This is a genomic window from Nesterenkonia sp. Act20 (genome assembly GCF_019173455.1).
Classification (GTDB): domain Bacteria; phylum Actinomycetota; class Actinomycetes; order Actinomycetales; family Micrococcaceae; genus Nesterenkonia.
In genome coordinates this window covers 632589-747931 of the sequence record NZ_JADPQH010000001.1, presented here as the reverse complement: position 1 = coordinate 747931, position 115343 = coordinate 632589, and the positions used below count along the sequence as shown (strand labels likewise).

The 115343-nt window shown below is 67.2% G+C and carries 94 protein-coding genes, 9 tRNA genes and 1 riboswitch (2 of these 104 cut by a window edge); of the genes, 86 read left to right on the top strand and 17 right to left on the bottom strand.

Features of this window, described 5'->3' with window-relative positions:
* The 20 genes from IY716_RS03380 to IY716_RS13965 form a co-directional block, all read left to right on the top strand.
* On the top strand, positions 1-509 hold the 3' portion of the coding sequence (locus IY716_RS03380; protein WP_218220186.1) for a penicillin-binding protein 2. 1282 nt of this gene lie to the left of the window's left edge; 509 of the gene's 1791 nt are visible here — the last part of the coding sequence; its start codon lies beyond the left edge, outside the window; its stop codon occupies positions 507-509.
* Positions 506-2245, top strand: coding sequence for a UDP-N-acetylmuramoyl-L-alanyl-D-glutamate--2,6-diaminopimelate ligase (locus IY716_RS03375; protein ID WP_369699576.1), 1740 nt, complete (start codon positions 506-508; stop codon positions 2243-2245). The genes IY716_RS03380 and IY716_RS03375 overlap by 4 nt, the downstream gene beginning before the upstream one ends.
* Positions 2242-3750 carry a UDP-N-acetylmuramoyl-tripeptide--D-alanyl-D-alanine ligase gene (murF, locus tag IY716_RS03370; protein WP_218220185.1) on the top strand — a complete coding sequence of 503 codons (1509 nt, stop codon included), beginning with the start codon at positions 2242-2244 and terminating at the stop codon, positions 3748-3750. The genes IY716_RS03375 and murF overlap by 4 nt, the downstream gene beginning before the upstream one ends.
* On the top strand, positions 3747-4853 hold the full coding sequence (gene mraY, locus IY716_RS03365) for a phospho-N-acetylmuramoyl-pentapeptide-transferase (RefSeq protein ID WP_218220184.1): 1107 nt from the start codon (positions 3747-3749) through the stop codon (positions 4851-4853). Before murF ends, mraY begins: the two co-directional genes overlap by 4 nt.
* Positions 4835-6430: a UDP-N-acetylmuramoyl-L-alanine--D-glutamate ligase gene (gene murD, locus IY716_RS03360; protein WP_218220183.1), complete on the top strand. Its 1596-nt coding sequence runs from the start codon at positions 4835-4837 to the stop codon at positions 6428-6430. Before mraY ends, murD begins: the two co-directional genes overlap by 19 nt.
* Positions 6431-6477: 47 nt before the next feature.
* Positions 6478-7983: an FtsW/RodA/SpoVE family cell cycle protein gene (locus IY716_RS03355; RefSeq protein WP_218220182.1), complete on the top strand. Its 1506-nt coding sequence runs from the start codon at positions 6478-6480 to the stop codon at positions 7981-7983.
* Between the two features lie 54 nt (positions 7984-8037).
* The gene (gene murG / locus IY716_RS03350) at positions 8038-9159 is read left to right on the top strand and encodes an undecaprenyldiphospho-muramoylpentapeptide beta-N-acetylglucosaminyltransferase (RefSeq protein ID WP_218220181.1); all 1122 of its coding nucleotides are present in this window, start codon (positions 8038-8040) and stop codon (positions 9157-9159) included.
* Positions 9156-10589, top strand: coding sequence for a UDP-N-acetylmuramate--L-alanine ligase (murC, locus tag IY716_RS03345; RefSeq protein ID WP_218220180.1), 1434 nt, complete (start codon positions 9156-9158; stop codon positions 10587-10589). Before murG ends, murC begins: the two co-directional genes overlap by 4 nt.
* A complete protein-coding gene (locus IY716_RS03340) occupies positions 10586-11428 on the top strand; it encodes a cell division protein FtsQ/DivIB (RefSeq protein ID WP_218220179.1) in 843 nt (280 codons plus the stop codon). Before murC ends, IY716_RS03340 begins: the two co-directional genes overlap by 4 nt.
* A gap of 329 nt (positions 11429-11757) precedes the next feature.
* Positions 11758-12981, top strand: a complete 1224-nt coding sequence (gene ftsZ, locus IY716_RS03335) for a cell division protein FtsZ (protein WP_218220178.1) — start codon at positions 11758-11760, stop codon at positions 12979-12981.
* On the top strand, positions 12978-13802 hold the full coding sequence (locus tag IY716_RS03330; protein WP_218220177.1) for a polyphenol oxidase family protein: 825 nt from the start codon (positions 12978-12980) through the stop codon (positions 13800-13802). Before ftsZ ends, IY716_RS03330 begins: the two co-directional genes overlap by 4 nt.
* A gap of 43 nt (positions 13803-13845) precedes the next feature.
* Positions 13846-14655, top strand: coding sequence for a YggS family pyridoxal phosphate-dependent enzyme (locus IY716_RS03325; RefSeq protein WP_369699575.1), 810 nt, complete (start codon positions 13846-13848; stop codon positions 14653-14655).
* 50 nt (positions 14656-14705) lie between these two features.
* A complete protein-coding gene (locus IY716_RS13970; protein ID WP_369699574.1) occupies positions 14706-15371 on the top strand; it encodes a cell division protein SepF in 666 nt (221 codons plus the stop codon).
* A gap of 20 nt (positions 15372-15391) precedes the next feature.
* Entirely contained in the window at positions 15392-15679 is a 288-nt protein-coding gene (locus IY716_RS03315) for a YggT family protein (RefSeq protein ID WP_218220176.1), read from the top strand.
* Between the two features lie 156 nt (positions 15680-15835).
* Entirely contained in the window at positions 15836-16771 is a 936-nt protein-coding gene (locus tag IY716_RS03310; protein WP_218220175.1) for a DivIVA domain-containing protein, read from the top strand.
* Positions 16772-16827: 56 nt separating this feature from the next.
* Positions 16828-17451, top strand: coding sequence for a signal peptidase II (locus IY716_RS03305; protein ID WP_369699573.1), 624 nt, complete (start codon positions 16828-16830; stop codon positions 17449-17451).
* Positions 17448-18422: an RluA family pseudouridine synthase gene (locus IY716_RS03300; protein ID WP_218220174.1), complete on the top strand. Its 975-nt coding sequence runs from the start codon at positions 17448-17450 to the stop codon at positions 18420-18422. Before IY716_RS03305 ends, IY716_RS03300 begins: the two co-directional genes overlap by 4 nt.
* A gap of 2 nt (positions 18423-18424) precedes the next feature.
* Positions 18425-21961, top strand: a complete 3537-nt coding sequence (gene dnaE / locus IY716_RS03295) for a DNA polymerase III subunit alpha (RefSeq protein WP_218220173.1) — start codon at positions 18425-18427, stop codon at positions 21959-21961.
* Positions 21962-22048: 87 nt separating this feature from the next.
* Positions 22049-22552, top strand: a complete 504-nt coding sequence (gene nrdR, locus IY716_RS03290) for a transcriptional regulator NrdR (RefSeq protein WP_192590763.1) — start codon at positions 22049-22051, stop codon at positions 22550-22552.
* A gap of 294 nt (positions 22553-22846) precedes the next feature.
* Positions 22847-25801, top strand: a complete 2955-nt coding sequence (locus IY716_RS13965; protein ID WP_218220172.1) for a LuxR family transcriptional regulator — start codon at positions 22847-22849, stop codon at positions 25799-25801.
* Positions 25802-25867: 66 nt separating this feature from the next.
* On the opposite strand, the gene rpe is transcribed toward IY716_RS13965, so the two are convergent.
* The 5 genes from rpe to IY716_RS03260 are packed head-to-tail and all read right to left on the bottom strand — an operon-like array spanning position 25868 to position 30800.
* Positions 25868-26521 carry a ribulose-phosphate 3-epimerase gene (gene rpe / locus IY716_RS03280; RefSeq protein ID WP_218220171.1) on the bottom strand — a complete coding sequence of 218 codons (654 nt, stop codon included), beginning with the start codon at positions 26519-26521 and terminating at the stop codon, positions 25868-25870.
* Positions 26522-26540: 19 nt separating this feature from the next.
* Positions 26541-28190, bottom strand: coding sequence for an RsmB/NOP family class I SAM-dependent RNA methyltransferase (locus IY716_RS03275; RefSeq protein WP_218220170.1), 1650 nt, complete (start codon positions 28188-28190; stop codon positions 26541-26543).
* Entirely contained in the window at positions 28187-29320 is a 1134-nt protein-coding gene (locus IY716_RS03270) for a methionyl-tRNA formyltransferase (RefSeq protein ID WP_218220169.1), read from the bottom strand. Before IY716_RS03270 ends, IY716_RS03275 begins: the two co-directional genes overlap by 4 nt.
* 11 nt (positions 29321-29331) lie before the next feature.
* On the bottom strand, positions 29332-29922 hold the full coding sequence (def, locus tag IY716_RS03265) for a peptide deformylase (protein ID WP_218220168.1): 591 nt from the start codon (positions 29920-29922) through the stop codon (positions 29332-29334).
* Positions 29919-30800 carry a PD-(D/E)XK nuclease family protein gene (locus IY716_RS03260; RefSeq protein WP_218220167.1) on the bottom strand — a complete coding sequence of 294 codons (882 nt, stop codon included), beginning with the start codon at positions 30798-30800 and terminating at the stop codon, positions 29919-29921. Before IY716_RS03260 ends, def begins: the two co-directional genes overlap by 4 nt.
* A 178-nt stretch (positions 30801-30978) precedes the next feature.
* Here IY716_RS03260 and IY716_RS03255 point away from each other — a divergent pair.
* The 23 genes from IY716_RS03255 (at position 30979) to IY716_RS03145 (ending at position 54193) form a co-directional block, all read left to right on the top strand.
* Positions 30979-31052 (top strand) — tRNA-Gly (locus IY716_RS03255).
* Positions 31053-31170: 118 nt separating this feature from the next.
* Positions 31171-31241: transfer RNA gene (locus IY716_RS03250), tRNA-Cys, on the top strand.
* An 83-nt stretch (positions 31242-31324) separates the two neighbouring features.
* Positions 31325-31396: transfer RNA gene (locus IY716_RS03245), tRNA-Val, on the top strand.
* A gap of 52 nt (positions 31397-31448) precedes the next feature.
* A tRNA-Gly gene (locus tag IY716_RS03240) sits at positions 31449-31522 on the top strand.
* A 149-nt stretch (positions 31523-31671) separates the two neighbouring features.
* Positions 31672-31815, top strand: a riboswitch (FMN riboswitch).
* Positions 31816-31928: 113 nt separating this feature from the next.
* Positions 31929-33005: a bifunctional diaminohydroxyphosphoribosylaminopyrimidine deaminase/5-amino-6-(5-phosphoribosylamino)uracil reductase RibD gene (gene ribD, locus IY716_RS03235; RefSeq protein ID WP_218220166.1), complete on the top strand. Its 1077-nt coding sequence runs from the start codon at positions 31929-31931 to the stop codon at positions 33003-33005.
* A complete protein-coding gene (gene ribB, locus IY716_RS13960) occupies positions 32987-35056 on the top strand; it encodes a 3,4-dihydroxy-2-butanone-4-phosphate synthase (RefSeq protein ID WP_369699572.1) in 2070 nt (689 codons plus the stop codon). Before ribD ends, ribB begins: the two co-directional genes overlap by 19 nt.
* Before the next feature lie 139 nt (positions 35057-35195).
* Positions 35196-35696 (top strand): 6,7-dimethyl-8-ribityllumazine synthase, encoded by a 501-nt coding sequence (gene ribH, locus IY716_RS03220; RefSeq protein WP_218220165.1) that lies wholly within the window; start codon positions 35196-35198, stop codon positions 35694-35696.
* A gap of 14 nt (positions 35697-35710) precedes the next feature.
* Complete coding sequence (locus IY716_RS03215; protein WP_218220164.1) at positions 35711-35974, top strand: phosphoribosyl-ATP diphosphatase; 264 nt, start codon at positions 35711-35713, stop codon at positions 35972-35974.
* 72 nt (positions 35975-36046) lie between these two features.
* Positions 36047-36898 carry an ATP phosphoribosyltransferase gene (gene hisG, locus IY716_RS03210; RefSeq protein WP_218220163.1) on the top strand — a complete coding sequence of 284 codons (852 nt, stop codon included), beginning with the start codon at positions 36047-36049 and terminating at the stop codon, positions 36896-36898.
* A gap of 14 nt (positions 36899-36912) precedes the next feature.
* Positions 36913-37677 (top strand): imidazole glycerol phosphate synthase subunit HisF, encoded by a 765-nt coding sequence (gene hisF, locus IY716_RS03205; RefSeq protein WP_218220162.1) that lies wholly within the window; start codon positions 36913-36915, stop codon positions 37675-37677.
* A gap of 8 nt (positions 37678-37685) precedes the next feature.
* On the top strand, positions 37686-38114 hold the full coding sequence (gene hisI, locus IY716_RS03200; protein ID WP_218220161.1) for a phosphoribosyl-AMP cyclohydrolase: 429 nt from the start codon (positions 37686-37688) through the stop codon (positions 38112-38114).
* The gene (locus tag IY716_RS03195; RefSeq protein WP_218220160.1) at positions 38107-39717 is read left to right on the top strand and encodes an anthranilate synthase component I; all 1611 of its coding nucleotides are present in this window, start codon (positions 38107-38109) and stop codon (positions 39715-39717) included. The genes hisI and IY716_RS03195 overlap by 8 nt, the downstream gene beginning before the upstream one ends.
* The gene (locus IY716_RS03190; protein WP_218220159.1) at positions 39714-40451 is read left to right on the top strand and encodes a Trp biosynthesis-associated membrane protein; all 738 of its coding nucleotides are present in this window, start codon (positions 39714-39716) and stop codon (positions 40449-40451) included. Before IY716_RS03195 ends, IY716_RS03190 begins: the two co-directional genes overlap by 4 nt.
* A gap of 152 nt (positions 40452-40603) precedes the next feature.
* Positions 40604-40984: an HGxxPAAW family protein gene (locus IY716_RS03185; protein ID WP_218220158.1), complete on the top strand. Its 381-nt coding sequence runs from the start codon at positions 40604-40606 to the stop codon at positions 40982-40984.
* Positions 40985-41797, top strand: coding sequence for an indole-3-glycerol phosphate synthase TrpC (gene trpC, locus IY716_RS13675; protein ID WP_255316413.1), 813 nt, complete (start codon positions 40985-40987; stop codon positions 41795-41797).
* 9 nt (positions 41798-41806) lie between these two features.
* The gene (gene trpB, locus IY716_RS13670) at positions 41807-43123 is read left to right on the top strand and encodes a tryptophan synthase subunit beta (protein WP_255316412.1); all 1317 of its coding nucleotides are present in this window, start codon (positions 41807-41809) and stop codon (positions 43121-43123) included.
* Complete coding sequence (gene trpA, locus IY716_RS03175; RefSeq protein ID WP_218220157.1) at positions 43120-43947, top strand: tryptophan synthase subunit alpha; 828 nt, start codon at positions 43120-43122, stop codon at positions 43945-43947. Before trpB ends, trpA begins: the two co-directional genes overlap by 4 nt.
* A gap of 80 nt (positions 43948-44027) precedes the next feature.
* Entirely contained in the window at positions 44028-45206 is a 1179-nt protein-coding gene (gene lgt, locus IY716_RS03170) for a prolipoprotein diacylglyceryl transferase (RefSeq protein ID WP_369699571.1), read from the top strand.
* A 320-nt stretch (positions 45207-45526) separates the two neighbouring features.
* Entirely contained in the window at positions 45527-50164 is a 4638-nt protein-coding gene (gene gltB, locus IY716_RS03165; protein WP_218220156.1) for a glutamate synthase large subunit, read from the top strand.
* Positions 50157-51623, top strand: coding sequence for a glutamate synthase subunit beta (locus IY716_RS03160; RefSeq protein ID WP_218220155.1), 1467 nt, complete (start codon positions 50157-50159; stop codon positions 51621-51623). Before gltB ends, IY716_RS03160 begins: the two co-directional genes overlap by 8 nt.
* 92 nt (positions 51624-51715) lie before the next feature.
* Positions 51716-53230 carry a pyruvate kinase gene (gene pyk / locus IY716_RS03155; protein ID WP_218220154.1) on the top strand — a complete coding sequence of 505 codons (1515 nt, stop codon included), beginning with the start codon at positions 51716-51718 and terminating at the stop codon, positions 53228-53230.
* Between the two features lie 110 nt (positions 53231-53340).
* Positions 53341-53424, top strand: a tRNA-Leu gene (locus tag IY716_RS03150).
* 151 nt (positions 53425-53575) lie between these two features.
* Entirely contained in the window at positions 53576-54193 is a 618-nt protein-coding gene (locus IY716_RS03145; RefSeq protein WP_218221379.1) for an ANTAR domain-containing response regulator, read from the top strand.
* A gap of 102 nt (positions 54194-54295) precedes the next feature.
* Here the strand turns inward: IY716_RS03145 and IY716_RS03140 are convergent, their stop codons facing one another.
* A complete protein-coding gene (locus IY716_RS03140) occupies positions 54296-54616 on the bottom strand; it encodes a CHY zinc finger protein (RefSeq protein ID WP_218220153.1) in 321 nt (106 codons plus the stop codon).
* 157 nt (positions 54617-54773) lie between these two features.
* On the opposite strand from IY716_RS03140, the gene ilvD reads away from it, so the two are divergent.
* From ilvD to IY716_RS03075, 13 genes are all read left to right on the top strand, one after another.
* Entirely contained in the window at positions 54774-56549 is a 1776-nt protein-coding gene (ilvD, locus tag IY716_RS03135; protein ID WP_218220152.1) for a dihydroxy-acid dehydratase, read from the top strand.
* Between the two features lie 376 nt (positions 56550-56925).
* Positions 56926-58803 (top strand): acetolactate synthase large subunit, encoded by a 1878-nt coding sequence (locus IY716_RS03130; protein WP_218220151.1) that lies wholly within the window; start codon positions 56926-56928, stop codon positions 58801-58803.
* Between the two features lie 3 nt (positions 58804-58806).
* Positions 58807-59340, top strand: coding sequence for an acetolactate synthase small subunit (gene ilvN / locus IY716_RS03125; RefSeq protein ID WP_192590740.1), 534 nt, complete (start codon positions 58807-58809; stop codon positions 59338-59340).
* Between the two features lie 60 nt (positions 59341-59400).
* Positions 59401-60426, top strand: coding sequence for a ketol-acid reductoisomerase (gene ilvC, locus IY716_RS03120; RefSeq protein WP_218220150.1), 1026 nt, complete (start codon positions 59401-59403; stop codon positions 60424-60426).
* A 117-nt stretch (positions 60427-60543) separates the two neighbouring features.
* A complete protein-coding gene (gene serA, locus IY716_RS03115; protein ID WP_218220149.1) occupies positions 60544-62139 on the top strand; it encodes a phosphoglycerate dehydrogenase in 1596 nt (531 codons plus the stop codon).
* A gap of 74 nt (positions 62140-62213) precedes the next feature.
* A complete protein-coding gene (metG, locus tag IY716_RS03110; protein WP_218220148.1) occupies positions 62214-63824 on the top strand; it encodes a methionine--tRNA ligase in 1611 nt (536 codons plus the stop codon).
* Between the two features lie 76 nt (positions 63825-63900).
* Positions 63901-64974 carry a 3-isopropylmalate dehydrogenase gene (locus IY716_RS03105; protein WP_218220147.1) on the top strand — a complete coding sequence of 358 codons (1074 nt, stop codon included), beginning with the start codon at positions 63901-63903 and terminating at the stop codon, positions 64972-64974.
* A gap of 81 nt (positions 64975-65055) precedes the next feature.
* Positions 65056-66129: a branched-chain amino acid aminotransferase gene (locus IY716_RS03100; RefSeq protein WP_218220146.1), complete on the top strand. Its 1074-nt coding sequence runs from the start codon at positions 65056-65058 to the stop codon at positions 66127-66129.
* Between the two features lie 46 nt (positions 66130-66175).
* The gene (locus IY716_RS03095; RefSeq protein ID WP_192590734.1) at positions 66176-66949 is read left to right on the top strand and encodes a fumarylacetoacetate hydrolase family protein; all 774 of its coding nucleotides are present in this window, start codon (positions 66176-66178) and stop codon (positions 66947-66949) included.
* Positions 66950-66957: 8 nt separating this feature from the next.
* Positions 66958-68493: a glutamate--tRNA ligase gene (gene gltX, locus IY716_RS03090; RefSeq protein ID WP_218220145.1), complete on the top strand. Its 1536-nt coding sequence runs from the start codon at positions 66958-66960 to the stop codon at positions 68491-68493.
* Positions 68494-68620: 127 nt separating this feature from the next.
* Positions 68621-68692 (top strand) — tRNA-Gln (locus IY716_RS03085).
* A gap of 71 nt (positions 68693-68763) precedes the next feature.
* Positions 68764-68836 (top strand) — tRNA-Glu (locus tag IY716_RS03080).
* A gap of 85 nt (positions 68837-68921) precedes the next feature.
* Positions 68922-68997: transfer RNA gene (locus IY716_RS03075), tRNA-Glu, on the top strand.
* A 144-nt stretch (positions 68998-69141) separates the two neighbouring features.
* Here the strand turns inward: IY716_RS03075 and IY716_RS03070 are convergent.
* Entirely contained in the window at positions 69142-69675 is a 534-nt protein-coding gene (locus IY716_RS03070) for a DUF421 domain-containing protein (RefSeq protein WP_218220144.1), read from the bottom strand.
* A gap of 171 nt (positions 69676-69846) precedes the next feature.
* Between IY716_RS03070 and thiL the strand changes: the two genes are divergently transcribed.
* Positions 69847-70923, top strand: a complete 1077-nt coding sequence (thiL, locus tag IY716_RS03065) for a thiamine-phosphate kinase (RefSeq protein WP_218220143.1) — start codon at positions 69847-69849, stop codon at positions 70921-70923.
* Between the two features lie 55 nt (positions 70924-70978).
* Here the strand turns inward: thiL and IY716_RS03060 are convergent, their stop codons facing one another.
* Both IY716_RS03060 and IY716_RS03055 read right to left on the bottom strand, forming a co-directional pair.
* On the bottom strand, positions 70979-72319 hold the full coding sequence (locus IY716_RS03060) for a UDP-glucose/GDP-mannose dehydrogenase family protein (protein ID WP_255316411.1): 1341 nt from the start codon (positions 72317-72319) through the stop codon (positions 70979-70981).
* A gap of 56 nt (positions 72320-72375) precedes the next feature.
* Entirely contained in the window at positions 72376-73200 is an 825-nt protein-coding gene (locus tag IY716_RS03055) for an IclR family transcriptional regulator (RefSeq protein WP_218221378.1), read from the bottom strand.
* 217 nt (positions 73201-73417) lie between these two features.
* Here IY716_RS03055 and leuC point away from each other — a divergent pair, with 217 nt between their 5' ends.
* The 6 genes from leuC to IY716_RS03025 all read left to right on the top strand — a co-directional run bounded on the left by leuC (position 73418) and on the right by IY716_RS03025 (position 80068).
* Positions 73418-74851, top strand: a complete 1434-nt coding sequence (gene leuC, locus IY716_RS03050) for a 3-isopropylmalate dehydratase large subunit (RefSeq protein WP_218220141.1) — start codon at positions 73418-73420, stop codon at positions 74849-74851.
* 78 nt (positions 74852-74929) lie between these two features.
* Positions 74930-75529 (top strand): 3-isopropylmalate dehydratase small subunit, encoded by a 600-nt coding sequence (gene leuD / locus IY716_RS03045; protein WP_218220140.1) that lies wholly within the window; start codon positions 74930-74932, stop codon positions 75527-75529.
* 144 nt (positions 75530-75673) lie between these two features.
* Complete coding sequence (murA, locus tag IY716_RS03040) at positions 75674-76996, top strand: UDP-N-acetylglucosamine 1-carboxyvinyltransferase (RefSeq protein WP_218220139.1); 1323 nt, start codon at positions 75674-75676, stop codon at positions 76994-76996.
* A gap of 24 nt (positions 76997-77020) precedes the next feature.
* Complete coding sequence (locus tag IY716_RS03035; RefSeq protein ID WP_369699570.1) at positions 77021-77899, top strand: lysophospholipid acyltransferase family protein; 879 nt, start codon at positions 77021-77023, stop codon at positions 77897-77899.
* Positions 77896-78915, top strand: a complete 1020-nt coding sequence (locus IY716_RS03030; protein ID WP_218220138.1) for an NAD(P)H-dependent glycerol-3-phosphate dehydrogenase — start codon at positions 77896-77898, stop codon at positions 78913-78915. The genes IY716_RS03035 and IY716_RS03030 overlap by 4 nt, the downstream gene beginning before the upstream one ends.
* Positions 78916-78919: 4 nt before the next feature.
* Positions 78920-80068, top strand: coding sequence for a D-alanine--D-alanine ligase family protein (locus IY716_RS03025; protein WP_218220137.1), 1149 nt, complete (start codon positions 78920-78922; stop codon positions 80066-80068).
* 51 nt (positions 80069-80119) lie between these two features.
* On the opposite strand, the gene IY716_RS03020 is transcribed toward IY716_RS03025, so the two are convergent.
* Positions 80120-80656 carry a DUF3515 domain-containing protein gene (locus tag IY716_RS03020; protein WP_218220136.1) on the bottom strand — a complete coding sequence of 179 codons (537 nt, stop codon included), beginning with the start codon at positions 80654-80656 and terminating at the stop codon, positions 80120-80122.
* 52 nt (positions 80657-80708) lie between these two features.
* On the opposite strand from IY716_RS03020, the gene IY716_RS03015 reads away from it, so the two are divergent.
* The 4 genes from IY716_RS03015 to rsmD all read left to right on the top strand — a co-directional run bounded on the left by IY716_RS03015 (position 80709) and on the right by rsmD (position 85733).
* Positions 80709-81737, top strand: coding sequence for an LCP family protein (locus tag IY716_RS03015; RefSeq protein ID WP_218220135.1), 1029 nt, complete (start codon positions 80709-80711; stop codon positions 81735-81737).
* 81 nt (positions 81738-81818) lie between these two features.
* A complete protein-coding gene (locus tag IY716_RS03010; RefSeq protein WP_218220134.1) occupies positions 81819-82778 on the top strand; it encodes a DAK2 domain-containing protein in 960 nt (319 codons plus the stop codon).
* Positions 82779-82783: 5 nt separating this feature from the next.
* The gene (locus tag IY716_RS03005; RefSeq protein WP_218220133.1) at positions 82784-85051 is read left to right on the top strand and encodes an ATP-dependent DNA helicase RecG; all 2268 of its coding nucleotides are present in this window, start codon (positions 82784-82786) and stop codon (positions 85049-85051) included.
* A gap of 106 nt (positions 85052-85157) precedes the next feature.
* Entirely contained in the window at positions 85158-85733 is a 576-nt protein-coding gene (gene rsmD / locus IY716_RS03000; protein WP_218220132.1) for a 16S rRNA (guanine(966)-N(2))-methyltransferase RsmD, read from the top strand.
* Here the strand turns inward: rsmD and IY716_RS02995 are convergent.
* A complete protein-coding gene (locus IY716_RS02995; RefSeq protein ID WP_218220131.1) occupies positions 85663-86571 on the bottom strand; it encodes a spermidine synthase in 909 nt (302 codons plus the stop codon). The genes rsmD and IY716_RS02995 overlap by 71 nt on opposite strands.
* Positions 86571-87899 (bottom strand): aminotransferase class I/II-fold pyridoxal phosphate-dependent enzyme, encoded by a 1329-nt coding sequence (locus IY716_RS02990; protein WP_218220130.1) that lies wholly within the window; start codon positions 87897-87899, stop codon positions 86571-86573. The genes IY716_RS02995 and IY716_RS02990 overlap by 1 nt, the downstream gene beginning before the upstream one ends.
* Positions 87900-87985: 86 nt before the next feature.
* On the opposite strand from IY716_RS02990, the gene coaD reads away from it, so the two are divergent.
* From coaD to IY716_RS02945, 9 genes are all read left to right on the top strand, one after another.
* Positions 87986-88465 carry a pantetheine-phosphate adenylyltransferase gene (gene coaD / locus IY716_RS02985; RefSeq protein ID WP_218220129.1) on the top strand — a complete coding sequence of 160 codons (480 nt, stop codon included), beginning with the start codon at positions 87986-87988 and terminating at the stop codon, positions 88463-88465.
* Positions 88466-88558: 93 nt separating this feature from the next.
* Positions 88559-89482 (top strand): UTP--glucose-1-phosphate uridylyltransferase GalU, encoded by a 924-nt coding sequence (galU, locus tag IY716_RS02980; protein ID WP_218220128.1) that lies wholly within the window; start codon positions 88559-88561, stop codon positions 89480-89482.
* A gap of 75 nt (positions 89483-89557) precedes the next feature.
* A complete protein-coding gene (locus IY716_RS02975; RefSeq protein ID WP_218220127.1) occupies positions 89558-90121 on the top strand; it encodes a DUF177 domain-containing protein in 564 nt (187 codons plus the stop codon).
* A gap of 49 nt (positions 90122-90170) precedes the next feature.
* Complete coding sequence (gene rpmF, locus IY716_RS02970; RefSeq protein WP_192590711.1) at positions 90171-90374, top strand: 50S ribosomal protein L32; 204 nt, start codon at positions 90171-90173, stop codon at positions 90372-90374.
* A 40-nt stretch (positions 90375-90414) separates the two neighbouring features.
* Positions 90415-91167: a ribonuclease III gene (gene rnc / locus IY716_RS02965; RefSeq protein ID WP_218221376.1), complete on the top strand. Its 753-nt coding sequence runs from the start codon at positions 90415-90417 to the stop codon at positions 91165-91167.
* 12 nt (positions 91168-91179) lie between these two features.
* Positions 91180-92163 carry a bifunctional DNA-formamidopyrimidine glycosylase/DNA-(apurinic or apyrimidinic site) lyase gene (mutM, locus tag IY716_RS02960; protein WP_218220126.1) on the top strand — a complete coding sequence of 328 codons (984 nt, stop codon included), beginning with the start codon at positions 91180-91182 and terminating at the stop codon, positions 92161-92163.
* Between the two features lie 139 nt (positions 92164-92302).
* Positions 92303-93457: an LCP family protein gene (locus IY716_RS13955; protein ID WP_218220125.1), complete on the top strand. Its 1155-nt coding sequence runs from the start codon at positions 92303-92305 to the stop codon at positions 93455-93457.
* A complete protein-coding gene (locus tag IY716_RS02950) occupies positions 93454-94680 on the top strand; it encodes a glycosyltransferase family 4 protein (RefSeq protein ID WP_369699569.1) in 1227 nt (408 codons plus the stop codon). The genes IY716_RS13955 and IY716_RS02950 overlap by 4 nt, the downstream gene beginning before the upstream one ends.
* Complete coding sequence (locus tag IY716_RS02945) at positions 94677-95591, top strand: glycosyltransferase (protein WP_218220124.1); 915 nt, start codon at positions 94677-94679, stop codon at positions 95589-95591. The genes IY716_RS02950 and IY716_RS02945 overlap by 4 nt, the downstream gene beginning before the upstream one ends.
* Here IY716_RS02945 and IY716_RS13950 read toward each other — a convergent pair.
* Positions 95570-98794, bottom strand: coding sequence for a glycosyltransferase (locus IY716_RS13950; protein WP_218220123.1), 3225 nt, complete (start codon positions 98792-98794; stop codon positions 95570-95572). The genes IY716_RS02945 and IY716_RS13950 overlap by 22 nt on opposite strands.
* A gap of 115 nt (positions 98795-98909) precedes the next feature.
* On the opposite strand from IY716_RS13950, the gene IY716_RS02935 reads away from it, so the two are divergent.
* Positions 98910-98983 (top strand) — tRNA-Gly (locus tag IY716_RS02935).
* A 102-nt stretch (positions 98984-99085) separates the two neighbouring features.
* Positions 99086-100225 carry a glycosyltransferase family 4 protein gene (locus tag IY716_RS02930; protein WP_218220122.1) on the top strand — a complete coding sequence of 380 codons (1140 nt, stop codon included), beginning with the start codon at positions 99086-99088 and terminating at the stop codon, positions 100223-100225.
* 6 nt (positions 100226-100231) lie between these two features.
* Here the strand turns inward: IY716_RS02930 and IY716_RS02925 are convergent, their stop codons facing one another.
* Positions 100232-100765, bottom strand: coding sequence for a hotdog fold thioesterase (locus IY716_RS02925; protein ID WP_218220121.1), 534 nt, complete (start codon positions 100763-100765; stop codon positions 100232-100234).
* Positions 100766-100833: 68 nt separating this feature from the next.
* On the opposite strand from IY716_RS02925, the gene polA reads away from it, so the two are divergent.
* Complete coding sequence (gene polA / locus IY716_RS02920) at positions 100834-103791, top strand: DNA polymerase I (RefSeq protein WP_218220120.1); 2958 nt, start codon at positions 100834-100836, stop codon at positions 103789-103791.
* A 47-nt stretch (positions 103792-103838) separates the two neighbouring features.
* On the opposite strand, the gene IY716_RS02915 is transcribed toward polA, so the two are convergent.
* Entirely contained in the window at positions 103839-104549 is a 711-nt protein-coding gene (locus IY716_RS02915) for a maleate cis-trans isomerase (protein WP_218220119.1), read from the bottom strand.
* Positions 104550-104666: 117 nt separating this feature from the next.
* On the opposite strand from IY716_RS02915, the gene IY716_RS02910 reads away from it, so the two are divergent.
* The 4 genes from IY716_RS02910 to rpsA all read left to right on the top strand — a co-directional run bounded on the left by IY716_RS02910 (position 104667) and on the right by rpsA (position 109966).
* Positions 104667-105179 carry a DUF3830 family protein gene (locus IY716_RS02910; RefSeq protein WP_218220118.1) on the top strand — a complete coding sequence of 171 codons (513 nt, stop codon included), beginning with the start codon at positions 104667-104669 and terminating at the stop codon, positions 105177-105179.
* 194 nt (positions 105180-105373) lie between these two features.
* Positions 105374-106228 carry an Asp/Glu/hydantoin racemase gene (locus tag IY716_RS02905; protein WP_218220117.1) on the top strand — a complete coding sequence of 285 codons (855 nt, stop codon included), beginning with the start codon at positions 105374-105376 and terminating at the stop codon, positions 106226-106228.
* A 567-nt stretch (positions 106229-106795) separates the two neighbouring features.
* Complete coding sequence (locus tag IY716_RS02900) at positions 106796-108193, top strand: GNAT family N-acetyltransferase (RefSeq protein WP_218220116.1); 1398 nt, start codon at positions 106796-106798, stop codon at positions 108191-108193.
* Between the two features lie 264 nt (positions 108194-108457).
* Positions 108458-109966 carry a 30S ribosomal protein S1 gene (rpsA, locus tag IY716_RS02895; RefSeq protein ID WP_192590697.1) on the top strand — a complete coding sequence of 503 codons (1509 nt, stop codon included), beginning with the start codon at positions 108458-108460 and terminating at the stop codon, positions 109964-109966.
* Between the two features lie 84 nt (positions 109967-110050).
* Here the strand turns inward: rpsA and IY716_RS02890 are convergent, their stop codons facing one another.
* The gene (locus IY716_RS02890) at positions 110051-111286 is read right to left on the bottom strand and encodes a methyltransferase (protein WP_218220115.1); all 1236 of its coding nucleotides are present in this window, start codon (positions 111284-111286) and stop codon (positions 110051-110053) included.
* 252 nt (positions 111287-111538) lie between these two features.
* Between IY716_RS02890 and IY716_RS02885 the strand changes: the two genes are divergently transcribed.
* On the top strand, positions 111539-113326 hold the full coding sequence (locus IY716_RS02885; protein WP_218221374.1) for a BCCT family transporter: 1788 nt from the start codon (positions 111539-111541) through the stop codon (positions 113324-113326).
* A gap of 108 nt (positions 113327-113434) precedes the next feature.
* Positions 113435-114127, top strand: a complete 693-nt coding sequence (locus IY716_RS02880) for an SGNH/GDSL hydrolase family protein (protein WP_218220114.1) — start codon at positions 113435-113437, stop codon at positions 114125-114127.
* Here the strand turns inward: IY716_RS02880 and IY716_RS02875 are convergent.
* Positions 114070-115062: an EamA family transporter gene (locus IY716_RS02875; RefSeq protein ID WP_218220113.1), complete on the bottom strand. Its 993-nt coding sequence runs from the start codon at positions 115060-115062 to the stop codon at positions 114070-114072. The genes IY716_RS02880 and IY716_RS02875 overlap by 58 nt on opposite strands.
* 71 nt (positions 115063-115133) lie before the next feature.
* Here IY716_RS02875 and IY716_RS02870 point away from each other — a divergent pair, with 71 nt between their 5' ends.
* Positions 115134-115343 carry the beginning of a LysR family transcriptional regulator gene (locus IY716_RS02870; RefSeq protein ID WP_218220112.1) on the top strand. The gene runs 729 nt beyond the window's last position, so only the first 210 of its 939 coding nucleotides appear in the window; the start codon lies at positions 115134-115136; the stop codon falls past the right edge of the window.

Genomic DNA, 115343 nt, shown 5'->3' with positions numbered 1-115343 from the left:
CTTCGGTGCTGCACAACATGCAGACCTTCCAGACCATCATGAACGGCGGCGTCAGCGTTCCGCTGCGAGTCATCGACTCCTATGTCGACGCCGACGGCACCGAACACCCTGCCGACACCGGAGAAGAGGAGCGGATCTTCTCGGAGGAGACCTCCGAGGAGATGCTGCGCATGTTTGAAGGCGTGGTGGACTACGGAACCGGCAGCGAGGCCGCGATTGCGGGGTACCGTGTCGGAGGCAAGACCGGCATCGCAGAGGCCGCCGGCGCGAGCGGCGGATTCGACGGGCACACCCAGACCTTCATCGGCGCCGCCCCGCTGGATGACCCGCAGTATCTGGTCTCGGTCACCGTTCACCGTCCCCAGGGGTACTGGAAGGACTGGGAAGTCACGGACACGTTCCGTGAGATCATGTCCTACGTGCTTAGCAGTTATGACGTTGCGCCCGCTGGGGCGGAGAGCCAGGCCTATGACGGCTTCACCGGTGACAACCAGGATCAGCCCTGGTGAGCGGGGATGCCGCAGCGCTGAGCATGGCCCAGCAGGACCGGGTCTTCCGGCCGCATGGGGTCACCGGCGCCTCCGTGGAGGAGCTGGTCGCCGAGCTCACGCGCACCGGCTACGACCCACTGGTGACTCCGGTCGGCCGAACGGCCGGTGAGATCCCGCTCACCGGTGCCGCCATGGACCCGAAGACCGTCGGGCCGGGAGACCTCTTCGTCGCCGTGGCCGGATCTCGCGCCCACGGCGCCGATTTCATCGCCACTGCGATGGCCGCAGGCGCGGCCGCAGTGCTCACCGATGACGCCGGCGCCGACAAGATCCGCGAGATCGCCGATTACCGCATTCCGGTGATCCAGGTGTCTCGCGTGCGCGATGCCGCGGGCCCCTCCGCCGCACTGATCTACGGCAACTCCTCCACCTCAGGCCCGGCGCTCTTCGGCGTCACCGGAACCAACGGGAAGACGACCACCACATACTTTCTGCGCTCCCTGCTCGACGCCGTGCTGCGGCGTCACGGGCAGTCCACGGGACTGATCGGCACGATCGAGATCGCAGCCGGCGAGGCGACCATCCCCTCCAAGCTGACCACCCCCGAAGCGGTGCAGCTGCACAGCCTGATGGCGCTCTTCCGCGAAAGCGGCATCACCGCCGCTGCGATGGAGGTCTCCTCCCATGCGATCTCCTACCAGCGCACGTCGGGGCTGTTCTACAACGTCGCGGGATTCACCAACCTGACACAGGACCACCTGGACCTCCACGGCTCCATGGAACAGTACTTCGAGGCCAAGGCCGCGCTCTTTGCACGCAGCCGCACCCGCAGCAGCGTGATCATCGTCGATGACGCCTGGGGTCTGCGCATGGCCGATGCCGCCACCGGTCACGTGGTACAGCTCGCCACGGCCGATGAGCCGGCGGTCAGCGCCGACTGGGTCGTCACGGAGGTGACAGCAGAGGCGCTCGGGAGCAGCTTCACCCTCGTCCAGCGGCGCACCGGGGAGACGATCCGCTGCCGCACCGGACTTCCGGGTCGGTTCAACGTCTCCAACGCCGCCCTGGCGGCGGTCATGGTGCTCACCGCGCAGGAGACGGGTGAGCTCCGCGTCGCGCGCGAGGAGGTCATCACTGCGCTCGAACACGCAGACCCCTTCACCATCAGCGTTCCCGGACGCATGCAGGTCATCGGCACCGCACCCGCCGCCATCGTCGACTTCGCACATAATCCCGATGCCATGATCCGCACGCTGGAGGCCGCCGCCAGCACCTCACAAGGCAGGACGATCCTGGTCATCGGGGCCGCGGGAGAGCGCGACAGCGCCAAGCGCCCCCTGATGGGGGCGATCGCCGTGCGCATGGCCGATCACGTCATCATCAGCGACGACGACCCGCATGGCGAGGACCCGAGCCAGATCCGCGCCGCGCTGATCGAGGGTGCGCGCACCGCCCTGGACGAGGAGGGCCTGGACGCCACATTGGAGGAGATCACCCCGCGGCTGGACGCGATCACCCGTGCCGTGGAGGTCGCAGAAGCCGAGGACACCATCATCCTTGCCGGACGAGGCCACGAGGTGCACCAAGACTTCGGGGGGACCAAGCACCCGATCGATGACCGGGTCGAACTGGCCCGAGCCCTGCGACGGCGCGGCTTTCCCACCGCGCCAGACGCTCCGGTCACCGCTGAGACCGCGGATCCCGCGAACCTCTCCCCGTCAGAGACAGCCGCAGAAGGAGGCCACACCGCATGATCAAGCTCTCAGCACATGACATCGCCGAGATCACCTCTGGGACCCTCCGCGGAGTAAACGAGGCGACCGCGTTGCTGGTCACCCACGCAGACACTGATTCCCGCGCCATGAGAGCCGACGCGCTCTTCATCGCCAAGCCCGGAGAACACACCGACGGGCATCACTTCATCGACGCCGCGATCGAAGCAGGCGCCGCGCTCGTCCTGGCTGAGCGCCCCACCGACGACCCCTCCGGCACCGCCCACCCTGCGGTGATCGTCGATGACGTCGTCGTCGCGATGGGAAGACTCGCCGCGGCGATCCTGGAGAGGATCCGCGCGCACTCACCGACCACCGTCATCGGCATCACCGGCTCAGCGGGCAAGACCACCACCAAAGATCTGCTCCGCGCGCTGCTCGAGCCGGAAGGGCCCACTGTGGCCCCACAAGGCTCCTACAACAGCGAGGTCGGGGTTCCGCTGACGATCTTCACCGCAGAGCTCGATACCCGGTATGTCGTGGTCGAGATGGGTGCCGATGCTCCCGGCAACGTCCGGGATCTGGCCGAGATGGTGCGCCCCGACATCGGAGCCGTGCTGATGGTCGGTTCTGCTCACGCAGGCAAGTTCGGCGGGGCCGACAAGATCGCTGCGGTGAAGCAGGAGCTCGTCGAAGCGATCCCCCAGCAGGGCCACGTCGTCCTCAACCGCGACGACGCTCAGGTGTCCGGCATGGCCGCCGTCGCCCAAGCGCCCATCACCTGGTTCTCCAGCACCGAAGATTCCCTTCCTGCGGCGGATTCCGCCGTGGCGGAGAACTCCTCCCGCAGCCAGGGACAGGCCGCGCCGGATCAGCTCGGCGCTCTCGGTCTGAGCCTGGACGAGGACGGACACCCCCGCTTCACGCTGCGGTTCTCCGAGACGGGCGAGGAGTTCACCGTCCTCTCCGGTCTCACCGGCGGACATCACATCTCGAACCTGTTGGCTGCGGCCGCCTGTGCGTATCGCGCCGGACTCGTCCCAGCAGACATCGCTGCGCGCTTGGACGGTCTCGGACCCGTGAGCCGCTGGCGGATGGAACGCACCGAACGCGCCGACGGCGTCACACTGATCAACGATGCCTATAACGCCAACCCCGAATCCATGCGCGAAGCCCTGCGCACGCTGGCCATGATCACCCGACCGGGGAAGGGGCAGCCCGCCCGACGCTCCGTCGCCGTGCTCGGGGCCATGCTCGAACTCGGCGACGTCTCGATCCCCAAGCACACCCAGCTCGGGGAGACCGTGGTGCGGCTGAACATCGACAAGACGCTGGTTGTGGGCGAGGCGGCGTACCCGCTCTATCGCGGGGCCATCGCTGAGGGCAGCTGGGGCTCCGAGGTGCAATGGGTCGCCACCATCGAAGAGGCGGAAGCCTACCTGGACGCGGAGCTGGTGCCCGGGGACGTCGTGCTGTTCAAATCCTCCAACAGCGCAGGACTTAGACTTCTGGGTGACCGAATCGCCGCGAAGGAAGGGGCCCTGTGATTGCTGTAGTCATCGGTGCCGTCCTGGGCCTGGGACTCACCCTCGCCGGGACACCGCTGTTCATCCGTTTCCTGGTGAAACGGGGGTACGGACAGTTCATCCGTGACGACGGCCCCACCACGCACCACGTCAAGCGCGGCACTCCCACCATGGGTGGCGCCGTGATTCTGATCGCAGTGCTCGTGGCGTACTTCGCAACCCACCTGATCCTGGGGCTCACCGGAGGCACCGGAGGCCCGACCGTCTCGGGGCTGTTGCTTCTGCTGCTCATGGTCGGCATGGGGCTCGTGGGCTTCGCCGATGACTTCGCCAAGATCAGCAAGAAGCAGTCTCTCGGTCTGACGCCCTGGCGGAAGATCGCTGGTCAGGGAGCCATCGGCATCCTCTTCGGGGTGCTGGCCCTGAGCTTCCCTGACTCAGACGGGCTGACGCCTGGCTCCACGAGCATCTCCTTCGTCCGCGAGACGGTGCTCGACCTCGGGTTCGCAGGTCCAGTGATCGGGCTGATCCTGTTCATCATCTGGGCGAACCTCATCATCACCGCCACCACGAATGGGGTGAACCTCACCGACGGGCTGGACGGACTCGCCGCAGCCGCCACGGCGATGGTGACAGCGGCCTACACGATCATCTCGATCTGGCAGTACAACCAGTCCTGCGGCGGATCGACCAGTGCCGTGGAGGGCGTCTGCTACCAGGTCCGAGATCCCATGGACATGGCGATGATCGCCGCCATCATCACCGGCGCGCTGATCGGCTTCCTCTGGTGGAACACCTCCCCAGCCAAGATCTTCATGGGGGACACCGGCTCCCTGGCACTGGGCGGCGCCCTGGCAGGTTTCGCCATCCTGACCCACACCCAGCTGCTCTTCGTCATCCTGGGCGGGCTCTTCGTGCTCATCACCCTCTCGGTCATCATCCAGGTCGGCTATTTCAAGCTCTCCGGCGGCAAGCGTGTCTTCCTGATGGCTCCGCTGCAGCACCACTTTGAGCTCAAGGGCTGGGCCGAGGTCACCGTTGTGGTCCGCTTCTGGATCATCGGTGCCCTGGCCGTCGGCATCGGGCTGGCCCTGTTCTATGGAGAATGGGTGATCTTCCAGTGACCTCGAACACACCCGACTCAGCTGCTGAACGAGCGGAGGGCGCCGAGCCCGCTCGTGCGCCGCAGATCCGCCCCGACCTTCGTGGCTGGGACGCCGGGTGGCCCGGACTGCGCGCGGTCGTGACCGGTCTCGGCGTGTCCGGCTTCGCCGCCGCAGACACGCTCGCCGAGCTCGGCGCGCGCGTCGTCGTCGTCGATGGGTCCGACGGGCGCAAGAAGCGGCGCGAAGCCGAGACGCTGCGACTGGTGGGCGTCGAGGACGTGCTGCTGGGCGAGGAGCACCTCTCCGCGATTCCGCTCGTCGGGGGAGAGCCCGCCGAGGTCATCGTCACCTCTCCAGGCTGGCGCCCGGATTCCGAGCTGATCGCGCAGGCCCGCGCCGAGTCGATTCCGGTCTGGTCCGAGGTCGAGCTGGCCTGGCGGCTAGGAGCCCGACCGGGCGCGAAGGACCCGCAGTGGCTCGTGCTCACCGGCACCAACGGCAAGACCACCACTGTCACGCTGCTGGAGTCCATGCTCACGCGCGACGGGCAGCGCGCCATCGCCTGCGGCAACATCGGAATTCCGGTGCTCGACGCCATCCGCGATCCCGAGGGTTACGACAGCCTGGCCGTGGAGCTCTCCAGCTTCCAGCTCGAGTACACCGAGCTGCTCTCTCCGCTGGCTTCCGCCGTGCTCAACATCGCCGAGGACCATGTGGACTGGCACGGCAGCTTCACCGAGTATCGCGCGGCCAAGGCGAAGATCTTCGAAAACACCGAACTGGCCTGCGTCTACAACGCGGACCAGCAACTCACCGAAGACATGGTCGCCGAGGCGGACGTGCGCGAGGGCTGCCGAGCGATCGGCTTCACCACGGGCGCCCCCGCACGATCGATGCTCGGCGTGGTGGATGACCTGCTGGTGGACCGGGCGTTCTTGGACAACCGCGCACACCAGGCACTGGAGTTGGCCTCACTGTCCGACTTCGGACCGCTGGCCCCGCAGCACCTGGTCGCGAACGCCCTGGCCGCCGCTGCGCTCGCGCGCGCGGCAGGGGCCTCACCGGAAGCGATCCGCGCAGCCATCCAGGCCTACGAGGCCGGAGATCATCGCATCCAACCGGTGGCGAAGGCCGACGACGTGCTGTGGATCAATGACTCCAAGGCCACCAACCCGCATGCCGCCGCCGCCTCGCTGCGCAGCTTCACCGATGTCATCTGGATCGCCGGGGGGCTGCCCAAGGGGGTCCTCTACGACGACCTGATCACCGAGATCGCGCCACGGCTGCGTCAGGTGATCCTCATCGGCACCGACTCCTCCCAGCTGAGGTCCAGCCTGGAGCGACACGCGCCGGGAGTCCCGGTGATCGGCGGACGCCTGCGAGAGGATGAGCACGGCAGCGAGATCGACGCGGTGCTCGCCGGGACAGACGGGGTCCGCGCGATGCGCGCGGCCGTGACCGAGGCCGCGAAGGTGCTCGCACCGCACCACACGGTCCTCATGGCCCCGGCGGCCGCATCGATGGACCAGTTCGCCTCCTATGCTGCACGAGGCGAGGCATTCATCGACGCTGTGGCGGACCTGATGACCGACTGACGCTGAGGTGGTCTCCCTCCGGGAGCATCCACCAGGAGGAGGACTGCATGGACAAGCGGAGACCTCGCGTCCCAGCCTCCCCCGAGAACAGCCGCCCCCGGCTGCGCGTGGTGGAAGACGAGACCACGGCATCGGAAGGTACAGCGCCGAAAACCGCAGCACCGAAGACCGCAGCGTCGAAGACCGCAGCGTCGAAAACCGCGGCACCGGCCGTCCGAGACCCTGAGGCGGCGCCGCCCTCACGCGCCGCCGAGCGGCAGGCACCGACGGCCGATCGCGCCACCTCGCGCCGAGACCGGATCCACCGGTTCTGGCAGTTCGCCGAGGAGGGCAATCCCTACACCACCTTCTGGCTGCTGCTCGGTTCGGCCCTGGCGCTGACCGTCTTTGGTCTGGTCATGGTGCTCTCAGCCACCGCGGTCGAAGCTGTGGGCACCGTGGATGGTGCCTATGGCGTCTTCCTGCGTCAGCTCACCTGGGCGGGGATCGGCCTGATCAGCATGTTCGTGGTCGCCTTCATGCCCCGCGGCTGGCTCAAGAAGCTCGCCTGGCCCGGGATGGTAGTCGGTGTGCTCGGACTCGCGCTCGTGCTCACTCCGCTGGGCTATGAAGTTCAGGGCAACCGGAACCAGATCCGTATCGGCGGCTTCAACGGCCAGCCCGCCGAGCTGGCGAAGATCGCGCTCTGCCTGTGGACCGGCGTCGTGCTCGCCCGCAAGGGCCCTCGTGTGCGCGAACTCCAACACACGATCGTCCCGGTGCTCATGCCCGGTGCGGCACTGATCTTCGCCTTCATCCTCTGGGGACGTGACCTGGGAACCGCCCTGGTCTTCGGCTTCTTCCTTGCGGCCATGCTCTTCGTCTCCGGGACCAAGGCGCGCTACTTCTTCTTCGCCGGAGCCACCGGCGCCGTCGGTGCGGTGCTGCTCGCGCTCATGAGCCCGAACCGCACCGTCCGCATCCAGGCCTGGCTCGGCATCAACGATGCCTGCAGCCTGCCGCAGGACTTCTGCTACCAATCGCAGCAGGGTCTCTACGCGTTGGCCTCGGGCGGTTTCTGGGGGGTCGGACTGGGGCAGTCTCGGCAGAAGTGGAACTACATCCCTGAGGCAGAGAACGACTTCATCTTCACCATCCTGGGGGAGGAGCTGGGACTGCTCGGCGCGCTTACGGTGCTTCTGCTCTTCGCGACCCTCGCGCTGGGAATGTTCCGGGTGGCGTCGCGCTCCACCGAGACTTGGGTCAAGATCACCACGGTGGGCATCATGGCCTGGGTAATCGGGCAGACCTTCATCAACCTCGCCATGGTCACGGGCCTGCTGCCGGTGATCGGCGTACCGCTGCCGTTCATTTCCTACGGCGGCTCCGCCTTGACGGCGAATCTCATCGCCGTCGGGGTGGTGATGAACTTCGCGCAGACCCAGCGCATCGAGGCGCGGGAACGTGTCGCGGGGTCCCGGGCATCCGGCGGAAAGCGCGCCAAAGGGTCCAAGCGGTCCACGTCTGCGAAGGGCGCTGGCGTGAAGTCCCGCCGCAAACCTGCAACAGTATGATTCGCGCACCATGGCCCCAGCGGCTGCACCGAGCTTCAGGAGTATGAGACACAGATGAGCACACCTTCAGTGGTTCTCGCCGGCGGAGGAACCGCCGGACACGTCAGCCCGCTGCTGGCCGTGGCGCGCGCCGTCGAGCGCCTCGTCCCTGAGGCCCGGCTGAGCATCATCGGCACCGCCGCGGGCCTGGAGACCAGGCTCGTGCCCGAGGCCGGCTACCGGCTGCGCACCATCGAGAAGGTCCCCATGCCGCGGCGTCCCACCCGGGACATGCTGCAGTTCCCCGCCCGCTTCGGCCAGGCCGTCCGCGACGCCGCCGAGATCCTGCGCAGCGAAGAGGCCGATGTCGTGATGGGGGTCGGTGGATACGTCTGCACCCCGGTGTACGTGGCGGCCCGACGGCTGGGCATCCCTGTGGTCCTGCATGAGGCGAATGCGCGCCCGGGCCTGGCGAACAAGCTCGGGCACCGGTTCGCGACCTTCACCGGAGTGGCCTACGAAGGCACGCCGCTCAAGGGCGCAGAGTGGGTCGGCATGCCCATGTCCCGAGAGATCTCCCAGCTGGACCGGCGCACAGCCCGGACCGAGGCGCTGCAGAGTCTCGGCCTGGACCCGGAGAAGGTGACGCTCGTGGTGACGGGCGGCTCCTCGGGTGCGCTCTCGCTGAATCGTTCGATCCAGGATGCGTTGAGCGATGTGCTGGGCACCGGCGCCCAGGTGCTGCACCTGACCGGGCGGGACAAGGCCATCACCGACGACTTCGGGACGCTCCTGGAGCTGCCCGGGTATCACCAGCGCGAGTACCTCGACTCGATGCAGCTGGCCTACGCCGCCGCCGATCTGATCATCGCCCGCTCAGGCGCAGCCACCGTCAGCGAGGTGGCCGCGGTCGGGCTTCCCGCCGTGTTCGTCCCGCTGCCGGTGGGCAACGGCGAGCAGGAGCTCAACGCCCGGGAGCTCGTCGCGGCCGGTGGCGCGCTGCTGGTCAAGGACGAACACTTCAACAAGTCCTGGATCCGCCGCAACGTCCTGCCGCTGCTCGAGGACCGGAGCCTGCTGGAGACCATGGAGCAGCAGTCGGCGACGCGCGGAATCACCGACGCCGACGAGCGCATGGCCCGGGCCACGCTGCGCGCCGCAGGTCACGAGTTCGACGATGCGGAGGCAGGTCAGTGACGTCTCCGCGCACGCATGCCGCCGAGTCGCCGAAGGAACCCTCGGAGGTCGCCGCGCGCCTTGGACACGTCCATTTTCTCGGACTTGCAGGAGTCGGCGTCTCAGCCGTCGCGCGCCTCATGGCCGCCGACGGTGTGCCCATCTCCGGCACCGACGCCAAGGAGCTGCCGGTGCTCGAGGAGTTCCGCCGCGCCGGGGCGGCGGTCCACGTGGGCTACAGCGCAGAGAACCTCGCCGAGGCCGAGCGGCAGATCGGGCGACCCATCAGCACCGTGATCGCCTCCTCCATCGCGGCCGCGGGCAACCCCGAATACGACGAGGCGCTGCGCCGGGGCTTGCCGGTGCTGCATCGCTCCGAGGGCCTGGCCGCACTGATGCGGTCCCGCCGCTCCGTGGCCGTGGCAGGGACGCATGGGAAGACCACCACCTCCTCGATGGCCACCGTGCTCCTGGAGCAGGCAGGGCTCTCGCCCACCTTCGCCGTGGGCGCCAATGTGGCGGGCATGGGGGTCAACGCCGCGCTGGGATCCGGAGAGTGGTTCATCGCCGAGGCCGACGAGTCTGACGGTTCACTGCTGAACTACGCCCCCGAGATCGGTGTGGTCACCAACGTGGAGCCGGATCACCTGGACCACTACGGCACCGCTGAAGCCGTGGAGCAGGTCTTCGTCGATTTCACCGAGCGCATCAGCGACGGCGGTCATCTGGTCCTCTGCGCCGATGATCTCGGTGCACGCACGCTCTTGGAGTCGGTGCGTGCACCGCTGACCGCGCGCGGAGTGACCATCACCAGCTATGGGACCGCCGCCCAGGCCGATCTTCGGCTCTCCGAGCTGAGCCCCGCCGGGGGAACGATCTCCACCGGCTCAGCCTCGGCGCCGCTTCGCCTGGGCGTGCCCGGTCTGCACAACCAGCTCAACGCGTTGGCCGCGATCGCCGTCGGTCTGCATGCCGGGCTCAGCCTTCAGGCCAGCGCAGAGGCCATCTCCCACTTCCAGGGGACCTCCCGGCGCTTCGAGCTGCGAGGCGAGTTCGACGGCGTGCGCGTCTACGACGACTACGCCCACCACCCCACGGAGGTCTCCGCCGTGCTGGCGGCTGCCCGGTCCTCACTCACCGAGCCCGGGGCGCGGGTGCATGTGATCTTCCAGCCCCATCTGTTCACCCGCACCGCTGCCTTCGCGGAGGAGTTCGGGCAGGCCCTGACCGCGGCGGACACCGTCGCCGTGCTCGAGATCTACCCCGCACGGGAAGAGCCGATCGAAGGCGTCACCGCCGAGCTGCTGGGGCACCCCGTGCTCAGCGCCGCCGATGCTGTGGCGACCGTGGTCGGCGCGGCCGAGCCCGGTGACATGATCATGACCCTGGGAGCAGGAGATGTGACGGCGCTCGGCGCCGACGTCCTCGCTGCCCTTCAGGCGCTGCGATGAGGCTGCGGTTTCGCCGCACCGCCGCGCTCGACCAGGACCGGGAGACCACAGAGGCTGTGGCTGCCCAGGGCGCATCGGGCGAGGATCAGAACGAGACGCCGCTGGATTTTCCCGAACCGGCAGCTGTCACCAGCCGACGGCGACGCCGCCGCGCAGCCCTCGCGGCGCTGATCACCCTGGCGGTGCTGCTGGGACTCGTGGCGATGTTGTACTTCTCGCCGCTGCTGGCGCTGCGCACCATCACTGTGGAGGACAACGACCTGCTCACCGGGGATCGTGCCCAGGAGCTGCTCGAACCGCTGCGCGGCACTCCGCTGCCACAGGTCAGCGAGGCTGACGTGAGCATGCTGCTGCAGGACGAGCTCGCCGTCGCCGAGGTCGTCGTCGCAGCGAAGCTTCCCGAAGGACTTCAGGTCCGGGTGATCGAACACCCGCCCGTGGCGGAGGTCCACGTGGGGGAGGAGATCCACTTCTACAGCCAGGAGGGTGAGGTGATCAGAGTCTTCGAGGACTGGGAGCGCCCGGACGCCCAGGGTTATGCGACTCCCGAGATCTCCGCCGAGGCCGCACTGCAGAACGAGTCGGTGTTCAAGACGATCGTCTCGGTGCTGGGTCAGCTGCCCGAGGGTGCCCGCGACGAGCTGGACTCGGCCACTGCGGAGTCACGTGACAGCGTGCAGCTTCAGCTCGCGGACGGGCGCACGGTGGTCTGGGGCAGTGACGATCGCGGAGCCGAGAAGGCGGCGGTCCTCGAGGCGATCCTCAGCTCAGAGGCGGAGGACTTCGGCTCTGCCGATGTCCTCGACATCTCCACTCCGAGCGCGCCGGTGACGCGGTAGCCGTGACCGACGCGTAGGGTGAGAGGAACGAACGGACCCACCGTGACCGGTCCTCATCCGAGGTCCTCTAAGGTTCAAGTAAAGCTTGAACGTTGCTGTGGGTTCGCAGGCAACAGAACAATGTCTTAGGTACGGAGGCTCCCGTCCGCTGAAGAGCCGCTGCGACGTCTCGGACTGCCGCCCATGACCGAACCGATGTACCCGCGAATGACATCGGCACGATCAGGCGGTCCGCGACGGGTGAAGACAGTGAGGAGTCGCGCTGCGGCTTCTGCAGCGACGGGGGCCTTCGTGCATCTGAGACCAGAGACGAGCAAGGGACACACAACGTGGCATCACCCAATAACTACCTGGCCGTGATCAAGGTCGTCGGCATCGGTGGAGGCGGCGTCAACGCCGTCAATCGCATGATCGACGTCGGTCTGCGTGGCGTTGAATTCATCGCCATCAACACTGACGCCCAGGCGCTGCTCATGAGCGACGCCGACGTGAAGCTCGACGTCGGGCGTGAGCTGACCCGTGGACTGGGCGCCGGTGCCAACCCGGAGGTCGGGCGGCAGGCCGCAGAGGATCACTCCGAGGAGATCGAAGAGGTCATTCGCGGCGCTGACATGGTGTTCGTCACGGCAGGCGAAGGTGGCGGCACCGGCACCGGCGGAGCCCCCGTGGTGGCCCGCATCGCTCGTTCCCTGGGCGCCCTCACCATTGGCGTGGTCACCCGCCCCTTCACCTTCGAGGGCCGCCGACGCGCGGGCTCCGCAGAAGAGGGCATCGAGCAGCTGCGCGACGAGGTCGACACGCTCATCGTGATTCCCAACGACCGCCTGCTCTCCATCTCGGACAAGAACGTCTCAGTCCTCGACGCCTTCCGCTCCGCCGACCAGGTGCTGCTCTCCGGTGTGCAGGGCATCACCGATCTGATCACCACTCCGGGCCTGATCAACCTCGACTTCGCCGACGTGAAGTCGGTGATGCAGGGCGCCGGTTCGGCCCTGATGGGCATCGGCTCGGCCAACGGCGAGGACCGCGCCGTGAAGGCGGCGGAGCTGGCCATCGCATCACCGCTGCTGGAGGCCTCCATCGACGGAGCCCACGGCGTGCTGCTGTCCATCCAGGGCGGTTCTGACCTGGGCCTCTTCGAGATCAATGAGGCAGCTCGACTCGTGCAGGAGGTCGCCCACCCGGAGGCGAACATCATCTTCGGTGCGGTCATCGACGACGCACTCGGCGATGAGGCTCGGGTGACCGTGATCGCGGCAGGCTTCGACCAGGTCGACGCCACCTCACGCCCCGCGCAGCCGCTGCAGAACCAGGCGCCCGCCCGCAGCGTGGGCTCCGCAGCTCCCGCCGCTCGCACGGCACCGCCGGTGCCGGGAACCGTTCCGATCGCCGCACAGAACGCCGGATCTCAGGACACCGCTCCGCAGCAGCGGGTGGATCCCGCCCGCCGTCGTTCCGAGAACGATGAGCAGCAGGACATCCCGGACATCGTGGAGTCGGACTACAACGGTGGTCGCAATGACGACCTCGATGTGCCTGACTTCCTGAAGTGACTCCGCCCCCCGTCTCCGCAGCAACGCCCTCACCCTTCTGGTGGCGGCAGAGCATCGGTGGCGGGGTGCACCTCGCCTTCACCTCAGTGGAGGCGGGAAACCTGGCCCGACATGTCGGGCCCCAGCAGGACGTCGAGACGCATCGGCTCAGACTTCAGGAGGCGATGGGCGTTCCCGCAGGGTCGCTTCGCTTCCTGGACCAGGTCCACTCGGCCCAGGTGCTAGACGCCGGTGACCTCGCAGCCGCAGTGCCGCCACCACCGAACGATGGACCCTCGGTGACGCCTCTGACGGAAGACCCCGCGACCGCCCCCACCGGCGATGCCTGGGTCTGCTCCGACGGATCCGTTCCACTGGCGATCATGGTCGCCGACTGTCTTCCGGTCCTGCTCGTGGGCCACCTCGATCGGCACGACCCGCAGACTGCCCCGGTGACGGCCGCAGCCCACGCGGGACGTCCTGGACTTCTGGCCGGAGTCCTGGAGAACACCGTCGCCGCAATGCGGGACCGCGGCGCCGTCGCCATCACCGCCTGGATCGGCCCCGGCGCCTGCGGGAGCTGCTACGAGATCCCCGACGAGATGGTCGCCGAGCTCGCCGCCGATCGACCCGCCCTCGCGGCCACCACCAGCTGGGGGACCAGCGCCCTGGATCTGCGCGCAGAGGCTGAGCAGGTGCTGGCCCAGGCTGGGGTCACGGTGGCGCCGCTCGTCGGCTGCACACTGGAAGACCCCTCCCTGTTCTCGCACCGCCGCGACCCCGGGCAGGGTCGGTTCGCCGGACTGATTTGGATGGACCCGGTGACCCCCTCCTCCCGCTGAGCCCGGCTGTCGTGAACCCCGCACTCTCGATAGGCTTCCGATCGTGGACACCAGCGGACCCAGCCAGAGATTACGCAGCGCAGCACGGCGACTCGCCCTGACAGGGGAGGACCCACGCAGCCAGGAACTCGCGGAGAACCTCGCCTCGGTCCATGAGCGCATCGACCAGGCCATGAACGCGGCGGGCCGGTCCGATCGTCCCGCGCTGATCGTCGTCACGAAATTCTTCCCGGCGGCCGATGTCGCACGGCTCTATCGCCTCGGTGTGCGAGACGTCGGCGAGAACCGCGACCAGGAGGCCGCAGCGAAGGCTGCAGAGGTCCGCGCGCTGCTCAGCGCGGAGAATTCGGCGGAACCAGCGGCGGCTGGGCAGGACCTGCATTGGCACTTCATCGGCCAGCTGCAGTCGAACAAGGCCAAGTCGGTCGTGGGCTACGCCGATCACCTGCATTCAGTGGACCGTGCTTCCCTGATCAAGGCACTGACCAAGACCGTTGAAGCGCGCTCGGCAGCTGAGGTCACATGTCTGATCCAGGTGGACCTGCGCGACCCGCTTCCCGCCGACGGCAGGGGAGGCGCTGCTCCTGAGGACATCAGCACCCTTGCTGACGCACTCGAAGAGGCGCCCGGGCTCAGACTGGGCGGTCTGATGGCTGTGGCTCCGCTCGAGGAGCCCCCGGCGCCGGCCTTCGCGCGGCTGCAGGGGCTCTCGGAGACGCTGCGGACGCGCCGACCGGAGGCCGACATGATCTCCGCCGGAATGAGCGGCGATCTCGAGGCCGCCGTCGCCCACGGCGCGACACACCTGCGGGTTGGCAGAGATGTCCTCGGTGAGCGTCCGCTTCAGCGATAGTCTCGGAATCGCGCAGTGACATCACAACCTTCCCCCTCAGGAGAATCCTCATGGCCGGTGCCTTCAAGAAGACCATGATCTACCTCGGCCTGGCCGACGGAGACGACTACAGCGAGGACCACTTCACCAAGGAGCCCTCGAGCACGACGCAGAGCACCCAGGGTTCCACTGCGGATTCTGCCCCGATCAGCCGCGGAGGATCCGCTTCGGCGACCTCTGTGCGCGAAGCCCCCACCTCGACCAGCGCCACCTCGACCGCCGCAGGCCGCGGAAGCGAAGTCGTGTCACTGGGTGTAGCTTCCGAACACACCGAGACCACCAACCATGCAGGCCAGTACAACAGCTCCAACTTGGCGGTGGATCCGGATTACCGCGCTCCGGTGACCCCGATCAAGCGAGCTCCCTCATCCCGGGATGAAAGTTCACCGATGCGAAAAATCACCACTGTCCACCCGCGCTCCTACAACGACGCGAAGGTCATCGGAGAGTCCTTCCGGGACAGCATCCCGGTGATCATGAACGTCACCGATATGGGAGAGGCCGAGGCCAAGCGCCTCGTCGACTTCTCCGCCGGCCTCGTCTTCGGCATGGGTGGGTCGATCGAGCGTGTGACGAACAAGGTGTTCCTGCTCACCCCGAAGAACGTCGAGGTGCTGGCTGAAGAGCGAGCCGCCGCAGAGACGCCGTCCTCGGCCCAGTTCTTCAACCAGAGCTGAACCAAGTACTGTTTTCAGCTGTGGATCTCTTTACTGCGCCCCTGTACCTGCTGCTGACCATCTACCAGTTCGCGCTGGTGATCCGGATCATCTTCGACCTGACTCAGCAGTATGCCCGCAGCTGGCGACCCAAGGGCTTTGCGCTGATGCTCGCCGTCGGCGTGTATTCCATCACTGACCCGCCGATCCGGTGGATTCAGCGCAAGGTTCCTCCGTTGAATCTGGGCGGGGTCTCCCTGGACATGGGTTTCCTGCTGGTGTTCCTGGCCATCGTGATCGCCAAGATGGTGCTGCGCGGCTTCGCCTGAGCACTCCGCCCTGCTGCACGGCGGCGCCGGGCGTCTCCTGCTGAAAGCCCGGCTTGAAGGTTGAAGTCGAGGGCCGTCAGACGCAGTGGGTATGCTGGCCGTTGACCCAAAGACCAGCTTCACAGCTTCCCCAGCCACTCGATGAGGTGACACCGCATGGCCCTGACTCCTGACGATCTCCTGAACAAGGAATTCCCCGAGACCAAGTTCCGTCCCGGTTACGACAAGGACGAGGTCGACGACTTCCTCGATGAGGTCGTCGTCGAATGGCGACGACTGACCCAGGAGAACGAGGATCTCACCGCCAAGGTCGCGGCCCTCGAAGAGCAGCTTGAGGAGAACCCGGCAAACCTTGAGCCGGATGAGCTCAAGGACGCCGGACTCTCCGGATACGCCGGCACCAGCTCCACGATGACCGGCTCGATCGACCGGATCAGCGATGAGCCGGAGCTGAAGGCCGATTCGGCCGCCACCGCGTACCCCGAGTACGAACTGGGCACCCGTCCCGCCCAGGAGCGGCCTCAGGAGTCCGCCGGGACAGACCACGCGGCCTCGGCCACCGGTGTGCTGGCCATGGCGCAGAAGCTGCACGACCAGTACGTCTCCGAGGGCGAGCAGACCCGCGCGGCCTACATCGCTGAGGGTGAGTCCAAGCGAGCAGAGTACCTGGCAGAAGGTGAACAGACCCGCGAGGCCTACATCGCCGAGGGCACGCAGACCCGCGAGGCCTACATCGCTGAAGGTGAGTCCACGCGCGCCGAGTACATCGCCGAGGGCGAGAACCGCCGCGATGAGCTGATCAGTGCTGCAGAGAGCACCCACGCACAGCTGCTGGCGGAGGCCGAGCGTCGCCGGAATGAGATCGTCACCGACGCTGAGACGCGCGCCGAGAACATGATCGAAGAGGCCGAGCTCACCTCCACACGCACGCTCAACGCGCTGGAGCGCAAGAAGGCGGACCTCGAGTCCAAGGTCGGGGAGCTCACCAGCTTCGAACGCGACTACCGCGCCCGGCTCAAGGACTACATCGAGGGCCAGCTCGCGGACCTGAACAGCCGCGGCTCCATCGAGAAGGAAGCCACCGGCGCCTGACCCTCTCCCTGGGAGTCAGGGGCGTTCGCAGGGCACCCGGCCTGTAGAATCCAACGGTGTCTGAACAGCCTGCTCCCGTCCATCAGCGGTCCACGCAAACCCCGTCACGCCGAACTGCCATCCTGGTGGCAGCGGCACTGGCAGTGTTCGCCTGGGCCGTTGATCAGTTAACGAAGATCTGGGTCGAATCCACGATGACGCTGGGGGAGCAGACCGAGGTCCTTCCTCCCGTGCTCTTCTGGCGATATCACCTCAACCCCGGCGCCGCCTTCTCCATGGGCACCGACCACACGTGGATCTTCACCCTGATCATGTGTCTGGTGCTGGGATACGTCGTCGTCAAGAGCCGCGCCCTCGGCGGCTCCTGGCTCTGGGCGCTGGGACTCGGCGGACTGGCCGGGGGAGTGGCCGGAAATCTGACGGACCGGATCTTCCGGGATCCTTCGCTGGGCGGCGAGGGAGTCGCCAGCTTCGGACAGGGACACGTGGTGGACTTCATCGCCGTCCCCAACTTCGCGATCTTCAACATCGCCGACTCGTTCATCGTGTGTTCGATCATCGGCATCTGCGCGATGCTGCTCTTCGGGCTGAACCTCGACGGCACTCGCGAGCAGAGCAGCAAGCGAACGGCTGAAGGGACGCCCACCGATCCCGAAGCTCCAGAAGAGAAGCAGGCATGACCGCGCAGGAGAGCTCCGCGCAGACCGCCCAGCAGGTCGACGTGCCCGAGGCACTGGACGGTTCGCGCGCCGACGCGGTGCTTGCCAGCCTCTTCGAGGTCTCCCGCACGGAGACCACCCAGTGGCTCAAGGACGGGCTGGTCACCTGGGCGCAGGACCGGACCCAGGGTCGAGCCGCAGGCCGAGCCGTGAAGAAGTCGGACAGGCTTCAGGCCGGAGCCCTGCTCAGCGTGCTGGTGCCCGAGTCGCACGACCCCCTGGAGGTGAGGATCGAAGCCGTGGAGAATATGTTCCTGCTGCACGAGGACGACGACGTCGTCGTCGTGGACAAGCCCGTCGGTGTGGCGGCGCACCCTTCGCCTGGGTGGACAGGCCCGACCGTGATCGGTGGTCTGCTGGCCGCAGGGGTGGAGATCTCCACCTCCGGAGCGCAGGAGCGCAGAGGGATCGTTCACCGGCTCGACGTCGGCACCTCCGGGGTGATGGTCGTGGCCAAGACGGAACGCGCCTACACCATGCTCAAGGATGCCTTCCGACAGCGCAGCACGAAGAAGACCTACCACGCGCTGGTCCAGGGGCTGCCCGATCCGGTGGACGGGACCATCGATGCCCCCATCGGTCGCCACCCGGGCCATGACTGGCGTTTCGCCGTGCTCGAGGGAGGGCGGGAGTCCCGCACCCATTACAAGCTCATCGAGGCGTACGGGCGCGCGAGCCTGCTCGACGTCACCCTGGAGACCGGACGCACCCATCAGATCCGCGTCCATTTCTCCGCCCTGGCGCACCCCTGTGCGGGAGACCTCACCTACGGAGCCGACCCGCAGCTGGCCGCCGAACTGGGTCTCACCCGGCAATGGCTGCACGCGGTGGAGCTCGGCTTCCACCACCCCGGAACCGGAGAATGGGTCAGCTACCGCTCTGACTATCCCGCTGACCTTGCCCAGGCCCTCACACTCTTGGAGAACGGCTGACCATGGCTGCCACTGGCGACTTCGTCCACCTGCACAATCACACCGAATACTCGATGCTCGACGGGGCCGCGAAGATCGGTGAGCTCTTCGAACAGACCCAGAACCTCGGCATGCCCGCCGTAGCCACCACCGATCATGGGTTCCTCTTCGGCGCCTACGAGTTCTGGAAGACCGCACAGAACTACGACGTGAAGCCGATCATCGGGCTGGAGGCCTATCTGTCTCCCGGCACGCACCGCTCGAACCGCACCCGCGTGAAATGGGGCGACGGGGTCATCGGAGAGAAGGACGTCTCCGGCGGAGGCGCTTACACGCATATGACCATGTGGGCGGAGAACACCACCGGAATGCACAACCTCTTCCGGATGGGCTCGAAGGCCTCCCTGGAGGGCTACTTCTATAAGCCGCGCATGGACCGCGAACTGCTGCAGACCTACGGCAAAGGGATCATCGCCACCACCGGCTGCCCCTCCGGGGAGATCCAGACCCGGCTGCACCTGGGTCAGTACGAGGAGGCGAAGAAGGCCGCCGGGGAGTACCAGGACCTCTTCGGGCGGGAGAACTTCTACTGCGAGCTCATGGACCATGGGCTGGACATCGAGCGGAAGGTCAAACAGGACCTGATCAAGCTCGCCCGCGAGCTGAACATGCCCATGGTCGCGACCAATGACCTGCACTACACGCACCAGCATGATCACAAGGCCCACGGCGCGCTGCTGTGTGTGCAGTCCAACTCCACCCTGGATGACCCGAACCGGTTCAAGTTCGGCTCCGAGGAGTTCTACCTCAAGTCCGCCGCGGAGATGCGTGATCTCTTCCGCGACTTCCCCGAGGCCTGCGACAACACCCTGGCCATCGCCGAGCGCTGCCAGGTGGAGTTCAACGAGTCGGCCTCCTATATGCCCCGATTCCCGGTGCCTGATGGCGAGTCTGAGGAGTCCTGGTTCGTCCAGGAGGTCGAGAGGGGCCTGCACTACCGGTTCCCGAACGGCATCCCCGACGAGGTCCGCAGGCAGGCCGAGTACGAGATCGGTGTCATCACCCAGATGGGCTTCCCGGGCTACTTCCTGGTCGTGGCCGACTTCATCACCTGGGCCAAGGAGCAGGGCATCCGAGTGGGTCCCGGACGCGGCTCGGGCCCGGGTTCCATGGTCGCCTTCGCGATGCGCATCACCGACCTCAACCCGCTGCAGCACGGCCTGATCTTCGAGCGCTTCCTGAACCCCGACCGCGTCTCCATGCCCGACTTCGACGTCGACTTCGATGACCGTCGCCGCTCCGAGGTCATCCAGTACGTGGTGAACAAGTACGGCGACGAACGCGTGGCCATGATCGTCACCTACGGCACGATCAAGTCCAAGCAGGCGCTGAAGGACTCTGCCCGCGTCATGGGGGAGCCCTTCTCCACCGGCGATCAGCTGACCAAGAAGATGCCGCCTGATGCCATGGGCAAGCCGATGCCGCTGGGCGACATCTACGAATCGAAGTCGCCTCGCTACTCCGAAGCTTCCGAGATGCGCGAGTTCCTCGACTCGGACCCGCGGATGAAGGAGATCTTCGACCTCGCCTCCGGACTTGAGGGCCTCAAGCGCCAGTGGGGTGTGCACGCGGCGGGCGTGATCATGTCCAGCGATCCGCTGATCGACATCATCCCGATCATGAAGCGCGAGCAGGACGGCGCGATCATCACGCAGTTCGACTACCCGATCTGCGAAAACCTGGGTCTGATCAAGATGGACTTCCTGGGTCTGCGCAACCTCACGATCATCTCCGACTGTCTGGAGAACATCCAGCTCAACAAGGGCATCGAGCTCGACCTGGAGAACCTCGAGCTGACCGACCGCGCCGCGTACGACCTGCTCGCCCGAGGCGACACGTTGGGCGTCTTCCAGCTCGACGGCGGCGGCATGCGCTCGCTGCTGCGATTGATGCGCCCGGACAACTTCGAAGACATCTCCGCAGCCCTGGCGCTGTACCGCCCAGGACCCATGGGCGCGAACTCACACACCAACTATGCGCTGCGCAAGAACGGGCACCAGGACGTCAGTCCGATCCACCCGGAGCTGGAGGAGCCGCTGCGCGAGATCCTGGGCACCACGCACGGGCTGATCGTCTACCAGGAGCAGGTGATGGCGATCGCGCAGAAGGTGGCCGGCTACTCGCTGGGCCAGGCCGACATCCTGCGCCGCGCCATGGGCAAGAAGAAGAAGTCCGAGCTGGACAAGCAGTATGTGAACTTCTCCTCCGGCATGGAGGAGCACGGATACTCCGCGGCGGCGATCAAGGCGCTCTGGGACGTGCTGCTGCCCTTCTCCGACTACGCCTTCAACAAGGCGCACACCGCCGCCTACGGACTCATCGCGTACTGGACCGCCTACCTCAAGGCCAACTATCCGGCCGAGTACCTGGCGGCCCTGCTCACCTCGGTGGGTGAGAACCGCGACAAGCTCGCGCTCTACCTCTCCGAGTGCCGCCGCATGGGCGTCACCGTCACCTCCCCGAGCATCAACGAATCCGCGCTGACCTTCACCCCGGTGGGCGACGACACGATCCGTTTCGGCATGGGCGCGGTGCGCAATGTGGGCTCCAACGTGGTCGCCGGCATGGTTTCGGCGCGTGAGGAGAAGGGCCCCTACGAGACGTTCGCCGACTTCCTCAAGAAGGTCCCGATGCAGGTGTGCAATAAGCGCACCATCGAATCGCTGATCAAGGCCGGGGGATTCGACGAGCTGGGTCATACCCGTCGGGCCCTCGTGACCATCCACGAACAGGCCATCGACCAGGCGATCTCGGAGAAGAAGGGTTCGCAGGCCTACGAGACGGACCTCTTCGGCAGCGCGGATATGGAGCTGGGGGATTCCCTCTCGGTCAGCGTTCCTGACCTGCCCGAATGGGAGAAGATGGACAAGCTCTCCTTTGAGCGCGAGATGCTCGGGCTCTACGTCTCGGACCACCCGCTGCAGGGACTCGAGCGGGTGCTCGCCCACCACGCCGACCGCTCGATCAGCTCGGTGATGGGGGAGGACGGGCCGGCCGACGGCGCCGGGATCACCATCGCCGGAATGATTACCTCGTTGCAGCGGCGCGTCGCCAAGTCCTCGGGCAACCCCTATGCCAGGGCCGAGATCGAGGACATGGCGGGCACCATCGAGGTGATGTTCTTCGGCAAGACCTATCAGGCGGTGTCGATGATCCTGGCCGAAGACCTGGTCGTCTCGGTGAAGGGGCAGATCGATCGTCGCGAGGACGGCAGCGTCACGCTCAAGGCGATGGACGTCGTCGTGCCGGAGATCAACGAGGACGGCAACGCCGGTCCCGTCGTCGTCTCAGTCTCCGCGCAGCGTGCCTCGGAACGCCTGGTCACCGAGCTGGGCAGGACGCTCAGGGCCCATCGCGGCACCAGCGACGTCCACGTCCGGCTGCTCTCCGGAGACCGCATCGAGGTCATGAGGCTGGGCCACGAGTATCAGGTGAGCCCCTCACCGGCATTGTTCGGTGATCTGAAGGTCCTGCTCGGACCGGGATGCCTCGAGCTGTGAGCCGTGAGGCGCAGGAGAAGGCCGTAGCCACAACATCTTGTGGTGGATGATTTGAAGCACACTATATGTGGTCGGTAGACTTGCCCCATGTACTGCCCCTACTGCCGCCATGACTCCTCCCGGGTCGTCGATTCACGCATGTTGGACGATGGCTCCGGCATCCGCCGTCGTCGTCAGTGTCCGCAGTGCTCCAAGCGCTTCACCACCATGGAGACCACCAGCCTCAATGTGATCAAACGATCGGGTGCCGCGGAGCCGTTCGACCGCTCGAAGGTCATCAACGGGGTGCGCAAGGCATGCCAGGGTCGTCCCGTGTCCAATGATGATCTCGCAGTGCTCGCCCAGGAGGTGGAGGAGACGATCCGCGCCGCTGGCAACGCCGAGGTCGACGCCAACGATGTGGGCCTCGCGATCCTCGGACCCCTGCGCCGGCTCGACGTCGTGGCCTATATGCGCTTCGCCTCGGTCTACCGCGGGTTCGAGTCCCTGCTGGACTTTGAGAACGCGATCGCGGAGCTGCGCCGGGAGGAACTCCACGGACCTTCAAGTTCAGGTGCAACCGTTGTCCAGCCAAGGTTCGGATTCCGCTAGACTCATGGACGTACCGGCGGTGCTCTCTTCTGGGGAAGGTTGAGAGCACCGCCGGTTTTCTCGTCTTCACCGTCGGGGACTTCTCCAGCCAGATGCACTGATGGTCCGGAGAGAACCCCCTGAGTTTCTCTCCGGACCACCTGCGCCTCCGAGAAGGCCCTACCATTAGACGCCCCGTGCGTCCCTGCGCTGCGCAGAACAGGCGGAACCCAGTAGCCCAGCCGGATAAACCCAGTAGAAGATACGGGGCCGGTATAGTCTTCACCAACTGATCTCTCGACCAAGGAGCCCGCGGTGCACCGCAGTGACCCTTTCGTGGGCAGACGCGAGGAGATCGCGTTGATCCAGCGGGCTGCTGATCGAGCGCGAAGCGGCAAGGCCCAGTTCGTCCTGGTCGAGGGTCTGACCGGCTCAGGCAAGACCCGTCTGCTGCACCGTGCCATGGAGAGCTACCCGGAATGGAACGAGCGCACGATCCTGCTCGATGAGTCCTTCATGGCTCAGCCGGGATCTGCGATCCAGCACCTCCTCGGCGCAGACCTCTCCGGAGCTGCGAGACGCTCCGGTTTCGCGGGCGCAGGGCACGGCGAGGTCGAGGATCTCCTCGCCGCGGGCTTCGACGCCGCCCCATCGCTGCAACGGCCGTACCTGCTCAGCGTGCAGAACCTGCACCTGGTCGACGAAGTCTCTGCTGACGCGCTCTGGCGGGCGCTCAGCCTCTTCCAGAACGGACCCGTACTGGTGGTGCTGAGCACCCAGGCCTCCGTGCGTCCAGAGGTGCAGCGGCTGATCCGGCTCGCCCAGGCCAGTCCCCGCGGCACCTATATCTCGCTGCAGCCGTTGGGACTGCGCGATGTCTCGGATCTTCTTGAGGCCTATTCCATGCTGCCCATCTCCGACGCCGTCGCCGCCCGGGTCATGGAGGAGACGGACGGCTACCCGGGTCTGGTGGAGCAGGTGGGGCTGTGGCTTCGGCGGACCCCGGTGGGTTCGCGCAGCATCGACCAGGCGCTGGTGCACACCGTGAAGTCTGCCGACTACAGCGGGATGCATCGCGATGTGCTCACCCGGATGAACTGGCTGCAGGACAGCGATCGGCGGGCGGTCGAGCTGCTGGCGGCCGCTGACGGTTCGCTGAGCCGGGGCCAGATCGAGGCGGCGCTCTCGACCCCCGTGGACCCGGCCGCGCTGTTGAGCACCTCGCTGCTCTCTTGGGAGGAGCTGACCGGCCGGTATGCCGTGAGCAGGCGCTCGCTCAGCCGCGCCGTGCTCAGCGGCACCTCGGAGGTGGATCGAGCGGGACTCCTCGTATCTCTTGCCGAGGTCCTTCGGGGGGAGGGCTCCGTCCGCCACCTGGCGGAGGCGATTCGGCTGGACCCCAGCCTCGCGGACGGGGCTCAGGTGATCGCAGAGCTGCAGGCCCACGCTCGGCACGCGGCGAAGCGACACGATTTCCGGGATGCCTTCGACCACCTGATGGCGGCGGTCTCCACGAATCTCGACGATGTGGAGTCCTTGTGTCTGCTCGCCGGCCTCGCGGTGCGCACCGACAGTGTCAGTGCTCTGCAGGAGCTTGAGCCCTCCATGCGGGCGTTGCCCCCCTCAACCTGCCGGGCCGGAATCCTGGCCCTGCTGATGTTGGAGCAGTCGGACACGGAGGCGGCGCTCTTCGAACTCGAATCCCACCGGCCCGAGCAGGACCCGGGGCTGCCCATCTACGCGGAGGCCGTGATCGAGGTGAGCGCACGGCTGCTCTCAGAATCCCTGCGCAGCCGGGGCGCCACGCTCGCCCACGACGTCTCTGCCTGCCTGCAGGCGGTGCTGGAGAGGCCGGACGGGCTCGATCTGGTCGGATATATCTGGGACCGCAGCCATCTGCTCGGGCTCAAGACGCTGAACACGCTGTGGATCCAGCTCTCCGCAGAGCAGCCACAGAACATCGACGCGATGATCCGGTGCGTCTCCGAGCGGCTGGCCGAATTGCGGGGCGAGCCTGCAGTCGAACGCTTCGAGGCCGCCCTGTACTCCGTCCGGGGCTCGCTGCTTCGCCAGCAGGGCTCGATGGCCGACGCCTATCACGATCTCTCCCTGGCGGCCGCGCAGGAAGGCTCGAGCAGCTATGTGATGTATGCGCGCACCCAGCTGGCCCTGCTGCTGTTCAGCTCCGGGTACTGGGATGAGGCGGCCAAGATGGCCGAGCGGGCCGCCGGAGCTGCGCTCGTCCGCCGGGAGGACGCGGTCTCTCACGTGGCCTACGCGGTCTCGCTGGTCGTGCCTGCCGCCCGTGGAGAGGTGGAGAAGGTCCGCGCGAGCCTGGAACGTCTGCATGAGAGCGAGCATGCCCATGGCCCGCTCGCCGCGGGCACCATCGATTGGGTGGAGGCCTGTCTGGCAGCCTCGCAGAACGACTTCCGCGGGGTCGCTCGAAACCTCCTGAGCATGCGCGACGACAGGACCGCCTGGTGGGCGATGGAGCCCCAGGCGATGAGCATGCTTGCGCGAGCGCTGCATCTGAGCGGCTGGGCCGCCATGCTTCCTGCCCTGCTGCGTGGTGCCGAGAGCGGCAGTTCCCTCCTGGATTTCCAGCAGCACCTCACCACCCCGTACCTGAGGGGTTTCGAACGCTGGTCAGCTGGTGCTCCGGAGGAGGCCATGGAGAGCCTGCTGCAGGTGCTCCGCGGCTATGACAGCAGCGCATCGATCCGTCCCACACAGCCGCCCGGGGAGGGCGGTGGGTTCCGGATCTTCCGAGCGATGCTCGGGCTCGACATCGGCGCGCTGGTCTCCGGCTATCCGGTCGAACTCGCGCGGCACCGGGCCACTGCACTGGAGCTCGCCGTCTGGTCAGCTTCGGTGCTGCAGGCCTGCGGCGCCGATACCCATCTGGAGCGGGCGAATCAGCTGATGGAGACCTTGCGGCCGCACCTTCTCAACGACCATCCGGCCGCCCGATCCCACGCGGCCGCGCTGCTGGGGTCGCAGCACACGTCGAAGCCCCAGGTCACCGAGGCCGCAGTGCCGGCGCGAGCCGAGCCCGAGCTCGGGGCCGAAGTGGAGCAGGCACTGCGCAGCCTGTCCCGCCGTGAGCGCCAGGTGACGCTGCTGGTCTCGGAGGGCAGCACGAACCGCGAGGTGGCTGAGCAGCTCGTCCTCTCGGTGCGGACCGTGGAGTATCACGTGGCCAACGCCATGACCAAGCTGCAGCTGCATTCGCGGCGGGAGATCCGCAGGCTCGTCCGGTCGCTCTGAGCCGGCCGGCCACGTCCGGGCGGAGGCGAGGACCAGAACCTCGCTCAGCTCGGTCCGCGTCTCAGCTCAGCCCGCCAGTGTGCGGAGCTCGGCGATCGCAGCCTCTGGGTCCGCCGCCGAGTACACGGCGGAGCCGGCCACAAAGGTGTCGGCCCCGGCCTCTGCCGCCCGGGTGATGGTCTCCGCACTGATTCCACCGTCCACCTGCAGCGCGATCTCTCCGCCAAGGTCATCGATGGCGGCCCGCGCGCGGCGGATCTTGGGCAGGATCAGGTCGAGGAAGCTCTGGCCGCCGAACCCCGGCTCCACCGTCATCAGCAGCAGCATGTCGAGTTCCCCGAGCATGTCCAGGTAGGGCTCGACGGGGGTGGCCGGCTTCAGCGCCATGGCCGACCGTGCGCCCTGGGCGCGAAGTTCCCGCGCGAGCCGGATCGGGGCCTTCGCCGCCTCGGCGTGGAAGGTCACGGATTCACAGCCCATCTCGGCGTACTGCGGGGCCCAGGTGTCAGGATCCTCGATCATCAGATGCACGTCCAGCGGCAGCTCGGTGGCGGCCCGCAGAGACTTCACCACGGGTAGTCCGATCGTCAGATTCGGCACGAAGTGGTTGTCCATCACGTCCACATGGACGGCGTCGGCAGTGGTGATGCGGCCCAGCTCGCGCTGGAGGTTCGCGAAGTCGGCGTTGAGGATGCTGGGGTGGATGCAGGTGCGGCTCACGGGGCGATCCTACCGGTCTTCAGCTCGCCTGCACGCCTCGCCGGAGCAGCGCGAAGAACATCGCGTCGGTCCCGTGGACGTGGGGCCAGAGCTGCACGCAGCGCTGCACAGTCCCCGTGCCGTGCTGCGCACCGGGTCCGTCCATCAGCTCCACGCCGGCCTCCAGCGCCGCGGCGCGCATCGGCTCACGGGCATCGAGCAGCTCGAGCTCCGGATGGCGACGCAGCAGGTCATCGACCTGGATGACCGTCTCCGCGGCATGCGGAGAGCAGGTCACATAGGCCAACAGGCCACCCGGTGCCAGCGCTCCGGCGGCGGCGTCGAGGAGCTCCAGCTGCAGGGCGGTCAGGCTCGAGAGGTCCCCTGGAGTCCGGCGCCAGCGGGCTTCGGGCCGGCGCCGCAGCGCGCCGAGACCGGTGCACGGTGCATCCACCAGGATCCGCTGAAAGCCGTCGGCACCGGCCTCCTCGCCGATGGTCCGGCCATCTCCGGTGCGCACGGCCCAGGCTTCCGGCGCCACCGCAGCCAGGGCGCCGGAGACCAGCTTCGCGCGGTGCGCGGCCGGCTCGTTGGCGAGCACCGTGGCTCCGCGTTCGGCGGCCAGCGCGGCGAGCAGGGCCGCTTTGCCACCGGGTCCTGCACAGAGGTCCAGCCAGCGCTCGGCAGCAGGCCTGTCGAATTCACCCAGCTCCTGATTCGCTTCCAGGTGAGGCGCAGCGTCAGCCGAGAGGTCCGCGAGGCCAGGAAGCTCGGCAGCGGCGAGTGCTCGAGTGACCCATTGGGACCCGATGTCTTGGACTCGAAGCTGACCCTCGCGGGCCCCGGGGAGACGGCCGATGTCTCCCCCGCGGAAGACTGCTGCTCCAGGCAGCAGCGGGGAGACCGTCGCCCCTGCTTCAGTCGCACTGCGCAGATGCTGCCCAGGCTCCTCCGTCACACCGGGAAGCTCCACGAGGTGGACCTCGGGGGCGTCATTATCGGCTCGCAGCAGGTCTTCGAGCTCTTCGCCCCGACCATGGAGTCGCAGTGACTGCCGCATCGCCCGGACCACCCAGGCCGGATGCGCATGCTTGAGTGCGAGCGCGTCGTCGCCGCTGAGCTTGCCGTCCACGGCGAGACGCTCGGCCCATTCGTCCAGCGAGGCGGCGCTGACCTTGCGAAGCACTGCGTTGACCAGACCGCTGGGACCGGCGCCGATCTCGCTGCGCACCAGGGCGACGGTCTCGTCCACCGCGGCGTGTGTCTCGACGCGCATGTTCAGCAGCTGGTGCGCGCCGAGGCGCAGGGCGTCGAGCACGGGTGCATCGAGCTGTGCCAGCGGACGATCCACGCAGGCGCTGAGGATGGCGTCATAGGTGCCCGTGCCGCGCAGCGTGCCGTAGGTCAGCTCGGTCGCGAAGGCGGCGTCTCGCTTGTCCAGGCGCTGTCGTCGGATCTCAGCGGGAAGCGTCAGGTTGGCATAGGCGTCATCCCGGCTGACCGCGCGCAGCACCGTGAACGCGGTGAGTCTCGCGGGATCGGCTCGGCGCTTCCGCTGCCCGGGGGCTGTGGCGCTGAAGCCGCGGGCCGCGCTCGACTTGTCCGACCGAGCACCACCGCGGTTTCGTTCGCGCCCCTTCTCGTTTCTGCGACTGCGCTGCGGGTCTTGGGACGGGCCGCTGTGACTCATGCGTGGTGCTCTTCCGTGGGGGTGGATGTGGTCTGCTCGGTTCCGCCGAGTCGCACCTGCGACTGCAGGCCGCGGTACCAGTCGACGGCGTTGATCATGGTCTTGCCCGCCGGCTGCACGCCGGAGAGCACAACCGCCTCCCCGTCACCTGCCCGGAACGCGATCACGCTCCCTGCCTCGCGACTCGCCGACGTGTGGTTGCCGGCGAGGGGACTCATGCTCTCTGAGTCCTCCGTGCTCGGCAGGCTCAGGACCTGTCCCGTTGCGGTCTCGGCCAGTGCCGCCTCCAGGCGCTGCGCAGCGTCGGGATCGGAGGGCGTCCGGTGCAGCCTGGCCACGCCGAGCTTGATCCGCTGATCTCCGTTCAACGTCCAGGCTCCCGGTTCGGGGATCGTGGCGTTGATCCGCTTCACCAGCTCCGCCGCTGGGCGAGAAGGATCGATGAAGGCGTCCTCGCGGGTGAGCTTGGGCGCGAAGCTGGGTGTGCCCCGCTGCGCCTGCGGTGTCGAGGTGCCGGTGAGCAGACTGGGCAGCAGCACGGTGAGCAGCGAGGCTCCGAGGTTCGTCAGGTCCTCGAGCACCGTCCCGGCGGAGGTGGCCTCGCGGATCTCGTAGCTGCACAGCCCGTGGACCGGGCCGGTGTCCATTCCGCGTTCGAGTTGGAACACCGTGGCCGCCGTGGTGCGTTCCCCGGCCAGGAGGGCATGGGGCACCGGGGCGGCTCCGCGGTAGGCCGGGAGCTGGGAATAGTGCAGATTGACCCAGCCGCGCGCCGGCACCTTCAGCGCCGCTTCGGGCAGCAGCGCGCCGTAGGCGACGACGACGCCCAGATCGGCTTCTGCCGTCGTGAGCTCGGCGGTCACCGAAGAGTCTATGGAGGCGGCCTTGATGACGGGTATGCCGGCGGCTTCGGCAGCCTGAGCGACGGGGGAGGGGGTCAGCCGGCGTCTACGTCCGACGGGCGCATCTGGCCTGGTCAGCACGGCGACGATGTCTGCACCGTGGCTCAGCAGCCGGCGCAGGCAGGTGGCGGCGATCTCCGGGGTGCCCGCGAAGAGGACTCGACCCCGCCCGGGGCCGTCGGACGCCGCACTCGCCGCGGCGAGCGAGTCTGCGGTGAACTGCTGCATGGTGAGGCCTTTCAGGAGGCGAAGAAGCTGCTGCTGGTGCGCCGGGTGACCTGCGCCTGATCCAGGGCCTGGCCGTACTCCCGGGATCGCAGCGCGCGGGCGGCGGCGCTCTTCTCCGCCCCGGTGAGCCGGTCGACGAACAGGCGTCCGTCCAGGTGGTCCACCTCATGCTGGAAGCAGGCCGCAAGCAGCCCGGTCGCGTCAGCCTCGATGTCACTGCCGTGTTGATCGATGCCGCTGAGCAGCACGCGCTGGGCGCGGGCTACAGGGGAGTAGATCTCGGCCACCGAGAGGCAGCCCTCGCGCAGCAGGTTCTCACCCGCCGCCGGACCTGCTTCGGGCTCGCGCGGGGTGAAGGTGCGCTCGCCGAGCAGCTGCAGCTGCGGATTGATCACGGCCCCGCGCTGACCGCTCACGTCGTAGGTGAAGATCCGCCGTCCCACGCCGATCTGTGGAGCCGCCAGGCCGATGCCTGATACCGCGTCCATGGTCTCGAACATGTTCGCGATGAGCTCACGGACGGTGTCATCGATCGAGGCCACGGCGGCCGCCGGTGTGCGCAGCACCGGGTCGCCGATCATGCGGATGGTCAGGACAGTCATGGAGTCATTCTTTCATTGTCCGGGCTCTCAGGATTCCGCACCGGCGGCGGCGCGATGGGCCGCAGTGCGGGCCCGGCGCTGGCAGTGGTTCGGCTGTGTTCCCAGACCTGACGAAGCGCGCAGAACTTGAACCAGTGAGCCTTCAGCAGGGCGGGGTTCGCCTGTGCAGCGACGACCTCCGACTCGGAGATCGCCACACCGAGCAGGATCGGATCTTCACCGTAGGGCCAGGGCTTCCATTCACCGGCGGCGGCGTCCACCAGCATCTCCTCACCCTTCATGCCGGCCACCAGCTGCATCACCACTGAATCATTCAGCGGCTTCGAGCGGCCGTCTCGGGTGAGTCCCTTGGTCTTGAAATCGATGATGCAGATGCGCCCACCGATCTCGGCGACGAGATCGAGCGTGCCGGCGTAGCCGAGCGTGTGATTCCAGACCGTCACCTCGGCGGCCACTGGCGTCACGCCGTAGAGCGTCCACCACTCGTCGAAGCGGTCGGCGAATCGCGTCTCCCGGTGCTCCTCCAGAGCTGCGCGCGCCGCCCGGGTGGTCTCGCTCAGCCCCAGTGCGCTCAGGGCCACCTGTTCCGCGTAATGGTGCACCCGATCTCCACGAGCTGCCGCGGCGTCCCGGAAGCGCTCGGCCGCCGAGGAGGCCTGCCGCGCGAGCCGCTTGAGCTCGGCGGGGGAGCCGACCGCGGCCGCGAGTCGCTGATCGTTGACCAGCTCAGAGGTCGCCATATGGCCCGCCCACCCGGTCATGTCCTTGTGCTCCTGAGAGATCACCGTCGTGATCGACGGCACCTCAGGGGAGCCGCTGGTCGAGCGCGAATACGTGCGGCCATAGTCGGTGGCGTGAGCGAGGCTGGGCTGTGTCATCGGCCTAAGTCTGCCACCTGGGACTGACATGCCGTTCTGCCGCCCGCGTCCGCCTCCGCCGGGACGAGGTGCAAGGGCGTTCTGCGAGGAAGTTCCTGCTCGATTGGACGAGCGGCCGAGACCTGCGCTATCGTTTCAAGTCGTTGAAACGCCGCAGAAATGTGGTCGGGACGGCACTGCGGATGTAGCTCAGCTGGCTAGAGCATCACCTTGCCATGGTGAGGGTCGCGAGTTCGAATCTCGTCATCCGCTCGCAGGATCTGGGGAAACCCTTGGACGATCAGCAGGATCACTGCACGGCAGCCAGGTCTTCGATGACCCGGTCGCTGGATGTCAGTCCGGGACGGTGTAGTGTTTCGGGGATGGCTACGGTGGGGTGGCCGAGTGGCGAGGCAGCGGCCTGCAAAGCCGTTAACGCGGGTTCGATTCCCGTCCCCACCTCGCAGCTTCGCTCGAGCACCGGGCGGGGAGACTGGGAACAATGAGAACTGAATAAGTCTGAATGGATGAGACAGTCCATACGGGCGCGATTAGCGCAGCGGTAGCGCGCTTCCCTGACACGGAAGAGGTCACTGGTTCGATCCCAGTATCGCGCACTGAGTACAGGGAATCTGCCGCCGAGAAGGTGGCGGGCGGTCCTGAACTCATGCGGATGTAGCTCAGCTGGCTAGAGCATCACCTTGCCATGGTGAGGGTCGCGAGTTCGAATCTCGTCATCCGCTCAGAACACAGGAAGGGCCCGGGACCTCATGGTCCCGGGCCCTTCCTGTATGCCGCGGCGGCCAGCCGTTGCCGGCCCAGTCGTTTGATTGCCCCAGATTGCGGTGCGGACGGGCCGCGCCGGCGCATGTGGCACACTTGGTGCTACACAATTCGTGCTCCGGGATCGGTGAAAATCCGAACCGGCGGTCAAAGTCCGCGACCCGAGTCAGGTGCAGCCCAGCTGCTCCGGTCTTGGTTGAACCGGTGGAACTCCGGTACCGACAGTCACAGTCTGGATGGGAGAAGCACGAGAGTCCGCGCCCTGTGGACTCCGCCATCGCGCGGAGCTCACGCAGGCGGACTGCGTCGACGCCTCACCGCATCGGCCTTCCCGGAGTGCCTCGACACGCTGGGAGGAGACGGCCGTTGCTTCACGAGTCAGCGATGACCCAAGCCTTGGAGCTGGCGCTCTCAGGCGTCCGAGGAGCCAATCCGCTGGTCGGAGCCCTGCTCGTCTCCGCACAGGGCGAGGTGCTCGCTCAGGGCCACCATCGAGGAGCAGGCACCTTCCACGCAGAGCGTGACGCGATCGCGAACTTCTTCGCCTCTCACCCAGACGGCGCTGACCTCAGCTCTGCGACGCTGTACACCTCACTGGAGCCGTGCCGGCATCAGGGTCGCCAGCCCGCCTGCACCCAGCTGATCATCGACGCGGGCATCGGTCGGCTCGTCCACGGCGCCTCGGACCCGACGAGCAACGGCGGGGGAGCGGCGGTGCTGAGTCGCGCGGGAATCGAGGTGGTCTCCTCCGTGTTGAGAGAGGAATGCGAGGCGCTGAATCACCGGTGGACGACGGCCCAGGAGCAGCAGCGTCCCTTCGTCACGGTCCATCTGGCCCAGACCCTCGACGCGCGGATCGCGGCCGCCGACGGAACCAGCCAATGGATCACCTCACAAGCTTCGCGCGAGCACACGCATCAGGTCCGCAGCCGGGCCGACGCGATCCTGGTGGGCACCAACACCGTGGCGGTGGACGACCCCCGGCTGACCGCGCGCACCCCCGCCGGGGACCTCACCCAGCGTCAGCCGCTCCGTGTGGTCATGGGCCTGACCCCCGTGCCGAAGCGCTGCAAGTTGACCCAGGCACTCCCCGAGGGTGAGGGCTGGGTGCAGCTGCGGACCCGAGATCCGTTGGAAGCCCTGCAGGAGCTCGCTCAGACCACGCACGGCGGGTACCCCGTCAAGCACGTCCTCGTCGAGGGTGGCCAGAGCGTGCTCTCGGCCTTCTTCGCCGCTGGGCTCGTGGACGAGGTCTTCGCCTACCACGCCCCGCTTCTGCTAGGTGCTGGAACCGCCAGCATCGGTGACATCGGCGTGAGAACACTTCGCGAAGCGCCCCGCTTCGCACTCGACCCCGCCGAGAGCGGGCCGGTGCAGATCATGGACTCCGATGTCTGTGTGCACCTGCAGCCGAAAGGAGACACATGTTCACCGGAATCGTGACTGGTCTGGGAGAGGTCCTCGAACGTCGGTTCGAACCCACCAAGTTCGTGGAGCGGCTGAGCTTCGCCGCCCCCGGGCACACCGAAGGTCTGGCCCTCGGCGGCTCGATCGCCGTCAACGGGGTCTGCGTCTCCGCTGTGGACATCGACGGTGACCGGATCAGCGTGGAGCTGATCCCAGAGACGCTGAAGCGCACTGCGCTGGGCAAGCTCGGCGTGGGCGATCGGCTCAACCTTGAGCGCTGCCTGCCCGCCGGCGCCCGCCTGGACGGCCACGTGGTCCAGGGCCATGTCGACGGTCTCGGCAAACTGGTGGAGCGGGACCCGCAGGACGGCAGGCACCGCTTCCAGATCAGCGCCGAGCTGGCTCCGTATCTCGCGGAGAAGGGCTCGATCGCCGTCGACGGGGTGTCGCTGACCGTCACTGCGGTCTCGGACCCAGCGTCCGCGCAGCCGTGGTTCGAGGTGGGGCTGATTCCGACGACGCTGGCCGAGACCACCCTCGGCGACCTCTCGGTCGGCGGAGTGGTCAATCTCGAGGTCGACGTGCTCGCGAAGTACACCCGGCGCATGCTGCAGTTCGGCCATCACCTCCCCGGCCCCGCCGCCCGCGCCGGAGCGGGAGCTGAGGACAAGGACGCTGCGGTGGAGGGCGCTGCCGGTGTAGCGGCCGGCCTTCATGGAGCCAGCGATGACGCTGCAGGCCCAGGGTCGTCCTCTCCGGTTCCCAGCATTCCCCAGCCGGAGACTCCGGCCCCGCTGCTTGATCCCATCGACGTCGCCCTCAACGAGCTCGCGGCGGGGCGACCCGTCGTCGTCGTCGATGACGCCGATCGCGAGAATGAGGGCGACATCATCTTCCCGGCCTCACTCGCCACGGAGGAGCTCATGGCGATGACGGTCCGTTACACCTCAGGGGTCATCTGTGTGCCGATGACGCCCGAGCGGGCGGAGCACCTGCAGCTGCCGCCGATGGTCACCGAGAACGAGGATCCCAAGGGCACCGCGTACACGATCAGCGCCGATGCCGCCTCGGGAGTGAGCACTGGGATCAGCGCCGCCGATCGCGCGCTCAGCGTGCGTGTCATGGCGGACTCCGCCACCACCGCCGGCGATCTGAGCCGACCCGGTCACCTTTTTCCGCTCATCGCGGACCCTGCGGGGGTGCTGGGTCGTCCGGGGCACACCGAGGCGGCCGTGGACCTGTGCCGGCTCGCTGGCCTGCCCGAGGTCGGTGTGATCGCCGAGCTGACCCACGACGACGGCCGCATGATGCGCCTGCCCGCGCTGCGCGACTTCGCCGACGCACACAGGCTCGCGCTCGTCTCCATCGCGGACCTGATCGCCTACCGCGGGGGGACCCCGAGCCACGGCGCCGCGATGGATTCGGTGGCGGCCAGCTGGGAGGCCCCCAGCGACGAGCTCGCGAAGCTTGTGACCCCGGGCCCGGTGGTCACGCTGCCCACCGATCACGGAGTCTTCGCGGCCCAGGTCTGGACCGAGCACGCGACCGGCCATGAACATATGCTCATCTCGGCGCTCGCGCAGGCCCCCGGGGAGGGCAAGGAGGACGCATCCCGTCCGCTGATACGGATGCACTCCGAATGTGTCACCGGTGATGTGCTCGGTTCCCGGCGCTGCGACTGCGGCACCCAGCTCGCCTCGGCGCTGGAGTCCATCCAGCGCGACGGCGGACATCTGCTCTACCTGCGCGGCCATGAGGGGCGCGGCATCGGGCTGGCCAACAAGATGCGCGCCTATAAGCTCCAGGAACAGGGAGCGGACACGGTGGAGGCCAACGAGATGCTGGGCCTTGCCGCCGAGCTGCGCGACTTCACCGGGGCGGCCGCGATCCTGCACTCCGCCGGGATCCGTCGGCTCCGGCTGATGACGAACAACCCGGTCAAGGTCGACACGCTGCGCGGAGCCGGTCTGGACGTGGAGCTCGTCCCCTCCACCGGCGTGGTGCACGAGACGAACCTGCGGTACCTGCAGACCAAGCGCGACCGGATGAACCACACGCTGGACCACCTGCAGCTGCACGAGCAGTGACCACGTCCTTGACCTGAGCCCCAGCCAGCCCAGCCCCAGCCAGCCCCAGCCAGCCCCAGCCAGCTCAGACCCACCGCACGCGTCAGAAACAGCCCACACCCCAGAACAGCCCACACCCCAGACAAAGGAGACCGCGCAGATGAGCGGCACCGGAACGCCACAGATCCAGCAGGACGAACTCGACGCGCTCGCCCGCGCAGCGGCACAGCACGGACTCAGGGTCGCCGTCGTCGCGTCACGCTGGCACCAGGAGGTCATGGACGGGCTGATCGCCGGTGCTCAGCGCTTCTTCGAACAGGTCGGGGTCCAGGAGGTGACGCTGCTGCGCGCTCCTGGGTCCTTCGAGCTGCCGGTGATCGCCTCCCATGCCGCCGCCCGATTCGACGCCGTGGTCGCCCTCGGCGTCGTGATCCGCGGTGGCACCCCGCATTTCGAGTATGTCTGCAATGCCGCCACCGATGGGCTGAGCCAGGTCGCGCTGACCTCGGGGACCCCCGTCGGGTTCGGACTGCTCACCTGCGACGATGAGGCCCAGGCGCTGGATCGCGCAGGTCTGCCAGGCTCCAAGGAGGACAAGGGGTTCGAGTCCGCCCATGCGGCTCTCGCAGCGGCGGCGGAGATCGCCGCGCTGGCCTCGTGAGATACCCTGGAGCGGTGAAAACCTTCGATCAGCTGTACGCCGAACTTGCCCAGAAGGCCGAGACCCGTCCGGAGGGCTCGGGCACCGTCGCAGCCCTCGACGCCGGCGTCCATCAGATCGGAAAGAAGATCGTGGAAGAGGCCGCCGAGGTCTGGATGGCATCGGAGTACCAGACCCAGGCCGAGACCGCCGAGGAGATCTCCCAGCTGCTCTACCATCTGCAGGTCATGATGATCGCCAAGGGGATCTCCCCGGAGGACGTCTACCAGTACCTCTGATTCCCTCGCGACATCAGCTGAGAAGAATCGCCGACCGCTCTATCACCTGCACACGAAAAGACGAGATTGACTATGCTGCGCATTGCTGTTCCCAATAAGGGCGCCCTCTCCGAGGCCGCCATGGAGATGCTCTCCGAGGCTGGCTACGTCCAGCGCCGCGACCGGCGCGAACTGGTCATGCTCGACGAGGAGAACCAGGTGGAGTTCTTCTACCTTCGCCCCCGCGACATCGCCGTCTATGTGGGCGCCGGAACCCTCGACATCGGGCTCACGGGGCGCGATCTGTTCCAGGACGCTCGGGTAGATCACGGTGCCGAGGAGGTCTTGGGGCTGGGCTTCGGCAAGTCGACCTTCCGCCTGGCAGGACCCGCCGGACGCTTCACCAGTGCGGCGGACCTCGCCGGGACCCGCGTGGCCACCAGCTACGACGGCCTGCTCGCCCACTGGTTCGAGTCCCAGGGAGTATCCGACGTCGAAGTGGTCCACCTCGACGGCGCCGTGGAGACCTCCGTGCGGCTCGGCGTCGCAGACGCCATCGCCGACGTCGTGGAGACCGGCAACACGCTCAAAGCCGCGGGGATGGAGACCTTCGGCGAGCCCATCATGGACTCTGAGGCCATCCTGATCTCGGGACGCGACCAGCGCCCCGAGGGGCTCGATCGACTGATCCGTCGGCTGCAGGGCGTCCTGGTCGCACGGCAGTACGTGATGATGGACTACGACGTGCACCGCGACCTGCTTCCCCAGGCCGCCGCGATCACCCCCGGTCTGGAATCCCCGACCATCTCCCCGCTGGCCGATGAGAACTGGGTCGCCGTGCGCTCGATGGTGCCGTCGAAGAAGACCAACCAGCTGATGGACGAGCTCTACGAGCTCGGTGCCCGCGCCATCCTGGTCTCCTCCATCCACGCCTGCCGCGTCTGATATCGAGGTAGCCGATGACACTGGCAGTCCGAGTCATCCCGTGCCTGGACGTCGACGCAGGTCGCGTGGTCAAGGGAGTCAACTTCGAGAATCTCCGCGACGCCGGGGATCCGGTGGAGCTCGCCCACCGGTACAACCGTGCCGGGGCCGATGAGCTGACCTTCCTCGACGTCACCGCCTCCTCGGCCGACCGCGAGACGACCTACGACGTCGTCACTCGCACCGCCGAAGAGGTGTTCATTCCGCTGACCGTGGGCGGTGGAGTCCGCTCACCGGCCGATGTGGACCGGCTGCTGCGCACCGGAGCCGACAAGGTCTCCATCAACACCGCCGCGGTGTCCCGCCCCGAGGTGATCAATGAGATCGTCGCTCGATTCGGCAATCAGGTGCTCGTGCTGTCCCTGGACGCACGGCGCAGCTCGGCCACCGAGTCGGGCTATGAGGTCACCACTCACGGAGGACGGCAGGGGACCGGCATCGATGCGCTGAGCTGGTGCCGCGAGGCCTCGGAGCGCGGCGTGGGCGAGATCCTGCTGAACTCGATCGACGCGGACGGCACCCGAGATGGCTTCGACACCGAGATGATCGCCGCCGTGCGGGCCGTCAGCTCCGTCCCGCTGATCGCCTCGGGCGGCGCCGGCACTCCGGCGCACTTCCCGCCTGCGATCGCCGCTGGAGCCGATGCGGTCCTTGCGGCCTCCATGTTCCACTTCGGCCCGGATGACATGATCGCCCAGGTCAAGAACGCCATACGATCTGCCGGTTATCCGGTGAGATGAGGACTTTGATGAGCACCGCCGACTCCACCGCATCTGGACTCGCCGCACCCCAGGGTGCCGAGTCCTCAGCAGCAGAACACCCCGCCGAGTCAGCCGCGAGTCTGCCCGATGCGGTCCTGGACGCGGTGCGCTTCAACGCCGATGGCCTGATCCCGGTCATCACCCAGGATGCCGACAGCCACGAGGTCCTGATGCTGGCCTGGATGAACTCCGAGGCGCTCGGCATCACGTTGGCGACGCGTCAGGGCGTGTACTTCTCCCGCTCGCGCGGCGAGCTCTGGCGCAAGGGAGCCACTTCTGGCAACGTCCAGCACGTCGTTTCCCTTGCACTGGACTGCGATGGTGACACCGTGCTGATGAAGGTGGAGCAGACGGGCCCCGCCTGCCACACCGGCACCGCCACCTGCTTCACCGGGCGGGAGATCGCCCATGCATGATCTCGGCAGCGTGGTGCCCGCTCGGGAGCAGTTCCTCGATCTTGCCCAGGATCACCGCGTCATCCCGGTGACGATGACGCTGCTCGCGGACGCGCACACCCCCTTGAGCATCTATCGTGCGCTGGCCACTGACCACACAGGCTCCGCACGCCCAGGGACCTTCCTGATGGAGTCCGCGGCGCCGGGCGCCGCCTGGTCCCGCCATTCCTTCATCGGCGTGCACTCCTCGGCCACGCTCAGCGAGAAGGACGGTGCGGCCCACTGGATGGGAGAGCCGCCCCGGGGAGCACCGCTGCAGGGCAGCACTGCGGAGGTGCTGCGCGATACGCTCACCTTCCTCTCCGGGGGCGCCCCGGGTGACACCGCGGGGGAGGCGGGGCGCGCAGCCCCCGGCAGGCCCTTCATCGAGGAGCTTCCGCACCTGACCTCCGGGCTGGTCGGTTACGCCGGGTGGGACGTCATCCGCCACTGGGAGAAGCTGCCGAACCCGCCCCGAGATGATCTTCATGTGCCCGAGATGGCCATGAACCTGGTCTCGGACCTCGCGGTGCACGACAACCGTGACGGCACCGTCACGCTGGTCGCCAACGCGATCAACTTCGATGGCCTCGACACCGGAGTCGAGGCAGCCTACTCCGACGCCGTGGCCCGGCTGCATGCTATGGCGGCAAAGCTCGCCGAGCCCGTGGCCCCCGTGATCTCCGCCGCGGAGCGGAACTGGGGCGCCGCCGTCGAGCGGGACCTCCAAGAACGCGTCGTCCATGCCTGGGACGAGAACGAATACCTGGCGACGCTGACCAAGGCCAAACAGGCGATCGTGGACGGCGAGGTGTTCCAGATCGTGGTCTCGCGACGATTCGAGGTCGAGACCGACGTGGATGCCCTCGCGGTCTACCGGATGCTGCGCCTGCTCAACCCGAGTCCCTACATGTACCTCATGCATTTCGAGACCCCCGACGGCGAGCCCTACCAGCTGGTCGGCGCCTCCCCTGAAGCGCTGGTCACCGTGGAGGACACCACCGTGGTCACCCATCCGATCGCCGGCACCCGGCCACGCGGAGAGACACCGCGCCAGGACGCCGAGCTCGCCGAGGACCTGCTGGCGGACCAGAAGGAGCGCGCCGAGCACATCATGCTCGTGGACCTGGCGCGCAACGACCTGGCCAAGGTCTGCGTGCCCGGCTCGGTGCAGGTCACACAGTTCATGGCAGTCGAGCGCTTCAGCCACGTGATGCACCTGACCAGCCACGTGCAGGGAGAGCTTGCCAGTGAATACACCGCCTACGACGTCCTTTCGGCGACCTTCCCTGCCGGGACCCTCTCCGGAGCGCCGAAGCCGCGGGCACTTCAGCTGCTGGACGCCTGGGAGCCGACGCGGCGGGGCATCTACGGGGGAGTGGTGGGCTACTTCGACCTCTCCGGCCGCATGGACGCCGCCATCGCCATCCGCTCGGCGCTGCTGAAGAACGGCCGCGCCTACGTGCAGGCGGGCGGCGGAATCGTGGCGGACTCCGAGAACGACGCCGAACGCCTGGAGACCGTGAACAAGGCCGCCGCTCCGCTGCGCGCCGTGCTGGCCGCCGACCGACTGGAGCACACATGAGTGAGACCACGACGCCAGACCCGCAGGGCGCCCGACCCGGCCGCCCCGAAGGCTGGTCCGCCCGTCTGCGCCGCGCACTGACCCGGCGCACCGTGGTCTGGATGACCCTCATCGGCGGGGCGATGCTGCTGATCTCCTCGACCATGACCTGGGTGACCGCCTCCGGGCTCGGAGCCACCTCCGCAGTCCAAGAGGTCGAGATCTCCGGGGCAGACCTGGTGGACACCGTCACCGCCATGGGGCTGGTGGGCCTCGCCGCCGGACTGGCCGTCTCGATCGCAAAGCTGCTCGGGAGGGTGCTGATCGGTTCGGTGCTCTTCGGCGCCGCGATCATCGCTCTGCTCTCGGTCCGTGCCGTGCTCGCCGATACCGGCTCCACCGCCGCCAGTGCGTTGGGGGAGATCACCGGCACCACCGCAGAAGCGCAGCGCTACGAGCTCTCCGGCGCCGTGTGGCTGGGCTTCGCCGGCGCGCTGCTGCTGCTCGTCGCCTCGCTCGCACTGCTGCTGCTCTCCCACCGGTGGCCGGATCGCCAGTCGCGCAAGTACCAGGTGTCCGGAGGCGAATCGGGCAGCGAGCAGCGAGCCCACGGAGGCTCTGCCGAGGAACACGGCGCGGGCACGGCTGCCGGGCCAGCCTCGCAGGCACGCAGCGGTCGGGACACCGACCCGGATGAGTTCGACCTCTGGGACGGACTCTCCGACGGCGAGGACCCCACCGACTCCCGACGCTGAACAGCCGCCCGATTCACGGCCACCCGATTCTCAGTCGCTCGTCACCCGCCGCTCGTCACCCGACGTCGTCACCGACCGCGGCGGCGGGCCATACGTGGCAGAATGGCCAGCAGACTGAATGAGCACCGAAGCACGTTCCAGAGAGGACCAGGATGAGCACCACCTCAGCTTTGCGCGACACCGAGCCGGCACCCGGCGAGAAGGTGGATGACGAGTACATCCATCACGACCACATCGGGCACGGTTCCACTCCCGCCGCCTGGTCGCTGAGCATCTGCATCATGGTGGGCTCGATCATCGCCGGCATCGGCATGGTCACCCAGGTCTGGGTGCTGGTCTGGATCTCGATCCTCTTCCTCCCGCTGGCGATCGTCCTGGGCCTGGTGCTCAAGGCCAAGGGCTACGGCGTCGAGATGGACGCCAAGAAGGTCATCAGCGAGCACGAGAGCGCCCGCGATCACCAGGGCCCCGCCACCGCCGACAACTCCCGAGGCAACAAGGACAAGCGGCGGCCTGAAACCGCCGCACACTGAATGGTGAGCGTTCTCGATTCCATCATCGTCGGAGTCCGCGAGGACCTCGAGGAGCGCCGGAGTGCAGTTCCGCTCGAGGAGATCGTGGCCCGCTCCGCGGCGGCAGCGCCCGCGCTCGATGCTCACGCCGCGCTGACCCAGGGGCGCAGCGATCCGGAGGGCGTCCGCATCATCTCCGAGGTGAAGCGTTCCTCGCCCTCGAAGGGTGAGCTCGCCGAGATCCCCGATCCGGCGAGTCTTGCGCGTGCCTACCAGTCCGGTGGGGCCGCAGTGATCAGCGTGCTCACCGAAGGACGACGCTTCAAGGGCAGCCTGGCGGACCTCGACGCCGTCCGGGCCGCCGTGGACATCCCGGTCCTGCGCAAGGACTTCATGGTCGATGAGTACCAGTTCTATGAAGCTCGGGCGCATGGGGCGGACCTGGTGCTGCTCATCGTCGCCGCGCTCGACGACGAAACCCTCGCCCGCTTCCTCGCACTGACCCACGAACTGGGCATGGAGGCGCTCGTCGAGGCGCATACTGAAGAGGAGATCTCCCGGGCTGTGGCCGCCGGGGCCAAGATCGTCGGAGTCAACGTGCGCAACCTGAAGACCCTGGAGGTCGACGTCGCCCATTACGCCACGATGGCGCGTCACCTTCCCGCCGATGTGGTGCGGATCGCCGAGTCCGGCGTCACCGGTCCGGCCGTCGTCGCGGACTACGCGCTGCAAGGCGCCGACGCCGTGCTGGTCGGGGAGGCGCTGGTCAGGGACGGCGAGCCCGCCGAGGCCCTGCGTCGCTTCCGCACCGCGAGTCTTGTCCAAGAACACTGAGGAGAGACCATGAGCGCTCCCGCTGAGGAGACCCAGAAATACCGCGACCACGAGGGGCCCTACTTCGGGAACTTCGGTGGCCGCTGGATGCCGGAATCACTGGTCGCAGCCCTCGACGAGGTGGAACGCACCTTCCGTGAGGCGAAGGCAGATCCGGCCTTCATCGCCGAGTTCCAGCGCCTCTCCCGGGACTACACCGGACGGCCCTCGCTGCTCACCGAGGTCACCCGCTTCGCCGCCGAGGCCGGGCCGGCCCGGATGTTCCTCAAGCGCGAGGACCTCAATCACACCGGGTCGCACAAGATCAACAACGTGCTGGGACAGGCGCTCCTGGCGCAGCGCATGGGCAAGACCCGGCTGATCGCCGAAACCGGCGCCGGCCAGCACGGAGTCGCCACCGCCACGGCCGCCGCACTCATGGGCATGGAGTGCGTGGTCTACATGGGTTCGGCAGACACCAAGCGGCAGGCGCTCAACGTCGCGCGGATGCGACTGCTCGGGGCAGAGGTGGTCCCCGTGGACCACGGCGCACAGACGCTCAAGGACGCCATCAACGAGGCTCTGCGGGACTGGGTCGCCTCGGTGGAGAACACCCACTACCTGCTCGGCACCGTCGCCGGACCGCATCCGTTCCCCGAGATGGTCCGCTGGTTCCACCAGATCATCGGAGAGGAGGCGCGCGAGCAGATCCTCTCCATGGAGGGACGGCTTCCCGATGCGGTGGCGGCCTGCGTGGGCGGCGGCTCCAACGCGATGGGCCTCTTCCACGGGTTCCTCGACGACCCCGAGGTGGCGCTCTACGGCTTCGAAGCCGGAGGGGACGGTGTCGAGACTGGGCGGCATGCGTCGGCCATCACACTTGGCCGCTCGGGTGTGCTTCACGGTGCCCGATCCTTCCTGATGCAGGACGAGGACGGCCAGACCGTCGACTCGCATTCCATCTCCGCGGGACTCGACTACCCCTCGGTGGGCCCTGAACACGCCTACCTCGCCGAGACCGGCCGCGCCACCTACGAACCGGTGACCGATGCGGAATGTATGGCCTCCTTCGAGATGCTGTGCCGAACCGAGGGCATCATTCCTGCCATCGAATCAGCCCACGCCCTGGCGGGCGCCGCACGGCTCTCCCGCAGCTGGGGCGAGGCCGGTGAGGGCAAGATCATCATCATCAACCTCTCCGGACGCGGGGACAAGGACGTCGAGACCGCAGCCGAATGGTTCAGGCTGCTGCCCGGTCAGAAGAACGACCCGGTGGCCGAGACCGACACCGCGGAGAACGGCGCAGACGGGCCGTCTCCGGCACCCGAGACGGGAGTACAGGGATGAGCACCACGACAGCAGTTGACCAGCGGCCCGCCACCCCCGCGTCGAAGACCGAGCGCGCCATCGAGGCGGCCCGCGCCCAGGGGCGCGCGGCCTTCGTCGGCTACCTCCCCGCCGGGTACCCGGACAAGGAGACCTCCATCGCGGCGGCCATCGAGCTGGCCCGCAACGGCGCTGATGTCATCGAGATCGGTGTTCCCTATTCGGATCCCGTCATGGACGGCCCCGTGATCCAGCAGGCGACCACCGAGGTGCTCGCTCGCGGGTTCCGCCTCCCGGAGGTCTTCGAGATCGTGGAGGCAGTGGTTGAGGCCACCGACGCCGCGGTGCTGGTGATGACCTACTACAACCTGATCGACCGCATGGGTGCTGAGGAGTTCGCCAGCAGGCTGGCGGCTGCCGGGGGAGCGGGCGCGATCACCCCGGACCTCATCCCCGATGAGGCAGGCGAGTGGATCGCCGCCACAGATCGTCACGGACTGGATCGGGTCTTCCTGACCGCTCCGTCCTCCTCGCCGGAACGCGTGGAGAAGATCGTCGCCGCCTCCCGCGGCTTCGTCTACGGAGTCTCGGTGATGGGCGTGACCGGTGCTCGGGATCAGGTGTCCGACGCCGCAGAGCGTGTGGTCGCAGCCGCCAAGAGCGCAGGGGCCGAACGGGTCTGTGTGGGTCTGGGCGTCTCCACCCGTTCGCATGTCGAGGAGATCGGCCGCTACGCCGACGGCGTCATCGTCGGCACCGCACTCGTCACCGCACTGCGCGACGGCGGACCCTCAGCAGTCGCGACGCTGACCGCCGAGCTCACCGGGGCCGGCGCCTCCCGATGACATAGACTGCACCGGATCACGAATCAGCCAGTTCGGCGCCCCGGCGGCGCCCTGGCGAATCATCATTGCGAGAGGACACCGTGTCTCACACCTCCAGTCCGGTCAGCGCGCTGCAGACCGTCGAGGAAGCCACCGCGCCAGCGGGGGCCCAGATCACTGCCGCTTTTCCGGCCCCGCCGACCGATGGGATCGACCTCGTCGGCCCGTTCCAGATCGGGTTCTACGGTCTGGCCATCGGCCTGGGGATCCTCGCCGCGTACTTCGTCGCCAGTCGACTGTGGAAGTCGCGCGGAGGACAGCCGGAGAACGTCTTCGATGCACTGATCTGGGCCGTCCTGCTCGGCATCATCGGCGGCAGGCTCTATCACGTGTTCACCTCTCCCGACGCCTACTTCGGCGAGGGCGGTGACCTCTCGCTGATTCCGCAGGTCTGGCTCGGCGGCCTCGGCATCGTGGGTGCCGTGGCCCTGGGCAGCGTGGGCGTCTGGTTCGCCTGCCGCCGCTACGGCATGAAGTTCGGCGCCTTCGCCGATGCGCTGGTCCCCGGGGTGATCCTCGCGCAGGCCATCGGTCGCTGGGGCAACTGGTTCAACCAGGAGCTCTACGGCGGCCCCACGAACCTTCCCTGGGGCCTGGAGATCGACACCTCCCAGCGCCACCAGGCGCCGCCGCTGGGTGCCGGCGAGGACACGCTCTTTCACCCGACCTTCCTCTACGAGAGCATCTGGAACCTGGTGGGCTTCATTCTGCTCATCGCGCTCTATCGCCGCTTCGCCGTCAAGCAGGGCCTCCTCACCTGGACCTACGTGGCCTACTACGCCCTGGGACGTTTCTGGGTCGAGTCCCTGCGCGTGGATGAGATGACGAAGTCCACCCAGTGGATCGACATCTTCGGAATCGAATGGCGACTCAACATGTGGATTTCGGTGCTGCTCTTCGTCCTCGCGCTGGGCATGCTCATCTGGCTCTGGACCCGCCGACCGCGCACCGAGGTCGCACTGGCCGAGGAGCTGGAGATCTACCGCCCCGGCCAGGGCCCCCGCGGGGCAGAGGACCACAGCCTCCTGCTCGACACAGAGGACGACGGCGCCGCGTCCACCACCGAGGAGGAGAGCACGGTGTCCACCACGGAGGAGGACACCGCCGCGTCAGCAGACGTGCGTCCGAGGGATTCGGAGGAAGCCGATCTGTCCCTGCACGAGTCCGATCGCGCGTCCGAATCCTCCAGCCCCGCGGAGCAAGACCGTCCCAAATCCTGAGATCGAACTTGCAACGGCTGGGGGCTGGCAGGAGGATTGGTGCATCCCCTGCCCACCAGCGGGATGATCAAGAAGACGGTGCGCCGACCAATACGCACCGCTTGAGCACCGAGCGCCGGGATACACCCGAGCAGCGCAGGGTCACAGCCTGACTGCGCCACGCAGGACAGAAGACCGACGGATCTGCTGGAGACTTTTTCCGGGTGGGACGCACAGTTCCGCTTGAACGGGGAGAATGGTCCCAGACTCCGTGCATCACGAAGGGGCCGAAGACGTCCCCTCCCCATGAAACGTCCGCATGCGGAGGAAGGAAGACCGTCATGTCTACTCTCGAATCATTCGAGGCAGCGCTCGGCGCAGACGCGCTGAAGGTCACGAGTCCCTATCAGCGCTTTGCCGCTTTCCCCGAGAAGGCCGGCCTCTACGATCCTGCCAATGAGCACGAGAACTGCGGCATGGCCGCCGTCGCCACCCTGCGGGGGACCCCCGGACACGACATCGTGGACCACGCGCTGGTGGCGCTGCGCAACCTCGAGCACCGCGGTGCAGTGGGCGGCGACGTCGGCACCGGCGACGGCGCGGGTCTGCTCACGCAGATCCCTGACGAGTTCTTCCGTGCAGTCACCGAGTTCGACCTGCCGGCTGCAGGGGAGTACCTCGCGGGGACTGCCTTCCTTCCGCAGTCTGAGTCCGAGCGGGAGACCATGTGCGCGAGCTTCGAAGACCTCGCCACCGAGCAGGGACTGCAGGTGCTGGGATGGCGTGACGTCCCCGTGGACGCCTCCATGATCGGCACCCTCGCCAAGGAATCCATGCCGTTCTTCCGCCAGGTCTTCCTCGGCGCCGCAGATGAGGACTCCTTCGAGTTCCAGGACTCCGCCCCGGGCTCGCTCGACCAGCGCGGCTGGCGGCTGCGCAAGCGCGGACAGAACCGGCTGGGGGTCTACTTCCCCTCACTGTCCTCGAAGACGATCACCTATAAGGGGATGCTGACCACCGCGCAGCTGGAGCCCTTCTTCCCTGATCTCTCCGATGAGCGGTTCAAGACCACGCTGGGCATCGTTCACTCCCGCTTCTCCACGAACACCTTCCCGTCCTGGCCGCTGGCCCAGCCGCTGCGCAACATCGCGCACAACGGCGAGATCAACACCGTCAAGGGCAACCGGAACTGGATGCGCGCTCGGCAGTCCATGATGGCCTCCGAGCTATTGGGGGAGGACCCCGAGTCGCTCTTCCCGATCTGCACACCCGGCGCCTCGGACTCGACCAGCTTCGATGAGGCTGCCGAGCTGCTGATGCTCTCCGGTCGGCCGCTCGCCCAGTCCATGCGGATGATGATCCCAGAGGCCTGGGAGAACCACGAGACCATGGACCCGGGTCTGCGGGCGTTCTACCAGTACCACGCTCAGCTCATGGAGGCATGGGACGGTCCGGCCGCCATCGCCTTCACCGACGGCCAGCAGGTCGGCGCCATGCTGGACCGCAATGGTCTGCGCCCCGCGCGCTACTGGGTCACCGATGACGGCCTGGTCGTGATGTCCTCCGAGGTCGGCGTCATCGACCTGGAGCCCGCTTCGATCGTGCGCAAGGGACGGGTCGCCCCTGGCATGATGCTGCTGCTGGACACGGTCGAAGGTCGCATCATCGAAGACGAGGAGATCAAGGCTGATCTGGCCTCCTCCGCACCGTGGGCCGACTGGGTCAAGGACAACCTGGTCGAACTCGCGGACCTTCCGGAACGGCTCCATGTGCGCCACCCCTCGGAATCCGTGCGGCTGCGCCAGCAGACCTTCGGCTACACCCAGGAGGAGCTGCGCATCCTGATCGGCCCGATGGCCACCGCTGGCGCCGAACCGCTGGGCGCGATGGGCACCGACACCCCGATCGCGGTCCTCGCTGACCGTCCCCGGCTGCTCTTCGACTACTTCGTGCAGACCTTCGCCCAGGTGACCAACCCCCCGCTGGACGCGATCCGCGAGGAGCTCGTCACCTCGCTCGGCCTGCACATCGGCCCGAGCGGGAACCTGCTGAGCAACGAGCAGGTGAAGTCCCAGCAGGTCGCCCTCGACTTCCCGGTGATCAACAACGACGAACTGGCGAAGATCGCCAACATCCGCAACGACGAGGGTGCGAAGATCGCGCTGAAGGTGCGTGCCCTCTACCGGGCGGGCTCCCGCGAGGAGGAGCTGCGGCAGCGGATCCGCGAGATCTGTGAAAAGGTCTCCGCGGCGGTCAACCGCGGGGTCAGCTACATCGTGATCTCCGACCGCGACTCCAATGCGCAGTGGGCTCCCATCCCCTCGCTGCTGATGCTCTCCGCCATCCACCACCACCTGCTGAAGTCGGCGAACCGCACCCGAGTCTCGCTCGTGGTGGAGGCCGGAGACGTCCGCGAGGTTCATCACGTGGCCTGCCTCATCGGCTACGGCGCCGCCGCGGTCAACCCCTACCTGGCCATGGAGACCGCCGAAGACATGGTGCGTCGCAGCGAGATCAGTGGCGTGTCCGAAGAGCAGGCGGTGCACAACCTGCTGACCGCTCTGGGCAAGGGCGTGCTCAAGATCATGTCCAAGATGGGCATCTCCACGGTGGCCTCCTACTGCGGTGCGCAGACCTTCGAAGCCGTGGGCCTCGCCCAGAACGTGGTCGACCAGTACTTCTCCGGAACGCATTCGCCCATGGGCGGCGTCGGCCTGGACGTGCTCTGTGACGAGACCCTGCAGCGCCACTCGCGGGCCTATCCGGCCGATGGCAATGACCTGGGTCGTGGCGACGAGCTGGAGATCGGCGGCGAGTATCAGTGGCGTCGCGAGGGCCCGCCGCACCTGTTCAATCCGCAGACGGTCTTCAAGCTGCAGCACTCCACGAAGACCCGCCGGTATGACATCTTCAAGCAGTACACCAAGTCGGTGGACGATCAGTCCGAGGCGCTGTTGACCCTGCGCGGGCTGTTCAAGCTCTCCGCGCAGCGTGAACCGGTGCCCATCGACGAGGTCGAATCCGTCGGGGAGATCGTCAAGCGGTTCAACACCGGGGCGATGAGCTACGGCTCCATCTCTCAGGAGGCCCACGAAACCCTGGCCATCGCGATGAATCGGCTCGGCGGGCGCTCCAACACCGGCGAGGGCGGCGAGCACCCTGACCGCCTCGAGGACCCCGAGCGCCGTTCGGCGGTCAAACAGATCGCCTCCGGCCGTTTCGGCGTGACCAGTCAGTACCTCACGCACGCGGATGACCTGCAGATCAAGATGGCCCAGGGGGCCAAGCCCGGTGAGGGCGGCCAGCTCATGGGCAAGAAGGTCTACCCCTGGGTGGCCGAGACCCGCCACTCCACCCCCGGCGTCGCCCTGGTGTCCCCACCGCCGCACCATGACATCTACTCCATCGAGGACCTCGCCCAGCTGATCTTCGACCTCAAGCGCGCGAACACCGGCGCCAGGGTCCACGTGAAGCTGGTCTCCCTGCATGGGGTCGGCACCGTGGCGGCCGGCGTGACCAAGGCCAAGGCCGACGTCGTGCTGATCTCCGGGCACGACGGCGGCACCGGCGCCTCACCGCTGAACTCGCTCAAGCATGCCGGCACGCCCTGGGAGCTCGGACTGGCCGAGGCGCAGCAGACGCTGATGCTCAACGGACTGCGTGAACGCGTGACCGTGCAGGTGGATGGTCAGCTCAAGACCGGTCGCGACGTCGTGATCGCCGCGCTCCTCGGCGCAGAGGAATACGGCTTCGCCACCGCACCGCTCGTAGTCTCGGGCTGCATCATGATGCGCGTCTGCCACCTGGACACCTGCCCGGTGGGCGTGGCCACGCAGAATCCGCTGCTGCGTGAGCGCTACACGGGCAAGGCTGATCATGTGGTCAACTTCTTCGAGTTCGTCGCTCAGGAGGTGCGCGAATACCTCGCCGAGCTGGGATTCCGCAGCCTGGACGAGGCCATCGGACACATCGACTCGCTGAACATGGACGACGCCAAGCGGCACTGGAAGTCCGCCGGGCTGAACCTCGGCGCCGTGCTGGACGGCTACGACCCCAACGACCCGATCACCGCCTCGATGCTGCGCCGCACCCGCGGCCAGGACCATGAGCTGGAGAAGCACTTCGACATGGGCCTGATCGAACTGGCCGGCTCAGCGATCACCCATGGCGAGAAGGTGCACATCGAAAAGAAGGTCATCAACACCGACCGCTCGGTCGGCACGATGCTCGGCCACGAGGTGACCAAGGCGCAGGGGCTCAAGACCCTGGAGAACAACACCATCGTGGTGGAGCTCACCGGTGAGGCCGGCCAGTCTCTGGGCGCGTTCCTGCCGCATGGGATCACCCTGCACCTCTCCGGCGACGCCAACGATTACGTCGGCAAGGGACTCTCCGGGGGTCGCATCATCGCGCATCCGGACCCTTCGGCTCCGCTGGTGGCGGAGAAGAACGTGATCGCCGGCAATGTCATCGGCTACGGAGCGACCGCCGGTGAGATGTTCCTGCGCGGCCAGGTGGGCGAACGCTTCCTGGTGCGCAACTCCGGTGCCACCGCCGTCGTCGAGGGCATCGGTGACCACGGCTGTGAGTACATGACCGGCGGCCAGGCACTGATCCTCGGACCCACCGGGCGCAACTTCGGCGCCGGCATGTCCGGCGGCACCGCGTTCGTGCTGGACTTCGACGAACAGCGGATGAACTCCCAGGCCCAGCGCAACGGCGACCTGCTGCTGCTGGAACCCGATGAGGAGGACCGCGGGATCATCGGCGACCTGCTGCGCCGCCATCATGAGGAGACCGGCAGCGCGGTGGCCGAGGCGCTGCTGGATGACACCGAGAAGACCTATGCGCGGATCACCAAGGTGCTCCCGCGCGACTACGACGCCGTGCTCCGCGCCCGCTCCAGCGCCCTCGACGAGGGGCTGGATCCCGATGGCGATGCGGCATGGCAGAAGATTCTGGAGGCGACCCGTGGCTGATCCCCGTGGATTCATGAAGCACCGAGACCGTCAGGACCGGCCGTCTCGCCCCGTCCCCGTGCGCATCATGGACTTCAACGAGGTCTATGAGCGCAACGAGCGCGGCATCGTCCAGACCCAGGCGAGCCGCTGCATGGACTGCGGCATCCCGTTCTGCCATACCGGCTGCCCGCTGGGGAACCTGATTCCCGAGTGGAACGACCTGATCTGGCGAGACCAGTGGGAGGAAGCCTCCTCCCGGCTGCATATGACCAACAACTTTCCAGAGTTCACCGGGCGCATCTGCCCCGCGCCCTGTGAGACCTCCTGCGTGCTGGGCATCAACCAGCCCGCGGTCACCATCAAGCAGTCCGAGGTCGCCATCGCCGACGAGGCGATCGCCCGCGGCTACGTCGAGCCGGTGCTGCCCCAGCGGCTCACCGGCAAGACCGTGGCCGTGGTCGGCTCCGGACCGGCAGGCCTGGCGGCAGCCCAGCAGCTGACCCGCGCCGGACACACCGTGGCCGTCTACGAGCGCGACGACCGCCTCGGCGGGCTGCTGCGCTACGGCATCCCGGACTTCAAGATGGAGAAGCATCACGTCGAGTTCCGCATCGATCAGATGCGGGCTGAGGGGACGCGCTTCTACACCTCCACCGAGATCGGCGCCGACATCACCTGGGACGCCCTGGAGGCCAGCTACGACGCGGTCATCCTGGCCACCGGCGCCATGGTCCCGCGCAACCTCGGGGTCACCGGACGTGAACTCTCCGGCGTGCACTTCGCGATGGAGTACCTGGTGCAGTCGAACAAGGCGACCTCCGGCGATGAGGTCGCCGACCAGATACACGCCGAGGGCAAGCACGTCGTCATCCTCGGCGGCGGTGACACCGGCGCCGACTGCATCGGCACCGCCCACCGGCACGGCGCGAAGTCGGTCACGACCCTGGCCATCGGCAAGGAGCTCCCCGGCGAGCGTCCGGAGCATGAGCCCTGGCCCATGGACCCGCGCGTCTTCGAACTCACCAGCGCCGATGAAGAGGGCGGGGAGCGCAGCTACCTCGCCTCCACCGTCGAATTCCTCAGCGACGACGAAGGCCGGGTCCGCGCCCTGCAGGTCGCCGAGACCCAGTACAACCCGGACGGCTCACGCTCACCGAAGCCCGGCACCGAGCGCGAGATCCCCGCGGACCTGGTGCTGCTGGCGCTTGGCTTCACCGGGGCAGAGTCGGACACGCTGACCGGTCAGCTGGGCCTGGACTTCGACAAGCGCGGCAACATCACCCGCGCCGAGGACTACCAGACCTCGGTCGAGGGGGTCTTCGCCGTGGGCGATGCCGGACGCGGCGCCTCCCTGGTCGTCTGGGCCATCGCGGAAGGGCGTGCGGCGGCCGCGAAGGTCGACGAGTATCTCGAGGGGGAGACCCGCCTGCCGGCTCCGGTCAAGCCCTCGGATCGTGCGATTTCGCTCACAGGCTGACTGTTATAGGCTCGGAGAAACAGGTCCTGGTCCAGTGTCGTGCCAGTCCATCAGCAACGCTTAGCAGCAATGAAGATAGGACAGAGTAAGACATGAGACACGCCAAAATCGTCGCTACATTCGGACCCGCCACAGCAGGCTACGAGACGACCCGCCGACTCATCGAGGCCGGCGTCGACGTCGCCCGCGTGAACATGAGCCACGGCGACTACAGCGTCCACGAGGACACCTACAAGACCGTGCGCGAGGTCTCCAAGGACCTGCGCACCGCAGTGGGCATCTTCGCGGACCTGCAGGGCCCGAAGATCCGCCTCGGCCGGTTCATCGAGGGCGAGCACTCCCTCGAGGTCGGGGATCGCTTCACGATCACCGTCGAGGACATCCAGGGCACCAAGGACCGCTGCTCCACCACGTTCAAGGGTCTGCCCGGAGACGTCAATGTCGGGGACACGCTGCTCATCGACGACGGCAAGGTGTCACTGCGCGCCATCGAGGTCACCGAGACCGACGTCATCACCGAGGTCGAGGTGCCGGGCAAGGTCTCCAACAACAAGGGCATCAACCTTCCCGGCGTGGCCGTCTCGGTCCCCGCGCTCTCCGAGAAGGACGAAGAGGACCTGCGTTGGGCGCTGCGCACCGGATTCGACATGGTCGCGCTCTCCTTCGTCCGCGACGCCGCCGACATCGAGGCAGTGCACCGGATCATGGATGAAGAAGGGCGCCGCGTCCCGGTCATCGCCAAGGTGGAGAAGCCGCAGGCGGTGGAAGCTCTCCAGGACGTGGTCGACGCCTTCGACGCCGTCATGGTCGCCCGTGGCGACCTCGGCGTGGAGCTGCCGCTGGAAGAGGTTCCGCTGGTGCAGAAGCGCGCCGTGGAGCTCGCCCGCCGCTGGGCCAAGCCGGTCATCGTCGCCACCCAGGTGCTCGAGTCCATGATCGAGAGCCCCCGGCCCACGCGCGCCGAGGCCTCCGACTGCGCCAACGCCGTGCTCGACGGCGCGGATGCGGTCATGCTCTCCGGCGAGACCTCCGTGGGCAAGTACCCCGTGGAGACCGTGGAGACCATGTCCCGGATCATCCAGACCACCGAGTCCAAGGGTCTGAGCCGCATTCCCGAGCTCGGCACCCGCCCGAAGACCCGCGGCGGCGCGATCACCCGTGCCGCCAAGGAGATCGCGGATCAGCTGGACATCGCCCACCTGACCACGTTCACCCGCTCCGGAGACTCCGCCCGTCGGCTCTCCCGGCTCCGGCCCAAGCAGAACATCTTCGCCTTCACCCACGTGGAGCACACGCACAACATCCTGACGCTGTCCTGGGGCGTGCAGCCCCGCTGGGTGGAGTTCGCGACCCACACCGACACCATGACGGCCCAGGTCGACAAGCTGCTGCTCGAAGAGGGCGCGGCTGAACTGGGCGAGCTCGTGGTCATCGCCGCCGGTTCCCCTCCAGGACAGGCCGGCACCACGAACATGGTCAAGGTGCACCGCATCGGTGATCTGCACGACTCCGGTGACATCGAGACCCTGCGTCGCGGCGATACGGCTCCGCCGAACAAGGAGCCCGTGGGACCGTGGCCAGCCGCAAGCGCCTCCAGCGCAAGCTGAACCACTCGACAGACTGCCCGGCCCAGGCCAGGTAGGATGATGCTGTCCTCGGACGCCACATCGGCACCGAGGGCAGCATCGCTGAATTCGGCGCAGGCCGGCTCAGCACAGCCCGAATGGCGGAATCGGTAGACGCGCCGCACTCAAAATGCGGTACCACTGGTGTGTGGGTTCGAGTCCCACTTCGGGCACCACGATCGACAAGGGACCAGAAGGAGAACGGTGAGCGAACAGACTCAGTCCGGCGGCGCTGGTGCCCCCGAGGAAGCACCCGCTGCAGCAACCCCGGCGTCGGCAGCTCCGGCGTCTCAGCCGACCCCTGCCACGGCCTCCCAGCCGGCACCGCTGGCAGCGTCCCAGGAGACGCCCCAAGACCAGGCCCATGAAGGGCAGACGCCGCGCCGCGTGCTGGTCGCCGAGGACGAGACGCTGATCAGGCTGGACATCGTCGAGATCCTCGCCGGGGCAGGCTATGAGGTCGTCGGCGAAGCAGACAACGGCGAACGAGCCGTGGAGCTCGCCCGCGAGACCGAGCCCGATCTGGTCGTGATGGATGTCAAGATGCCCATCATGGACGGCATCTCTGCCGCGAAGATCATCGCCGAGGAGCGGATCGCGCCCGTGGTGATGCTGACTGCCTTCTCGCAGCGCGACCTCGTCGAATCTGCGCGCGAGGCGGGCGCGATGGCGTACGTGGTCAAACCCTTCACCGAGAATGACCTGATCCCGGCCGTGGAAGTCGCCATGGCGCGCTTCGATGAGATCCGTGCCCTGGAGGACGAGGTCACCTCGCTCGCCGACAAGTTCGAGACGCGCAAGCTCGTGGAGCGCGCCAAGTCGCTGCTCACCACGAAGATGGGCCTCTCCGAGCCGGAGGCCTTTCGCTGGATCCAGAAGACCTCGATGGACCGTCGACTCTCCATGCGAGAGGTCGCCGAGACGGTCGTCGACCAGATGGGCTGAGTACTTCCGTTTCCCGTTGAGGGGCGGATTCTCCGACTAGTTGACGCTGTTTTCGGCCTCAGATGCTCGGAGAATCCGCCCCTCAATGCGTGGGAGTGGGGCTCACGTCTCGAAATAGAACTGGTGGTGGGCCGCGCAGCCCGGGTTGAACGGCGCCGCACAGAACCTGCAGTGCTCGGCGACCAGGTATTCGTCGATGCTGAACCGCCGACGGCAGACCCCGCAGAGCAGCGCGAGCTCGGTCCGGCGCCCGAGCGGCCAGCGTTTGATCGGATGCGCCTCGGTCTCCTGGTGACACATGAGGCAGGGATACCAGCGGTCGCAGCAGAAGAACCTGATCGCGACGACGTCCAGGGGTCCGCCGTAGTGCCGGCAGCGGGTCTGATCGTCCACTGCTGGGCCGCGGATCTGAGCTTCCTCCATGACCCTGAGGCTATCCGACCCCCCGACGCACCCCTCGCGCTGAGCCCACCCCGCAGGTCGGGCCACTGCATCCCTGCACGCCAGTGGAATTCTGCATGGTGAGACGAGTGGCGATGCGGGTGCGCTGGGACACCTTCTCAGGCATAGAATTCAGAACATGGTTGAGCCCACTGCGCAGAGCACCCAGAAGAGCACGTCCGAGGGCACCGCGCCCTTCACCCCTCCCGTCGCCGTGACCGGACCCTCGAGTCCGGAGAAGCCGCGAAGCTGGGAAGTCACCGACGGATACACCCGGGCCCCGGCACGCGGCATGCTCCGCGCCGTCGGCATGGGGGATGAGGACTTCTCCAAGGCCCAGATCGGCATCGCCAGCTCCTGGAACGAGATCACCCCCTGCAACCTCTCGCTGGACCGCCTGGCCAAGGCGTCCAAAGAGGGCGTCCACGCCGGCGGCGGCTACCCACTGGAGTTCGGCACGATCTCCGTCTCCGACGGCATCTCCATGGGACACGAAGGCATGCATTACTCGCTGGTCTCCCGCGAGGTCATCGCCGATTCCGTGGAGACCGTCATCCAGGCCGAGCGCCTCGACGGCTCCGTGCTGCTCGCCGGCTGTGACAAGTCCCTCCCGGGGATGCTCATGGCCGCGGCGCGGCTGGATCTGGCCAGCGTGTTCCTCTACGCCGGCTCGATCATGCCTGGCATTGCACGCTTCGCCGACGGCTCCGAGAAGCAGGTGACGCTCATCGACGCCTTCGAAGGTGTTGGAGCCTGCGCCCGCGGCACCATCAGCGAGGCCGACCTCGACGTCATCGAACGCGCCATCTGCCCCGGAGAGGGTGCCTGTGGCGGCATGTACACCGCCAACACCATGGCCTGCATCGGTGAGGCGCTGGGCATGTCGCTTCCCGGCTCGGCCGCCCCGCCCTCGGCCGACCGACGGCGCGACCATTACGCGCACAAGTCCGGCGAGGCCGTGGTCGAGCTGCTCCGCAAGGGCATCACCACCCGCGACATCCTGACCCTGAAGGCCTTCGAGAACGCCATCGCCGTGACCATGGCCTTCGGCGGATCCACCAACGCAGTGCTGCACCTGCTGGCCATCGCTCGTGAAGCCGGGGTGGAGCTCAAGCTGGAGGACTTCAACCGCATCGGGGACAAGATCCCGCACCTGGGCGATCTCAAGCCCTTCGGTCAGTACGTGATGACCGACGTCGACCGGGTCGGGGGAGTGCCGGTGGTGATGCGTGCGCTGCTCGACGCCGGCCTGCTCCACGGGGACGCGCTGACCGTGACCGGCAAGACCGTGGCCGAGAACCTCGAGGCCATCAACCCGCCGGACATCGACGGCAAGATCATCCGCGCCCTGAACAACCCCATGCACCACAACGGCGGGATCGCTGTGCTCTCCGGCTCGCTGGCGCCCGAGGGCGCAGTGGTGAAGTCCGCCGGCTTCGACGCCGAGGTCTTCGAAGGCACCGCCCGCGTGTTCGAACGAGAGCAGCAGGCACTCAAGGCGCTGGAGGAAGGACGGATCCAGTCGGGCGACGTCGTCGTCATCCGCTACGAAGGCCCCAAGGGCGGACCGGGCATGCGCGAGATGCTCGCCATCACCGGGGCGATCAAGGGTGCCGGCCTGGGCAAGGACGTGCTGCTGATCACCGACGGTCGCTTCTCCGGAGGCACCACCGGACTGTGCATCGGTCATATCGCCCCCGAAGCCGTCGACGGCGGACCGATCGCCTTCGTGGCCGACGGGGACACCATCCGGGTGGACATCGCCGGCCGCACCATCGACCTGGTGGTGGACCCGGCGGAGCTCGCAAGGCGGCAGCAGGACTGGACCCCGCTGCCCCCCTTCATCACCACCGGAGTACTGGGCAAGTACGCCAAGCTCGTGCGCTCCGCCGCCGAGGGAGCCTACTGCGGCTGAACCGCGGCCACGGTGCGGCGGCCCACTGTCGGGCCGCCGCACCGCACCGAGGTCTTCCACCATGTGAGACGGGCATGTGGGATGTTGACACGGATCACAGCCCGCGGAAGCATGGACGCCATGCGTCAACTACTAGCGGTAGTACCCGTAACCGCCGCCGGGGGAAGTGTGGAGTGATCCACACACCCCAGCTCGGCCGCTCGAGAGCCTCGCACGGGGCCGCCGAACGGTTGAACTGGAGCTGACGCAGACGCTCACCCCGGCAGAGAGCCCCACAGAGGCTTATCAGCCGGGGTTTTCTCTTGACCGGAGTGGATTCTCCACGGACCAGAGACTTCTTGGACCAGCAATTCGGGAACCAGAGACTGAGGAAAAGATGAGCAATCTGACAGCCACGAGCCCAGCGCTGCTGAGCTCGAAAGCAACCAGCAGCGCCGCTGGGACCTCCGCCGATCAGCGACTCTACGGCCCCGGCCGCACGGTGGAGCCGGTAGCGGTCACGGGCTCCCAGTCGATCATTCGCAGCCTCGAAGAGCTGGGTGTGACAGACGTCTTCGGCATCCCCGGGGGCGCGATCCTGCCCACCTATGACCCGCTGATGGACTCCGAACAGATCAACCACATCTTGGTGCGCCACGAGCAGGGCGGCGGACACGCGGCTCAGGGATACGCCATGGTCACCGGTCAGGTGGGCGTCTGCTTCGCCACCTCCGGCCCCGGTGCCACGAACCTGGTGACCCCGCTGGCCGATGCCCACATGGACTCGGTCCCCATGGTGGCGATCACCGGACAGGTCAACGCCTCCGTCATCGGCACCGACGCCTTCCAGGAAGCCGACATCGTCGGAATCTCCACACCGATCACCAAGCATTCCTACCTCGTCACCGACGCCGACCAGATTCCCCGTGTGATGGCCGAGGCCTTCCACCTGGCATCCTCAGGCCGCCCCGGCCCGGTGCTGGTGGACATCACCAAATCCGCACAGGCGGCGCAGACCACCTTCTCCTGGCCTCCGAAGATCGAGCTCAACGGGTACCGCCCGGTCACCCGCGGCCACTCCAAGCAGATCCGCGAGGCGGCGAAGCTCATCCAGGGCGCCTCCCGGCCGGTGTTCTACATCGGCGGCGGCATGATCAAGGCCGACGCCTCCGCGGAGTTCCACGCGCTGGCGGAGACGGTCGGGGCGCCGGTGGTCAACACGCTGATGGCCCGCGGCGCCTTCCCGGACTCGCACCAGCAGAACCTCGGCATGCCGGGCATGCACGGCACGGTCTCCGCCGTCGCCGCCCTGCAGCGCTCCGACCTGCTGATCACCCTGGGAGCGCGCTTCGATGACCGGGTCACCGGTCAGCTGGAGAGCTTCGCCCCGGATGCAAAGGTCATCCACGCCGACATCGACCCGGCGGAGATCTCGAAGAACCGCGCAGCCGATGTGCCGATCGTCGGCTCGCTCAAGGAGATCGTGCCCGAGCTGACCACTGCCTTCGATGCTCTGGTCGCCAAGCACGGCCGCACCGATCTCACTGCCTGGTGGAAGCAGCTGAACCACTTCCGCAAGACCTACCCGCTGGGCTACACCGCCCCCGAGGACGGGCAGATCGCTCCGCAGCAGGTCATCGAGAAGATCAATCAGGCCGCCGGTTCCGAGGCCGTCTACGTGGCCGGGGTCGGACAGCACCAGATGTGGTCCTCGCAGTTCGTGAAGTACGAGCGTCCCCGACAGTGGCTGAACTCCGGCGGGCTGGGCACCATGGGCTACGCCGTGCCCGCCGCCATGGGTGCCCAGGTCGGCAATCCGGACCGGGTGGTCTGGGCCATCGACGGTGACGGCTGCTTCCAGATGACCAATCAGGAGCTCGCCACCTGCGCGATCAATAAGATCCCGATCAAGGTCGCGATCATCAACAACTCCTCGCTGGGCATGGTGCGCCAGTGGCAGACCCTGTTCTACGAATCGCGCTACTCCAACACCCACCTGAACACCTCGCAGACCGCCGCCGGGGGAGAGGTCGTCCGCATCCCGGACTTCCTCAAGCTTGCCGAGGCCTATGGCTGCGCGGGGCTGCGCTGTGACAAGCCGGAGGACATCGACGCCGTGATCGCCGAGGCCATGTCCATCAATGACCGTCCCGTGGTCGTGGACTTCGTGGTCTCCCGTGATTCCATGGTGTGGCCGATGGTCCCCGCCGGGGTCTCCAACAGCGACATCCAGTTCGCACACAACCTGACCCCGGAATGGGACGAGGAGGAGTAGAGCATGGCCACCACTGACATCGCCTCAGCCGCCCAGCCACGCACGCTCTCGGTGCTGGTCGAGGACGTCCCCGGCGTGCTGACCAAGGTCTCCGGACTCTTCGCCCGCCGCGCGTTCAACATCCACTCGCTGGCTGTGGGCCCCTCCGAGCTGCCCGGACTGAGCCGGATCACCATCGTGGTGCACGCCGACTCGGTGCTGCTGGAGCAGATCACGAAACAGCTGAACAAGCTGATCAATGTCATCAAGATCATCGAGCTGGCACCGGAGAACTCGGTCCAGCGCGAACACCTGCTGATCAAGGTCAAGGCTGACTCGCCCACCCGTCTGCAGGTCACCCAGGCCGTCGAGCTCTTCCGCGCCAAGATCGTGGACGTCTCCGTGGACTCACTCACCGTTGAGGCCACCGGCGCGCCTGACAAGCTCAACGCCCTTCTGGACGTCCTGGAGCCCTTCGGGGTCCGTGAGATCGTGCGATCCGGCACGCTCGGGATCTCCCGCGGCGCGAAGTCCATGACGGACAGAGCCCTGCGCTGAACATGGCGTGAAGAACACTGACCTGACAACCACCCATTTCCAACTTGAGGAGACCTCACTGTGACTGATCTCTATTACGACGACGACGCCGACCTGTCCGTGCTCAGCGGCAAGAAGGTCGCCGTCATCGGCTACGGATCGCAGGGCCACGCCCACGCGCTGTCCCTGCGGGACTCGGGCGTCGACGTCGTCGTCGGCCTGAAGGCCGGATCCAGCTCCAAGGCCAAGGCCGAGGAGCAGGGCCTGACCGTGAAGACCGTGGCCGAGGCCTCCGCCGAGGCCGATGTCATCATGATCCTGGTCCCGGACCAGCACCAGGCCGAGGTCTACTCCTCCGAGATCGCGCCGCACCTGAGCTCCGGGAACGTGCTGCTCTTCTCCCACGGCTTCAACATCCGCTTCGGCTACATCGAGGCTCCGACCGAGGTCGGCGTCGCCATGGTCGCCCCCAAGGGCCCCGGTCACGTGGTGCGTCGCGAATACGAGGCAGGACGCGGCGTCCCGGCGCTGATCGCCGTGGAGCAGGACCCCTCCGGTCAGGCCAAGTCCATCGCGCTGGCCTACGCCAAGGGCATCGGCGGCACCCGCGCCGGCGTCATCGAGACCACCTTCACCGAAGAGACCGAGACGGATCTCTTCGGCGAGCAGGCGGTCCTCTGCGGCGGCGCCTCCCAGCTGGTCCAGTACGGCTTCGAGACCCTCACCGAGGCAGGTTACAAGCCGGAGATCGCCTACTTCGAGGTGCTCCACGAGCTCAAGCTCATCGTGGACCTGATGGTCGAAGGTGGCCTGACCAAGCAGCGCTGGTCCATCTCCGACACCGCAGAGTTCGGCGACTACGTCTCCGGTCCGCGCGTGATCTCCCCGGAGGTCAAGGAGAACATGAAGGCAGTCCTTGCCGACATCCAGTCCGGAGCCTTCGCCAAGCGCTTCATGGATGACCAGCGCGACGGCGGCAAGGAGTTCAACGAACTCCGCAAGAAGAACGAGTCCCACCCGATCGAGTCCACCGGGCGCGAGCTGCGCAAGCTCTTCTCGTGGATTCCGCAGGATGATGACTACACCGAGGGTTCAACCGCTCGATGAGTCACTACGGTGAGCGGGGTGGGCCATCGCGGCCCGCCCCGCTCACCGTCTTCGCGTGCACCGATCAACGCATAGAGCCGCTGCCCCCAAGCCGCGCCAGACCATGAACAGGACACCATGAGCACTCACCGCCCCGTCGTCGTACTTGCCGAGGAACTCTCACCTGCCACCGTCGAGGCCCTCGGTCCGGATTTCGAGATCCGTCAGTCCGACGGCACCGACCGGGAGCGGCTCTTCGCTGATCTCGCCGACGCGGACGCGCTGATGGTGCGCTCCGCCACCCAGGTCGACGCCGAGGCGCTCTCCCACGCCAAGGCGCTGAAGGTCGTCGCCCGGGCCGGCGTGGGTCTGGACAACGTCGACATCAAGGCCGCCACCGCGGCCGGCGTGATGGTGGTCAACGCTCCGACGTCGAACATCACCTCCGCCGCAGAGCTCACCTGCGCGCACATCCTGGGCCTGGCGCGGCATATCTCCCCAGCACACCAGGCGCTGCGCGATGGCGCCTGGAAGCGCTCGAAGTACTCCGGAGTGGAGCTCGCAGAGAAGACTCTCGGCGTGATCGGTCTGGGCCGCATCGGCGGACTCGTGGCCGAGCGGATGAAGGCCTTCGACATGGACATCATCGCCTATGACCCCTACGTCACCTCGGCCCGGGCGCATCAGCTCGGCGCCCAGCTGGTCGGCCTCGACGAGCTCTACGCGAAGTCCGACGTGATCACCATCCACATGCCCAAGACCCCAGAGACCCTCGGCATGCTCAACACCGAGGCCTTCGCCAAGATGAAGGACACCGCGTTCGTGGTCAACGTCGCTCGCGGCGGACTCATCGACGAGGCTGACCTGGAGAAGGCCCTGGCCGAGGGCCGCATCGGCGGGGCCGCCGTCGATGTCTTCGCCGCAGAGCCCTCCACCGATCTCCCCTTCTTCACCCGCGAGAACGTGGTGGTCACCCCGCATCTGGGTGCCTCCACCGCCGAGGCCCAGGAGAAGGCAGGCGTCTCGGTGGCGAAGTCGGTGCGCCTGGCGCTGGCCGGCGAGCTGGTCCCCGACGCGGTCAACGTCGCCGGCGGGGCCATCGATGAGCTCGTGCGCCCGGGCATCCCGCTGATCGAGAAGCTCGGCCGCGTGCTCAACGCCCTGGCAACCGACGCCTTCACGGACATCGAGACCGAGGCCGCCGGCGAGATCGCCGAGCTCAACGTCTCCGCGCTGCAGCTCGCGGCGCTCAAGGGCCTGTTCACCGATGTCGTCTCCGAGCAGGTCTCCTATGTCAACGCCCCGGTGCTGGCCGAGCAGCGCGGCATCTCCACCCGACTGACCACCACCACCGAGGTGGAGGACTACCGCAACGCGCTCACCGTGCGCGGCGCCACCAGCTCCGGCACCAACCTCGAGGTCCGCGGCACCCTCACCGGGCCCAAGCAGATCCAGAAGATCGTCGGCATCAACGGCTACGACCTCGAGATCGCGCTCACCGAACACCTGGTCGTGCTGGAGTACGCCGACCGTCCCGGAGTCGTCGGCGCACTGGGTCGGATCCTGGGTGAGCACCAGGTCAACATCGCCGGGATGCAGGTCTCGCAGAACACCAAGGCGGGCCGCGCCCTGGCAGTGCTGGCCATCGACGCCGCCCTGCCCGCCGGGGTGCTCGATGCGATCTGCGCCGAGGTCGAGGCGAATATGGCCGCTGAGGTCAATCTTGAGGACTGAGACCAGCTGCGCGTCCCGGCGTGATCCCGCGACCGGGCTCGGCAGCCCGGAACCGCGTGAGGTAAATTCCTAAGGTGACTTCTTCCCAGCCCTCGTACTACATCACCACTGCGATCTCGTACCCGAACGGGACCCCCCACATCGGGCACGCCTATGAGTACATCGCCTCAGACGCGATGGCACGCTTCAAGCGTCTCGACGGATACGACACGTACTTCCTCACCGGCACCGACGAGCACGGGCAGAAGATGCAGCAGTCCGCGGAGAAGGAGGGGATCGCTCCCCGAGAGCTCGCGACCCGCAACTCGGCCGAGTTCAAGCGGGTGGATGACGAGGTCCTGGGGATCTCCTACGACCGATTCATCCGCACCACGGATGAGGACCACTATGCCGCCTCCACCGCCATCTGGCGGCGCATGGTCGAGGCTGGGGACATCTACCTGGACAAGTACGCCGGCTGGTACTCGGTGCGCGATGAGCGTTTCTTCACCGCCGACGAGACCGAGGTCCGCGCGGATGGCGAACGCTACGCCACCGAAACAGGAACTCCGGTGACCTGGACGGAGGAGGAGTCTTACTTCTTCCGGCTCTCCAAGTACCAGCAGCCGCTGCTGGACTTCTTCGCCGCCAACCCCGACTTCGGCGGGCCGCGGAGCCGCTTCAACGAGGTGATCCGCTTCGTCGAGTCGGGTCTCGATGACCTCTCCATCTCCCGGACCACCTTCGACTGGGGCGTCCCGGTGCCGAAGGACCTCACCGCCCCGGAGACCGATCTCGATCACGTGATGTACGTCTGGGTGGACGCGCTCACGAACTACATCACCGGGGTCGGCTTCCCCGACACCGAGTCGGAGAGCTTCCGCAGGTTCTGGCCGGCGGATGTCCACGTGATCGGCAAGGACATCTCCCGCTTCCACTGCATCTTCTGGCCGGCCTTCCTGATGAGCGCCGGCCTGCCGCTGCCTCACCGGGTGATGATCCACGGCTTCCTGCACAACGCCGGCGAGAAGATGTCCAAGTCGGTGGGCAACGTGGTCGCCCCTGCCGACTGGGTGGCCGAATACGGCCTGGACCCGGTGCGGTTCTTCCTGCTGCGCGAGTTCCCCTTCGGACAGGACGGCTCGTACACCCATGAGGCCGTCGTCGGACGCAAGAACTCCGACCTGGCGAACAACCTCGGAAACCTCGCGCAGCGTTCCCTGTCGATGATCGTGAAGAACTGCGAAGGCATGATTCCCCAGCCGGGGGAGCGCACGGCCGCCGACCGCCGGATCCTCGCCCAGGCCGAGGAGCTGCTTGAGATCAGCCGGACCGCCTACGAGATGCAGGACTTCCATCGCGCACTGGAGCGGACCTGGTTCGCGCTCGGCGAGGCCAACGCCTATTTCGCGGAGCAGGAGCCCTGGAAGCTCAAGAAGACCGATCTCTCGCGGATGAACACGGTGCTCTTCGTGACCGCCGAGGTGGTGCGCAAGGTGGCGCTGCTCGTGCAGCCGGTCATGCCGGAGTCTGCCTCGAAGCTGCTGGACGCGCTGAACGTCCCCGAGACCGGAGATGCCGGGGCCACCAACGCCTCGGGGTCGGGTCCGCGCAGCTTCGCCGCCTTTGCCACCGAGCTCGTGCCCGGCACGCCCATCGAGAAGCCGGCGCCGATCTTCCCGCGGCATGAGGAGCAGGTGGACTGAGTCCTCACGATCTCAGATGCTGAGAGGCTGAACTGAACCTCTCGTGCCGCTCGGATCCAGCGCATAGAGTGACGCTATGGCTGAGAACACATTTGAAATCGCAGTAATCGGTGGCGACGGCATCGGACCTGAGGTCGTCGCTGAGGCCCGCAAGGTGCTCGACGCCGCGGTGGTGGGGGAGAGCGCCCGGCTGAACTACACCGAGTACTCCCTGGGTGCTGCGCATTGGCTCAGCACGGGGGAGACGCTGACCGAGGAGACGCTCAACGCGCTGCGCGAGCATGACGCGATCCTCTTCGGCGCGGTGGGCGCGGACCCGCTCGACACGCGCGTCCCCTCCGGCATCATCGAGCGCGAGCTGCTCCTTGGCCTGCGCTTCAACCTCGATCACTGCGTGAACCTGCGCCCCACCCGGTCGTTCCCCGGCGTCACCTCACCGCTGCGCGGAGTCGATGAGGAGCACCCGATCGACTTCGTCGTGGTGCGCGAGGGCACCGAAGGTCCCTATGCCGGAAACGGCGGACTGCTGCGCCGCGGCACCACCGCGGAGATCGCCACGGAAGTCTCGGTCAACACCGCCTACGGCGTCCGCCGTGTGGTCGAAGACGCCTTCACCCGCGCCCAGGCTCGCGACAAGCACCTGACCCTGGTGCACAAGAACAACGTGCTCACCTACTCCGGTGACCTCTGGACCCGGACCACCGCCGCCGTCGCGGAATCCTTCCCCGACGTCCGCTGGGACTACATGCATGTGGACGCAGCCACCATCCACATGGTCAACAACCCGCAGCGCTTCGACGTGATCGTCACCGACAACCTCTTCGGTGACATCCTCACCGACCTCGCCCCGGCGATCAGCGGCGGCATCGGCCTGGCAGCCTCAGGGTCCATCAACACCTCGGGCACGGCGCCGTCGATGTTCGAACCCGTGCACGGCTCCGCGCCGGACATCGCCGGCCAGCAGATCGCCGACCCCACCGCCGCGGTGCTCTCCGCAGCGCTCATGCTCGATCACCTCGGGATGTCCGAGGCCGCCGAGCGCATCGAGGCTGCGGTGTTGGGCCAGCTCACCGAATGGGCCACCGAGGGCGCTTCCGGGCTGAGCACCAGCCAGCGCGGAGATGCCTTCGTCGCGCGGCTGAGCGGTTGAACGCTCACCGCGCAGAACTCGTAGAGTAGGACCGAATCTCTGCCCGCGAGCTTCTCGTCGCTCGCCATCTGAAAGGTCACCATGGAGTTTGATCACACAGCCCACCCGAATCCCACCTCAGCCGCGCGACTGGAGGAGATCCTCTCGAACCCCGGATTCGGGACCAGCTTCGCTGATCACACCGCCGTGATCGACTGGACCGCGGAGGGTGGATGGGCCAACCCGCGGGTGGAGCCCTACGGGCCCATCGCGCTGGATCCCGCTGCCTCGGTGCTGCACTATGCCCAGGAGATCTTCGAGGGCATGAAGGCCTACCGCCACGCCGACGGCGGCATCTACACGTTCCGGCCGCTGGAGAACGCCAAGCGGCTCAACCGCTCCGCGAAGCGCATGGCGCTGCCGGAGCTGCCCGAGGAGCTCTTCGTGGCCTCCCTGGAGGAGCTCGTCCAGACGGACAAGCACTGGGTCCCCGACGGCGAAGGCGAGGCGCTGTACCTGCGCCCCTTCATGTTCGCCTCCGAGGCGTTCCTCGGTGTCCGGGCCGCCCGTGAGGTCTCCTACCGGGTGATCGCCTCACCGGCCGGGAACTACTTCGGTGGCGAGCTCAAGCCCGTGCGCATCTGGGTGACCCGCGACTACATCCGTGCAGCCCCGGGCGGGACCGGCGCGGCCAAGACCGGCGGCAACTATGCGGGCTCGCTGGCGGCCCAGCAGCAGGCCACCGCCCAGGGCTGCGACCAGGTGCTCTTCCTGGATCCCACCCGCGAGAACGCCGTCGAGGAGCTCGGCGGCATGAACGTGTTCCTGGTGACCGCCGACAACCGGCTCATCACCCCCGAGCTCACCGGCACCATCCTGGAGGGCATCACCCGCGCCTCGGTCATCCAGCTGGCCAAGGACCGCGGCATGGCCGTGGAGGAACGCCGAGTGACCCTGGACGAATGGGATGCAGGCATCGCCGATGGCAGCATCACCGAAGCCTTCGCCTGCGGCACCGCCGCGGTCATCACTCCGATCGGGGAACTCGTCGACGGCGAGCACAGCATCGCCTCCGCGGGCACCGGCGAGGTCACCACGTCGATCCGCGAGGAGCTGCTCGGCATCCAGACCGGCACGGTCGAGGATCGCCACGGCTGGATGCACCAGCTCGCGTGATCAGCTGAACGACGTGGGTGATGCGCCTGGACGATAGAGTTGGTCCATGCGCATTGCACGTTTTGTCACGGACGCCGAACCTTCCTACGGACTTGTCACCGGGGAAGAGGGCGAAGAGACCATCATCGGACTTGCAGGAGACCCCTTCTATCAGGGCATCCAGCAGACCGAGACCACCCACAAGATCGAAGATGTGCGCCTCGTGGCGCCCATCATTCCCCGTTCCAAGGTCATCGGAGTGGGAAAGAACTACGCGGACCACGTCGCCGAGATGGGCGGCGAGATCCCGGTCTCCCCGCTGCTGTTCATGATCCCCAACACCGCCGTGCTCGGCCCGAACGAGCCGGTGACCCTGCCCTCGTTCTCTGAGGAGATCAGCTACGAGGCCGAACTCGCCGTGGTCATCGGTCGCATCTGCAAGGATGTGCCGGTTGACCGGGTCGATGAGGTCATCTTCGGCTACACGGTCGCCAACGACCTCACCGCCCGCGACGCGCAGCGCACCGACGGGCAGTGGGCTCGCGCCAAGGGCTTCGACGGATCCACGCCCCTGGGTCCGTGGATCGAGACCGAGCTGGACACGGAGGGCCTGCGGGTCACCGGTCGGCTCAACGGCGAGACCGTCCAGGACGGCTCCACCTCGGAGATGATCTTCGGCGTGGCCGAGCTGGTCTCCTATATCTCCCAGGCCTTCACCCTGCTCCCGGGCGATGTCATCCTCACCGGCACCCCCGCCGGCGTCGGACTGCTCAGCTCCGGTGACCGCTTTGAGGCGGAGATCGAAGGCATCGGCACACTCGTCAACCACTTCAGGAACTGATTCCCCCTATGACTGTCACTGCAGCACCCGCAGAGAAGATCCCCGCCGTCGATCCGCAGACCCAGGTCCGCGTCCGGTTCTGCCCCTCACCCACCGGCACCCCGCATGTCGGGCTGATCCGCACCGCGCTGTTCAACTGGGCCTACGCCCGGCACACCGGCGGCAAGCTCATCTTCCGCATCGAGGACACCGACGCCGCCCGAGACTCCGAGGAGTCCTACGAGCAGCTGCTGGAGGCTCTGCGCTGGCTCGGCATCGACTGGGACGAAGGTGCAGAGGCCGGGGGACCGCATGAGCCCTACCGACAGTCCCAGCGCGGGGAGATCTACGCCGAGGTGCTGCAGAAGCTGCAGGCGGCGGGCTTCGTCTACGAGGCCTTCTCCACCCCGCAAGAGGTCGAGGAGCGGCATCTCGCCGCAGGGCGAGACCCGAAGCTCGGCTATGACGGATTCGACCGTGAGCTGAGCCAGGAGCAGATCGACGCCTACAGGGCCGAGGGTCGCGAACCGGTGCTGCGCTTCCGGATGCCCGATGAGGAGATCACCTTCACCGACGCGGTCCGCGGAGACATCACCTTCGGTGCCGGCTCCGCCCCGGACTTCGTCGTCGCCCGTGCCAATGGCCAGCCGCTCTACACCCTGGTCAACCCGGTCGACGATGCGCTCATGGAGATCACCCACGTGCTGCGCGGGGAGGACCTGCTCTCCTCCACCCCACGCCAGGTGGCGCTGTATCGCGCTCTGTATGCCGTGGGCGTGGCCAAACACATGCCAGTCTTCGGACACCTGCCCTACGTGATGGGGGAGGGCAATAAGAAGCTCTCCAAGCGCGATCCGGAATCGAACCTCTTCCACCACCGGGACCGTGGGTTCATCCGCGAAGGGCTGCTGAACTACCTCGCGCTGCTGGGCTGGTCACTCTCGGCCGACGAAGACATCTTCACCGTGGAGCAGCTCGTCGAACACTTCGACATCGCCGACGTGCTGGCGAATCCCGCACGCTTCGACGTGAAGAAGGCCGAGGCCATCAACGGCACTCATATCCGTCGCCTCGAGTCCGCAGATTTCCGGGACCGACTGGTGCCCTACCTGCAGGCCCGCGGGCTCGTGGGTGAGCCGCTGCATGAGCGGCAGGCCGCGATGCTCGACGGCGCCGCTCCACTGGTGCAGGAACGCATCGCCCTGCTGGACGAGGGAGCAGACATGATGAGCTTCCTCTTCGTGGAGGACTCCGCGCTTCAGATCGAGGAGAAGGCCTTCAGCGGTCTGGGCGACCAGGTCTTCGAGACCCTGGATGCTTCCATCGCGGCCCTCGAGTCACTGGACGAGCAGACGTGGACCACCGAGTCGGTGGAGGCCGCGCTGCGCGAAGCGCTGATCGACGGGCTCCAGCTGAAACCACGCAAGGCCTTCGGCGCCGTGCGCTCGGCGATCTCCGGACGTCGGGTCTCTCCGCCGTTGTTCGAATCCATGGAGCTGCTGGGTCGGGGCTCTTCGCTGAGCCGACTGCGCCGCTTCCGTGAGCTCGCAGCGGCTCGCGGGTGATCGGAGCTGTACCTGCCACGGGTGGGGCCCCGGTGATTTTGTGCTTGGGCCCCACCAGTGTGTATAGTTGATTCCCGTTGCTGGGCGCGAAAATGCGCCTGTGACGACAGCGTTGACAAGCGAATATTGGGCTATGGTGTAATTGGCAACACAGCGGTTTCTGGTACCGTCGTTCTAGGTTCGAGTCCTAGTAGCCCAGCGAAGACCCTCATGTGGTCTTTAACACAGTACGACCGGCCCTCGGCGACGGGGGCCAAAGCTATGGAATACGGCCCCATCGTATAGCGGCCTAGTACGCTGCCCTCTCACGGCGGTAACGCGGGTTCGAATCCCGCTGGGGTCACGGCCGTTCGCCCCGATCTGCTCGCAGATCGGGGATGAACTCTCCATGCAGGATCTCCAGCCCAGCTGGAGCGTCAATTTCATAGGGCCCCATCGTATAGCGGCCTAGTACGCTGCCCTCTCACGGCGGTAACGCGGGTTCGAATCCCGCTGGGGTCACCATCATCAGTGACGAAGAAGCGTCCGGTCTCGTAAGAGGCCGGACGCTTCTTTTTCCGCGTTGAGCGGCGGATTCTCCGTGCATCTCATGGGCTTTTCGGCCCAAAGTGCTCGGAGAATCCGCCGCTCAACGCAGGTGGGGTGTGGTCAGTTCTGCTCGGGACGGCCCGTGAAGGGCAGCACCGAGGAGCCGTCACCGAGTCCCTCGCCGCCGATGACGACGAGTCCGCCGTTCTGCTCCAGGATCACGGCCGAGACACTCTCCAGCGAGCCATGTGCGGAGTTGCGCGCAGCGGTGTGCACGTCGTCTTCCACCAGCTGGTGCTTGCGCAGCGCCTTCCGCTGGAACTTGCCCTGGTAGTAGATCAGCACCGGCGGGGCATCCAGCACGCGCCGCATCTTGGGGGAGCGGCCCCGCACGAACGCCATGAGCCACTGCAGCAGCACGATGAGCGCGAGGGCAAACACCGCCTGGCTCAGCGGCACGTCCACTGCGGTGATCGTACGTCCGAAGGCAGAACCGATGGTGACTGCCACGATGAAGTCCAGCGGCGTCATGTTCGCCATGGTCCGCGGACCGGAGATTCGCAGGATGAGGATGAGGGCTATATAGCCGGCCGTCAGAGTGATGGCCGTGTGAAGAATCGGGTCCCACCCGGCCCAGTATTGAGTGATGTCCATTCGGTGACCATGTCACCTCGCGGACGCCTATGTCCATTGCGGCGTGATCAAGCCACCCCATGCGCTGTGTAGGCTGAAACGGGACGCCGAGCGCAGGGTCCAGCCTGCCTGGACAACGTCGTAGCGAGCACCGGGAGAACGAGCAGCACGGAGCAGAGGGGCGGAAGACGGATGAGCAGCGCACGCGACGTGGGGGCCGCCGGAGAGGACGCCGTGATCGAGATCATCATGGAAGAGCTGGATGGTCTCGCCTCCGCCGCAAACTCGCTGGTGGAGATGACGTTGCCCCCCGGTGACGATGCCGCAGTCCTCAAGCTTCCCGACGACGGCGAACCAGCCCGCATCGTGCTCACCACAGACACCCTGAGTCAGGACCAGGATTTCCGACTCGAGTGGTGGAGTACGCAGGACCAGGGCCTCCCCGCTGGCCGGGCCGTGGGCCTGAAGGCCGCCGCGCAGAACCTCTCAGACCTCAACGCGATGGCCGCGACACCCATCTCGTTGCTGGTGAGCCTCACCCTGCCGAGCGAGACGCCGCTGGACTGGGTGCGCGGCTTCTACCGCGGACTCGCCGAGGCGCTGCAGACACCAGGAGTGCAGGGCTGTGTGCTCGCCGGGGGAGACCTGGGCTCGGGCCCCGGGCTCTCCGTGAGCATCACCGCGGTCGGCCGGCTTCCAGCCTCACAGCAGCCGCTGACCCGCGTGGGCGCCCACGCGGGGGACCAGGTGGCCGTCTCCGCTGCGCTGGGCCGGGCGGCGGCCGGGCTGGCGCTGCTGGAGGCCGGACATGACTGCGCTCAGGAAGACCTTGCCGCACTGCGCGACGCGCAGATCGCCCCGAGACCGGCGCTGACCACCGGTGCCGAGGCCGTTCAGGCGGGCGCCACCGCGGGGATGGATCTCTCCGACGGCCTGCTGCGCGATGCCGCACGACTCGCGCGCGCCTCCGGAGTCCGGATTCGGGTCGACGAGGCGGCGCTGCGCGCGCAGGCGCGAGCACTGGGTCCTGCGGCCGTCGCCCTGGACCTTCCCGAGGCGCAGACCCTGCGCTGGGCCGCGGCCGGCGGTGAAGACTACGCCCTGCTGACCACGTTCCCGGCCGAGGCCGTCCTGCCGGTGGGCTTCTTCCGGGTGGGAGAGGTCCTCGCGCCCGAGGATCCGCAAGAGCCCGGACACGCCGATGGCGCCCCCGACGTGATCTTCGAGAGCGCCATCGATGAACGTGGCTGGGATTCGATGCGGGCCTGAGTCCGCCTCGGGCCGAAGCCGCGCGATGCGACTCAGGCGCGTGTGACGATGCGACTCAGGCGTCGACGAAGTGGCGGCCCAGCTGGGCGAAGCGCCAGCCGGCGCCTTCCCACTGTGCGGCGTCGAGCACGTTGCGGGCGTCGATGAACTGCTTCTGAGACACCAGGGACTCGAGGTCGGCCGGGACCAGGCCCTTGAACTCGTTCCACTCGGTGGTCAGCACCACCAGGTCTGCGTTGGTGACGGCCTCGGTCATCGAGTCCACGTACCCCAGGCGCGGGAAGCGCTTGGCGGCGTTCTTATTGCCCTCCGGGTCGTAGACCGCGACGTCGGCGCCGGCGCTGAAGAGCCGGACGGCCACGTCGAGCCCGGGGGAGTCCCGGACATCGTCGGAGAGCGGCTTGAAGGCCACACCCAGCACGGCGATGCGCTTGCCCGTGAGGTCCCCGGAGAGGATGTTCTCCGCCAGGTTCACCACGCGGTCGCGGCGGCGCAGATTGATCTGGTCCATCTCGTCGAGGAACCGCATGGTGTGGTCCAGGCCGAGCTCGCCCACCCGGGTCTGCAGGGCTCGGATGTCCTTGGGCAGGCAGCCGCCGCCGAAGCCGACGCCGGCGTTGAGGAACTTGCGCCCGATCCGGGTGTCGTGACCGATGGCGTCCGCGAGCGTGGTGATGTTGCCGCCCACGGCCTCGGTGACCTCGGAGAAGGCATTGATGAAGGAGATCTTGGTGGCCAGGAACGCGTTCGCGGCGACCTTGACGAGCTCGGCGGTCTCGAAGTCGGTGTTGATCCAGGGGGTGTCGCGGCCGAGCGCGTCGGAGTAGACATCGCGCAGGATGGCCTCATCGGCCGGATCCGCGGTGCCCACTACGAGGCGGTCAGGGCTGATCGTGTCCTTGACGGCGAAGCCTTCGCGCAGGAACTCGGGGTTCCAGGCGAGGGTGACGCGCACATCGGGTGCGGACTCCTCTTCGACCAGCTTGGCGAGCCGGCGCGCGGTGCCCACGGGCACGGTGGACTTGCCGACGATCAGCGCGTCCTTGGTGATGGCCCGGGCGAGCGAGGCGGTGGCCGCATCGACGAAGGTCATGTCCGCCCCCGTGCCGCCGGCCTGCTGAGGGGTGCCCACGGCGATGAAGTGCACGTCGCCCCAGGCGCCGACCGTCTCGAGATCTGTGGTGAAACGCAGTCGGCCCGAATCCACGTGCTTGCGGATCAGTTCGGGCAGGCCGGGTTCATGGAAGGGGAGCTCTCCGCGGGAGAGCGAGTCGATCTTTTCGGGATCAATGTCCACGCCGAGCACGTTATAGCCCAGTTCAGCCATGCATGCCGCATGGGTGGCGCCGAGGTAGCCGGTTCCGATGACACTTATATTCTCAATCACGCCCCTCATCATAAGGGCCTGAAGTCCAATTCCGGGAATACCGGATCACGGGGGCGCCGAATCCGCTATTGCTCGCCCAAGCCGTGCTCCGCCGCGTCTGGGTTCTTCCGCACAAGCTCCGTCAGCTGGTGGGCGGCCTGGACGACGACGCCGGCGTACTGCCGACCGGGCTGGCGGGTCAGCCGCTCGATCGGTCCCGAGATGGACACCGCGGCGATCACTCTGCCGGAGGGCCCGCGCACCGCCGCCGAGACGGAGGCGACTCCGGCCTCGCGTTCACCGAGAGATTCGCCCCAGCCGCGACGCCGCACGCCCGCGAGCACCGTCGGGGTGAAACGTGCGCCCTGCAGGCCTTCGACGAGGCGCTCATGGTCCTCCCAGGCCAGCAGCACCTGCGCGGCGGAACCAGCCTTCATGGACAGCTGGGTGCCCACCGGAATCGAATCGCGCAGTCCGATAGGCCGTTCGGCGGAGGCCACACATACCCGGGCATCTCCTTGGCGACGGTACAGCTGCGAGCTCTCCCCCGTGGCGTCGCGCAGGCGCAGCAGGATCGGACCCGCGGCGGTGACCAGCCGGTCATCGCCCGCAGCGGAGGCCAGCTCAGCGAGCCGGGAGCCGATCACATAGCGTCCGCGCACATCACGGCTGAGGAAACGATGGTGGACCAGGGCGCTGGCCAGTCGGTGCACGGTGGGGCGCGCCAATCCGGTGCACTCCACCAGCTGCGCCAACGAGGCCGGCCCGGCCTCCAATGCGTCCATGATCATCACGGACTTGTCCACCACGCCGATCCCGGAGGGGGAGTGTAGCGGACGCGGTGGATCCGGGGGCAGCGTGGGCGGGGTCGTCGCGCCCGCGTCTGCGGGGCCCAGCTTCTGCGCCACCATGCGGCGCTGCCGCGCGGTTGACGTCTGGGGTGAGTAGATCTCAGAGGACTGAGGCGGACGCGGCTCCCCGGGACGGGGCGAGGACGGCGAAGCTGGCATGGGTCCATGATACTGGCAATCCGACCGACGATCTCAGATAATGAGACCTCTGCGGCCGGGTATAGATGCCGCCGGGCATTGGTGTTTCTCTAGTATGTGAGCCCATCAGGAGGATCCCATGGCAGAGAAGCCACTCACATTGCCTGAAAAGGTCTGGCGCGATCACGTCGTCGTCCCCGGCAAAGAATCCGATGGTCAGCGTTCCCCTGACCTTCTCTACATCGATCTGCACCTGGTCCATGAGGTCACCAGCCCGCAGGCCTTCGAGGGCCTGCGACTGGCCGGACGGCCCGTCCGCCGTCCCGACCTGACCATCGCCACGGAGGATCACAACACCCCCACCTTGGAGATCGACAAACCCATCGCGGACCCCATCTCGCGCAAGCAGGTGGACACGCTGCGCGCCAACGCCGAAGAGTTCGGCGTGCGCATCCATTCCCTCGGCGATGCCGACCAGGGCATCGTCCACGTGGTGGGTCCTCAGCTCGGCCTGACCCAGCCCGGAATGACCGTGGTCTGCGGCGACTCGCACACCTCCACCCATGGAGCCTTCGGCGCGCTGGCGATGGGCATCGGCACCTCCGAGGTCGAGCATGTGCTCGCCACGCAGACCCTGCCGCTGAAGCCCTTCAAGACCATGGCCATCACCGTCAACGGGTCGCTGCGCCCAGGGGTCAGCTCCAAGGACATCATTTTGGCGGTCATCGCCGAGATCGGCACCGGCGGCGGACAGGGCTACGTCCTGGAATACCGCGGGAGCGCCATCGAGGAGCTCTCCATGGATGCACGGATGACCATCTGCAACATGTCCATCGAAGCCGGCGCGCGCGCCGGCATGATCGGACCGGATGCGACCACCTTCGAGTTCATCCAGGGCCGGCCGCATGCTCCTCAGGGAGAGGACTGGGACGCCGCCGTCGAATACTGGACCTCCCTGCGCACCGATGAAGGCGCCGTCTTCGACGCCGAGGTCATCCTCGACGCCGACACCCTGGATCCGTTCGTCACCTGGGGAACCAACCCCGGCCAGGGCGTGAGCCTCAACGGCACGGTCCCCGCACCGACCGACTTCACCGACGACGTCGCCCGCGAATCTGCTGAACGGGCGCTGACCTACATGGACCTCACCCCGGGCACCCCGATGAAGGACATCCGGGTGGACACCGTCTTCCTGGGCTCCTGCACCAACTCCCGCATGGAGGACCTGCGCGCCGCCGCGGAGATCATCGCCGGACGCGAGAAGGATCCGGAGGTCCGCATGATCGTGGTCCCCGGCTCCGCGAAGGTCCGACTGCAGGCCGAGGCCGAGGGGCTTGACCAGGTGTTCAAGGACTTCGGCGCGGAATGGCGCTTTGCTGGGTGCTCCATGTGCCTGGGCATGAACCCCGATCAGCTCGCCCCCGGCGAGCGCTGCGCCTCCACCTCCAACCGCAACTTCGAGGGTCGACAGGGCAAGGGCGGCCGGACCCACCTGGTCTCGCCCGTGGTGGCCGCCGCGACTGCCATCCGTGGCACACTCTCCGCTCCTGCCGACATCCTGCTCCCCGCCTGACACCGCTCACCCTCCGCACACCGTCAGTCCTGAGCTCCGTTCTTGAGGGCCGAAGCTCGACAGCCAAAGAAGGTCATCATGGAACCCATCACCAGGCACACCGGCGTCGGTGTCCCGCTGAAGCAGTCCAACGTGGACACCGACCAGATCATCCCGGCCGTGTATCTGAAGCGGATCACCAAGACCGGGTTCGAGGACGCGCTGTTCTCGTCCTGGCGCAAAGACCCCAGCTTCGTGCTCAACCAGCCCACCTACCAGCACGGCTCTGTGCTTGTGGCCGGTTCGGACTTCGGCACCGGCTCCTCCCGTGAACACGCGGTCTGGGCGCTCAAGGACTACGGCTTCCGTGCCGTCATCTCCTCGCGCTTCGCCGACATCTTCTACGGGAACTCCGCGAAGCAGGGACTGCTCGCCGCCAAGGTCGCCCAGCCCGATGTGGAGCTGATCTGGAAGGAGCTGGAGAACAATCCCGGCATCGAGATCACTGTGGACCTGGTGAACCGCACCGTGACCTGCGGGACCATCGAGACCAGCTTCGAGATCGACAACTACACCCGCTGGCGCCTTCTCGAAGGGCTGGACGATATCTCGCTCACACTGCGCGAGGAGTCAGCCGTTAGGACCTTCGAGGCCACTCGGCCCGGATTCAAGCCGAAAACCCTGCCAGCAAAGGTCTGACGCCGCAGCGGCCCTGCGGTGCCCGAGGCGTCCTTGACCGAATCGTTGTCTCAGCCAGCGGCGGAACTGGGAAGGGATCCCAGCGGTGTTGGTTACAGTGGCATGGCTACATTCCGCGTTATCGAAGAAGGGACTTCCAGTCCAATGGCCAAGCTGCTCACCGTCCAGGGTGGAAAGCCACTAGAGGGATCCGTCCATGTCAGGGGCGCCAAGAACCTGGTTCCCAAGGCGATGGTCGCGGCCCTGCTGGGCAGCGAGCCCTCCCAGCTGCGCAATGTCCCTGAGATCAAAGACGTCGAGATCGTCACCAATCTGCTGCAGATCCACGGCGTCAAGGTCGACGCCGACCCGGCCACCGGCGACCTCACGCTTGACCCGCGAGACACCTACAGCGCCGCGCATTCGGAGATCGACGCCTATGCCGGGGACTCCCGCATCCCGATCCTCTTCTGCGGGCCGCTGATGCATCAGAACGGAGAGGCGTTCATCCCCGATCTCGGCGGCTGCAGGATCGGTGACCGGCCGATCAATTACCACCTCGAGGTGCTGCGCAACTTCGGCGCCGTCGTCGACAAGACCCCCACCGGCATCCACATCTCCGCCCCCCGCGGGCTCAAGGGCGCCAAGCTCACGCTTCCCTTCCCCTCAGTGGGTGCCACCGAACAGGTCCTGCTCACCGCCGTCCTGGCTGAAGGCATCACCGAGCTGGACAACGCGGCAGTCGAGCCAGAGATCCACGACCTGATCGCGATCCTGCAGCAGATGGGTGCGATCATCACGGTCTTCACCGACCGGGTCATCCGCATCGAGGGTGTGGAACGCCTCTCCGGCTACCGCCACCGCGCCATCCCCGACCGCAACGAGTCGGCCTCCTGGGCCTCCGCCGCGCTGGTCACCCAGGGTGACATCTACGTCAAGGGCGCCGCCCAGCGGGACCTCACCGCGTTCCTGAACACCTACCGCAAGATCGGCGGCGAGTTCTCCGTCGACGATGAGGGCATCCGCTTCTGGCACGCGGGACACCCGCTGAAGCCGCTGGTCCTGGAGACCGACGTGCACCCAGGCTTCATGACCGACTGGCAGCAGCCGCTGGTCGTCGCCCTCACCCAGGCGCACGGCGTCTCCATCGTCCACGAGACGGTCTACGAGAACCGCTTCGGCTTCACCGAGGCGCTGGAACGCATGGGCGCCTCCATCCAGCTGCACCGGGAATGCCTGGGCTCGAGCCCCTGCCGCTTCGGTCAGCGCAACTTCCTGCACTCTGCGGTGATCTCCGGACCCGTGGAGCTCAAGGGTGCCGAGATCAACGTCCCAGATCTGCGCGGAGGCTTCTCCCACCTCATCGCCGCGCTTGCGGCGAAGGGCACCTCGACCGTGACCGGCATCGAGGTCATCAACCGTGGATACGAGCACTTCATGGACAAGCTCGTCGGGCTCGGTGCGGATGTCGAGATGTCCGAACGCTGAGTCTGCCCGGTAGGGTTGATCTCTGTGACCGACCACAGCAGCGACCCAGCACCCATCGAGGGCCGACGCCCCCCGAAACCCCGAGATCCTCGCGGTAGAGCAGCCCTGCGGGCGGATGAGGTGGACTACACGGTGGGACGCGGCACCCGGATCGGATTCGGGGTGACCGCCGCGGCGGCCATCCCCGTGCTGAACCTGCTGCTGGGGCGCAGCTGGCGAGGCTTGGACACGCTGCCGGAGGAAGGCTTCATCGTCGTGGCCAACCACATCAGCGAGGCGGACCCGCTGGCCGTGGCGCACGCCGTCTACCGCAGCGGCCACACCTTCCACTTCATGACCAAGGACTCGCTGTTCAGGGTCCCCGTGCTGGGCAGGCTCCTCAGCGGGCTCAAGCAGATCCCGGTGAGCCGGGACAGTCGGACCGATGCGCGCCGCTCGCTCGACGCGGCGCGCGATGTCCTCTCCGCAGGCGGCGCAATCTTGATCTACCCCGAGGGCACGCTCACCCGCGATCCCGAGGGTTGGCCCATGCGCGCCAAGACGGGCGCCGCGCGACTGGCGCTGAGCACCGGCGCACCGCTGATCCCGATCACTCACTGGGGCGTCCAGGACTTCTTCGGGACCTACGCCAAGCTGCCGAAGGTTCTGCCCCGCAGGCGTTACCGGCTCGCCGTGGGCCAGGAGATCGACCTCGCCGACCTGCGCGCGGTCCCGATGACCCGCGCGGTGCTCACCGAGGCCACCGAGCGCATCGAATCCGCGCTCACCGAGGGCGTCGCCGCACTGCGCGGCGAAGAGCCCCCGGAGCTGATCTGGGACCGCAGCCTGCGCCAGCGGGTGCCGCGCCAGCAGCCCCGCGGCGGACGCGCGCCGAAGTCCACGCCCGAGGAGGGTTCACCGTGACCACGATCGCTGTGCTGGGCGCCGGCAGCTGGGGCACCACCTTCGCCAAGGTCCTCGCCGACGCCGCCGTGACGGGGGGCCAGGAGACCAGCGTGACGCTGTGGGCCCGCCGCGCCGAAGTGGCCGCTGAGATCAACGGGGCCCACACGAACACGACCTACCTGGGGGAGACCGCACTTCCCGAGATGATCACCGCGACGAGCGACCTGGCCGAGGCGGTCACGGGCGCCGAGATCGTCGTACTCGCCGTGCCGGCCCAGTCGCTGCGCTCTCACCTGAGCGTGGTCCGGGAGAATCTCCACCCCGCGGCGGTGCTGGTCTCGCTGATCAAGGGTCTCGAACGTGGAACGGATCTGCGCATGTCGGAGGTCATCGCGGAGGAGCTTGCGGTGGGTCCCGACCGGAGCGTGGTCATCTCCGGTCCCAACCTTGCGATGGAGATCGCCCGCGAGGAGCCCACCGCCTCGGTGGTCGCCTGCGCCGAGGCGTCCGTGGCCGAGCGGATAGCCGCCCTGTGCAACAACGCCTACTTCCGTCCCTACACGAACACCGATGTGATCGGCGTCGAGATCGCCGGAATCGTCAAGAACGTGATCGCTCTCGCCGTGGGGATCTGTGACGGACAGAAGCTCGGGGACAACTCCAAGGCCTCGGTCATCACCCGCGGACTCGCCGAGACCACCCGACTCGCCACCGAGCTGGGCGGAACTCTGGAGACCTTCTCCGGGCTCGCCGGGCTGGGTGACCTCGTCGCGACCTGCGCCTCACCGCTGTCCCGCAACCGCAGCGCTGGGCGTCTCCTGGGCGAGGGCCTCACCGCCGAGCAGGTCACTGAGCAGCTCTCACAGACCGCCGAGGGCATGAAGTCAGGCTCCGCCGTCGTGGAGCTCGCCCGTCAGCACCAGGTGGAGATGCCCATCTGCGAAGCTGTGGTGGCCGTGCTCGAGGGGAAGCTGACGGTGGACCGTTTGGCTTCTCTGCTGCTCGCCCGAGACCTCAAAGCCGAAGGAAAGTAAAGCCATGGCAGACAACGCCCCGGCCCTGAAGCCGCGCGTCCTCGTCCTCTACGGAGGTCAGTCCTCTGAGCACTCGGTGAGCTGCGTGACCGCAGCAGGAGTGCTCGGCGCCATCGACACCGACGCCTTCGACGTCGTCGCCGTGGGCATCACGGCCACCGGCCAGTGGACCCGTCCGGTGACCGACCCGCGCACCCATGCCTTCGGCGCGAACGAGCTGCCGCGGGTGCTGCCCACCGCGTCCACGGTGCAGCTGCACTCCGGCGCGGCCGGGTCCTCCGAGCGCAGCGCCGAGCTGTTGGAGGTCCACCCGGACGGCTCCTCCACGGCCATGGGTCAGGTGGACGTGGTCTTCCCGCTGCTGCACGGCCCCTTCGGGGAGGACGGCACCCTGCAGGGGCTGCTGGAGCTTGCCGGACTGCCCTATGTCGGTGCCGGCGTGCTCAGCTCGGCGATGGCCATGGACAAGCACTACATGAAGATCGCCTTCGCCGCGGCAGGACTGCACGTCGGGCCCTGGGTGACCATCACCGATCGGCAATGGTCTCAGGACCCCGCGGAGGCGCTGGAGCGCGTGCGCGCGCTTGAGCTGCCGGTGTTCGTGAAGCCTTCGCGCGCTGGCTCATCCATGGGGATCACCCGCTGCGATGCCTTCGACCAGCTCGAGGAAGCCATCGCCGCGGCGCGGAAACACGACCCCAAGGTCATCGTGGAGCAGGGCATCGATGGCCGCGAGATCGAGTGCGGCGTGCTCGGCTCCCAAGCAGGCGAGCCGGCCCGTGCCTCGCTGCTGGGCGAGATCGTCGTCCATGACGGATCCCAGGAGCACCAGTTCTACGACTTCAACGCCAAGTACACCGACTCCACCGCCGCGGACCTCTCCTGCCCGGCCCAGCTGCCCGATGACGTGAGCGACGAGATCCGCCGACAGGCAGTGATCGCCTTCGAGTCGCTCGGTGCCGAGGGTATCTCCCGGGCGGACTTCTTCTACACCGGCGCGGGTGAGGTGGTCATCAATGAGATCAACACGATGCCCGGATTCACTCCGATCAGCATGTATCCGCAGATGTGGAAGGCCACGGGCATCGACTACCCGGAGCTGATCACCGAGCTCATCTCGCTGGCGCTGGAGCGTCCCGCCGGTCTGCGCTGAGCGAAGCCTCCGGACAGCCGGAACCGGGCAGCAGCCGGAACCGGCCCGCAGTCAGGAGTCTTCCTCGGCGTCCGCGTCTTCGGTCTGCTCGATGTCCTGCTCCGTGGTCGTGCAGCTGCGCGTCTGCTCCACCCGCTGCACCGCCGTCGACATGGCCAGCATCGCCGTGGACGAGGCCACCTCGTCCAGATTCAGCAGCACCTCCACCGCAGGGTCTCGGCCGTAGCTGATCAGACGCCAGGTCTGGTCATCCTCTTCTAACGCAAGCCAGTCGACGCCGTCGGCGGAGACGCAGAACTCCGGACTGGGGCCCGGCGGGACGACGCCGCAGCGCACCACGACCTCACTGGGATCACCCCAGACCGCCGTCCCCTGGGAGGCAGTCGGTCTCAGCTCGTTCTCCCCGATGACCTCCGGGATCGCGAGCATCACATCGGCGCATTCGGGGTTCGCGGCGTCGGGGGCCGCCTCCACGGTGGCGGTGCTGGCGCATCCGCTCAGCGCCAGACCGGCGGCGATCACCACCGACCCCAGAACCGCGCGGACGCCACGACCACGCTCACGGTGATATCCAGGGTTCAACGGCATATGACATATTCTGTACGAAGTCCACAGCATTTGCCCATTTCAGGAGCACCACATGACGCACCAGTTCGGCTACGACGAACCCAAGCCCACGAAGCGCCGTGGTCGCCGTGTCGCGCTGATCATCGTCAGCGTGGTCGCCGTGCTCGTGGTCGGTGCCCTGGTGGCGGCCATGATGTACATCAACTCGCTCAGCAGCGCGTACGAGGACAACGCCCAGGTCTTCGAGGAGAGCTTCCCCGAGGAGGAGGGCCGCCCGGTCAAGGCCGAGGATGATGAGTCGATCAATATCCTGCTTCTGGGATCCGATGCCAACGGAGGCTCCGGGGAGACCGAGGACCTGCCGGACGTCCCCCAGGGCGGACGCTCGGACACCATGATGTTCGTGCACGTCCCCAGTGATCGCGACGGCGTTCAGGTCATGTCGATCCCGCGAGACCTGTGGGTCGACGTTCCCGGCCAGGGCCAGCACAAGATCAACGCGGCACTGAGCCTCGGTGGACTTCCGCTGACCATCAGCACCATCGAATCCCTCTTCAACGCTCGCATCGATCATGTCGCCGCCGTGGACATGCTCGGCTTCACCGGGCTCGTCGACGCACTCGGCGGAGTGACGGTGAACTCCAGCTACGGCGAGGCGTTCACGACGGGCGAGGGGTACACCTTCCAGCCCGGCGAACAGACCATGAATTCCGAGGAGGCGCTGTCCTTCGTGCGCCACCGCAAGAGCTTCCCTGATGGGGACCTCCAGCGGGTGCGCAATCAGCAGGCCTTCATCCGTGCAGTCATCGACGAGACGCTGACCCCGGCGAACCTCAGCAATCCCGGCCGCGTCCAAGACATGGTGGAGACCTTCTCCCCGCACCTGATCGTGGATGACACGCTCGACTCCTCCACCGTGGCGTCCCTGGCCTGGGACATGCGCGGCGCCGCAAACAACATCGACATGTTCACCGTGCCCACGGCCGGCAACGGGTACTCGGACGACGGGCAGTGGATCTTCTACCAGGACGAAGCGGCCATGGCGGAGATCTCCTCTGCGATCCAGGACAACACCCTGGACGAGTATGCCGCCAGCAGATGAGGTGAGCGCCCCGGCCAGCGGCCGGAGCGCAGGTGAGGGGCCGAGCGCGCAGCGAGAGATCCACCGAGAGGGGTGCAGCAGATGAGGGGCAAGGTCAAGGGCGCCGCCGCCGTGCACCGCTGGTTCCTCCTCGCCGAGGCTGCTCTGGAGCAGAACAGAGACAGCCTCAACCGGCTCAACGTGTTCCCCATCCCCGATTCGGACACTGGGGAAAACATGCTCGGCACCATCCGCGCCTGCCGCAGCAGCGTGGAACAGGCACCGAGCCAGGACCTTGGAGAGCTCTTCGCCGCCGCGGGCTCCCGGGCGATGTCCGAGGCCTACGGCAACTCCGGAACCCTGCTGGCCGTGCTGATCTCCGGCCTCGCGGAGCCGCTCCACGGCCAGGAGCGCCTGACCATCACCGGACTCAGCCACGCCCTGGAGCGGGCCCGCGTCCGCTCCTGGTCCGCACTCACCGACCCCGTGGCCGGCACGATGCTCTCGGTGCTGGACGCCGTCCACGATGAGGTGCGCCGATGCGCGGTCGAGGCCGAGGAGCCGGAGAGCCGAGCAGCCCTGGAGGCCGTCATGCCCAGCGTGGTCTCGCGAGCCCTCGCCGCGGTGGAAGCCACGCAGGAGCAGCTGCCTGCCCTGCAGCGCGCGGGGGTCGTGGACTCCGGGGGAGCCGGTCTGCTGGTCGTGCTCATTGCGCTGCATGCCACCATCACGGGCCGCGACATGGACTTCTCCGCGCTGCAGACGCTTCCTGGATGGAACCAGGGCCAGGACGCGCGGGCCACGCAGGACTCGACCGGGGTGGAAGTCATGTGCACCGTCCGGCTTGATCCCCTCGGCGCCGCTTCGCTGCGGCATGAGCTCAACACGCTCGGCGACTCCGTCATCGTGACCCCGATCGACTCGGCGGCCGCCGAGGACGGCAGCTACCGTTGGCGTATCCACGTCCACACCAGCGAGGAGCCCCGCACCGCGGAGGCCGTGCACGCGGCAGGGGAGGTGGAGTCCTACTCCGCCACACCCCTGCACCGAACCCAGGAGTGACCGGCGTGGCAGTGCTACCGACCACCGAACTCCATCGAGTTCTGGGCGCAGAGTCCGCCAAGACTCTCGAGCAGGGACTGGGCATCACCACCGCGGCGCAGCTGCTGCAGCATTATCCCCGCCGCTGGATCGAATTCGGACATCTCTCCTCCTTCCGAGACCTGCCCGAGGCGGGGGAACATGTCAGCCTGATCGCTGAGGTGACCGGGGTCTCGGTGCGCAAGATGCAGAACCGACGCGGCTCGCTCGCCGAGGTCTGGGTGGCCGACGATGAGGGCAACTCGCTGAAGATGGCCTTCTTCAACGGCTGGTCCGTGGGCAGGACGCTGCGCGCCGGAGTGCGGGCGATCTTCCACGGCAAGGTCGGCAGCTACCGGGACCGACCGACGCTGACCAATCCCGACTTCACGGTGCTCCTCGACACGGATCCCCTGGACACCTCCAAGGCGCCCGAGGGCTCACAGGAATCACAGGAGGGTGTCCATTCCGGGGGGATGGACACCCCCGCGGCGAGCCCCTCGGATCCGGAGAGCGCCGTCCAGGCTCCCCGGGTGCTCAGCCGGGGCCGCACCCCGGTGCCGCTCTACCCCGCCACCTCCAGCATCAGCAGCTTCCGCATCCTCGACTGCATCGAGATCCTGCTCGACATGATCGACTTCGAGGACTGGCCCGAACCGATCCCTGTTGCCGTCCGAGCCGCCGAGGAGCTCCCCGGTCTGGGGGAGGCGTATCGGCTGATCCACCGGCCCGAGACCTTGGAAGACCCGGACCGTGGTCTGCATCGGATGCGCTTCCACGAGGCGTTCCTGCTGCAGGGACTTCTGCACCTGCGCCGCGTTCAGGACCAGGACCGCGCAGCCCGGCCCAGGCCTCGACGTGCCGGGGGCTTCCTCGACCGCTTCGACGCCTCGCTGCCGTTCACGCTCACAGCAGGACAGCGGGACTGCGGTGAACTCATCGCCGCCGAACTCGATCGGCCGCGCCCGATGAATCGACTGTTGCAGGGCGAGGTCGGCTCGGGCAAGACTCTCGTGGCGCTGCGAGCCATCCTGCAGGTGCTCGAGACCGGGGCGCAGGCCACGCTGATCGCCCCGACCGAGGTCCTCGCCGCACAGCATGAACGGTCCCTGCGCCGCATGCTCGGCGGCCTGGCGGATGAGCTCGGACTGACGCTGCTCACCGGATCGCTGACCACTGCCCAGCGGCGCAGCGCGCTGTTGGACATCGCCTCCGGCACCGCGCGCCTGGTGGTGGGCACGCACGCGGTGCTCGGCGAGCAGGTGCACTTCCTGGATCTGGGACTGGCCGTGGTGGACGAGCAGCACCGCTTCGGCGTGGAGCAGCGGGACGCGCTGCGCCACCGCTACGAGATGACCCCGCATATGCTCGTCATGTCCGCCACGCCCATCCCACGGTCGGTGGCGATGACCGTCTTCGGCGACCTCGAACTGACAACGCTCGAGGGCCTCCCCAGCGGACGCCAACCGATCGCGACCCACGTGGTCCGCACCGTGCAGGGCCCCCGGATGATCGGGCGGGTCTGGGAGCGCATCGCAGAAGAAGTTGCTGCCGGGCACCAGGTCTATGTGGTGTGTCCCAAGATCAACGAAGCTGACCACCGCGAGGATCCAGACACAGGAGTCCAGACGGACCAGGACGCCTCGGTGGAGCTCATCTCCCAACGGCTCGCCGAGCATCCGCTGCTCGGTGAGACCCGACGGGCCCAGGTCCACGGCAGAATGGACGCCTCCGCCAAAGAGGAGGTGATGACCGCCTTCGAACGCGGCGAGATCGATGTGCTGATCTGCACCACCGTGATCGAGGTCGGAGTCGATGTCCACAACGCCACGGTCATGGCCATCCTCGACGCCGATGCCTTCGGCGTCTCCACGCTGCACCAGCTGCGCGGGAGGATCGGTCGCGGCGGCGCCCACGGACTGTGTCTGCTGGTGACCCGGCTTCCCGACGAACACCCTTCGCTGGAGCGTCTGGACCAGGTCGCCGAACACTCGGACGGCATGACCCTGGCGAGGCTTGACCTCGAGCGGCGCCGCGAAGGCAATGTGCTGGGCGCGGCCCAGGCGGGACGTGCCTCCACCTTGAAGCTGCTGCGCACGATCCGAGATGAGAAGATCATCACTCGCGCCGCTGCGTTGCTGGCGGAGCTCAGCGCGGCGGACCCCCGATGGGAGGCGTACCCCGGGCTGCGCGACGCGGTGGCGGAGTATCGCGATCTCCACACCGGCGCTGACGAGTTCATCCAGCGCGGCTGACCGAACAGCGCAACCCAGAACAGCGCAACCCAGAACAGCGCAACCCTGAGCAGCGCAGGGCAGTCCAGAGCCACACACAGCAGCACAGTCCAGACAGGAGCAGGCCATGGCACGCATCATCGCTGGCACGCATAAGGGGCGTCGCCTCACGGCCGTCCCCACAGACGCCACCCGGCCCACGAGCGACCGGGTCAAGGAGTCCCTGTTCTCCCGACTTGAAGGCTATGACGCGCTCGAAGAGGCCGTCGTCGTAGATCTCTATGCCGGATCAGGAGCGCTGGGCTTCGAGGCCCTCAGCCGCGGAGCACGCAGCCTGGAGGCGGTCGACAAGGCGGAGGCCGCGGTCAAGACCCTGCGCCGCAACGCCGAGCCTTTCCACGCAGCCGGGGCAGAGATCAGCGTGCACAAGGCAGACGCACTGAAGTACCTCGCCGCACGTACAGGGCCCGCGATCGAGCTGCTCTTCCTCGACCCGCCCTATCAGTTCGGTGACGCCGAGCTGCTGAAGGTCCTCACCGCGGCAGTGGGCCAGCTGCACGAGGCGGCCACCGTCGTGATCGAACGGGAGAAACGCAGCGGACGCCCCTCCATGCCCGAGGGACTGGAGATCTTCAGTGAGAAGTCTTACGGGGGAACCCACGTGTGGCTGGCCGAGCCCACTGGTGAAGCTCCTCCCCGCTGAGCACGTCGCCCGGATGCGGGCCAGCGGCCCAGATGGCGTTGAGCTCGGTCTGCTCCAGCGGAGCCGACCGGCGCGCGGCGAAGGTCAGATTCCCCTCCGCGCGGGCCTCGAGCACATCGGCGGGCGCGCTCAACAGCGCGGCGTCGCCAGAGTCGCCAGAGTCTCCAGAGTCTCCAGAGTCGTCGCCATCGCCGGGGCCGGCCCAGGCCTCGAGCAGCGACGCCACCTGGGCGCGGACGAAGTCCATGGGCGGTTCATCCCCGAGGTTCATCAGCAGCACGCCTCCCGGCGCGACCTGTTCGAAGGCTCGGGAGTGAAACTCGGCGCTGGTCAGCTGTGCGGGCGCCTCCGCGCTGTTGAACAGGTCGACGACGACGACGTCGAAGGTGCGCCCGTGAAGAACGCCGCCGGGAGCGATCGCCGTCGCGGCGTCCGCGATCAGGCTGTGCGGCCGGGTGTGCATCGGCAGGTGATCGAGCACGAACTCCACCAGCTCCGGCTCGATGTCGAGCACCGTCTGCTCGACTCCCGGGAAATGGTGCTCCAGCCAGCGCGGCAGGGTCAGCGCACCGGCCCCCAGATGCAGGACCTGTGGAGCCTGCGTCCCGCCAGCGGACAGGCGCTCGCGGGCGCAGGTCTGCAGCACCGCTGCCATCCTGATCAGGTAGTCATGCAGCAGGAACCCCGGGTCTCCGACCTCGACATGGGACTGTTCAGCCCCGCCGATGCTCAGCACGACGCCGTCCTCGGTCAGGTCATCGCGGTGCAGCTCCGCCAGGCTGCCTGAGAAGGACAGCCGCTGGCTGCGGGGGAGTTCGAGCCCGTCCCGTGCCGGCATCAGCGGTGCGCCGCCGGCTCGCCGGCTCGCTCCTCGGCTGGGTGCCCGGCCAGTGCCGCCGGAAGATGCTCGCGCATGCGACGCAGCGCCTCAGCGATGGTGGAGTGATCCTTGCAGAAGGCGAAGCGCACCAGCCGCTGGAGCTCGTCCGTGGGCTGCGCCGTGTGCTGGATCGTCAGTGCTGCGACCGGGATCGCGGCGACTCCCACCTCCTCGGCGAGGATCCGGCAGAAGTCGACGGCGGAGAGTGAGGTGAGTCCAGAGACATCCCCGAGCACGAAATAGCCCGCCTCCGCCGCATTCGGGGCCAGCCCGAGCTCGTGGAGGCCGTCGCGCAGCAGGTCGCGTCCGGCCTCCAGCTCTGCCGTGTTCTGGGCGAAGAACCCCCGGTCGTCCTCGAGGCCCTGAGCGACGGCCCATTGGAACGCAGGTCCCGAAGAGAAGCTCAGGAACTGCTTGACCCCGCGGATCTGGCTGATCAGCTCCGCGCTGCCGGTCACCCATCCCACCTTCCACCCGGTCACCGAGAAGGACTTTCCGGCAGAGCCCACGGCGACCGCCACCTGCTCGGCCCCCTCCACGGTGAGGATGCTGCGGTGGGGGAGGGCGGCATCGGAAAGGACGAGATGCTCATAGACCTCGTCGCACATGATCCGCAAGTCATGCTTTTTCGCCAGCTTGACGATCCGTCCCAGCTCCTCGGCGCTGAAGACGGTCCCGGTGGGGTTATGCGGCGTGTTCAGCAGGATCATCGACGTGCGCTCGGTGATCGCCGCCTCGAGCGCGTCCACATCCGGTCGGAACCCCGGGCCGCGCAGCGGCACCCCGACCATCCGGGCGCCAGCCAGCGCGACGCAGGCGCCGTAGGAGTCGTAGTGCGGCTCGAAGGTGAGCACCTCGCTGCCCGGGCGGGCGAAGGCGAGGATCGTCGCAGAGATGCCCTCGGTGGCTCCGGTGGTGACCATGACCTCGGTCTCCGGGTCCAGGTCCAAGCCCTGCCGACGTCGCTGTGCGGAGCTGATGGAGGATCGCAGCTCGCCCAGCCCCATTCCGGGCGCGTACTGGTTCCGGGGGCCCGAGCCGGGATCGGTGATGGACAGCGACGCGAGCTCGAGCAGCCAGTCCGGGCCCTCGGTGTCCGGAAAGCCCTGGCCGAGATTGATGGCCCCGTGCGCGAGTGCGGACGCCGTCGTGCGTTCGTAGATGGTGGGCACGACCTGGGGTGCGGAGCGTGGGGACTCCGGTTCAAGGGTGTTGGCACCGGCGGCGCTGCGCGCCCAGGGCATCTCGAAGGCGAGCGGATCTGGGCTGGAAGAGGAAATGGACATGGACACCATGGTAGAACGCACACGAATCCTGGACATTTCCTGCGCGCCCCCAGCAGGGCCGTCTCCACCTGGAGTAATGTCGTTCCATGCAGCTAGCAGTGTGCCCCGGATCATTTGACCCCCTGCACAACGGACACGTGGAGATCGTCGCGCGTGCCTCGAATCTCTTCGACGAGGTGATCGTCGCCATCTCGCCGAACATGCACAAGAACCCGATGTTCTCGGTCCAGGAACGCATGGACATGGCGCGGGAGACCTTCTCCTATGTGCGCGGGGTGAGCGTCAAGCCGCTGGGTTCTGGGCTGTTGACTGAGTTCTGCAAGGAGGTCGGGGCCAACGCCCTGGTCAAGGGTCTGCGGGATCCCAAGGACCTGGCCTACGAGAGCCCCATGGCCACGATGAACCGCCATCTCTCCGGCCTTGAGACGGTGTTCCTCGCCGCGGACGGCCGTTATACCCACCTATCCTCGACCCTGGTCAAGGAAGTCCATTCCCTCGGCGGTGACGTCTCGGAGTTCGTGCCGCGTGCCGTTCAGCGCCGTCTGCACGAGCGGCGACGCAGCTGAACCGCTGAGCGGAACCTCCCACTCGAAGAATCCGATAAAGCGCAGCGCAAAAGATTCACTGGTCCCCGGGCCGAATAACGATAAGGTGTGTACATGAGTTCAACGACTTCTATCCGCAAAGCTGTGATTCCCGCCGCTGGTCTGGGAACACGCTTCCTGCCGGCCACCAAGGCGATGCCCAAAGAGATGCTCCCAGTGGTGGACCAGCCGGCCATCCAGTACGTCGTGGCTGAGGCCTCGAAGGCCGGCCTTGAAGACATTCTGATGATCACGGGGCGCAACAAGCGCTCGCTGGAGAACCACTTCGACCGCGTGCCGGACCTGGAAGCCACACTTGAGGCCAAGGGGGACTCCAAGAAGCTCTCCGCCGTACGCCAGGCCACCGAGCTCGGGGACCTGCACTACATCCGGCAGGGGGAGGCCAAGGGTCTCGGCCATGCCGTGCTCTGCGCCAAGCGCCACGTGGGAGATGAGCCCTTCGCGGTGCTCCTCGGCGACGACCTCATCGACGAGCGGGACGAGCTCCTCTCCACCATGTTGGAGACCCAGCAGCGCCTCGGCGGCTCGGTCATCGCCGTGATGGAGGTGCCGGAGGAGAACATCAGCGCCTACGGCGTGATCGACGCCGACGGCAAGGACAAGGAGACCGACTCGGACGGCAGGACCGCCGACGTCGTCCCGGTCCACGCCCTCGTGGAGAAGCCCGCGGCGGAGGACGCCCCCTCAAACCTGGCCATCATCGGACGCTACGTCCTGCACCCCGCGATCTTCGCGGAGCTCGAGCAGACAGCACCGGGACGCGGCAACGAGATCCAGCTGACCGATGCCCTCCAGGAGATGGCGGGCAAGCCGGTCGAAGACGGCGGCGGAGTGCACGCGGTGATCTTCCGCGGTCGTCGCTACGACACTGGCGACAAGCTCAGCTATATCAAGGCCGTCGTCACCCTGGCCGTGGACCGCGAGGACCTCGGGCCGGACCTGCGGGAGTGGCTGAAGGAGTTCGTCGCGGAGATCTGATCCTCGGTTCGCACGCCACCTGCCCCGACTGGTAGAGTGGCACGTCGGTCTAGATCATTAAGGAGTGGTTCAGCGATGACTGCTCTCACTGTAGATGTCCAGGAGCTCCGGGGCAGGCCCGGAACTCAGGATGAACTCTCCAGAACTGTCCCTGCCCCGAAGGACCTTGCAACGGTCCTCATCGGGATTCCGCAGGGCAGTGATCTGCACCTGGATCTGCGCCTGGAATCGGTGCACGAAGGTGTGCTGATGACTGGCACGGCCTCTGCCGAGGTCAGCGGCCAGTGCGGACGTTGTCTGGATGAGATCAGGTACCCGCTCACCGTCGACGTGATGCAGCTGTTCAGCTGGCCCCAGAAGGCCCAGGCAGCTGCTGACGCCGAGGATGAGGACACGCGCCTGATCCCTCACGACCTCACCATCGATCTGGAACCGGTGCTGCGTGACCTCATGGTCTCAGCACTGCCGTTCCAGCCGGTCTGCCGCGAAGACTGCCCGGGACTGTGCTCCGAATGCGGATTCCGCATGGAGGATGACCCCGAGCACTTCCACGAGCAGCTCGATCCCCGGTGGGCAGCGTTGAAAGACGTGGCCGCCGGAATGCCGGATCCGGACTCATCGTCCGAATCCAGCACCTAGAACCAAGTCAAGAAGACCCTGTCCATCATCGAGAGAGAAAAGAGACACCGTGGCTGTTCCAAAGCGGAAGATGTCCCGATCCAACACCCGTCACCGCCGCTCCCAGTGGAAGGCTTCAACCCCGAAGCTGGTGAAGACCGTGGAGAACGGTCGCGTCGTCTACAGCCAGCCTCACCAGGCCAAGCTGGTCACGGACTCCGCCGGCACCCCGCTGTTCTATGAGTACAAGGGTCGCAAGGTCGCTGACGCCTGATTCTCCTGCACGGAAGAATCGAGCAGTGGAGAACCAAGCAGTGACGAAACACGAAGAGCTTGCGAAGAGCCTCGGGGTGCACATCGCCCCCGAGGCTCTTCGTCTTGCCCTGACGCACCGGTCCTACGCCTACGAGAACTCCGGGCTGCCAACGAACGAGCGGCTGGAGTTCCTCGGCGACTCGGTCCTCGGCCTGGCCGTGACGGACTACCTCTACCGCAGCTTCCCGGATCTTGCCGAAGGAGACCTCGCCAAGCTTCGTGCCGCTCTGGTGAGCACCCGCGCACTGGCCCGTGTGGCCCGCGGACTCGGCATCGGCCCCTATATCAGCCTCGGCGCCGGCGAACAGCTGACCGAGGGCAAGGACAAGGACTCGATCCTCGCCGACACCATGGAGGCGCTCATCGGTGCCGCCTACCTGTCCACCGACATCGAGACCGCGCGCCGGCTCGTGCTGCGCCTGGTCGTCCCGCTGCTCAGCGACAAGGACGCGATGACCGCCGGCAAGGACTGGAAGACCACCATCCAGGAGATCGCCGCGGGACGCGGCATGGGAGAGATCCGCTACCTGATCGCGGACTTCGGGCCCGACCATCACAAGTCCTTCACCGCCACCCTGGTCATCGGCGGCGTCGAGCATGGTTCCGGCTCGGGGCCCTCCAAGAAAGAGGCCGAGCGCGAGGCCGCCCGGAGGACCGTGGAGACGCTGACCTCCGGCCGAGGGGAGCAGGGCGACATCCTGACCCTTGTCCTTGACCGGTTCGAAGACACAGCGCCCTCCAGCTCTCGATGAGTCTGGTGACCCATGCCTGAGCTGCCCGAGGTGGAGGTGGTGCGCCGCGGCGTGGACCGCTGGGCCACCGGGCGCAGAGTCGACTCGGTGCAGGTCCATGACCATCGCAGCCTTCGTCGACACGCCCCGAGCATCCCCGATGAGCAGACGCGGATCGAGTCCTTCAGCTCTGCGCTGCGAGGAAACACCCTGCTGGCACCTCAGCGGCGGGGCAAATTTCTCTGGATCCCGCTGCAGCATCCCTCCGACGCTCCGCGGCACGCCCGACTGACGGAACAGACCGGCTCTGTCGCGCAGCCCGGTCCGGCGCGCGCGCTGCTGATCCATCTGGGCATGAGTGGCCAGGTGCTGATCAACACGCCAGAGACCGAGAGCCAGAAACACCTCAAGATCACCCTCGGACTGACGACTGAGGGGGAGGCCCCGAGTCAGCTGCGCTTCATCGATCAGCGCATCTTCGGCGGGATGCAGATCTCAGAGCTTGTCGCCTCGACGCACCCCAGCGGCGCCGTGCCCGTCGCCGCCGCCCATATCGCCGCCGACCCGCTGGAACCGAGCATGGATGTCCAGGTCTTCTTCCGCACCCTGCGGCGACGCAGGACCGGGCTGAAGCGGGCGCTGCTCGATCAGAGCATGATCTCGGGCATCGGCAACATCTACGCGGACGAGGCCCTGTGGCGCTCCCAGCTGCACTACACCCGACCGACCGAGACCATCACCCGCAGTGAAGCCCGCCGGCTGCTGGACAGCGTGGAATCGGTGATGGCGGCGGCCCTGGAGGCCGGCGGGACCAGCTTCGACTCGCTCTACGTCCACGTCAACGGGGCCTCGGGCTACTTCGACCGGTCGCTGCAGAGCTACGGGCGCGCCGGTCAGCCCTGCCGCCGCTGCGCGGGGACCCCGCGCGCCGCCGCGATCCGCCGTGACCCCTTCATGGGGCGCTCCTCCTACTGGTGCCCCACCTGCCAGCCCCGCCCGCGCCGCGCCCGGGATTGAGCTGACACTGAGGTGTCCTCGCTTCGCAGCTCCGCCAGGGGCAGCCCCCGACGTCGGCCTCGTGATACCAGCTGATGCGGGGACCGCGAAGCTGGTGGGCTAGCATGAATCGGATCGACGAACGTGTAAAGGAGAGTCTGTGGCGGATAGGAATCCCCCCGAGCCGCAGCCGCACCGACCCCGCCGGGCGGCGCGGATGCCTGCAGACTCGGCGAACTCTGCGCACTCGACCGACGACTCCTCCTCACCCGCCTCGGCCAAGAAGGCACGAGACCCCCGACGACGTCGCCGCACCATCCGCACGGTGCTCATCGCGGTGGCCGTGCTGCTCGTCGTGGCGGTCGGTGCCGGGCTGATCTACGTCCAACAGCTGCGCAGCGCCTTCGACGACCAGCGCAACGTGCTCGACCTCCAGCTCGACGGCGACGACTCTGCCGAGCGCACCGAGGAGGGGACGATCAACATGCTCCTGCTCGGCTCGGACAGCCGCGGCGAGGATGACATCGAATACCGCGGAAGCATCGGTGACAACGCCTCGGAACGCTCGGACACGATGATGTTCGTCCACATCCCCGAGGACCGTTCCGGGGTGTACGTGATGTCGATCGTGCGCGACCTCTGGGTGGACGTGCCCGGGGAGGGCCAAGGCCGCGTCAACTCCGCGCTGGGAGTGGGCGGCTATCCGCTGGTGGTCGACACCGTGGAGGAGCTGCTGAACACCCATATCGACCATGTGGCGATCATCGACTTCGACGGGTTCGCCGATCTGACCCGGGCGCTGGGCGGCGTCTACATCGACAATCCCCGTCCCTTCTCGACCGGACAGCACAACCCGGCGTTCTACCCCGAGGGCACCATCCGGCTCGAAGGCGACAACGCGCTGCGCTTCGTGCGCGAACGCAAGGCCTTCCCCACCGGCGACTTCGTCCGAGTGCAGAACCAGCAGCTGGTCGTCAACGGGATCGTGGACCGGCTGCTCTCCGCCGATACGCTGACCAACCCCCAGCGGGTCATGGACATCGTCAACGGCATCGTGCCCTACCTCAGCGTCGACGACGGACTCGACGCCGACACCATCGCCTCCTACGCCCTCGAGATGCGAGACATGCGCTCCGAGGACATCCACATGTTCACCATCCCCACCGGGGACCTCGCGACCACCGCCAGCGGAGCGCAGGTGATCCTCAAGGACGAGGAGACGCTCGAGCTGCTCCAACGTTCCCTGAAGAACGAGAACATGGAGGGCTTCCTGGAGTATGTGGAGCTGCGTGAATCCCAGGAAGAGCAGCAGTGACTCCACGTGTGCAGCTGCTGACGCACAGCTATTGGCCCGAGCGCACCGCACCCCAGCGGCGCTGGGAGCGCCTGGTCGCGTCACTGCGAGAGGACGGCTGGACGGTCGACGTCGTCGCTCCTGCGGCCAATAAGCACCACACCCCGGTCCAGCATCGCGAGCAGGGTCGGTTCAGCCTTGCACCAGTCATCGGCCCGTCCGGTGAGCGGGTGCACCGGACCCCCTATGTGCTGCTGCGGAATTCGCGCGCGGGCAGGTTCGCCTCCGATCTCGCCTCAGGAGTGCTGATGGTGCCGCGGGCGCTGGCCGCACCCAAGCCCGATCTCGTGGTGGCCACCGTGCCGGCGCTGCCCACGATCTGCGCGGGATGGGTCGTGGCCCGGGCCCGCGGGATTCCGCTGGTGGTCGATATGCGCGACGCCTGGCCCGAGCTGGCCCGCGAGGCCGAGGTCAGGGCGGGACCGCTGGGACGGCTGATGGAGGCCGCAGTCATCAGCGTCCAGCGGCGAGCCGAGCTGGTGGTCACGGTGACCGAAGGATTCGCGCAGCGGCTCCGTGAACGCCAGGTCTCGCCGGTGGAGACCATCAGCAACGGCGTGGCGCTCGATCAGGTGCCCCAGCTGGACCAGCGACGGCGTGCTCCCGGGGAGCTGCGGCTCGTCTATCTCGGAAATCACGGTGAGAGTCAGGCCCTTGAACGGATGATCCGGGCGGTGGCCGCGATTCCACGAGACCAGGGACTCGACGTCAGGCTGCGCCTCGTCGGCTCCGGAACCCAGAAGGAGCAGCTGCGCCAGGTGGCCCTCGCCACCGGCGCTCTTGCCAGCGGAGCTGTCGAGTTCTGCGAGCCCGTCCACGGCGACGAGGTCTGGGACCACTACCGCTGGGCCGACTCCGCGCTGGTGAGTCTGCGCACCGACTGGGCCTCCTTCGCCTGGACCGTGCCCTCGAAGACCTTCGAGCTGATGGGCCTGGGCAAGCACATCACGGCGGCCGTCACCGGGGAGGCCGCCTGGGTGCTGGGTCATGCGCAGAACGTGACCTACCTCAGCGGTGGCACCGAGCAGCTCGCCGAGCAGCTCGCCGAGCTGGCTGCGGACCCGGACTCCACGCCGGTGGACCCGCGGGGCCGCAGCTGGGTCGCGGAGTACGCCGATCTTCCCGGGCTGGGCACCCGCTACGCTGCTCTGCTCGCAGATCTGCGAGCCGAGGCGCACCGGTGATCACCGCAGCCAATGCCTATGTCTGTGTGTGCACATTTCGGCGTCCGGAACCGCTCGCCCAGCTGCTGAGCTCCCTGCGGGCCCAGGAGCGCGTGGCGCTGCCGAACCTGATCGTGGTGGACAACTCGCCCGACGGCGCGGCGAGGGATCAGGTGAGAGACCAGTATCCAGAGGCACGGTACGTCCACGAGCCACGTCCGGGAATCGCCGCGGCTCGCAATGCGGCTCTCGAGGCCGTGCCGGCAGAGGCCGAGGCGGTGCTGTTCCTCGACGACGACGAACGGGCCGCCGCGAACTGGCTGGCCACGCTGATCGACTGTGCGAACGAGTCTGGGGCGGACACCGTCTCGGGGCCGGTGATCTCACACTTCGGCGAGGATCCCCCCGCCTGGCTGCTGGAGTCCGGCTTCATCCGGCGCACCGATTTCCCCACCGGGCCCTGGGACTACCGTCCCGCGACCAACAATGTGCTGGTCCGCGCAGCCTGGTTCCGCGCGGCAGGCTTCCGCTTCGATGAGGCCTTTAGCTTCATCGGCGGGGAGGATTCGGACCTCTTCGGGAGAATGCAGGCGGCGGGGGCGCGGTCCTGGTGGTGCGCCGAGGCGGTGGTCCTCGAGGATGTGCCCGCCGACCGCCTGAGTCCCGCCTGGATGCGCCAGCGCGGGATTCGGGCCGGGCACGTGCGCGCGACGAAGCTCCTACGCGGGGCCGGCAGGGAGCACCCGGGGCTCCGGCTGCGGGGACGGATCGCCGCCGAGGGTTTCGGTCGCATCGGCTACGGTCTCGTTCGGACTGCCGCTCGGCGGCTGCAGCGGGCACCCGTGCGGTATGTGGACAGCATCTACCATCGGGAGGGTCTGGGCATGCTCCAGGCAGCGGCTGGACGACGCTACGAGGAATACGGCCGCTGAACTGCCAGCCAGTAGGCCGTCTCTGCCGCGGTGATGCCCCAGTGATCCCTCGCGCGACGATGCACCCGCTCCACCTCGGCGGCCACTTCACGCAGCGCACTCACCTGATCGGCGGACCTGGGTTTCAGCGTGCGGCGATACACGACGCCCGCGCCCCGGCCCCAGCGTGTGCGCTTGAAGTGGGCGAGCTGCAGCGTCGCCGCCGCGCGCGCACGTCGCTTGAGCCGTCCCGCCGCCGGTCGCAGCTTCCGCGCTGAGGGCAGGCGGCGCTGACCGAAGAACTGCAGCGCCTCCGGAGTCTGCCACCGGTACTGACTCGGATCCCCGACGTAGAACGAGGCGATCTCCTGCAGCACCTCTGCAGCCTCGGCCCGCTGAGCCGTGGGCACCCGCGAGTACTTCCACAGGTACCAGGTGACGAAGAAGTGCTCGAAGCGGGTGTCCAGATAGTCCTGCAACAGTCCTTCCTCCTCGAGCCAGGACGACCGGGCGGCCTCCAGGATCAGGTACTTGCGGAAGTAGCCGGGACTGACCACGTTGACGATCGAGGTGTCCACTGCGCCGTAGTAGACATAGGCCGGCCGGTCGACCGGGACGTAGGCGCGCGCGTGGAAGAGCAGCTGCTGAAAGAAGAAGGTGTCCTGCCCGGTGGCGCCCTCCGGCTGGGTCAGCCCCAGACCCTGCAGCCAGTCGGTGCGGGCCAGGAGCCCTTCGATGGAAGCTGGCCGGAATCGGATCTGACGCAGCGAGTCGCGCGTGGGTCTGCACAGCCCGGAGCGTCGTTCGATCGCCGAGTACCAGTCATGGACCGGCAAGACCATGTGACGGTCCGTCCAGGTGACCTGGGTGCCCAGCGCGAAGTCCGCCTCGGGGTGCTCGGCGAGGCTCCGCTGCAGTGCGTGATAGCCGGCCTCGAGCTCCTCGTCGTCGGGATCAAGGTAGGTCACGAACTCCGTGGCGGCGAGCTCCAGCCCGGTGTTGCGCGGGCGGGAGGCGGAGCCGGAGCCCCCGGTGTTGTGGCGGAAGGCGAACACATTGGGGTGTGCCCGTGCCAGCTCCTCCACGGTGGCCACGGTCACCGGGTCTGTGGAGCCGTCGTCGACCAACAGCACCTGAGTGCGGGGGAAGTGCGGTGAACGGCGCAATGAGGCAAAGGCCTTATGGCGCAGGTGATCACCGTTGTTGTAGACCGGGACGATCACCGAGAGCTCGAGACCCCCTGCCTGCGCGCTCTGGCGGACCTGTTCCTTGGCAGCAGTGATGTCATCGCCGGAGTGCGGCAGCGACGCAGGGAGCAGCGCATTGTCGCTGATGGATGCCGCAGGTGCATGACCCAGGTGGTCGATGGCGTAGACGCGAGCGTCCTGCCCGGAGGCCGCCAGCACGGGAGCTGAGACGAGCGCCGCAGGCTCGGGGCGCCACCACGCAGTCAGACCCAGGTCTAGCCCCATGTCATGGGGATCAGGGAGCGAAGCGAGACCACGGTGGTGCCGATGGGACCAGCTGTCAGCCTCCGCAGCGGATCCGCTGAGCTTCGTGGTGATCGTCGCAGCCTGGTAGCGGAAGGCGGCCACGTGATCGGCCGCGTAGTGCGGCAGGTATCGCCGCTTCGCATCCAGCGGCAGCAGCACATCGATCTCTCGGGCCAGCGGGTCCGCTGCGCGGGCGCCCAGCTGGTCCCAGCTCAGCAGCTCCACCTGCCCCAGGCCACGCGACGCCAGGTCCTGGGCTGCCATGTCCTGGACGAGCTCCGGGGTCACGGTCTCGGCCACGGCCACGACCAACTCCGGCTGGGGAGCTTCTGCTGTGCCCGCGATCCGCGCCACGCGGGTGAGCAGGTCGGAGACATGGTGGCGCAGGAAGACCTCCCGGACGCCGTCGCCCTGGGCCCGCCGCAGCTCCTCCAGGTCAAGCCCGCGCAGGCTCTCTTCCACATCCGCCGTCGAGTTCGCGATGCGGACCTGCGGGTGATACGAATTCAGGCCCTGGTTATAGCTCGAGAGCACCAGGGTGCCGGAGGCCTGCAGCTCCAGCGCCCGGTTGGCGAACATCGTCTGGGAACCGATCACCGAATTCAGATTCACCGCGATGTCCACCACGCGCTGGAGGTCCATGAGCTCGTGATGATCCATGGCGGGGACCCGATAGGGCCAATATCTGACCGGGATCAGCTGATTGCCGCTGAGCATCGGGTGCTCCGAGTCGAGCTGCGCGGAGACCTCATCCCACCAGCGGTCCACGACCGCCAGCGGCCTGCCAGCGGCGAGCACCCCGTCGAGAATCCACTCTGCGAAGCGGGCCCGCTCGGGGTACTTCCTCCCCATCCAGGAGCCGGCGAAGAAGACCAGCTCGCGAGCCTGAGATGGGGCGCTGCGCGAGCCGATTGGGGAGTGCAGCAGCGGATTGACCCCGAAGGGCAGCACCTCGATGCTGTGCGCGGCGGGGCAGTCGCGCCGATAGTCCTCGATGACCTCGGCGGCCGTGGTGAGGATGTGATCGCAGGCTCGGGCCACATCGAGGAACTGCCGGTAGTCCGGCGGGTCCTCCTTGCCGTAGTAGACCGGGGGCGCACCCGCGGACCGGAAGGCGGGGATGATGGTGTTGATCAGGAGCCGACGGCGCGCGGGAGCCTCGGGGGAGGTGTTGTCCCAGGAGATCCCATCGTGACCGCGCCAGGTGGCGGCCACCAGCAGAAGGTCCACCTCGCCGACGTGGTCTTTCCAGTTCTGCGGGGTGATCGGAAACAGCTGGGCCGCCCCCGAGTAGGTGTCGAAGAGGAACCGGTCGCAGATGATTCCGATCCGCAGGTCCAGCCGGGGCCGTGAGACGCCGGCCTCCGTGGATGGCAGCTGGGCAGCGGCGGCTTGGGCGGCGGCCAGCGAGTCCTGGACCGGCTGTGCTGCCAGCGGAGCGGCCAGCGGCGCCTCAGCGGACGCCGGCGGCGTCTGCAGATCCGAGACCACGCCACCGCGGGTCGCGATGTGGGCACGGCGGCGCAGATCGGCGGCGCGCTCGCGGTGAGCCCGTTCCAGGGGGGTCCAGAGCTGCTCGTGGTGCGCTGAGCTGGAGAGTTCATGGGCCGCGGCGTCGTGAGCCAGGGCCGCCCGTTCCGCCGCCGTCGCGATCGCGGAGGTCTCGGGAACAGCTGCGGCGGAGGCGGGGCCGTGGGCGGACTGTGCAGAGGCTTCGTCTGGGCGATTCACCCTTCGACACTATCCCGAGGCGTGTTGGGTTTGGAGCAGGCAGTCCGCCTTGCTAGAGTAGGGTCTCGTTGCGGCGGATGATCGGATCTTCAATGGTCTGATTCCGGGCGCATATGGGGATGTAGCTTAGTGGTAAAGCTTTGGTCTTCCAAACCAACGATGCGGGTTCGATTCCCGTCATCCCCTCCAGTCAAGTACAAGCCTCTCCCGCTCAGCTGGCCTTATCGGTCATCGCAGGGGAGGCTTTTCGTGTATCTGCCTGCTGAGAGATCTCCGGAGTGAGAGGAACCCATGGCGCGTCCCCGGATCTACTTCGTGGTCCAGCCGACCGTGGCCCACTATCGCGAACCGTTGCTGCGCCGGCTGCTGGAGTCCTCTCGCTACGACTTTGACCTCGTGGGGCGTTTCAAGAACTCGGAATCCTCCAGTGCAGACACCATCCATTCCGCCGCAGAGGAGGTCCTCGCCAAGGTCCGTCCGCTGCGGTTCTCGGCAGTCCGCCAGTTCTGGTGGGAGCATGGCCAGATCCGGGAGATCTGGCGCGGCGAGCATGATGCCTATGTGATCGCAGGGCGTATTCCGACCGTCTCTGCCTGGGTCGCCTCTGCATCGGCGGCGCTGCGCGGACGCACGCTGATCATGTGGGGCCACGGCTGGAAGCGCCCAGAGGACGGGCTCAAGCGCCGCATCCGACTCGCCTTCTACCGGCTGACCGACGGCCTGCTGGTCTATGGTGACCGGGCCAAGGAGCTGGGCAGCTCCTACGGGGTCCCAGCGGAGAAGATCCAGGTCATCTACAACAGCATCTATCCGGAGTCGAAGATCGGTGCAGCCCGAGAGAACGACGACGTCGCCGCCTCGCCCGCCACGATCATCTACAGCTCCCGGCTCACCGCCCGGCATCGTCTGGACCTGCTCGCCCAAGCCCTCGGCGGCATGGAGGCCGAGGCGCGGCCCAAGGTCCTGATCGTCGGCGAGGGTGCCGAGCGTCCCCGGCTCGAGGAGGTCTTCGCCGCTCTCAGTGTGGACGCCGAGTTCCTCGGCGCCGTCTATGACTACGCCGAGCTGCGCGGGCTCTATGCGCAGGCTGATCTCGCCGTCTCGGTGGGCGGGGCCGGACTGAACGTCACCCAGGCGATGAGCTTCGGGGTGCCGGTGCTCGCCGAGGACGGAAACCCCGACTCGAGCCCCGAGATCGAGGCAGTCATCGAGGGCGTCACCGGGCGGTACTACCAGAGTGGTGACGCGGACTCTCTGCTCCGGGTCCTCACGGAGCTCCTGGCGTCCCCGGAGCAGCTGAGGCAGCTGGGGGAGGCGAGCCTCGACGTCGTGCGGGATCGCTATACCGCCGAGAAGCATGCCGAGGCGATCGAGAACGCCCTGGACGTGCTGCTCGCCCGCGCTGCGAGGCGGTCCGGCGCAAAGCGCTGAGCCGGGTCAGCTCCGGTTCGGCAGGATCATGTTCGTCATCCGCGCGGTGGAGAGGCGACGGCCGGCGTCGTCGGTCATCACGATCTGGTGGCTGGTCAGCTGACGGCCCAGGTTGATCGGGGTACAGGTCGCCGTGACCAGTCCCTCGGTGACCGACCGGTGGTGTGTGGCGCCGAGTTCGGTGCCGACCACGGCGTTGTCCACGCCGAGGTTCACCCGGGCGTGCAGGATCGCGGCGATGGAGCCGAGCGTCTCGGCGAGCACCATGTGGGCGCCGCCATGGAACAGCCCCATGTTCTGCTCATTCCCCGCTACGGGGAGGGTGGCCACCAGCTTGTCCGGGTGCATCTCCACGTAGCGCAGCCCCATCTTCACACCCAGCGGGGTGACCCCATGGGGGCCGGTCCACGGCTGATACTCCGGGGGAATCCCGGCGGCCTCCATGCGCGCGAGGCGTTCCTCTTCGTTGGGGAACGGGGTGGGGGCGGCGGGTTCCTGGTGGCCGGAGACGTGGTTCAGTGCATCATGCTGAGAAGTCATGGGCTCCAGCTTAGATGTTGCTGGCGCAGCGAATGACCTAGTGCAGGCGCACGGGGATGCTCCCGGGCATGCTTCCGGGGGTGCGCCAGGGGCGGGGCACCTCTGGGGTGAGCGGCGGGGGTCACGATAGGCTGAGGACCGTGTCAACTAGCCCCCATAAACTCCTGGTCATCGACGGTCACTCCATGGCGTTCAGGGCCTTCTACGCCCTGCCCACCGAGAGCTTCCTCACGGATTCCGGCCAATACACCAACGCGGTGCACGGCTTCACGAACATGCTGCTCAAGCTGATCCGCGAGGAGCTCCCCACTCATGTGATCCTCGCCTTCGACCTGGACACCCCCACCTTCCGGCACACCTCCTACGCCGAGTACAAGGGCGGCCGTGCGAAGACTCCCGAGGAGTTCCGCGGTCAGATCGACCTGATCAAGCAGGTCGCCGAGGGGATGAACATCGCCGTGGTGACCCTGGAGGGATACGAGGCCGATGACATCGTCGCCACCTACGCCACCCGTGCGGACACCGCCGGGTGGGAGACGCTGATCGTCTCCGGGGACCGTGACACCCTGCAGCTGGTCACCGAACGGACCACGCTGATGTACCCCACCTCTGGCCTGTCCAAGGTCGCGATGCTGGACCCGGCCGCGGTGGAAGAGAAGTACCTCGTGCCGCCGCTGAAGTACCCGGACCTCGCCGCACTGGTGGGGGAGTCCGCAGACAACCTGCCCGGCGTGCCCAAGGTCGGCCCCAAGACGGCCGCGAAGTGGATCGCCGAATACGGCTCCACCCGCGGGATCATCGAGAACGCGGACGCCATCGGCGGCAAGGCGGGGGAGAACCTCCGCGAGGCGCTCGCCGATGTGGAGCGCAACCTGGAGCTGAACCTGCTGCTGCGTGACCTCGATCTCCCCGTGGCGCTGGAGGATGCCGAGCTGCAGCTCCCCGACCGTGAGGTCCTGGACCCGCTCTTCGACGCACTGCAGTTCAACCAGATCCGTGAACGGCTCTTCGAGACCTTCTCTGCGCGCTTCCCTGAGGCCGTGGTGGCGCCCGAGCCCACCGAGGCGCTGCCCGCGGTCATGGTGACCGAGCAGGTTGAGGAGCTTGCAGCTTTCCTCAAGACCCACGCGGGGGCGCCGATGGCGATCGCGCTCTGCCTGGACCGCAGCGGCGAATCGCTGACCACCAAGCCCAAGCGGGACGAGGCAGCCCGCGTGGCGGAGGCGCTCGCCGTCGTGCTGGTGCCGGCAGCCTCCGGGGAGGTGGCCGCGGCGACCGAAGCGGCGGAGATTGCCGAGGCCGGCGAAACCGATGACGACGCCGGGGAATCCGCCGCTGAGCCGTCCGGCCTCCCCGCGATGGCGGTCTCGCTGAGCGCCCTCGACGCGAAGGCCGATGCAGTGCTTGCGGAGTGGCTGCAGGATCCGGAGGCGCCGAAGCTGGTCCATGACATCAAGGACGCCGGCAAGCGGCTGGCCTGGCGTGGGCTGCACCTGCGCGGGGCCGTGGAGGACACGCTGATCTCCGGGTACCTGATCCAGCCGGATCGCCGGAACTTCGCCTTCACCGAGCTGGTCACCCAGTACCTGGGTGCTTCCACCGATCCGGCCTCCTACCTCGGAGGCCACAGCGCCGACGACGCCGAGGCGCCCGGTTCCCAGGGGCCTGACCTGTTCTCCTCCCAGGACCTGCTTCCCGGGGTCACCGCGGAGGATCTGGACGCTGCGGCTCTGCATGGGATGCTGCTGCATCAGCTCTCTCAGGCGTTGGGGGAGCAGCTGGTGGAGCGCAACGGCGAGAAGCTGCTGCGGGAGATGGAGATCCCGCTGGCCGAGATCCTGCTGCAGATGGAGCTCACCGGGATCGCCGTGAGCACCGAGAAGCTGGAGTCGCTGGACGCGGAGTTCGCCGCCGCCATCGAGCAGTCGGCGCAGGACGCCTACGCGGTGGTGGGGCATGAGGTGAAGCTGGGCTCGCCCAAGCAGCTGCAGACCGTGCTCTTCGAGGAGCTCGAGCTCCCCACCGCAGGGGTGAAGAAGAACAAGACCGGGTACTCCACCGATGTGGAGACCCTGCAGGCGCTGCTGATCAAGACGCAGAACGACTTTCTGGTGCACCTGATGAACCATAGGGACTCCAGCAGACTGCGCCAGACCGTCACGGGTCTGACTGAGACGATCACCGGGGATGGGCGGATCCACACCACCTATGCGCAGACTGTGGCCGCCACGGGTCGACTCTCGTCGCTCAACCCGAACCTGCAGAACATTCCGGTGCGCACCGCGGCGGGACGGAAGATCCGTGACGCCTTCGTGGTCGGCTCCGGCTACGAGACCCTGCTCACCGCAGACTACTCGCAGATCGAGATGCGCATCATGGCCCACCTGTCTCAGGACCAGGCACTGATCGAGGCCTTCCGGGCAGGGGAGGACCTGCACAGCTTCGTCGGTTCCCGGGTCTTCGGCGTGGACGCCTCCGAGATCACGCCCGAGCAGCGCTCGAAGGTCAAGGCCATGAGCTACGGGTTGGCCTATGGGCTGTCCAGCTTCGGGCTCTCCAAGCAGCTCGGCATTGGAGTCGATGAGGCTCGGAACCTGATGAATGAGTACTTTGAGCGCTTCGGCGGAGTCCGGGACTATCTGCGTGAGGTGGTCACCCAGGCCAAGAAGGACGGGTTCACCTCGACCATCTTCGGGCGTCGTCGCTACCTGCCGGACCTGACCAGTGAGAATCGGCAGCTGCGCCAGATGGCCGAACGCGCTGCGCTGAACGCCCCCATCCAGGGTTCCGCGGCGGACATCATCAAGCAGGCGATGATCGGCGTGGACTCAGCCATGCGCGCGGAGGGACTCAAGTCCCGGCTGCTGCTGCAGGTCCACGATGAGCTCATCTTCGAGGTGGCCGCGGGGGAGCGTGAAGCCCTGGAGACCCTGGTGGTGACCCACATGGGCGCCGCCGCGGAACTCGACGTCCCGCTGGACGTGCATGTGGGCGTGGGCTCCTCCTGGCACGAAGCCGCACACTAGGCGAGGGCGCTGCAGATCTCCCGAGCTGATTCCGGCAGTCGGCCTGCTCAGCAGCTGAAGAGTGCCCCGAGACCCTCGGCGCGAGCGGGATGGCCTGCCGATCGCAGCCCCTGCCAGGCTGTGACCTGGTTGGCAGTGAGCACGGGAACGCCCAGGGCCTTCTCGAGTCTCGGCAGCAGGGCGATCGTGTGCAGGGCGGTGTCGGGGATCAGCAGACACTGCGCGCCGGTGAGATCGGCGGCGCGGGCGGTCTCGAGCACCCACTCGGCGTCCAACAGGCCAGCATCCTCGCCGCTGGGAACGTGGTAGGCGGACAGCGCCGTCACCGTGATCCCATCCTGCTCCAGGAATCGGAGGAAGTGGGAGGCGACCTCCTCCGGGTATGTCGCGGCCACCGCGACCTTGCTCAGACCTAAGTGGCGCACGGCCTCCGCGAACGCCAGGGAAGTGGAGGAGGACGGGACGCCGACGGCCCGCTCGATCCACCCGGCCTGCTCCCGGCATCCATCCAGGCCATAGACGAAGCTGCCCGAGGTGCAGGCCCACATCGCGGCTCCGGGCGCGAACTCGCGGGCCTTCTCCGCGGAGGGAACCAGGTTGGTTCGAGAGCCCAGGGTCAGCAACGCGTCGACGTCGTGGTCGGTGCTGCCCTCCCAGGTGTGGATCACTGGGAAGGAGGTGTCTGGGATGAGCTGCTCGAGGGCGGGGTACTCGTCCTCCGCACTGTGGCCGGGGTAAAGGATGGCGACGGTGTGCATGGCGGCCTGGCTTCTCGTGAGGCATTGCGTGTCTTCCCGGAAAACCTACAGTTAAGTTGTAGACATTCATAGGGTGCCGTTGTGTGACGCCTTCCCTCCGTCGAATGGAGACTGCTGATGGCCCGGTATCTCACCGTCACGCTGGAGAAGCGCGGCGTCACCGCCCGAGCCCGACTGCTCGACGAGGAAGCCCCCCGCACCGCCGAGGCCGTGTGGAAAGCTCTTCCCCAGTCCGGGCAGGTTTTTCACGGAAAGTTCGCACGCAATGAGGTCTACGCACTGTTCCCCGCCTTCGCCGCCGAGGAACCCGGTCCGGAGAACCAGACGATCACGCCGATTCCGGGGGACCTCTGCTACTTCACCTTCGAGGGCGTGCTGGAGAATCCCGCCTACGGATACGAGGCGTCTGCGGGAACCGCCGAGAACCGATTGTTGATCGACCTCGCCGTCTTCTATGGGCGCAACAATCTGCTGGTCAACGGCGACGTTGGGTGGGTCCCGGGGAACGTCTTCGCGACGATCGAGGAGGGGCTCGCCGAGCTTGCCGCCGCATGCCAGGACGTGTGGATGGGTGGCGCCCGCGGGGAGACGCTGAGCTTTGCTCGCGCCGAGGGGCCTCTGACCCCCTGAGCCGATCCCAGGTTCGAACCGGTTGGTCCCGGGGCGCAGGCTCTTCCACGGTCTTCATCTGCTGGAAACCTCCGTGCGGGTGGTAGCCCCTATAGTCAGAATTCTCCTGACACAGTGCGGATCAGCTGTGACGGGGCACCCTAGGCGAACCTTTGTACTTCACGCCAACATTCCTGCCAGGTCTAGGAGCACACATGGCACCGGAAGTTCAGGGCCTCCCGTCTGGCCCGCCCATCCGCGCGGCGATCGGTGTCGTCACGCCGTTCGACATGGAGCTCGACGCAGAGCTGTGGCGTTGGCTCCCCGGCGATGTCGACCTGCTGATGACCAGGACTCCGTTTCTGGACGACGTCGTCACGGTGGAGTTCGCACGGGAGGTGGCGGAGACGAGTGTCGTCACCGATGGCGTCCGCCGCGTCACGGCCGGTCGTGCGGACGTGGTCCTGTACGCCTGCACATCCGGAAGCTTCGTGCGTGGTCGGGCAGGGCAGGAGGATCTCGTGCGCGCGATGACGGATGTCGGAGCGCGCGAGGCGGTGACGTCCTCCGGTGCGATCGTCGAAGCGCTCTCCGTCCTTGGCATCACAAGGGTCTCGACGGCGACCCCATATACGCCGTCGTTGTCGCTGCTGCTGGAATCCTTCCTCCATGAATACGGCGTCACCGTGACCGGCAGCGCGGAGCTCGGGCTCGATGGGCGTATCTGGGAGGTCCCTTATGCGCAGACCGCGGAGCTGATCCGCCGGGCCAATACGCCCGCCGCCGAGGTCGTCGTGGTCAGCTGCACCAATCTTCCGACGTACGACCTCATCGCACCGCTCGAGGCCGAACTGGGGAAGCCCATCATCACCGCCAACCAGGCCATCGTGTGGGCCGGGCTGCGGCGGTTGGCGAAGTTCGCGAACGGCGAAGGGCAGACGCTGCTGCGCACCACGGCGAACCGTGAGCAGTCCGGACCCGGACCGACGGAGCGGTACCCCCTCCTCCCGCTCGCAGCAGGACGTGTCGGCGAAAGCGCCGTGACACCACCCGTCCTGAGCGGCCCCTGAAGTCTTCTCGAAGGCTCCGCTGAGCCTCCCAGCTCCAGCGCACCACCCGCCGACCGGTGCTGCGGATGGCATCCTCGCGCAACGTGGGTCCGCGAAGTCGACGGCGCGGTCCCAGGCCGCACGAAACCGCCTGGTGCAGAGAAGGGGCCGCCACTGCGACAGGGCCTCCTCGAGGGAGCTCGGTCTTGGTGATTCGCCCGAGCGCGGCATAAAACACCACGACCGCTGGATCGAAGGGCATACGGGGCACCGTGTCCAGCAGTGCGAGGGCGAGCGGCTCCACCGAGGCCGTCAGACCGGCCGAATCTGAGGTCAGTCCAGCGAGGCACGCCGGTGTCATCTGCTCACTCGGGATCACACGGTCTGCTGCCGAGGCTGCGCGAAGCTCCGCCCGCGTCACGCCGCGGGGGAGCGGAGGCTCACGCAACGGCGCGGGATGACTCAACCGCCCAGGTTCTGCGTGCAGCCCCACCTGGCGCGCGGCTCGAGGCATAGACGCCTTGCCTGATGGGCACCAGTCGCGCCTCGTCTGGCACCTGCACCTCCGGACCGATATCGTGAACTACTGTGGCAGACCTACAGGCACCCCAGCAGCCCGCGATCGCACCCCTGGCGAAGGGGCTGCGCAGCGAGACCTTCCCCGCGGCGCTGACCACGGATGGCAAGTCCGTGAACCCCCAGACGGCCGCCTTCGCCCGGACCGCCGAACAGGGCTTCTACGAGCCGTGGTTCTCCGATGAACAGATCGACCGGATCGGGCGAGCCCTGGTGGCCGACGAGCAGACTCTCTCCGCGGTCTATGTGGACCGCGATGCTGCTTCCCAGGAGTATTGGGGCCCCGCGCTCGCAGAGGTCGGCTTCGACGCCGAGCACCCCGTGGGCACCTTCGTGGACTATGACAAGACCCTCAATGCGGGTGGCCCGAACGGTCCGCTGCCGGCGCGGCTGATCACCGTGGTGACGGTGAACCCAAGCTTCCGCCGCCGAGGCATCCTCAAGCACCTGATGACCTCCGCACTCTCCCGGGCCGTGGCGGACGGGCTGCCGGTCGCCGCGCTGACCGTCTCCGAGGGCGGCATCTACGGCCGCTTCGGCTTCGGCTGCGCCACCCGGGAGGCACGGATCCGGGTGGATCTGGGCGAGGGCACCGGGGAGGGGTTCGCCCTGCGCACCCAGCCCCCCGGCCGGGTGATCTCCGCCGATCCGGTCAAGCTCGACGAGGTCATCGGCACCAGCTTCGCTGCGTTCCATGCACGCACCCGCGGATCCATCGGGCGTCAGCAGACCTATCAGATGATCAGCACCGCACGGCTGAACCCCGAGGACCAGAGCGCGTGGAACCGGAACCTCCGCGCCGCGGTCCACATCCGCGAGGACGGCAGCGTCGGCGGGTATGTCACCTTCAAGCACGAAGGCTGGGACACCGAGCCCAGCACCATCCGCCTCTACGACCTGATCGCCGGGGATGACCAGAGTCATCTCGCCCTCTGGAACTACGTGGCGAGCCTCGACCTCGTCCGTCGGGCGACCATGCGCACCGCGCCGCTCGTGGACCCGCTGCAGGCGGCGCTGGTGAATCCGCGCAGCTATCGGGTGGAGTCACTCAGGGATCTGCTCTGGGTGCGGATCCTCGACGTGAAGAAGGCGCTCGAGGCCCGTGCGTTCAACGGCGATGGCGAGTTCGCCCTCAAGGTGGAGGATCCGTTGGGAATCACCGGTGGCCACTTCACGGTCAGCGTCAACGACGGCGCCGCCACGGTCACTCCTGCGGAGGCTTCCTCCCCAGCAGAGCTGCCCTCGCTCCAGATCAGCGTCGAGTCCTTGGGCTCGATGTATCTCGGCGACGTCTCCGTCCGGACGCTGCACGCCGCGGGTCGACTCGGGTCCAGCACGGAGCAGGACGTGGAGCGGATCTCCCGCATCATGGATCTGCCGACCGCCCCGTTCTGTGCCACGCACTTCTGAGCCGTGAGCAGCCCGGACTGCCGGTTGATTCGTATTGGATTGCCGGTATAAACTGACCGGGCGCGTTCTGCGCACAGAGTCGTCTCCGACATCTGATGCAGATTCAACTCAACAGTCCGCCCTTCGGCGTCCACGCCGGAATCGGGACCTGACGAGTTCACCCTGTTCATCTGTCCATCGCTCGGTGCACCAGAACGTCGCCCTGCACGGCACGCCCGTGCACTGACCACGCCAGCACACGATCCATATCGGAGCCCCTACTACATGACCACCACTACCACTGCCCCACAGGTCGCCGTCAATGACATCGGCACCGCAGAAGAGTTCCTCGCCGCAGTAGATGCGACTATGAAGTACTTCAACGACGGAGACCTCGTAGAGGGCACCATCGTCAAGGTCGACCGCGACGAGGTCCTCCTCGACATCGGGTACAAGACCGAAGGCGTCATCCCGTCCCGCGAGCTCTCCATCAAGCACGATGTGAACCCGGACGAAGTCGTCGCCGTCGGCGATCTGGTGGAGGCTCTGGTCCTCACCAAGGAGGACAAAGAAGGCCGCCTGATCCTCTCCAAGAAGCGGGCTCAGTACGAGCGCGCCTGGGGCGACATCGAGCGCATCAAGGAAGAGGACGGCGTCGTCTCCGGCACCGTCATCGAGGTCGTCAAGGGTGGCCTCATCCTGGACATCGGTCTGCGCGGCTTCCTGCCGGCATCGCTGGTGGAGATGCGCCGTGTCCGCGACCTGGCGCCCTACATCGGCCAGGAGATTGAAGCCAAGATCATCGAGCTGGACAAGAACCGCAACAACGTGGTCCTGTCCCGCCGTGCATGGCTCGAGCAGACCCAGTCCGAGGTCCGCTCCTCCTTCCTCAACAAGCTCGAGCGCGGTCAGGTCCGCACGGGCACCGTCTCCTCGATCGTCAACTTCGGTGCGTTCGTGGATCTCGGCGGCGTCGACGGTCTGGTTCACGTCTCCGAGCTGTCCTGGAAGCACATCGATCACCCGAACGAGGTTGTCGAGGTCGGCCAGGAAGTCACCGTCGAGGTCCTCGAGGTGGACATGGATCGCGAACGCGTCTCCCTGTCGCTCAAGGCCACGCAGGAAGACCCGTGGCAGACCTTCGCCCGCACTCATGCGCTGGGCCAGGTCGTCCCCGGCAAGGTCACCAAGTTGGTGCCCTTCGGTGCATTCGTCCGCGTGGAGGACGGCATCGAGGGTCTGGTGCACATCTCCGAGCTGGCAGTGCGCCACGTTGATCTGGCCGAGCAGGTCGTCTCCGTGGGTGACGAGCTCTTCGTCAAGGTCATCGACATCGACCTCGAACGCCGCCGCATCAGCCTCTCGCTGAAGCAGGCCAACGAAGGTGTCGACCCCGAGGGTGCAGAGTTCGATCCCGCCGTCTACGGCATGGATGCCGAGTACGACGACGCCGGCAACTACAAGTACCCCGAGGGCTTCGATCCGGAGACCAACGAGTGGATGGAAGGCTACGACGAGCAGCGTTCCGTCTGGGAGGCTCAGTACGCCAAGGCCCAGGAGCGTTGGGAAGCGCACAAGAAGCAGGTCGTCGCAGCTATCGAAGCAGACGCCGAAGCTGCCGCTCAGGCAACTGTCGGTTCCAGCTCCTCGAGCAGCAGCAGCTCCAGCAGCAAGTCGGAGCCTGCTCCGTCGAACTACTCCTCCTCGCAGAACACCACCACTGAGGATGCCGGCACGCTGGCCTCCGATGAGGCGCTGGCTGCTCTGCGTGAGAAGCTCACCGGAAACGGCTGATCTTCACGGCTGATCTCAGCTGAATGAGAAGAGGGCCCGTTCCACCGATCTGGTGGGACGGGCCCTTTTCGTGCGCCGTGGGGATCAGCTGGCCGTGGAGACCGTCACCGTGAAGCGCGCATCGCGTGCGAGCTGCTGGGTGGGTCCGATCTCTCGAGTCAGCACCGCTCGGTGCTTCAGATGCGAGTTATAGACGCAGTACAGCCTTCCTCCTGGCGCGAGCACCCGCGCAGCGGCCCGGATCAGCCGGTTGGCCGCCGCCGGGTCCACCGCGTTGCCCTGGTGGAACGGCGGATTGAGCAGGATGAGCTCAGCCGAGGAGTCGGCAAGACGGGACAGCGCATCGTCGCGCATCGCCTCGATCCGGTCTGCCACGCCATTGGCGGCGGCCGTCAGGCGGGTGGACTGCACTGCCGAGGCGGAGTGATCGGTGGCGATCATGCGCAGCTCCCGGTGGCGCAGCGCCAGGAACGCGCTGACGGTCCCGTTGCCGGAGCCGAAGTCCACGGCCTCCTCGGCGCCGGGGAACTCCGCGTGGGCCTCGGCGGTCTGCAGCAGCAGCCGCGTGCCGGGGTCCAGCTTGGTCCCTCCGTAGGTGGCGCCCATGCTGCATAGGATGAGATCGGTCGGTGCCGCCCCGGGCACGCTGATCTGGTGGGCCTGCGTGCGCGGCTCGGCCGCGGGCACATCGCCGCGTGGCGCCCGCGCCGTGAGGATCCGCGACTTGGACCGTCCGCGGCCCGCCGACACGTCGGAGAAGTTCTTCTCCAGAACCTGATTCATCGAATGGTTCATATGCTTGTCCCTGCCCCCGGCAAGCACGACCACGTCGGCTGCGGCATGCTGGCGGATGAGCCAGGCCCAGTCGGCGAGCGTCTCCAGGGAGCGGGGGAGATGCATCAGCACCGTGTGCACCCCGGCGAAGGCCTCTGGCTCCGCGTCGTTCAGGGCGGGCAGCTCCGCGGGGACGGGGGCGGGCAGCTCGTAGCGCCTCGCGTTGCGCTGGAGACCAAGCTCGGCCCCCAGCTCGTCCTGGACGACGCGAACGGCGGAGACGGCGTCCTCCACGGCGGCGCAGGCTGCGCGAGGCCTGCCGGCGTCGGAGATCAGCGAAGCCAGCACGGGCAGGGTGAGAGCTCCGGACCGGTCATCGAGGATGAGCACACCGTCACGCGCGTGGCCGTGCTCCCACCATGCGGCGGCGGTGTCGAGCAGCAACATGTCCACCGCATCTGCCGGGGGGCTCAGCCGGGTGAAATCGAACGTCTCGGTGAGCTGAGAAGGGTGGACGTCGGGGGTCTGCCCCGCAGGAAGTGACATGTTTCAAGCTTAGAGGCTCTGCTGATCCGCTGGTCCCGGAATGCAGAGGGGAATCGTTATTCGAATGAGATCGCGGACGCTGCTCCGGGAGATGGCGGGCGAGACCCAGAGAATCCGGGTTCAACACCCCGTCTGAGAGGGCAGGAATCGGCCGACCCGCCGCGATCGCGGGTGCATTCTGCGCGAGAATTCCATAGCGTAGGAACGATCACCCGCCGGTCAGGCCTCAGCCAGACACTATGAAAGGCAATGATGCTGCTCCGCCTCCACGATTTCTTCAGGTTGAGAACCAGTCCGATCCTGTTCTTCGGCTCTGCTGCCATCGTCATCGGGTTCGTGATCCTGACCCTGCTCATCCCCACCGGAATGGGTGAGTTCTTCGGGACCTGGTCCTCCTGGATCTACGAGAACCTCGGATGGTTCTACATCTCCGGAGTGACCATCTTCCTGGTCTTCCTCATCTATAAGGCTTCTGGTCGCTTCGGACGGATCAAGCTCGGTGCCGACGGCGACGAGCCAGAGCACTCAGATGTCGCCTGGTTCGGCATGCTCTTCGCCGCAGGCATCGGCACCATTCTGATGTTCTGGGCCGTCGCGGAGCCCGCCAACCACTTCGCCAACCCCCCGCGCGGAGAGCAGATGGGCGTGGAGCCGCGCTCCATGGAAGCCGCCAATGAGGCCATGGGCTTCACGCTCTACCACTTCGGTCTGCACACCTGGACGATCTTCGCGCTGCCTGGCCTGGCCTTCGCCTACTTCATATACAAGAGGAACCTGCCCCCGCGCGTCTCCTCGATCTTCCAGCCGATGCTCGGCGACAAGATCCACGGCCCGATCGGCAAAGGCATCGACATCCTGGCGATCGTGGGCACGATCTTCGGCGTGGCCGTCTCGATCGGCCTGGGCACCCTGCAGATCCACGCCGGGCTCGCCAGCCTGCTGGGCATCAGCGACTCCGCCTGGAACTTCATCATGATCATCGCCGTGGTCACGGTGATCGCCACGATCTCCGCAGTCCTCGGCGTCGATAAAGGCATCAAGCGGCTCTCGAACTTCAACATCTGGACCGCGATCGCGCTGCTGCTCTTCGTGCTGGTCACCGGTCCCACCGTCTTCATGCTGCGCGGCATGATCGAATGGACCGGCGTCTACGTCTCGATGCTTCCCGAGCTCGCGTTCTGGAACGACACGCTCGCCGACACCGGCTGGCAGAATTCCTGGACCATCTTCTACTGGGCCTGGACTGTGGCCTGGGCTCCCTTCGTGGGCATCTTCATCGCCCGCATCTCCCGGGGACGCTCCGTGCGTCAGTTCGTCGCCGGCGTGCTGGGACTGCCTACGCTGTTCACGATCATCTGGTTCGGGATCTGGGGCGCCGGTGTCTTCGACATCGAGCTCAATGGTGACGGTGGACTGGTGGACACCGTGCTGGACGACGGCGTCGAGGGTGCTCTCTTCGCATTCCTCAATGAGTTCCCGCTGGCCACCCTGACCTCCTCGATCGCCATCATGCTCGTGGGCATCTTCTTCGTCACCTCGATGGACTCCTGCTCACTGGTCCTCGACGACATGTGCAACGGCTACGAGGGCAAGGCCCCGCTGCACCAGCGAGCCTTCTGGACCATCGCCATCGGCACCATCGCGGCCGTGCTGCTCACCGCCACCGGCGAGGGTGGCTTGGCGGCGCTGCAGAACGTGGCCCTGGTCCTGGGGCTTCCGTTCTTCATCCTGGGCTACTTCATGATGTACAACCTCTCCCGTGCCATGCGTGAGGACGCCGGCGAGATCGGCTTCCTGAGGACCCGTCGCTGGCTCAAGACGCTTCCCCCCGAGGAGTACGAGCGCCGCATGGAGGAGCCGGACGAGTCGCTCCAGGAAGCAGTGGTCGCCCCGGATTATCACGAGGGCACCCAGCCGGAGAACGCTCCGGACGTGGACCACGCGGATCAGCCCCCTATCGTGGAGCAGTACCGGGTGCGCACCGGCGATCTGCCCACAGTGGGGCCGAGGGACCCCGGGGGCCCTCACGTGAGTCACTGAGCTGCGTCGAGTGATTCGCCGTGTTCTGCCTGGAGATGCCCGGCACCCGCATCGGGAGCCGGGCATCTCTGTCTGCACTCATGTCGCGCGCGTGATCACCAGGCGCGCATGAGCCAGAACCTTCGGCACCGACGTGCGTCGAGCGTGTGGACGTACGTTCTCCCCGTCGTGCTGGCCCTCACCATGGGGGCGCTGCTGGTCCTGACCGAGCGCGAGACCGACGTCGCCGCTGGGGAGCCTGAGGTGGCCGAGCACGGCGGCGTCGCGGTGGTAGGAGATTCGCACACCGAGATGGACTCGCTGAACTTCGCTGCGGGAAGGATCGGGGACCAGTCCTGGGTCTCCACCCTGATCTCGGAGGGATATCGGTTCGCCGGCGGTTGGGCTGTGGCCGGGGCCACCTCGACCCTCCAGGCTGAGAGTTTTCGCGGGGTCATGGGTGCAGATGTCATGATCGTGATGACGGGAACCAACGATCTCGTCCAGGGAGTCCCCTTCGATCAGACCGCCTCGAGCCTCGAGGCTATCGTCGCCAAGGCGCCGGCCGACCGTGTGCTCGTGCTGGCCATCCCGCCGTTGGAGCAGGAAGTCATGCCTACGAGCGGCGTGTTCAACGAATCGCTCCGGGAGCTCGCTGAAGACCGGGGGTGGGAGTACTTCGACGGCTTCGAATTCCTGCGGAGTCCGGACGGCGGGTTCGTCGAGGGAATGACCTACGACGGGATCCATCTCACCCCAGAGGCTCAAGAGCGGTTCGGAGCCGCGGTCGTCGAGTACCTGGGTCGAGAGACCGACTCGTGAGGGGTCGCCCGTTCGGCAGCCTCCACCTTCTCTTGCCCCGGGGGTGCTGGCTGCACTGGCTGCGCTGGAGAAGCGCCGCGCCGCGAGGCGTACACGACGCCGCCGACCACCAGCATGCCCCCAGCCAGCTCCAACCAGGTCGGCACCTCGCCCAGGATAAGCCAGGCAGCGAGAATCCCGACCACCGGCACCAGCATGGAGAAGGGCGCGACGACGCCGGCCGGGTGCCTGCGCATCAGCCAGACCCAGATCCCCGATCCCACCACCGTGCCGAAGAGGATCGTGTAGGCCAGGCCCACCCACGCCGGGATCGCCTCAAGACTGACGGAGGTGGCCAGCGCTGCGCCGATCTGCTCCGGGCCCTCCACTAGGAAGGCCACCGTGAGCAGCGGGACCGGCGGCACCACCGCCATCCACAGCACCAGCGCCATCGGCCGGTCCGTCTGGGCCTTTCGCGAGGCGAGGTTGCCCAGTGCCCAGCCGAAGGCCCCGAAGAGGACCAGCAGAAACGGGGTCCACCCGTCCAGGACGCCCCGAGAGAGCCCCACCAGCGCCAGTCCGAGAACGGCGACGCCGACGCCCGCCGCACGGCGGGCGGTGATGTGCTCCTTGAGCACGAGGGCGCCCAGGAGCACCGTGAACGGCGCCGAGGCCTGGAGGACCAGGGAGGCCAGCCCGGTGGGGAATCCTGCGGACATGCCCAGGTAGAGACCGAAGAACTGCAGGGTGCCGAAGCCGAGGCCGTAGCCCAGGAGGTACCGGATCTTGACACCAGGCCAGGGTACGAAGAGCAGGGCCGGCAGTGCCAGGATCAGGAACCGCATACCGGCGAGGAAAAGCGGCGGAAACTGGTCAAGGGAGAAACGGATAGCCAGGAAGTTCAGACCCCACAGCAGGGCGACGAGCAGTGCGAGGGAGATGTGGCGCATAGGCATGACTTCATACTCGGGGTTGATTGACTTCAGGTCTACTGAATTGTTATGCGAGGAGGGTGTAGCTTGGCTACATGGAACTTCGTCATCTGGAGCTGCTGCGCGAGATCGCCGCACGGGGCACGCTCACGGCCGTGGCTCGTGCCACCCATAGAACGCCGTCGGCGCTGTCCCAGCAGCTTCGCTCCGCCGAACGCGACCTCCGCGTGAAGCTTGTCGAACCAGATTCCCGGGGGCTGCGGCTGACCTCTGCGGGGCAGCTGCTCGCAGAAGGAGCCGAAGAG

Coding starts and splice junctions, on each gene's coding strand:
- IY716_RS03270 (WP_218220169.1), bottom strand. CDS start 29,320: ATGCAGCAGTTCACCGCAGACTCGCTCGCCGCGGCGAGTGCGGCGTCC.
- IY716_RS03190 (WP_218220159.1), top strand. CDS start 39,714: ATGAGTGAGACCACGACGCCAGACCCGCAGGGCGCCCGACCCGGCCGC.
- IY716_RS03100 (WP_218220146.1), top strand. CDS start 65,056: ATGGAGTTTGATCACACAGCCCACCCGAATCCCACCTCAGCCGCGCGA.
- murD (WP_218220183.1), top strand. CDS start 4,835: ATGGGTGATCTTCCAGTGACCTCGAACACACCCGACTCAGCTGCTGAA.
- IY716_RS02925 (WP_218220121.1), bottom strand. CDS start 100,765: ATGACTTCTCAGCATGATGCACTGAACCACGTCTCCGGCCACCAGGAA.
- IY716_RS03140 (WP_218220153.1), bottom strand. CDS start 54,616: ATGGAGGAAGCTCAGATCCGCGGCCCAGCAGTGGACGATCAGACCCGC.
- IY716_RS03340 (WP_218220179.1), top strand. CDS start 10,586: ATGAGGCTGCGGTTTCGCCGCACCGCCGCGCTCGACCAGGACCGGGAG.
- thiL (WP_218220143.1), top strand. CDS start 69,847: ATGAGCAGCGCACGCGACGTGGGGGCCGCCGGAGAGGACGCCGTGATC.
- IY716_RS03060 (WP_255316411.1), bottom strand. CDS start 72,319: ATGAGGGGCGTGATTGAGAATATAAGTGTCATCGGAACCGGCTACCTC.
- ribB (WP_369699572.1), top strand. CDS start 32,987: ATGTTCACCGGAATCGTGACTGGTCTGGGAGAGGTCCTCGAACGTCGG.
- IY716_RS03105 (WP_218220147.1), top strand. CDS start 63,901: ATGGCTGAGAACACATTTGAAATCGCAGTAATCGGTGGCGACGGCATC.
- IY716_RS02885 (WP_218221374.1), top strand. CDS start 111,539: ATGCTGCTCCGCCTCCACGATTTCTTCAGGTTGAGAACCAGTCCGATC.
- def (WP_218220168.1), bottom strand. CDS start 29,922: ATGACTGTCCTGACCATCCGCATGATCGGCGACCCGGTGCTGCGCACA.
- IY716_RS02930 (WP_218220122.1), top strand. CDS start 99,086: ATGGCGCGTCCCCGGATCTACTTCGTGGTCCAGCCGACCGTGGCCCAC.
- galU (WP_218220128.1), top strand. CDS start 88,559: ATGAGTTCAACGACTTCTATCCGCAAAGCTGTGATTCCCGCCGCTGGT.
- IY716_RS03195 (WP_218220160.1), top strand. CDS start 38,107: ATGCATGATCTCGGCAGCGTGGTGCCCGCTCGGGAGCAGTTCCTCGAT.
- IY716_RS03015 (WP_218220135.1), top strand. CDS start 80,709: ATGACGCACCAGTTCGGCTACGACGAACCCAAGCCCACGAAGCGCCGT.
- IY716_RS02875 (WP_218220113.1), bottom strand. CDS start 115,062: ATGCCTATGCGCCACATCTCCCTCGCACTGCTCGTCGCCCTGCTGTGG.
- ilvN (WP_192590740.1), top strand. CDS start 58,807: ATGGCCACCACTGACATCGCCTCAGCCGCCCAGCCACGCACGCTCTCG.
- IY716_RS03185 (WP_218220158.1), top strand. CDS start 40,604: ATGAGCACCACCTCAGCTTTGCGCGACACCGAGCCGGCACCCGGCGAG.
- ilvD (WP_218220152.1), top strand. CDS start 54,774: ATGGTTGAGCCCACTGCGCAGAGCACCCAGAAGAGCACGTCCGAGGGC.
- IY716_RS02905 (WP_218220117.1), top strand. CDS start 105,374: ATGGCACCGGAAGTTCAGGGCCTCCCGTCTGGCCCGCCCATCCGCGCG.
- trpB (WP_255316412.1), top strand. CDS start 41,807: ATGAGCGCTCCCGCTGAGGAGACCCAGAAATACCGCGACCACGAGGGG.
- murA (WP_218220139.1), top strand. CDS start 75,674: ATGGCCAAGCTGCTCACCGTCCAGGGTGGAAAGCCACTAGAGGGATCC.
- polA (WP_218220120.1), top strand. CDS start 100,834: ATGCTTCCGGGGGTGCGCCAGGGGCGGGGCACCTCTGGGGTGAGCGGC.
- hisI (WP_218220161.1), top strand. CDS start 37,686: ATGAGCACCGCCGACTCCACCGCATCTGGACTCGCCGCACCCCAGGGT.
- pyk (WP_218220154.1), top strand. CDS start 51,716: ATGAGACACGCCAAAATCGTCGCTACATTCGGACCCGCCACAGCAGGC.
- hisF (WP_218220162.1), top strand. CDS start 36,913: ATGACACTGGCAGTCCGAGTCATCCCGTGCCTGGACGTCGACGCAGGT.
- IY716_RS03025 (WP_218220137.1), top strand. CDS start 78,920: ATGGCAGACAACGCCCCGGCCCTGAAGCCGCGCGTCCTCGTCCTCTAC.
- gltB (WP_218220156.1), top strand. CDS start 45,527: ATGTCTACTCTCGAATCATTCGAGGCAGCGCTCGGCGCAGACGCGCTG.
- hisG (WP_218220163.1), top strand. CDS start 36,047: ATGCTGCGCATTGCTGTTCCCAATAAGGGCGCCCTCTCCGAGGCCGCC.
- coaD (WP_218220129.1), top strand. CDS start 87,986: ATGCAGCTAGCAGTGTGCCCCGGATCATTTGACCCCCTGCACAACGGA.
- gltX (WP_218220145.1), top strand. CDS start 66,958: ATGACTGTCACTGCAGCACCCGCAGAGAAGATCCCCGCCGTCGATCCG.
- IY716_RS02975 (WP_218220127.1), top strand. CDS start 89,558: ATGACTGCTCTCACTGTAGATGTCCAGGAGCTCCGGGGCAGGCCCGGA.
- IY716_RS02915 (WP_218220119.1), bottom strand. CDS start 104,549: ATGCACACCGTCGCCATCCTTTACCCCGGCCACAGTGCGGAGGACGAG.
- IY716_RS02890 (WP_218220115.1), bottom strand. CDS start 111,286: ATGTCACTTCCTGCGGGGCAGACCCCCGACGTCCACCCTTCTCAGCTC.
- mutM (WP_218220126.1), top strand. CDS start 91,180: ATGCCTGAGCTGCCCGAGGTGGAGGTGGTGCGCCGCGGCGTGGACCGC.
- nrdR (WP_192590763.1), top strand. CDS start 22,049: ATGTACTGCCCCTACTGCCGCCATGACTCCTCCCGGGTCGTCGATTCA.
- IY716_RS02995 (WP_218220131.1), bottom strand. CDS start 86,571: ATGCCGGCACGGGACGGGCTCGAACTCCCCCGCAGCCAGCGGCTGTCC.
- IY716_RS03300 (WP_218220174.1), top strand. CDS start 17,448: ATGACCGCGCAGGAGAGCTCCGCGCAGACCGCCCAGCAGGTCGACGTG.
- IY716_RS03055 (WP_218221378.1), bottom strand. CDS start 73,200: ATGGTGGCGCAGAAGCTGGGCCCCGCAGACGCGGGCGCGACGACCCCG.
- IY716_RS02990 (WP_218220130.1), bottom strand. CDS start 87,899: ATGTCCATTTCCTCTTCCAGCCCAGATCCGCTCGCCTTCGAGATGCCC.
- IY716_RS03070 (WP_218220144.1), bottom strand. CDS start 69,675: ATGGACATCACTCAATACTGGGCCGGGTGGGACCCGATTCTTCACACG.
- leuC (WP_218220141.1), top strand. CDS start 73,418: ATGGCAGAGAAGCCACTCACATTGCCTGAAAAGGTCTGGCGCGATCAC.
- murG (WP_218220181.1), top strand. CDS start 8,038: ATGAGCACACCTTCAGTGGTTCTCGCCGGCGGAGGAACCGCCGGACAC.
- leuD (WP_218220140.1), top strand. CDS start 74,930: ATGGAACCCATCACCAGGCACACCGGCGTCGGTGTCCCGCTGAAGCAG.
- murF (WP_218220185.1), top strand. CDS start 2,242: ATGATCAAGCTCTCAGCACATGACATCGCCGAGATCACCTCTGGGACC.
- IY716_RS03095 (WP_192590734.1), top strand. CDS start 66,176: ATGCGCATTGCACGTTTTGTCACGGACGCCGAACCTTCCTACGGACTT.
- IY716_RS03010 (WP_218220134.1), top strand. CDS start 81,819: ATGAGGGGCAAGGTCAAGGGCGCCGCCGCCGTGCACCGCTGGTTCCTC.
- IY716_RS03260 (WP_218220167.1), bottom strand. CDS start 30,800: ATGACACAGCCCAGCCTCGCTCACGCCACCGACTATGGCCGCACGTAT.
- serA (WP_218220149.1), top strand. CDS start 60,544: ATGAGCACTCACCGCCCCGTCGTCGTACTTGCCGAGGAACTCTCACCT.
- IY716_RS03355 (WP_218220182.1), top strand. CDS start 6,478: ATGGACAAGCGGAGACCTCGCGTCCCAGCCTCCCCCGAGAACAGCCGC.
- rsmD (WP_218220132.1), top strand. CDS start 85,158: ATGGCACGCATCATCGCTGGCACGCATAAGGGGCGTCGCCTCACGGCC.
- trpA (WP_218220157.1), top strand. CDS start 43,120: ATGAGCACCACGACAGCAGTTGACCAGCGGCCCGCCACCCCCGCGTCG.
- IY716_RS13970 (WP_369699574.1), top strand. CDS start 14,706: ATGGCCGGTGCCTTCAAGAAGACCATGATCTACCTCGGCCTGGCCGAC.
- rpsA (WP_192590697.1), top strand. CDS start 108,458: ATGACCACCACTACCACTGCCCCACAGGTCGCCGTCAATGACATCGGC.
- trpC (WP_255316413.1), top strand. CDS start 40,985: ATGGTGAGCGTTCTCGATTCCATCATCGTCGGAGTCCGCGAGGACCTC.
- IY716_RS03130 (WP_218220151.1), top strand. CDS start 56,926: ATGAGCAATCTGACAGCCACGAGCCCAGCGCTGCTGAGCTCGAAAGCA.
- ribH (WP_218220165.1), top strand. CDS start 35,196: ATGAGCGGCACCGGAACGCCACAGATCCAGCAGGACGAACTCGACGCG.
- dnaE (WP_218220173.1), top strand. CDS start 18,425: ATGGCTGCCACTGGCGACTTCGTCCACCTGCACAATCACACCGAATAC.
- IY716_RS03275 (WP_218220170.1), bottom strand. CDS start 28,190: ATGAGTCACAGCGGCCCGTCCCAAGACCCGCAGCGCAGTCGCAGAAAC.
- IY716_RS03020 (WP_218220136.1), bottom strand. CDS start 80,656: ATGCCGTTGAACCCTGGATATCACCGTGAGCGTGGTCGTGGCGTCCGC.
- IY716_RS02880 (WP_218220114.1), top strand. CDS start 113,435: ATGAGCCAGAACCTTCGGCACCGACGTGCGTCGAGCGTGTGGACGTAC.
- IY716_RS03310 (WP_218220175.1), top strand. CDS start 15,836: ATGGCCCTGACTCCTGACGATCTCCTGAACAAGGAATTCCCCGAGACC.
- IY716_RS02910 (WP_218220118.1), top strand. CDS start 104,667: ATGGCCCGGTATCTCACCGTCACGCTGGAGAAGCGCGGCGTCACCGCC.